This window comes from Microcystis sp. BLCC-F210, assembly GCF_042134685.1.
Lineage (GTDB): Bacteria > Cyanobacteriota > Cyanobacteriia > Cyanobacteriales > Microcystaceae > Microcystis > Microcystis aeruginosa_D.
The window spans coordinates 746123-861465 of the sequence record NZ_CP169647.1; the positions used below are offsets into that span (position 1 = coordinate 746123).

106 protein-coding genes, 1 tRNA gene and 8 pseudogenes (2 of these 115 running past the window's edge) are annotated in these 115343 nt (G+C 41.7%); 50 read left to right on the forward strand and 65 right to left on the reverse strand.

Annotated features, from left to right (window positions below):
• From glgB to psbH, 3 genes are all read right to left on the reverse strand, one after another.
• Nucleotides 1–1086 carry the start of a 1,4-alpha-glucan branching enzyme gene (glgB, locus tag ACE3JL_RS03660; RefSeq protein ID WP_375328866.1) on the reverse strand. It extends 1194 nt beyond the left edge of the window, so 1086 of the gene's 2280 nt are visible here — the first part of the coding sequence; it begins with the start codon at nucleotides 1084–1086; its stop codon lies off the left edge, out of view.
• Between the two features lie 317 nt (nucleotides 1087–1403).
• Complete coding sequence (locus ACE3JL_RS03665) at nucleotides 1404–1652, reverse strand: TatA/E family twin arginine-targeting protein translocase (protein WP_002743526.1); 249 nt, start codon at nucleotides 1650–1652, stop codon at nucleotides 1404–1406.
• 104 nt (nucleotides 1653–1756) lie between these two features.
• Entirely contained in the window at nucleotides 1757–1951 is a 195-nt protein-coding gene (gene psbH, locus ACE3JL_RS03670; RefSeq protein ID WP_002736544.1) for a photosystem II reaction center phosphoprotein PsbH, read from the reverse strand.
• Nucleotides 1952–2426: 475 nt separating this feature from the next.
• On the opposite strand from psbH, the gene ACE3JL_RS03675 reads away from it, so the two are divergent.
• Complete coding sequence (locus ACE3JL_RS03675) at nucleotides 2427–3026, forward strand: superoxide dismutase (RefSeq protein WP_271991524.1); 600 nt, start codon at nucleotides 2427–2429, stop codon at nucleotides 3024–3026.
• Nucleotides 3027–3102: 76 nt separating this feature from the next.
• Here ACE3JL_RS03675 and ACE3JL_RS03680 read toward each other — a convergent pair whose 3' ends face one another.
• The 3 genes from ACE3JL_RS03680 to ACE3JL_RS03690 form a co-directional block, all read right to left on the reverse strand.
• The gene (locus tag ACE3JL_RS03680) at nucleotides 3103–4140 is read right to left on the reverse strand and encodes an RNA-guided endonuclease InsQ/TnpB family protein (protein WP_375329579.1); all 1038 of its coding nucleotides are present in this window, start codon (nucleotides 4138–4140) and stop codon (nucleotides 3103–3105) included.
• Nucleotides 4109–4360 (reverse strand): transposase, encoded by a 252-nt coding sequence (locus ACE3JL_RS03685; protein ID WP_375328867.1) that lies wholly within the window; start codon nucleotides 4358–4360, stop codon nucleotides 4109–4111. Before ACE3JL_RS03685 ends, ACE3JL_RS03680 begins: the two co-directional genes overlap by 32 nt.
• A gap of 168 nt (nucleotides 4361–4528) precedes the next feature.
• A complete protein-coding gene (locus ACE3JL_RS03690) occupies nucleotides 4529–4741 on the reverse strand; it encodes a hypothetical protein (protein ID WP_375328868.1) in 213 nt (70 codons plus the stop codon).
• A gap of 501 nt (nucleotides 4742–5242) precedes the next feature.
• Between ACE3JL_RS03690 and cysC the strand changes: the two genes are divergently transcribed.
• Together cysC and ACE3JL_RS03700 are read left to right on the forward strand one after the other, a co-directional pair.
• Nucleotides 5243–5788, forward strand: coding sequence for an adenylyl-sulfate kinase (cysC, locus tag ACE3JL_RS03695; RefSeq protein ID WP_271988987.1), 546 nt, complete (start codon nucleotides 5243–5245; stop codon nucleotides 5786–5788).
• A gap of 404 nt (nucleotides 5789–6192) precedes the next feature.
• On the forward strand, nucleotides 6193–7920 hold the full coding sequence (locus ACE3JL_RS03700; protein WP_375328869.1) for an ABC transporter ATP-binding protein: 1728 nt from the start codon (nucleotides 6193–6195) through the stop codon (nucleotides 7918–7920).
• A gap of 417 nt (nucleotides 7921–8337) precedes the next feature.
• Here ACE3JL_RS03700 and ACE3JL_RS03705 read toward each other — a convergent pair whose 3' ends face one another.
• Together ACE3JL_RS03705 and hemE are read right to left on the reverse strand one after the other, a co-directional pair.
• Nucleotides 8338–9285, reverse strand: a complete 948-nt coding sequence (locus tag ACE3JL_RS03705) for an NAD(P)-dependent oxidoreductase (protein WP_271988989.1) — start codon at nucleotides 9283–9285, stop codon at nucleotides 8338–8340.
• Nucleotides 9286–9537: 252 nt separating this feature from the next.
• On the reverse strand, nucleotides 9538–10587 hold the full coding sequence (gene hemE, locus ACE3JL_RS03710) for a uroporphyrinogen decarboxylase (protein ID WP_052277836.1): 1050 nt from the start codon (nucleotides 10585–10587) through the stop codon (nucleotides 9538–9540).
• A 194-nt stretch (nucleotides 10588–10781) separates the two neighbouring features.
• Between hemE and ACE3JL_RS03715 the strand changes: the two genes are divergently transcribed.
• Nucleotides 10782–11153 (forward strand): four helix bundle protein, encoded by a 372-nt coding sequence (locus ACE3JL_RS03715; protein WP_375328870.1) that lies wholly within the window; start codon nucleotides 10782–10784, stop codon nucleotides 11151–11153.
• Between the two features lie 80 nt (nucleotides 11154–11233).
• On the opposite strand, the gene ACE3JL_RS03720 is transcribed toward ACE3JL_RS03715, so the two are convergent.
• The 4 genes and pseudogenes from ACE3JL_RS03720 to ACE3JL_RS03735 form a co-directional block, all read right to left on the reverse strand.
• Nucleotides 11234–13459, reverse strand: coding sequence for a heavy metal translocating P-type ATPase (locus ACE3JL_RS03720; protein ID WP_375328871.1), 2226 nt, complete (start codon nucleotides 13457–13459; stop codon nucleotides 11234–11236).
• 183 nt (nucleotides 13460–13642) lie between these two features.
• Nucleotides 13643–14857 carry an S-layer homology domain-containing protein gene (locus tag ACE3JL_RS03725; RefSeq protein WP_271988658.1) on the reverse strand — a complete coding sequence of 405 codons (1215 nt, stop codon included), beginning with the start codon at nucleotides 14855–14857 and terminating at the stop codon, nucleotides 13643–13645.
• A 30-nt stretch (nucleotides 14858–14887) separates the two neighbouring features.
• On the reverse strand, nucleotides 14888–16111 hold the full coding sequence (locus ACE3JL_RS03730) for an NAD(P)/FAD-dependent oxidoreductase (protein ID WP_375328872.1): 1224 nt from the start codon (nucleotides 16109–16111) through the stop codon (nucleotides 14888–14890).
• 99 nt (nucleotides 16112–16210) lie between these two features.
• Nucleotides 16211–17224: pseudogene (locus ACE3JL_RS03735) on the reverse strand (ISKra4 family transposase).
• 388 nt (nucleotides 17225–17612) lie between these two features.
• On the opposite strand from ACE3JL_RS03735, the gene ACE3JL_RS03740 reads away from it, so the two are divergent.
• On the forward strand, nucleotides 17613–18110 hold the full coding sequence (locus ACE3JL_RS03740) for an HNH endonuclease (RefSeq protein WP_002785544.1): 498 nt from the start codon (nucleotides 17613–17615) through the stop codon (nucleotides 18108–18110).
• Here ACE3JL_RS03740 and ACE3JL_RS03745 read toward each other — a convergent pair.
• From ACE3JL_RS03745 to ACE3JL_RS03780, 8 genes and pseudogenes are all read right to left on the reverse strand, one after another.
• The gene (locus ACE3JL_RS03745) at nucleotides 18107–18460 is read right to left on the reverse strand and encodes a hypothetical protein (RefSeq protein WP_271992103.1); all 354 of its coding nucleotides are present in this window, start codon (nucleotides 18458–18460) and stop codon (nucleotides 18107–18109) included. The genes ACE3JL_RS03740 and ACE3JL_RS03745 overlap by 4 nt on opposite strands.
• Before the next feature lie 86 nt (nucleotides 18461–18546).
• The gene (hypD, locus tag ACE3JL_RS03750; protein ID WP_271992101.1) at nucleotides 18547–19659 is read right to left on the reverse strand and encodes a hydrogenase formation protein HypD; all 1113 of its coding nucleotides are present in this window, start codon (nucleotides 19657–19659) and stop codon (nucleotides 18547–18549) included.
• A 116-nt stretch (nucleotides 19660–19775) separates the two neighbouring features.
• Nucleotides 19776–20039 carry a HypC/HybG/HupF family hydrogenase formation chaperone gene (locus ACE3JL_RS03755; protein WP_002759304.1) on the reverse strand — a complete coding sequence of 88 codons (264 nt, stop codon included), beginning with the start codon at nucleotides 20037–20039 and terminating at the stop codon, nucleotides 19776–19778.
• A 294-nt stretch (nucleotides 20040–20333) separates the two neighbouring features.
• Nucleotides 20334–21181 (reverse strand): annotated as a pseudogene (locus ACE3JL_RS03760) (IS630 family transposase).
• Between the two features lie 1428 nt (nucleotides 21182–22609).
• A complete protein-coding gene (locus ACE3JL_RS03765; RefSeq protein WP_375328873.1) occupies nucleotides 22610–23227 on the reverse strand; it encodes a transposase in 618 nt (205 codons plus the stop codon).
• A 342-nt stretch (nucleotides 23228–23569) separates the two neighbouring features.
• Nucleotides 23570–25300, reverse strand: a complete 1731-nt coding sequence (locus tag ACE3JL_RS03770; RefSeq protein WP_375328874.1) for an NFACT family protein — start codon at nucleotides 25298–25300, stop codon at nucleotides 23570–23572.
• Between the two features lie 130 nt (nucleotides 25301–25430).
• Nucleotides 25431–26537, reverse strand: coding sequence for a glycine cleavage system aminomethyltransferase GcvT (gene gcvT / locus ACE3JL_RS03775; RefSeq protein WP_375328875.1), 1107 nt, complete (start codon nucleotides 26535–26537; stop codon nucleotides 25431–25433).
• Nucleotides 26538–27106: 569 nt separating this feature from the next.
• The gene (locus ACE3JL_RS03780; RefSeq protein ID WP_375328876.1) at nucleotides 27107–28795 is read right to left on the reverse strand and encodes a tetratricopeptide repeat protein; all 1689 of its coding nucleotides are present in this window, start codon (nucleotides 28793–28795) and stop codon (nucleotides 27107–27109) included.
• Between the two features lie 588 nt (nucleotides 28796–29383).
• Here ACE3JL_RS03780 and ACE3JL_RS03785 point away from each other — a divergent pair.
• Nucleotides 29384–30679: a Glu/Leu/Phe/Val dehydrogenase gene (locus ACE3JL_RS03785; protein WP_271989052.1), complete on the forward strand. Its 1296-nt coding sequence runs from the start codon at nucleotides 29384–29386 to the stop codon at nucleotides 30677–30679.
• Nucleotides 30680–30776: 97 nt separating this feature from the next.
• Here ACE3JL_RS03785 and ACE3JL_RS03790 read toward each other — a convergent pair whose 3' ends face one another.
• The 11 genes and pseudogenes from ACE3JL_RS03790 to ACE3JL_RS03840 all read right to left on the reverse strand — a co-directional run bounded on the left by ACE3JL_RS03790 (nucleotide 30777) and on the right by ACE3JL_RS03840 (nucleotide 42826).
• Nucleotides 30777–30932, reverse strand: a complete 156-nt coding sequence (locus ACE3JL_RS03790) for a hypothetical protein (protein ID WP_271989053.1) — start codon at nucleotides 30930–30932, stop codon at nucleotides 30777–30779.
• Between the two features lie 20 nt (nucleotides 30933–30952).
• Nucleotides 30953–31159, reverse strand: a pseudogene (locus ACE3JL_RS03795) (IS630 family transposase); the annotation flags it as partial.
• A gap of 155 nt (nucleotides 31160–31314) precedes the next feature.
• A complete protein-coding gene (locus tag ACE3JL_RS03800; protein WP_375328877.1) occupies nucleotides 31315–33237 on the reverse strand; it encodes a S9 family peptidase in 1923 nt (640 codons plus the stop codon).
• Nucleotides 33238–33368: 131 nt separating this feature from the next.
• Nucleotides 33369–33442, reverse strand: a tRNA-Pro gene (locus ACE3JL_RS03805).
• Between the two features lie 92 nt (nucleotides 33443–33534).
• Nucleotides 33535–34740, reverse strand: coding sequence for an FAD-dependent hydroxylase (locus ACE3JL_RS03810; RefSeq protein WP_375328878.1), 1206 nt, complete (start codon nucleotides 34738–34740; stop codon nucleotides 33535–33537).
• Nucleotides 34741–35171: 431 nt separating this feature from the next.
• On the reverse strand, nucleotides 35172–36305 hold the full coding sequence (locus ACE3JL_RS03815; protein WP_375328879.1) for a tetratricopeptide repeat protein: 1134 nt from the start codon (nucleotides 36303–36305) through the stop codon (nucleotides 35172–35174).
• Nucleotides 36275–37510, reverse strand: coding sequence for a tetratricopeptide repeat protein (locus ACE3JL_RS03820; protein WP_375328880.1), 1236 nt, complete (start codon nucleotides 37508–37510; stop codon nucleotides 36275–36277). Before ACE3JL_RS03820 ends, ACE3JL_RS03815 begins: the two co-directional genes overlap by 31 nt.
• 30 nt (nucleotides 37511–37540) lie before the next feature.
• Complete coding sequence (locus ACE3JL_RS03825) at nucleotides 37541–37900, reverse strand: type II toxin-antitoxin system PemK/MazF family toxin (RefSeq protein ID WP_041804033.1); 360 nt, start codon at nucleotides 37898–37900, stop codon at nucleotides 37541–37543.
• Nucleotides 37881–38090 (reverse strand): DUF2281 domain-containing protein, encoded by a 210-nt coding sequence (locus ACE3JL_RS03830; RefSeq protein WP_002789196.1) that lies wholly within the window; start codon nucleotides 38088–38090, stop codon nucleotides 37881–37883. Before ACE3JL_RS03830 ends, ACE3JL_RS03825 begins: the two co-directional genes overlap by 20 nt.
• A gap of 216 nt (nucleotides 38091–38306) precedes the next feature.
• Nucleotides 38307–42188: a tetratricopeptide repeat protein gene (locus tag ACE3JL_RS03835; RefSeq protein ID WP_375328881.1), complete on the reverse strand. Its 3882-nt coding sequence runs from the start codon at nucleotides 42186–42188 to the stop codon at nucleotides 38307–38309.
• A 287-nt stretch (nucleotides 42189–42475) separates the two neighbouring features.
• The gene (locus tag ACE3JL_RS03840) at nucleotides 42476–42826 is read right to left on the reverse strand and encodes a hypothetical protein (RefSeq protein WP_375328882.1); all 351 of its coding nucleotides are present in this window, start codon (nucleotides 42824–42826) and stop codon (nucleotides 42476–42478) included.
• A 504-nt stretch (nucleotides 42827–43330) separates the two neighbouring features.
• Between ACE3JL_RS03840 and ACE3JL_RS03845 the strand changes: the two genes are divergently transcribed.
• Both ACE3JL_RS03845 and ACE3JL_RS03850 read left to right on the forward strand, forming a co-directional pair.
• Nucleotides 43331–43609, forward strand: a complete 279-nt coding sequence (locus tag ACE3JL_RS03845; protein WP_375328883.1) for a hypothetical protein — start codon at nucleotides 43331–43333, stop codon at nucleotides 43607–43609.
• A 163-nt stretch (nucleotides 43610–43772) separates the two neighbouring features.
• On the forward strand, nucleotides 43773–44213 hold the full coding sequence (locus tag ACE3JL_RS03850) for a PIN domain-containing protein (protein ID WP_149985927.1): 441 nt from the start codon (nucleotides 43773–43775) through the stop codon (nucleotides 44211–44213).
• A gap of 81 nt (nucleotides 44214–44294) precedes the next feature.
• On the opposite strand, the gene ACE3JL_RS03855 is transcribed toward ACE3JL_RS03850, so the two are convergent.
• Complete coding sequence (locus tag ACE3JL_RS03855) at nucleotides 44295–47231, reverse strand: tetratricopeptide repeat protein (protein ID WP_375328884.1); 2937 nt, start codon at nucleotides 47229–47231, stop codon at nucleotides 44295–44297.
• Between the two features lie 41 nt (nucleotides 47232–47272).
• The gene (locus ACE3JL_RS03860; protein ID WP_375328885.1) at nucleotides 47273–49543 is read right to left on the reverse strand and encodes a caspase family protein; all 2271 of its coding nucleotides are present in this window, start codon (nucleotides 49541–49543) and stop codon (nucleotides 47273–47275) included.
• A gap of 407 nt (nucleotides 49544–49950) precedes the next feature.
• On the opposite strand from ACE3JL_RS03860, the gene ACE3JL_RS03865 reads away from it, so the two are divergent.
• The 4 genes from ACE3JL_RS03865 to ACE3JL_RS03880 all read left to right on the forward strand — a co-directional run bounded on the left by ACE3JL_RS03865 (nucleotide 49951) and on the right by ACE3JL_RS03880 (nucleotide 51912).
• Nucleotides 49951–50235 (forward strand): DUF1778 domain-containing protein, encoded by a 285-nt coding sequence (locus ACE3JL_RS03865; RefSeq protein ID WP_002789208.1) that lies wholly within the window; start codon nucleotides 49951–49953, stop codon nucleotides 50233–50235.
• Nucleotides 50225–50746 carry a GNAT family N-acetyltransferase gene (locus ACE3JL_RS03870; RefSeq protein WP_375328886.1) on the forward strand — a complete coding sequence of 174 codons (522 nt, stop codon included), beginning with the start codon at nucleotides 50225–50227 and terminating at the stop codon, nucleotides 50744–50746. The genes ACE3JL_RS03865 and ACE3JL_RS03870 overlap by 11 nt, the downstream gene beginning before the upstream one ends.
• A gap of 32 nt (nucleotides 50747–50778) precedes the next feature.
• Entirely contained in the window at nucleotides 50779–50928 is a 150-nt protein-coding gene (locus tag ACE3JL_RS03875) for a hypothetical protein (protein ID WP_271988458.1), read from the forward strand.
• 141 nt (nucleotides 50929–51069) lie between these two features.
• Nucleotides 51070–51912, forward strand: a complete 843-nt coding sequence (locus ACE3JL_RS03880) for a methyltransferase domain-containing protein (protein ID WP_375328887.1) — start codon at nucleotides 51070–51072, stop codon at nucleotides 51910–51912.
• A gap of 75 nt (nucleotides 51913–51987) precedes the next feature.
• On the opposite strand, the gene ACE3JL_RS03885 is transcribed toward ACE3JL_RS03880, so the two are convergent.
• The gene (locus tag ACE3JL_RS03885; protein WP_271988460.1) at nucleotides 51988–52239 is read right to left on the reverse strand and encodes a hypothetical protein; all 252 of its coding nucleotides are present in this window, start codon (nucleotides 52237–52239) and stop codon (nucleotides 51988–51990) included.
• Nucleotides 52240–52788: 549 nt separating this feature from the next.
• On the opposite strand from ACE3JL_RS03885, the gene ACE3JL_RS03890 reads away from it, so the two are divergent.
• The gene (locus ACE3JL_RS03890) at nucleotides 52789–53181 is read left to right on the forward strand and encodes a pre-16S rRNA-processing nuclease YqgF (protein WP_271988461.1); all 393 of its coding nucleotides are present in this window, start codon (nucleotides 52789–52791) and stop codon (nucleotides 53179–53181) included.
• Nucleotides 53182–53220: 39 nt separating this feature from the next.
• The gene (gene gshA / locus ACE3JL_RS03895; protein ID WP_375328888.1) at nucleotides 53221–54375 is read left to right on the forward strand and encodes a glutamate--cysteine ligase; all 1155 of its coding nucleotides are present in this window, start codon (nucleotides 53221–53223) and stop codon (nucleotides 54373–54375) included.
• 4 nt (nucleotides 54376–54379) lie between these two features.
• Here the strand turns inward: gshA and ACE3JL_RS03900 are convergent, their stop codons facing one another.
• Nucleotides 54380–54667 carry a YggT family protein gene (locus ACE3JL_RS03900; RefSeq protein ID WP_002793203.1) on the reverse strand — a complete coding sequence of 96 codons (288 nt, stop codon included), beginning with the start codon at nucleotides 54665–54667 and terminating at the stop codon, nucleotides 54380–54382.
• Nucleotides 54668–54928: 261 nt separating this feature from the next.
• Here ACE3JL_RS03900 and fumC point away from each other — a divergent pair, with 261 nt between their 5' ends.
• The gene (gene fumC / locus ACE3JL_RS03905) at nucleotides 54929–56332 is read left to right on the forward strand and encodes a class II fumarate hydratase (RefSeq protein ID WP_375328889.1); all 1404 of its coding nucleotides are present in this window, start codon (nucleotides 54929–54931) and stop codon (nucleotides 56330–56332) included.
• A gap of 120 nt (nucleotides 56333–56452) precedes the next feature.
• On the opposite strand, the gene ACE3JL_RS03910 is transcribed toward fumC, so the two are convergent.
• From ACE3JL_RS03910 to map, 5 genes are all read right to left on the reverse strand, one after another.
• Nucleotides 56453–58780 (reverse strand): glycosyl hydrolase, encoded by a 2328-nt coding sequence (locus ACE3JL_RS03910; protein WP_375328890.1) that lies wholly within the window; start codon nucleotides 58778–58780, stop codon nucleotides 56453–56455.
• Nucleotides 58781–58914: 134 nt separating this feature from the next.
• Nucleotides 58915–59541, reverse strand: coding sequence for an aminoacyl-tRNA hydrolase (gene pth / locus ACE3JL_RS03915; protein ID WP_271988465.1), 627 nt, complete (start codon nucleotides 59539–59541; stop codon nucleotides 58915–58917).
• A gap of 49 nt (nucleotides 59542–59590) precedes the next feature.
• On the reverse strand, nucleotides 59591–59815 hold the full coding sequence (locus tag ACE3JL_RS03920; RefSeq protein WP_008201610.1) for a DUF2811 domain-containing protein: 225 nt from the start codon (nucleotides 59813–59815) through the stop codon (nucleotides 59591–59593).
• A 444-nt stretch (nucleotides 59816–60259) separates the two neighbouring features.
• The gene (locus ACE3JL_RS03925; RefSeq protein WP_375328891.1) at nucleotides 60260–60661 is read right to left on the reverse strand and encodes a universal stress protein; all 402 of its coding nucleotides are present in this window, start codon (nucleotides 60659–60661) and stop codon (nucleotides 60260–60262) included.
• Between the two features lie 68 nt (nucleotides 60662–60729).
• The gene (map, locus tag ACE3JL_RS03930; RefSeq protein ID WP_271988467.1) at nucleotides 60730–61575 is read right to left on the reverse strand and encodes a type I methionyl aminopeptidase; all 846 of its coding nucleotides are present in this window, start codon (nucleotides 61573–61575) and stop codon (nucleotides 60730–60732) included.
• A 372-nt stretch (nucleotides 61576–61947) separates the two neighbouring features.
• On the opposite strand from map, the gene trxA reads away from it, so the two are divergent.
• The 7 genes from trxA (at nucleotide 61948) to ACE3JL_RS03965 (ending at nucleotide 66696) form a co-directional block, all read left to right on the forward strand.
• Nucleotides 61948–62265 (forward strand): thioredoxin, encoded by a 318-nt coding sequence (trxA, locus tag ACE3JL_RS03935; protein WP_002758059.1) that lies wholly within the window; start codon nucleotides 61948–61950, stop codon nucleotides 62263–62265.
• A 33-nt stretch (nucleotides 62266–62298) separates the two neighbouring features.
• Nucleotides 62299–62583 carry a DUF427 domain-containing protein gene (locus ACE3JL_RS03940; protein ID WP_271988468.1) on the forward strand — a complete coding sequence of 95 codons (285 nt, stop codon included), beginning with the start codon at nucleotides 62299–62301 and terminating at the stop codon, nucleotides 62581–62583.
• The gene (gene coaD / locus ACE3JL_RS03945) at nucleotides 62580–63053 is read left to right on the forward strand and encodes a pantetheine-phosphate adenylyltransferase (protein ID WP_002750042.1); all 474 of its coding nucleotides are present in this window, start codon (nucleotides 62580–62582) and stop codon (nucleotides 63051–63053) included. Before ACE3JL_RS03940 ends, coaD begins: the two co-directional genes overlap by 4 nt.
• A gap of 36 nt (nucleotides 63054–63089) precedes the next feature.
• Nucleotides 63090–63749, forward strand: coding sequence for a hypothetical protein (locus tag ACE3JL_RS03950; protein ID WP_271988469.1), 660 nt, complete (start codon nucleotides 63090–63092; stop codon nucleotides 63747–63749).
• A 128-nt stretch (nucleotides 63750–63877) separates the two neighbouring features.
• Complete coding sequence (locus ACE3JL_RS03955; protein WP_271988470.1) at nucleotides 63878–64675, forward strand: hypothetical protein; 798 nt, start codon at nucleotides 63878–63880, stop codon at nucleotides 64673–64675.
• Nucleotides 64676–65346: 671 nt separating this feature from the next.
• Nucleotides 65347–66189: a dihydropteroate synthase gene (gene folP / locus ACE3JL_RS03960; RefSeq protein WP_271988471.1), complete on the forward strand. Its 843-nt coding sequence runs from the start codon at nucleotides 65347–65349 to the stop codon at nucleotides 66187–66189.
• 48 nt (nucleotides 66190–66237) lie between these two features.
• Nucleotides 66238–66696 carry a cupin domain-containing protein gene (locus ACE3JL_RS03965; RefSeq protein ID WP_002758047.1) on the forward strand — a complete coding sequence of 153 codons (459 nt, stop codon included), beginning with the start codon at nucleotides 66238–66240 and terminating at the stop codon, nucleotides 66694–66696.
• A gap of 508 nt (nucleotides 66697–67204) precedes the next feature.
• Here ACE3JL_RS03965 and ACE3JL_RS03970 read toward each other — a convergent pair.
• The 5 genes and pseudogenes from ACE3JL_RS03970 to ACE3JL_RS03990 all read right to left on the reverse strand — a co-directional run bounded on the left by ACE3JL_RS03970 (nucleotide 67205) and on the right by ACE3JL_RS03990 (nucleotide 71190).
• Nucleotides 67205–68077: an Rpn family recombination-promoting nuclease/putative transposase gene (locus tag ACE3JL_RS03970; protein ID WP_375328892.1), complete on the reverse strand. Its 873-nt coding sequence runs from the start codon at nucleotides 68075–68077 to the stop codon at nucleotides 67205–67207.
• 96 nt (nucleotides 68078–68173) lie between these two features.
• Nucleotides 68174–68419 (reverse strand): annotated as a pseudogene (locus ACE3JL_RS03975) (flagellar assembly protein H); the annotation flags it as partial.
• A gap of 32 nt (nucleotides 68420–68451) precedes the next feature.
• Nucleotides 68452–69012, reverse strand: a pseudogene (locus tag ACE3JL_RS03980) (DUF2887 domain-containing protein); the annotation flags it as partial.
• 325 nt (nucleotides 69013–69337) lie between these two features.
• A pseudogene (locus ACE3JL_RS03985) lies at nucleotides 69338–70586 on the reverse strand (ISNCY family transposase).
• A 235-nt stretch (nucleotides 70587–70821) separates the two neighbouring features.
• Nucleotides 70822–71190: an Rpn family recombination-promoting nuclease/putative transposase gene (locus tag ACE3JL_RS03990; protein WP_375328893.1), complete on the reverse strand. Its 369-nt coding sequence runs from the start codon at nucleotides 71188–71190 to the stop codon at nucleotides 70822–70824.
• Nucleotides 71191–71230: 40 nt separating this feature from the next.
• Between ACE3JL_RS03990 and ACE3JL_RS03995 the strand changes: the two genes are divergently transcribed.
• The 14 genes from ACE3JL_RS03995 to ACE3JL_RS04060 all read left to right on the forward strand — a co-directional run bounded on the left by ACE3JL_RS03995 (nucleotide 71231) and on the right by ACE3JL_RS04060 (nucleotide 83372).
• A complete protein-coding gene (locus ACE3JL_RS03995; protein WP_375328894.1) occupies nucleotides 71231–72118 on the forward strand; it encodes an LD-carboxypeptidase in 888 nt (295 codons plus the stop codon).
• A 64-nt stretch (nucleotides 72119–72182) separates the two neighbouring features.
• Nucleotides 72183–73160, forward strand: a complete 978-nt coding sequence (locus ACE3JL_RS04000; RefSeq protein ID WP_375328895.1) for an SDR family oxidoreductase — start codon at nucleotides 72183–72185, stop codon at nucleotides 73158–73160.
• 23 nt (nucleotides 73161–73183) lie between these two features.
• Entirely contained in the window at nucleotides 73184–74101 is a 918-nt protein-coding gene (locus tag ACE3JL_RS04005) for an NAD(+) kinase (RefSeq protein ID WP_158198466.1), read from the forward strand.
• A gap of 121 nt (nucleotides 74102–74222) precedes the next feature.
• Nucleotides 74223–75011 (forward strand): ion transporter, encoded by a 789-nt coding sequence (locus ACE3JL_RS04010; protein ID WP_271988076.1) that lies wholly within the window; start codon nucleotides 74223–74225, stop codon nucleotides 75009–75011.
• Between the two features lie 512 nt (nucleotides 75012–75523).
• Nucleotides 75524–75886 carry an ATP synthase subunit I gene (locus ACE3JL_RS04015; RefSeq protein WP_150978544.1) on the forward strand — a complete coding sequence of 121 codons (363 nt, stop codon included), beginning with the start codon at nucleotides 75524–75526 and terminating at the stop codon, nucleotides 75884–75886.
• Between the two features lie 58 nt (nucleotides 75887–75944).
• On the forward strand, nucleotides 75945–76694 hold the full coding sequence (gene atpB / locus ACE3JL_RS04020) for a F0F1 ATP synthase subunit A (protein ID WP_002739857.1): 750 nt from the start codon (nucleotides 75945–75947) through the stop codon (nucleotides 76692–76694).
• A gap of 231 nt (nucleotides 76695–76925) precedes the next feature.
• Nucleotides 76926–77171 carry an ATP synthase F0 subunit C gene (gene atpE / locus ACE3JL_RS04025; protein ID WP_002740068.1) on the forward strand — a complete coding sequence of 82 codons (246 nt, stop codon included), beginning with the start codon at nucleotides 76926–76928 and terminating at the stop codon, nucleotides 77169–77171.
• Between the two features lie 229 nt (nucleotides 77172–77400).
• Nucleotides 77401–77832, forward strand: a complete 432-nt coding sequence (locus ACE3JL_RS04030) for a F0F1 ATP synthase subunit B' (protein ID WP_002740070.1) — start codon at nucleotides 77401–77403, stop codon at nucleotides 77830–77832.
• A 133-nt stretch (nucleotides 77833–77965) separates the two neighbouring features.
• Entirely contained in the window at nucleotides 77966–78508 is a 543-nt protein-coding gene (locus ACE3JL_RS04035; protein WP_110578667.1) for a F0F1 ATP synthase subunit B, read from the forward strand.
• Entirely contained in the window at nucleotides 78509–79057 is a 549-nt protein-coding gene (atpH, locus tag ACE3JL_RS04040; protein WP_002769606.1) for an ATP synthase F1 subunit delta, read from the forward strand. It begins immediately after the preceding gene.
• Nucleotides 79058–79125: 68 nt separating this feature from the next.
• Nucleotides 79126–80634 (forward strand): F0F1 ATP synthase subunit alpha, encoded by a 1509-nt coding sequence (atpA, locus tag ACE3JL_RS04045; RefSeq protein WP_110578666.1) that lies wholly within the window; start codon nucleotides 79126–79128, stop codon nucleotides 80632–80634.
• Between the two features lie 191 nt (nucleotides 80635–80825).
• On the forward strand, nucleotides 80826–81773 hold the full coding sequence (locus ACE3JL_RS04050) for a F0F1 ATP synthase subunit gamma (protein ID WP_002750073.1): 948 nt from the start codon (nucleotides 80826–80828) through the stop codon (nucleotides 81771–81773).
• Nucleotides 81774–82158: 385 nt separating this feature from the next.
• Nucleotides 82159–82797 (forward strand): MotA/TolQ/ExbB proton channel family protein, encoded by a 639-nt coding sequence (locus tag ACE3JL_RS04055; protein WP_024968580.1) that lies wholly within the window; start codon nucleotides 82159–82161, stop codon nucleotides 82795–82797.
• A 5-nt stretch (nucleotides 82798–82802) separates the two neighbouring features.
• Complete coding sequence (locus ACE3JL_RS04060; RefSeq protein ID WP_271988079.1) at nucleotides 82803–83372, forward strand: biopolymer transporter ExbD; 570 nt, start codon at nucleotides 82803–82805, stop codon at nucleotides 83370–83372.
• Here the strand turns inward: ACE3JL_RS04060 and ACE3JL_RS04065 are convergent, their stop codons facing one another.
• Nucleotides 83373–83723 carry a hypothetical protein gene (locus tag ACE3JL_RS04065; protein WP_271988081.1) on the reverse strand — a complete coding sequence of 117 codons (351 nt, stop codon included), beginning with the start codon at nucleotides 83721–83723 and terminating at the stop codon, nucleotides 83373–83375.
• Nucleotides 83724–84240: 517 nt separating this feature from the next.
• Here ACE3JL_RS04065 and ACE3JL_RS04070 point away from each other — a divergent pair.
• Nucleotides 84241–85434 carry an NAD(P)/FAD-dependent oxidoreductase gene (locus ACE3JL_RS04070; RefSeq protein WP_375328896.1) on the forward strand — a complete coding sequence of 398 codons (1194 nt, stop codon included), beginning with the start codon at nucleotides 84241–84243 and terminating at the stop codon, nucleotides 85432–85434.
• On the opposite strand, the gene ACE3JL_RS04075 is transcribed toward ACE3JL_RS04070, so the two are convergent.
• Nucleotides 85414–85833 (reverse strand): GAF domain-containing protein, encoded by a 420-nt coding sequence (locus ACE3JL_RS04075; protein ID WP_375328897.1) that lies wholly within the window; start codon nucleotides 85831–85833, stop codon nucleotides 85414–85416. The genes ACE3JL_RS04070 and ACE3JL_RS04075 overlap by 21 nt on opposite strands.
• An 84-nt stretch (nucleotides 85834–85917) precedes the next feature.
• Between ACE3JL_RS04075 and ACE3JL_RS04080 the strand changes: the two genes are divergently transcribed.
• The 4 genes from ACE3JL_RS04080 to ACE3JL_RS04095 all read left to right on the forward strand — a co-directional run bounded on the left by ACE3JL_RS04080 (nucleotide 85918) and on the right by ACE3JL_RS04095 (nucleotide 90987).
• The gene (locus ACE3JL_RS04080) at nucleotides 85918–87252 is read left to right on the forward strand and encodes a ParA family protein (protein WP_375328898.1); all 1335 of its coding nucleotides are present in this window, start codon (nucleotides 85918–85920) and stop codon (nucleotides 87250–87252) included.
• Nucleotides 87249–87941: a Rho termination factor N-terminal domain-containing protein gene (locus tag ACE3JL_RS04085; RefSeq protein WP_375328899.1), complete on the forward strand. Its 693-nt coding sequence runs from the start codon at nucleotides 87249–87251 to the stop codon at nucleotides 87939–87941. Before ACE3JL_RS04080 ends, ACE3JL_RS04085 begins: the two co-directional genes overlap by 4 nt.
• A gap of 221 nt (nucleotides 87942–88162) precedes the next feature.
• Nucleotides 88163–89494 carry an IS4 family transposase gene (locus tag ACE3JL_RS04090; RefSeq protein ID WP_375329580.1) on the forward strand — a complete coding sequence of 444 codons (1332 nt, stop codon included), beginning with the start codon at nucleotides 88163–88165 and terminating at the stop codon, nucleotides 89492–89494.
• A 542-nt stretch (nucleotides 89495–90036) separates the two neighbouring features.
• Nucleotides 90037–90987 carry an NAD-dependent epimerase/dehydratase family protein gene (locus ACE3JL_RS04095; RefSeq protein WP_375328900.1) on the forward strand — a complete coding sequence of 317 codons (951 nt, stop codon included), beginning with the start codon at nucleotides 90037–90039 and terminating at the stop codon, nucleotides 90985–90987.
• A 325-nt stretch (nucleotides 90988–91312) separates the two neighbouring features.
• Here ACE3JL_RS04095 and ACE3JL_RS04100 read toward each other — a convergent pair whose 3' ends face one another.
• Together ACE3JL_RS04100 and ACE3JL_RS04105 are read right to left on the reverse strand one after the other, a co-directional pair.
• Nucleotides 91313–91567, reverse strand: coding sequence for a hypothetical protein (locus ACE3JL_RS04100; RefSeq protein ID WP_002789133.1), 255 nt, complete (start codon nucleotides 91565–91567; stop codon nucleotides 91313–91315).
• A 197-nt stretch (nucleotides 91568–91764) separates the two neighbouring features.
• The gene (locus ACE3JL_RS04105; RefSeq protein WP_271988928.1) at nucleotides 91765–92709 is read right to left on the reverse strand and encodes an NAD(P)/FAD-dependent oxidoreductase; all 945 of its coding nucleotides are present in this window, start codon (nucleotides 92707–92709) and stop codon (nucleotides 91765–91767) included.
• Nucleotides 92710–92806: 97 nt separating this feature from the next.
• On the opposite strand from ACE3JL_RS04105, the gene ACE3JL_RS04110 reads away from it, so the two are divergent.
• The 3 genes from ACE3JL_RS04110 to ACE3JL_RS04120 are packed head-to-tail and all read left to right on the forward strand — an operon-like array spanning nucleotide 92807 to nucleotide 95066.
• On the forward strand, nucleotides 92807–93634 hold the full coding sequence (locus ACE3JL_RS04110) for a YaaW family protein (protein WP_271988929.1): 828 nt from the start codon (nucleotides 92807–92809) through the stop codon (nucleotides 93632–93634).
• Between the two features lies 1 nt (nucleotide 93635).
• On the forward strand, nucleotides 93636–94910 hold the full coding sequence (locus ACE3JL_RS04115) for an O-antigen ligase (protein ID WP_271988930.1): 1275 nt from the start codon (nucleotides 93636–93638) through the stop codon (nucleotides 94908–94910).
• A 3-nt stretch (nucleotides 94911–94913) separates the two neighbouring features.
• Nucleotides 94914–95066: a hypothetical protein gene (locus ACE3JL_RS04120; protein WP_375328901.1), complete on the forward strand. Its 153-nt coding sequence runs from the start codon at nucleotides 94914–94916 to the stop codon at nucleotides 95064–95066.
• Nucleotides 95067–95359: 293 nt separating this feature from the next.
• Here ACE3JL_RS04120 and ACE3JL_RS04125 read toward each other — a convergent pair.
• From ACE3JL_RS04125 to ACE3JL_RS04155, 7 genes and pseudogenes are all read right to left on the reverse strand, one after another.
• A pseudogene (locus ACE3JL_RS04125) lies at nucleotides 95360–95527 on the reverse strand (AEC family transporter); the annotation flags it as partial.
• Nucleotides 95528–95698: 171 nt separating this feature from the next.
• A pseudogene (locus tag ACE3JL_RS04130) lies at nucleotides 95699–96427 on the reverse strand (AEC family transporter); the annotation flags it as partial.
• A 49-nt stretch (nucleotides 96428–96476) separates the two neighbouring features.
• Nucleotides 96477–97052, reverse strand: a complete 576-nt coding sequence (locus ACE3JL_RS04135) for a Uma2 family endonuclease (protein WP_375328902.1) — start codon at nucleotides 97050–97052, stop codon at nucleotides 96477–96479.
• Between the two features lie 4 nt (nucleotides 97053–97056).
• Complete coding sequence (locus tag ACE3JL_RS04140) at nucleotides 97057–97227, reverse strand: hypothetical protein (protein ID WP_375328903.1); 171 nt, start codon at nucleotides 97225–97227, stop codon at nucleotides 97057–97059.
• Nucleotides 97214–97474 (reverse strand): hypothetical protein, encoded by a 261-nt coding sequence (locus tag ACE3JL_RS04145; protein ID WP_375329661.1) that lies wholly within the window; start codon nucleotides 97472–97474, stop codon nucleotides 97214–97216. The genes ACE3JL_RS04140 and ACE3JL_RS04145 overlap by 14 nt, the downstream gene beginning before the upstream one ends.
• 22 nt (nucleotides 97475–97496) lie before the next feature.
• On the reverse strand, nucleotides 97497–98357 hold the full coding sequence (locus tag ACE3JL_RS04150; RefSeq protein ID WP_375328904.1) for a formylglycine-generating enzyme family protein: 861 nt from the start codon (nucleotides 98355–98357) through the stop codon (nucleotides 97497–97499).
• A 206-nt stretch (nucleotides 98358–98563) separates the two neighbouring features.
• Complete coding sequence (locus ACE3JL_RS04155) at nucleotides 98564–100990, reverse strand: dynamin family protein (RefSeq protein WP_375328905.1); 2427 nt, start codon at nucleotides 100988–100990, stop codon at nucleotides 98564–98566.
• 343 nt (nucleotides 100991–101333) lie between these two features.
• Between ACE3JL_RS04155 and ACE3JL_RS04160 the strand changes: the two genes are divergently transcribed.
• Together ACE3JL_RS04160 and ACE3JL_RS04165 are read left to right on the forward strand one after the other, a co-directional pair.
• Nucleotides 101334–102974 carry a DUF655 domain-containing protein gene (locus tag ACE3JL_RS04160; RefSeq protein WP_375328906.1) on the forward strand — a complete coding sequence of 547 codons (1641 nt, stop codon included), beginning with the start codon at nucleotides 101334–101336 and terminating at the stop codon, nucleotides 102972–102974.
• Between the two features lie 59 nt (nucleotides 102975–103033).
• Complete coding sequence (locus tag ACE3JL_RS04165; RefSeq protein WP_375329581.1) at nucleotides 103034–103249, forward strand: hypothetical protein; 216 nt, start codon at nucleotides 103034–103036, stop codon at nucleotides 103247–103249.
• A 74-nt stretch (nucleotides 103250–103323) separates the two neighbouring features.
• On the opposite strand, the gene ACE3JL_RS04170 is transcribed toward ACE3JL_RS04165, so the two are convergent.
• From ACE3JL_RS04170 to ACE3JL_RS04180, 3 genes are all read right to left on the reverse strand, one after another.
• Nucleotides 103324–103635 carry an MgPME-cyclase complex family protein gene (locus tag ACE3JL_RS04170; RefSeq protein WP_271988651.1) on the reverse strand — a complete coding sequence of 104 codons (312 nt, stop codon included), beginning with the start codon at nucleotides 103633–103635 and terminating at the stop codon, nucleotides 103324–103326.
• A gap of 67 nt (nucleotides 103636–103702) precedes the next feature.
• On the reverse strand, nucleotides 103703–104425 hold the full coding sequence (locus ACE3JL_RS04175; protein WP_271988649.1) for a pyridoxine 5'-phosphate synthase: 723 nt from the start codon (nucleotides 104423–104425) through the stop codon (nucleotides 103703–103705).
• A 59-nt stretch (nucleotides 104426–104484) separates the two neighbouring features.
• On the reverse strand, nucleotides 104485–104829 hold the full coding sequence (locus tag ACE3JL_RS04180; protein WP_271988647.1) for a YbaB/EbfC family nucleoid-associated protein: 345 nt from the start codon (nucleotides 104827–104829) through the stop codon (nucleotides 104485–104487).
• A gap of 263 nt (nucleotides 104830–105092) precedes the next feature.
• Between ACE3JL_RS04180 and ACE3JL_RS04185 the strand changes: the two genes are divergently transcribed.
• Nucleotides 105093–106289 (forward strand): META domain-containing protein, encoded by a 1197-nt coding sequence (locus ACE3JL_RS04185; RefSeq protein WP_375328907.1) that lies wholly within the window; start codon nucleotides 105093–105095, stop codon nucleotides 106287–106289.
• A 228-nt stretch (nucleotides 106290–106517) separates the two neighbouring features.
• Here ACE3JL_RS04185 and ACE3JL_RS04190 read toward each other — a convergent pair whose 3' ends face one another.
• A complete protein-coding gene (locus ACE3JL_RS04190) occupies nucleotides 106518–107339 on the reverse strand; it encodes a hypothetical protein (RefSeq protein ID WP_375328908.1) in 822 nt (273 codons plus the stop codon).
• A 422-nt stretch (nucleotides 107340–107761) separates the two neighbouring features.
• On the opposite strand from ACE3JL_RS04190, the gene ACE3JL_RS04195 reads away from it, so the two are divergent.
• The 3 genes from ACE3JL_RS04195 to fbp all read left to right on the forward strand — a co-directional run bounded on the left by ACE3JL_RS04195 (nucleotide 107762) and on the right by fbp (nucleotide 112024).
• Complete coding sequence (locus tag ACE3JL_RS04195) at nucleotides 107762–110014, forward strand: ribonuclease R family protein (protein WP_375328909.1); 2253 nt, start codon at nucleotides 107762–107764, stop codon at nucleotides 110012–110014.
• A gap of 2 nt (nucleotides 110015–110016) precedes the next feature.
• Nucleotides 110017–110799: a DUF3153 domain-containing protein gene (locus ACE3JL_RS04200; protein WP_375328910.1), complete on the forward strand. Its 783-nt coding sequence runs from the start codon at nucleotides 110017–110019 to the stop codon at nucleotides 110797–110799.
• Between the two features lie 178 nt (nucleotides 110800–110977).
• Nucleotides 110978–112024, forward strand: a complete 1047-nt coding sequence (gene fbp / locus ACE3JL_RS04205; RefSeq protein WP_002789086.1) for a class 1 fructose-bisphosphatase — start codon at nucleotides 110978–110980, stop codon at nucleotides 112022–112024.
• A 308-nt stretch (nucleotides 112025–112332) separates the two neighbouring features.
• On the opposite strand, the gene ACE3JL_RS04210 is transcribed toward fbp, so the two are convergent.
• The 5 genes from ACE3JL_RS04210 to ACE3JL_RS04230 form a co-directional block, all read right to left on the reverse strand.
• Nucleotides 112333–112719, reverse strand: coding sequence for a type II toxin-antitoxin system VapC family toxin (locus ACE3JL_RS04210; RefSeq protein ID WP_159249122.1), 387 nt, complete (start codon nucleotides 112717–112719; stop codon nucleotides 112333–112335).
• Nucleotides 112720–112724: 5 nt separating this feature from the next.
• Nucleotides 112725–112949 carry a DUF2281 domain-containing protein gene (locus ACE3JL_RS04215; protein WP_002796731.1) on the reverse strand — a complete coding sequence of 75 codons (225 nt, stop codon included), beginning with the start codon at nucleotides 112947–112949 and terminating at the stop codon, nucleotides 112725–112727.
• 354 nt (nucleotides 112950–113303) lie between these two features.
• Complete coding sequence (locus ACE3JL_RS04220) at nucleotides 113304–114101, reverse strand: ABC transporter permease (RefSeq protein WP_002793259.1); 798 nt, start codon at nucleotides 114099–114101, stop codon at nucleotides 113304–113306.
• The gene (locus tag ACE3JL_RS04225) at nucleotides 114094–114864 is read right to left on the reverse strand and encodes an ABC transporter ATP-binding protein (RefSeq protein WP_002756326.1); all 771 of its coding nucleotides are present in this window, start codon (nucleotides 114862–114864) and stop codon (nucleotides 114094–114096) included. Before ACE3JL_RS04225 ends, ACE3JL_RS04220 begins: the two co-directional genes overlap by 8 nt.
• Nucleotides 114865–115343: the 3' end of a hypothetical protein gene (locus tag ACE3JL_RS04230; protein WP_271988640.1), read on the reverse strand. Its footprint extends 1039 nt past the window's final position; 479 of the gene's 1518 nt are visible here — the last part of the coding sequence; its start codon lies beyond the right edge, outside the window; it ends in the stop codon at nucleotides 114865–114867.

A 115343-nucleotide genomic window follows, 5' to 3' on the forward strand; every position in this document is an offset into this window, starting at 1 on the left:
CACTAGCACACCAAGGCCATTTTGGTGACATTGATCGATAAAATACATGAAATCTTCAGGATTGCCGTAGCGACTGGTGGGGGCAAAATAACCCGTCACTTGATAACCCCAAGAACCATCAAAAGGATGCTCGGCGATCGGTAATAATTCGATATGGGTGTAACCTAATTCCTTAACGTAGGGAATCAGTTTTTGGGCTAACTCGTAGTAACTCAAAAAGCGCGCCCCAGTGTTCCATTCTGACACGGGAACCGCTTCCCCTTCTCCGGAAAGTAAACGGGGGGGTTCGGCGCTGGAAGCGTGCAGCCAAGAACCCAGGTGTAATTCGTAAACGGAAACCGGTTGAGTTAAAGGATCGCTATGGCGGCGTTTTTCCATCCAATCGCTATCATCCCAAGTATAGCTATCTAAATTAGCCACGATCGAGGCGGTTTTCGGGCGTACTTCTTGGGCAAAACCGTAGGGATCAGATTTTTCGTAAATGTGACCTTCCCAATTTTTGATCTCGTATTTATATTTAGTACCAACACCGATTTCCGGGATAAACAATTCCCAGACCATATTATTACGTTTCCGCATTTGGTGATCACGACCATCCCAGCTATTAAAATCACCAATAATCGAGACATTACGGGCATTAGGAGCCCAAACGGCGAAATAAACCCCTTTAATACCCTCGATTTCGGCTAAATGCGCCCCTAATTTTTCATAAATGCGATGATGGTTGCCCTCCCCAAACAGGTGTAAATCAAAATCGCTGAGTTTGGCAGAACGGAAAGCATAGGAATCATAGATTACCCGTTCCTGTTCTCCCTCCTGGATGCGTAATTGATAATTGTTCAGTTCACCGATATCGATAACGCACTCGAAAAAATGGGGGTGATAGGCGGCAGTCATGGGATATTCTTGTCTTTGGGACGGTAAAATAACCCAAGCAGCCGTGGTTTTTGGTAAATAGGCTCTAACAACCCATTTATTTACTTTTCCTTCTTCTTCTAGGGGATGGGCCCCCAAAACCTCAAAGGGATCGTGATGGAGGTTGTTGACGATTTGATGGACTTGTTCGGGGGATACCACTATAGACATTCATTTACCACTCTTGACATCTACAATACTTATAGCAAGGAAATAGTCATTTTTTCGTTGCCGTCTGGGAATTTTCAAACTAATCGTATATTCTGGCTATCTATTTAACTATGGCTGTGGCTGCTGCCAAAACTATCATGGTTAAAGACGATTTTGCGCTCCAAAACCTGATTTTCCGCTTTCTCGATCAAAAAAACTAGCAAATAAAAGCGGTGGCCGATGGTAAAACTGCCAATTTAATCTCGATCTGGTCATTCTCGATGTTAATCTGGCGGAATACCCTCGAATTTGACCTACAACACATCTCTATACAGTTCTTAACTGGAACGAGTTTGATCCCTAGGAGATTGACTTTCTTCTAATTCAGCTTTGATTTTTACCGAGTCTTCAATCTGCTGGGCCTCTCGCTTAAATTCACTTTCAAATTCCTTGGATGCTTCTTGAAATCCTCGAATCGTTTTGCCTAAACTGCGACCGATTTCTGGTAATTTCTTCGGTCCGAAAACTAGCAGGGCAATCAAGAGAATTAACCCCATTTCTGGTAATCCAATCCCAAAAATATTCATTTTTCTGCTCCTAATAAAAAACTTGCGGTGGGCAATAACCCACCTGCCAAAGTCCGAGGGACAATTCTGCGGCCAAAAATGCCGACGAGATTGTTGTAATCTGCTTACTGACCCCAATCTACATTAAATCCTTCTAAAATTAGGGAGGAGTTGTAGATCTGTAAAATAATCAGCAAAAAGACTAAAAACAGAGCCATAAACACTCCCATCAGCAAGGTAGTTCCCCAACCGGGAGAGACTTTACCATATTCCGAATTGAGGGGACGAAGGATTTCACCTAAGCGTGTACGCTGTGCCATAAGTTACCAAGAAAGATCTGTAAATGATAATTTTGTATTGATCCGTAATTTGACGAACTGCCAACCAGTCAACCCAGTCAGATAAAATCTACTGCTGTTGCCAGTGGAGCTTTTTTGGTCTAATTCCTAACGGAATCGTTTTTCGCCTGCCCTGCCACGCCCACAAGAATCTGCAAGCGCCTACAGTACGGCAATTATTCTAACATTGTTTGGTGATCTTCTCAGGATTTAGCAGACGGTGCATGGGAGTTGGGCTGATTTTTCAGTAATCACTTATCAGTGAGGGGTTGGGGTGATGGGGGAGAAGGGAGAAAAAATCTGATCGATCAGTGATCACTGATCAAGTCTCCTTCGGTGCTATGATTGAGGATGTAAAGTTTTATTACAACGGTATTCGTCTTGGTCAAGCTGAATACTGACAAAAGGTTAACAACACTACCTTAAACAAGCTCTCAAGAGAGGATACAGAGAACACATGGCTTACACACTTCCCCCTTTACCCTACGATTACACTGCCTTAGAGCCTTGTATCACCAAAAGTACCCTAGAATTCCACCACGACAAGCACCACGCCGCTTATGTCAATAACTATAACGGTTTGGTCAAAGATACGGAACTCGATGCTCTCTCTTTAGAAGAAGTTATCGTTAAGGTTGCCGGTGATGCTTCTAAAGCTGGGGTTTTCAACAATGCCGCCCAAGCATGGAATCATAGTTTTTATTGGGACTGTATGAAACCGGGTGGTGGCGGTGCGCCTACCGGTGCTTTAGCCACTAAAATTAACGCAGATTTCGGCAGTTTCGAGAAATTTGTCGAAGCTTTCAAAACCGCCGGTGCTACTCAATTCGGTAGTGGTTGGGCTTGGTTGGTTCTCGATAACGGTACTCTCAAAGTTACCAAAACCGGCAACGCTGATAATCCTTTAACCGCCAGACAGGTTCCCCTCTTAACTATGGATGTGTGGGAACACGCTTATTATCTCGACTATCAAAATCGTCGTCCCGATTACATCAGCGACTTTTTAACTAAGTTAGTTAATTGGGATTTCGTGGCCGCTAATTTAGCCGCAGCCTAAAAAGTTGACTCAGTTAATCAGTTATCAGCCACTGAAAGAAGCTACGCACCGCTCAACTAAACTTACTCAAACTTACTTAAAAGCCTGAAAGCTTACTCATTCGTAGTTCGACAGGCTCACTAACAAGTGGGTCAAGCACTACAGGATTAAACGGCAAACCCTTTATTCCCTGGTCAATGACATCAGGAATTACTTTTCTAATGATGTTAAATGACCCATTGACATCGGCATTTAACAACTGATTTGTTCCCATTTTATACAGTCCCCTAGCTAACCTTTTTCGCTTAAATAATGGTTTTTCTTCACCATATTTAGGTAACTTATCCCTATCTAAAGCACTGGATTGTGAGGTATAGGATTCTTCAGTTATTATGACTTTTATTCCTTTTAATTGAGCTTTGTAGGTTAACATTTCTATTAATCTATAATGGGGAATATTAACAAATTGTTGATTATTCCTTTTTCCTAGATTAAGAGATTGTTTCATCCGCTCATTATGCCCAATTATTAACGTCCCTATTTCATGAATAATACACCAATCTATTACTCTTTTACTGGCTGTGTGTGGATAATTTTCTACTCGACGGTTTCGTTTATGGGTTAGGAATATCAATCTCTTAGATGAGGGTTGATTATTTCTGGTTTTCAGTTGAGATTGTAAGCGGGAACGTTGTTTGTTGTAGAAGGTGTTAATTGCTTTTAACGGTCTGCCATTTACCAAAAGAGGTGCTACACCTGTTTGATTTGTAGTTACAGCCATTAAGTTATTAACTCCTAAATCTATCCCAGCTATCTCTTGTTTATCTGTGGTTTCCGACCGTCTTTCATAGACTATTTCAATGACATAACAGCTACTTTTGGGGACAATTCTCACTTCAATTATTTCTCTGCGGGAAGTGGTCAATTTTACGTCGCTCATAGACAAGTGACAAATTCCTTCTTTTAAAGGTTTTTTATAAATTGATTCCTGAGAATATATCAGCAGGTTTCTTCCTTTGATTTTCTCCTTATACTTAATAATTTTGGGGTTTCCTAAAAATTTTTCAGGGTGTTTTTTCCAAGCTCTAAAAGCGGCAAAGTAACTAAGCCAAGCCTGATCTAATCTTCTGATTATCTGCGTGCTTCGGTTTCGTGGGTAAAGCTAAATAATCTGAGGTTTTAGATACCAGATGATAGAGTTGATTAAAACTCAGTTTTTGGGAGTTTTCAAAGAAATATTGGCGATAATGGTAGTTAGCTAGATTGAACAAATTTTTTGACAAGAAGGCATAATGGTCGATTTCTGACCATAAGGGATGGTTTTGACTGATAATATGACGTTCAACTAGCTTCATATCTTGATTATACCTGATAACGTTCTTAAAATCTATCGGTGGCCAAAGTTACTTATTTTAGCTATCTAGCTACAGAAATGAGTAGTTTTAAAAAGCTTTAGGTAGGTTTTTGGTTTCTGTGGTTAACCCCAAAAAGAAAAAGAAAAACTAGGGGTAAACTCTGATATTCTAAGGACAGAAGTACCGCTCAACTTGGGTTTTTCCTGATTGACTGCCGTAATCAACCTCGACACCTGAGTCAAACTGCTCGATTTGGTCATGACCAGGCCAAAACTCCAAGTTGACCGTCCGATAGCTTGCGGTATTGACAAATGAGGTAGATGTTCTGATATTATGCACGACCACTGCTGGAGATATTTGTTTTTCAGCATTGTCTTTCACGATGCTCCTCTAAATCTCTAGCTTGATTTTCTCACCCTGAGTGTGTGACTGCTCACCTCTTTGTAATGACCTACACCTGTCAGGATGTGGGGTGCGGGGAGAATAAATGAAATAATCTCCTAAGTAGTCGTGCAAAATTAATTTCCTAGTAAAGATAGGCAAAAGGCAAGAGGCAAAAGGCAAGAGGGGGTTAGATATGTGTAATTAATTTTGCTTAGGTACTTATCTCGTGACTCCTGACTTCTATCTCGTGACTCCTGATCACTGATCACTATTGTCTTTCACGATGCTCCTCTAAATCTCTAGCTTGATTTTCTCACCCTGAGTGTGTGACTGCTCACCTCTTTGTAATAACCTACACCTGTCAGGATGTGGGGTGCGGGGAGAATAAATGAAATAATCTCCTATCTCGTGACTCCTGACTTCTATCTCGTGACTCCTGATCACTGATCACTCAGATATGGTACGCTAAACAGGATTTAAGTATTATTAACGATTGCTATGAAACAGCGCGGCGTGACGGTTTGGTTAACGGGATTGAGTGGTGCGGGGAAAAGCACGATTACCGAGGCATTACAGGCAAAATTAATCGCTGAAGGTTATTCCATTGAAGTCCTCGATGGCGATATAGTACGGACAAACCTCACCAAGGGTTTAGGATTTAGTAAAGAGGATCGCGATGAAAATATACGTCGCATTGGTTTTGTGTCTAATTTGCTCACCCGTCACGGTGTGATTGTTCTAGTTTCAGCTATTTCTCCCTATCGTGAGATTCGCGAAGAAGTAAGGGGAAAAATTGGCAGTTTTGTCGAAGTTTTTGTGAATGCTCCCTTAAGCGTCTGTGAGGAGCGCGATGTGAAAGGATTATATAAAAGAGCGCGCGCTGGCGAAATCAAGTCTTTTACGGGAATTGATGATCCCTATGAACCACCTTTTAACCCGGAAGTGGAATGTCGCACTGATTTAGAGACTTTAGAGGAAAGTGTCGCCAAAGTCTGGAACAAATTGACGGAATTAGGCTACATTCATCAAGCTGTGGCGGTTTAATCACAAAATAACTTTGTATTATTGAAAAATATCGTAGGGACGTGGACTAAAAACGTCTCTACCTCCTGATTAACTCCTTAGGCAAATTTGTTAGTTAATCTCCTTTTCTTCAGTACCTAAGTAAGGTTAATTATAGCTCTCAGTTAACCTCTGGCTAAAGTGCAAGAGTGCCTAAACAGTGAGCAGTGAGCAGTGATCAGTAAACAGTAAACAGTGAAAAGACAGTAGGAAACTTCTATTTAATACTGTTCACTTAAAACTTAAAACTTAAATCTGATAACTGGTAACTGATAACTGATAACTGGTAACTGATAACTGGTAACTGGTAACTGATAACTGATAACTGTCTCGACTAGCAAATTAATTTTGCAGGAATACTTAATATTTAAAGGCGCTAAATTATTTTGAAATCTCGCTCTAGTTATTGGAATCTCATTCCCTATCTCCGTCCCCAAACCCAAACAATTATTTTGGCGTTTATCTGTACGATCGGATTTACGGTATTTTGGCCGATTTTAGCTTGGTTAGCTGGACAAATGGCCAGATATATCGGTGAGGGAAATGTGCAAGCATTGGCGACACTTTCGGGGGTGGGGGCAGTGGTTTTTTTACTGCGGGGAATGTCTCAGTATGGGCAAGATTCCCTGATGGCAAAAGCTTCTTTAAAAATTGCCCTAGAATTAAGAAAAAAAGTTTATGCACACCTGCAAACCCTCGGCTTAAATTACTTTGAAACGGCAAAAACTGGTGATTTATCCTATCGTTTAACGGAAGATATTGATCGCATTGGGGAAGTAATTAATAAATTTTTCCATGATTTTATTCCCTCAGCCTTACAGTTAATTGTCGTCTTTGCCTATATGTTTATTGTTAACTGGCAATTGACGATCGCTGTCATTATTATCGCTCCTTTGTTGGGAGTTTTGGTAGGATTTTTTGGTGAAAAATTATTACAGTATGCTCGTCGCGCTCAAGCGAAAATATCTAACCTTTCTGCGTTATTAACCGAAGTTTTTGGTGGTATTCGTGTGGTGCAAGCTTTCGCAGCTGAAGATTATCAAACCCAGCTTTTTGCTCAAGAAGCGGAGGAAAATCGCCGCGCTCAATACCTATCGGAATCCACCAAAGCTTTACAATACGTCGTAGTGGGATTTTTGCAAGCGATGGGAGTTATCTTTTTATTCTTCCTTGCGGGTTGGCAAATTTCCCAAAAGAATTTAACTGGTGTTGAGTTTGTTAGTTATGTGGCGGCGGTGGCTATGTTAATCGATCCTATCGCCCATATTACCAGTAATTATAATCAATTTAAACAGGGTCAAGCCTCCATGGATCGGATTTTTGAATTGTTAGCTATTTTGCCAACAATTACCGAAAAACTGAATGCGATCAAGTTGCCACCCCATAGCAAAAAAGTTGAATATTGTCAAGTAAATTTTTATTACAATGAGGACAGACAGGTTTTAAGAAATATTAATTTTACTGCAAACGCTGGGGAAATGATTGCTTTAGTGGGAGCATCGGGAGCGGGAAAAACCACTTTAGTTAATCTTTTATTGCGTTTTTATGACCCCACTTCCGGCAAGATTTTAATCGATGGGGTGGATATTCGTGATGTGACTTTAAAAAGTCTCCGGCGACAAATTGGCGTAGTTTTGCAGGAAAATATTCTCTTTTCTGGTACTATAGCTCAAAATATCGCTTTTGGCCAGGGAGATTTTAATCTGCAAGAGGTGGAAAAAGCGGCAAAGATTGCCAACGCTCATCAATTTATTAGTGAACTTTCCCAGGGTTACTATACCTATGTGGGAGAAAGGGGTGTTAATTTATCCGGTGGACAAAGACAAAGAATCGCCATTGCGCGAGCGGTTTTATCTAATCCGAGGATTTTAATCTTAGATGAAGCGACTTCGGCGCTCGATTCGGAATCGGAAGCTTTAGTGCAGGAAGCTTTAGAAAGAATTATGACGGAGCGCACGGTATTTGTTATTGCTCACCGATTAGCAACTGTCAGAAAAGCTAACCGTATTTTAGTCTTAGAAAAGGGTGAAATTATCGAGGTGGGTAATCACGAGGAGTTATTAAATCTTAATGGTCGTTACGCTCAATTTCATGCTAGACAATTTCAAGATTAGTCTATTTGGCGTTAAGAGTTGGGCGTTATTTCTGATTTTATCATTCAAGCCAAGTTTTTGGGGGGTAGAACCCCCCAAACCCCGGAGCGCATTAGTTTTTCGGTGGGATGCTTACACGCGGTTGTTCATACACTTGTACTAATTTAAAAGTCACCGATATAGCATTTATCTTAATGGTGAGGTAGGAAGTTTTCGTTTTGGGGAGTCATACCAAATCCGTTGAGTAACGCACAGAAAAAGGGTTTCTCAGAGAAACCCTTTTTCTACTCATGCACTCATGCAAAACGGAGAATAAATAATCAGTTTTTAATAACTGGATTTAGTATCAGTCGCGGAATTAGGTTAGACTTCATCTTTAGGGAAACGCTGTAAGTATCCAGACAGAATTAATTACACATATTTTTCCGTTCCCTCTACTTAGGGTTTTTTTCGGGGAATTCCTCGCAAGGTTAAAACATCATCGAGGGTGGAACAATAGTTTTTTAAACCAAAATCAGCAGGAGTATAGGTTTTAATGTGGGTGAAGTGGCGATAATTCATCGCAAAACGGTCCCATGCTTCCATCTGCAAGTTAAAAACTTTGATAAAAAAGTTAGCAATGGTTAAAGATAAAGGAATGCGAAAATAGATTTTTTTGTTTAAATAAGCGCAGATTTCCTCCACTGCTTGGTTAGCTGTTGTGCGTTGATTGCCTAGGACAATTTTGCTTTCTGGTGCGGGATTTTCGATTAAATAACTCACCACTTGAGCTATATCTTGAGCATGGATAAAATGAAAACTGCCATCAGCTTGAAACCAACGCACTAAACCGATATATTTCAACACATCCGGTAAACCACCATAGATATGAGAATAGGGTTTATTTTCGTCACCACCTAAGACAAAAGTTGGGTATAAAGTGATAATTTTATCGGCAATTTCTAGGTCAGTAAATTTACTATAACAAATGTATTTAGTGCGGATATAATTAGTTCCTATCTCCCCAGCTTCCGCTAAAGGTTGATTATTTTGATTGAGAATGCTGGCGGTGGAAAAGTAGAGGACTTTCTCGCAGATTTGAGCATCTAAATAACTAATTAATTCTAGGGTTTTTACCACATTAATCTGATAACTTTCCTCCTCTCCTCCCCAACTGGTAGCGATTAAAACCGCTATATTCATTGTTTTTAAAAGCTCGGCATATACCTCGATATTTTCCATATCGCCTAAAAGTATATGAACATTTGATCGCCCGTGGTAAGCAAATTTTAACTTCTCTGGATTACGCACTAAAAAATATAATTCATAGTCGGGATTTTCCAGTAAAATTTCAGCGATATAATGCCCAATACAGCCACTCACACCCGTTAGAAATATTTTTTTCATTATTTTAATTGATCCAGCAGAATTTAGGGGACAGTGTGAAAGTAAAAAGTCAAAAAGGGTGTTGTGTGTTGGGGTTTTAGGGTGTTGGGGTTTTAGGGTGTTGGGGTTTTAGGGTTTTAGGGTTTTAGGGTTTTAGGTTTTTAGGTTTTTAGGGTTTTAGTTGAATTCCCCCATTTCCCCATTTCCCCATTTCCCCATTTCCCAATTTCCCCATTTCCCCATTTCCCCATTTCCCCATTTCCCTGAGTAACTTTATTGATAACTAAATCCTTTAGCAGTTTCAAAGAAGAAACGCACGTTATCTTCAGGAGTTCCCACCAAAACACCATGACCTAAATTGAGAATATGACCTTGATTACCCGCTTTACGAATAGTATCAATAATCCGCTCGCGAATAAAGGACTGGGAACCGAATAAAACCCCCGGATCGATATTACCTTGAACCATCATCGCTTTACCTAAACGCTGTCTCGCTTCCGCCATATCGACAGTCCAATCGACGCTAATAATATCAACCCCCGATTTAGCCATTCTTTCCAAAACGCCGGCGCTGCCACTAATGTAGAGAATTAACGGTGTATCGGGATGGGTTTCTTTCACCAAACGAACTACTTTTTGTTGATAGGGTAAGGCAAAAACATCGTAATCTTGGGGAGTTAATTGACCCGCCCAAGAGTCGAACATTTGTACCACTTGCGCCCCACAATCGATTTGATAACGGACATAGGTGGCAATCATATCCGCTAATTTATCTAAAAATTGGTGCAGTACCGAGGGTTCCGAAAAAGCCATCCCTTTAATCACAGAATAACTTTTAGAACCTTTCCCTTCCACTGCATAGGCTGCTAAAGTCCAAGGCGCTCCGACAAAACCGAGGACAGTGGATTTATTTCCCACCTCTTGACGCAGGGTTTTTAAAATCGTTTTGATAAAAGGTAAAGACTGATCGGGATCGAGGGGATTAAGTTGGTCCACCTGCGCTTGAGTACGAATGGGAGAATCGATAATCGGCCCCTTACTTTCGATAATATCAAAGGGAATACCGATTCCTGCTAGGGGAGTGAGGATATCGGAGAACATGATCACCCCATCCGGTTGAAAAGCGCGCCAAGGTTGCAGGGAGATTTCGATCGCTAAATCGGCATTTTCCGATCTTTCCCGAAAACTGGGGTATTTATCGCGCAATTCTCGATAAATCTGCATATAACGTCCTGCTTGTCTCATCATCCACACGGGAGGACGGGGTAAGATTTCTCCTTTGGCAGCGCGTAATAAATAAGGTATTTCAGGGGAGTCAGTCATATCACGATGATTATTCTATTGCCTTTTCTACGGTATCATCCCCCGTACAGCTAATTTTTCTAGTTTTTCCTTAAGAATTGTTAACGAAAATTATCCCCCTTTGCATTGAAACTGGGTACTGGAAATTGTAGTACAATCTTTTGGTTTGAGACAGGGTGTAGAGTGTAGGCTATAGGGATAAGTTGATAAAATCTATGGCGGATTCAAAAATTCAATCTTACCGAGATTTAAGAGTTTGGCAGGAGTCCGTAAATTTAGCTGAAAGTTGCTATCGTCTCACTAAAACTTTTCCCAAAGAAGAGCTTTATGGGATGACAACACAGATTCGCCGAGCTTCGGTGTCAATAGCAGCGAATATTGCCGAGGGGTATGGACGCAAAACCAGGGGAGAATACATCCAATTTTTGTACATAGCTCAAGGTTCTCTCAAAGAGTTGGAGACTCATTGGTTAATCTCTCAAAGAGTTGAACTAGCTTCCCCTCAGAGCGTCAATCCTATTCTTAATCAATGTGAATCAGTAGGCCGACTCCTGCTAACTTTGATTCTTTCCCTTGAAAATAAATAACCCCTACACCCCACACCCCACACCCTACACCCCACACCCTACACCCCACACCCCACACCCTACACCCCACACCCTACACCCTACACCCCACTCCCCACCCTGGGATGAACTCGACGCAATCGCAAGGCATTTGTCACCACGGAAAGGGAACTTAAAGCCATGGCAGCACCGGCAATAATCGGATTGAGCAGAAAAGGATAGAGGACTCCGGCAGCGATGGGAATAGCAATCAGGTTATAAATAAAAGCAAAAAAGAGATTTTGTTTGATATTTCCCATTGTTGCCCGACTTAACTCAATAGCGGTCACAATTCCCTGTAAATCTCCCGAAATTAGGGTTATATCGCTTGCGGCGATCGCTATATCGGTCCCCGTGCCAATAGCAATACCTAAGTCCGCTTGTGCCAATGCGATCGCATCATTGATGCCATCGCCAACCATGGCGACTATTTTCCCTTTTTTCTGCAAATATTCGATTTTTTCGGCTTTTTCTTGGGGACGGAGTGCGGCAAAAAAGCGCCGGATACCCAACTCGCTGGCGATCGCCTCTGCGGTTTCGAGGTTGTCCCCCGTCATCATCATCACCTCTAATCCCATTTTTTTGAGCTTGGCGACCACTGAGGAAGAAAAAGGTTTTAAAACGTCGGAAATTGCGATCAACCCCTCTAAACCCCCGTTAACCGCTATCCAAGCTACGGTTTTTTTCTGCCATTCCCAATCGTGGGCGACTTTTTTAAGAACTTTTGTTTCGATCCCTTGACTTTCTAACCATTGTTGTGTACCGATTTGCACGAAATCTGACCCGACTTTCCCCTGCACTCCTGACCCAGTTATTGAGTCAAATTCGCTTACTTCTAGGGTTTTAATCTGGTTTAACTGCCCATATTTAACTATTGCTTCTCCTAGCGGGTGTTCAGAATGATTCTCCACCGATACGACTAACTGCAGCAGCGATAATTCCCGTCCATCCCTCACCCCCTCGCGAGTCAAGAAGTCCGTCACCGTTGGTTTACCTTGGGTGAGAGTTCCCGTTTTATCGAGGACAATAGTAGTAATACCATGAGCTAATTCTAAACTTTCGGCATTTTTAATTAAAATTCCCTGTTTTGCTCCCTGTCCTGTTCCCACCATAATCGAGGTGGGTGTAGCTAATCCTAGCGCACAGGGACAAGCGATGATTAGGACTTCCACCATTGTAATCAAAGCGAGGGTGAGATTACCCGTGCGGAGAATCCAAAATAGGAAAGTTATTACCGCAATAATCATCACCACCGGCACAAAATAAGCGGTCACTCGATCGACTAATCTTTGTATAGGTGCTTTTGATGTTTGCGCGGTTTGCACTAATCGAACAATCTGAGCTAAAACCGTATCTTTTCCCACCCGTAACGCTTGCATTTGTAGGCTACCAGTTTTATTAATTGTCGCACCGATTACCTGTTGATTGACGGTTTTTCGCACGGGTAAACTTTCCCCCGTCACCATCGATTCATCAATGCTAGAACTGCCTTGGATAATTATGCCATCGACGGGAATTTTTTCCCCCGGACGCACTAAAATTATATCTCCTACTTTCACCTCTTCTATTGGTAGATCTAGCGTCTGCTCTTCCCTAATCACCCTAGCAGTTTTTGCCTGTAATCCCATTAATTGTTTAATCGCGGCAGCCGTTTCTTTTCTGGCCCGTTTTTCGAGGAAACGACCGAGTAAAATCAGAGTAATGACGATAGCTGACGCTTCGTAATAGACATGGGAATTAAATCCCTGTTTTTCGATAAAATCGCTCCCGAAGGTTAAAAACAGGGAATAAAAATAGGCGGCACTGGTTCCCAAAACTACTAAAGTGTCCATGGTGGCAGTGCGATTTTTAAAAGCTTTCCACGCATTTTTATAAAAACTTTGACCGCACCAAAATTGGACGGGAGTAGCGAGAATTAATTGTAGTAAAGGATCGTGTAACCAATGGGGAATAAAAGATAGAGATAAACCCGTCATCATCGGTAAAGAACCGATAAAAAGTATGATACTAATAACAATAGCGATCAATAGTTTAGGGAGAAGTTCTTTTTCTGGCCTGGATTCGAGATTAATTTCTGTTACCGGTGTGGCCTGGAAACCGGCATCCCTAACTTTTGCTTGAATAGTGTTAAGATCGGTACGCTTGGGGTCATAGTCCACATCCACCTGTTCCATGCCAAAATTAACTTGACATTGAGTCACTCCGGGGATAGATTTAATTATCCGCTCGATCGAATTAGCACAACCAGCGCAACTCATCCCGGCGAGTTTGAGAGTTTGATGGGTCATAATGTTAATAGCAGCGGAAGTCAGCAACAAAATCCCCTGCAGCAGAGTTATATCTTTAGGATAAAATATTCCCCTAGCTGCAGGGTCAAGAATCCTTTGTTAATTTTTCTGAATAGATATGAAGAAATGTCAAAAAGAGTGTCTGTGTTTTCCTAACACACCCTTAGTTTTTATGGACAAATTTCAGTTAACCCCACTCTGTTGCGTATCTTGACCTTGCACAGCGTCGGCAGCAGAAACACCATCACCCTGAAAGCCAAAATACCATAAAGTAGCGGCAGCTTCAGCGCGAGTTACTGGTCTTTTTGGCTGAAATAGGGTAGTAAAACCAAAAACTCGCCGAATATTAGCTTGTTCAGCATTTTGAAAATCGGCATAAAGAGCGCGCACCAGCTGCGGGTTAATTTTATTAGTATCCTGAAAACCCCAAGTATTTTTAATCGTATCAAGATTGGCGCTCGGTAAAGCTTTTCTAATATCTAATGGCACTTTCCAAGCGATTAAATCTTCCCGGGTTAAAGGAGCATTGGGACGGAATAAAATGGCGCTACTATCTCCCGTTAAAGGAGAGGGAATTAACCCCGCTTCTGCTAGTCCTTGAATATAAATATAATCGGGATCGTTATTTTTAACATCACTAAAAGTCGGGGAACTATTGGCAGTAGCTAAACGGATTTGTTTACCCGCTACATTAGCATAAATGGCATTATTAGCCTGTAATAACCAGCGAGCAAATTCTCGGCGCGTTATTGTATCATTAGGGTTAAACTGATTGTTATTACCTGTTAATACTCCTAATCTAGCTAAGTCTTGAATGTGGCTCTTTAAGGGATTAGGTAAGGATTCGAGATCGTTAAAACTGGTGGGATTAAGATTGGGTAACGGGGAGGGACTAAGGGAGGGACTAGGGGAGGGACTAGGGGACGCAATTGGGGTTCCTATTGGACGATAATCGAGGCTATATTCGGTATTGGGAGAAGTGGCAGTTATGGTGATAGTTAACTCTAAATTATCTCGACGGGCCGTTAGGGTACTATTAACTCCTTCCCCAGAAAAGGGAGTAATAATTTGCCAATTATTATTAACTAATTCCTGTTGATAAAAAGCCTCGATCGCATTGCTGGGATCGTTGGATTGCCAACGGGTTTGTCCACCAGTATTATCAGGATTTGTCTGCACGGATAATAATTCTGATTGACTATATCGAGGAATTTCTGCGGGAAAATTTGCGGGTAATTGCCTGTTATTAGGAGAATTTTCTGGTGTGGGATTTGTTTGTAGATTAGGATCGGCAGCCAGACGATTTTCTAGGTCAGGATTGCCACTACAGGCTGCTAAAATGCCCAGCAGGGTGATAATTGTACTGTAGCGAATAAACTTACTCACGGTCTTTACCAATATTGTTTCCTTAGCTTTATCCTAGCTTATTTACTCAGGTTTTTGACTAGAGAAAATTTTGCGCCACCATTGACGTAATTTCCTCAGCAGAAATCTTCCTAATCCTTTTGTATATTTTTCAAATTTATAGTAAAATAAAATGTCGATTATATCTTGGGTAGAAAGATACTTGAGATAGAATACTCCTTGATCAATACGCGCATCACTATACTCTAAATAAACTTGGCGACTGAGGCGATCGGATAAATTCCATTTTGGCTGAAAATATTCTTGCATCCGCTGTTGATAATCGGTAAAACTCCTCGATTTTCCCTGTAAATATTCTTCCATGTATTGACAAGCAATTTCGGCTCCTTTCATAGCATAGCGAATACCTTCCCCTCCTAAAAAGTTAACCGTAGAAACCGCATCACCAATCGCTATAATATTCGGTTCTTGATAATAAATATCTTGCAGATTGAGTGAGTATTCTAAAATAGAACCATGGCTGTCAATTGTATCATATTTAGAGAGATTCATGTAGGTTTGCATAATTTGTGTAACATAACTTTTTAAAGGCTTAACTTCAGAAACATAAGGATGTTCTCCCTCTAACCAAGCAGCTCCTATTTTTAATTGCTGATTATCCATAGGAAAAATCCAGCTATAACCTTTAGGACTCCATTTGTGACCGAGAAAAAACACTAAATTATCTTGATATTTTTGATAATCTATTTCTGGTACAGCAATTAAATATTCAATACCCACTGCTTTTAAAAAATCAGGTTTTTCTCGTCTATGTTTATAGATAACTGCTCTAGCGTATCCCGTAGCATCAACCAATAAACGAGTAGTAACTGTCTCGATTTCCTCGCCTTTTGATTTCAAGAAAACAGTTAGCTGATTCTCCGCTTGTTGATATTTCAGATAACGACAACCTAAACGAACTTCTCCCCCACAACGCAGCACTTCTGCAGCTAAAAACTCTCGCAACTTGGCAAAATCAAAAACTACCCCTAAAGGTTGCGCTGATGACCAAAAATGATGTATGCTAGTGGAGATAATTTCGATATTTTTCCAAAACCTAGCCACTACGGTTTCGGGGAGATTGAATTGTTCTAAAATTTCTAGGGGAGAAGCGGCACTAGAAAAATTATTATCTTGCCAACTAGAATGTTGTTCCACTAAAAGAACACGATAACCTTTTTCACTTAATAATCTACCACAGTGACCTCCCGCCGGTCCCCCCCCAATAATTACTACATCATAATCCATGATTTACTCCCTAGCCTAATCGTGCTAACTTGCCTCTATTTTACTCTAAATTGCCCGGGAGCAAGTCAATTTTGCCAGAACAAACGTACCAAGCCTCGTTCAAAGTGTTCCGTTCAGGTACGCACAACGAAGTTTGAGAACTTGAGGTACATTCCTTTCATTCCATTGCGCTCCCGAAATTTTCAAGCGTCTATCGATTTGTTTAATCGTTGATTCCACCGCTCCTGAACCAATCGAACAAATTTCGTTCTCTTGAAAATAAGAATAATCGATTATTCGATGACAATGCTCTCTCAAGTAATTACAGAAATTTTCCGCTTGTTTTTTCGATAAAGAAGAGAATAAAGCGATAGTTTCCTCGACTTTTCCCTTCCATAACAAGCTTTCCACCAGATGAAACCAATCTAAAACCTCTCGTTTTTCGACTGGGGCTTCGATCTGTCCGATGATTTTCCATATCCACGGATGATCGTCTCCTAGACAGGTTAGAGCATCGGACAACTCTTGCCGATTTACCCACTCGATTAAAACCTCGTTTTCCCTGAACGTGGCTTTGGTCACTAGATTATCTGCCTGGATCGCCTTCTAATCTTTACAAACGCACGATTCTCCTTTTGTCTCCGTTCAAAGAGCGTACTTTCCCACCATCCAAGCTAATTTCTTTGATAGTTTCTCTTACTTCTTCCTCGGGAAACTCGTGGCGCTCGACAATTCTTTGTAACGTTTTCTCGGAAACTTTTATTCCCGTGTATTTGGGTAGATCCTTTTCAGCATTCTTGTAAGAAACCGTGGCACGTAACCTTAAACAACATTCCTCTAAAGCTGGACTAATTCTTTGATGGGATTCCAGATGTAAATACTCCGCTTGTTTTTCGCTGACGGGTAGTTGACCGATTATACTTTTTAGAATTCTTTCTCGTCCCGCTTTTGTTCCCGTTGTTTTTTCGATAAAAAAATTCCTAATTGGGGGGTAACATAATCTAAAGTCTGTTGTCGGATCGTTTTTTCAATATCCCCTAAACTGGCTAAGTCTTCGGGAGCGGCCTCTTGATAGAGAATTTCGGCGATTCCTCGGGCGTATTCTTGAAGTTTTTTCTGGTTTTCTGGGTTCATTGACCGTTTCCTCCTTTGATATATCCCTATTTTACTCGATTCTTCTACCGGTCTCCAGCGTACTCTTCTGCAAAACTGACTTGCTCCCTAAACGCTTTAATGGAGCGTAGTTGCGATTGGGTGCGGGTTTATTTGGAGAATCCTAATTCTGGTGTTAAGGAGGAAGATAGGCATTTGTGTGATGGGATTGGTACAAAGAATTAGCCCACCAATTTAATAATCAAGTTGGTGCGTAGGGCGCGGATTATTAACTTGTTTTTTTGTCAGAATTAGTAACCGCAAACACGCATCCTACCGGATCTATACTCAACGAATTAAGTATAATAGGTTCCAATCCCAGTTATCTGTGTTACCATTCGGGGTAAATTCAAGCGATCTCCAGACACCTATGAGCAAGGTTCTCGTGTTGAATGCTTCCTACGAACCGCTAAATATTACCAGTTGGCGGCGCGCGATCGTTTTATTGTTGAAAGGAAAAGCTGAATCCCTAGAACATAACGGAAAAGTGGTTTGTCGTGACTTACCCCTACCTTCCGTTATCCGTCTTAGGCAATATGTCCGTGTTCCCTACAAGGAAATTCCTTTAACCCGTCGTAATATTCTCGAACGAGATCATCACACCTGTCAATACTGTCTCTACCGAGGTGAACAATTAACCATCGATCATGTGATTCCCCGTTCTCGCGGAGGGGGTGACACTTGGGAGAATTTAGTGGCGGCTTGTGTGCGTTGTAATGTGCATAAGGGCAATCGTACACCAAAAGAGGCCAATATGTCCCTACGCGCCCAGCCGCGTCGTCCCTACAGCAGTCTCCACTTTGAGCTATTAAAGCACACGAGGGGGAATCACAATCACGAATGGCGTAAATATGTCATCGGGATTTAGGGTGAAAAAGGCATGGTGAAACCAAGTCCAAAATTGATTCCCATGCCATTATTATTAGTCTGGGTGCGAGGATTGGCAACTCCCGTGCCTAGATAAACCGCACAACCGCGACAGGGGGTATTGACTCGGTAGCGCACCGCCATGGGATCATTAGGATCAGTGATAGTTACTCCTTGATGATTTAAATCTTTAATTAGATTGGTGACGGGTTTGAAAAAATCGGCGCTGGGGGGTTGACTTGGTGGCAGTTCTAGGGTTTGTTCTTGGGAAGCAAGAACGATTTCTGAAGCGATAACTAGTAGTAGAGAGGTGGTTACGCCAAATAAACCGAGATTATTTTTGATTTTCATCTTTTTTTTTACCGAAAGATTGTTAATTTTTTCTCTGAAAATTCTAGCGTTTCCTCGCGGGAAAGGACACTAATCAGTAAAAAAATTTACTGATGTCTGCCATACTTATAATAAGCAGCACAAGCACCTTCACTAGAAACCATACAAGTACCGATGGGATGTTCGGGAGTACAAGCAGTACCAAATACTTTACATTCCCAGGGTTTTAAAACACCCTTAAGAATTTCGCCACACTGACAAGCTTTGTGATCTTTAACACGCTGATTGGGTAGGGTAAATTTTTTCTCCGCATCAAAATTGCTGTATTCATCCCGCAGTTTTAACCCTCCTTGTGCAATTTCTCCTAAACCTCGCCATTCAAACTGATCCCGCAGTTCAAAAACTTGCTTGATTGCCGATAAAGCGACTCTATTTCCTTGATTTTGTACCACTCGATCGTACTGATTTTCGATCTCACATCTCTGCTCATCTAATTGTTTTAATACCATCCAAATTGATTGGAGAATATCCAAGGGTTCAAACCCAGAAACTACCACAGGTTTATGATATTCTTGGGCAATAACTTGATAGGGTCCTGTGCCAATTACCATGCTAACATGACCAGGACCAACAAAACCATCTAACTGTAAATCTGGGTTATCCAACAAAGCTTTCAGAGCAGGAATAATCACCACATGATTAGAAAATAAACTAAAATTAGTGATACCATCTCTTTGGGCTTCTAAAACAGTTAAAGCGGTGCTAGGAACGGTGGTTTCAAAACCTAATGCTAGAAATATTACTTCTTTATCTAGATTTTCTCTGGCAATTTTTAAGGCATCGCGAGGAGAATAAACCATGCGAATATCATCACCTTTTGCACGTGCTTGTAGCAGACTCAAATGGGAACCGGGGACACGCATAGTATCGCCAAAAGTTGTCAGAATTACGTTCGGTTTTTGTGCGAGAAAAATGGCATCATCTAAACGACCTCGCGGCATAACACAAACGGGACATCCAGGACCATGAATTAATTCGATAGTTTCCGGAAGTATTGCCTCGATACCGTATCTAAAAATTGAGTGGGTATGACCTCCACAAACCTCCATAATTTTAGTAACTTTTTGCCGTTTTTCAGAGATTCTTATCGATAATTGTTCAATTTGTTGAATTAATCCTGCCGCTTTAACTGGATCACGAAATTCGTCAACGTATTTCATAGTTTATCTCCTTTAATTATAATTTTTAGCTGTCGTTTGTCATTAATAATTGCCGTAATTTACATTTCTTAGAGATAGACAACAGCATTAATTTATGGGTGACTATTTTAAGAACATTAATTATGATTAAATTCTGCCTCTAATTCCGCTAATTGTGTTAATAAATTTAAGGTTTCTTGCGCCTCATCTTCATCGATTCGATTCATAGCAAAACCCACATGAACTAATACCCAATCCCCTACACAAGTATTAGCGGGATGGTCTTCATCAACAATGCAAGTAATATTTACTTCTCTTTTTACACCCCCCACATCGACGAGAGCGAGATGATGGTTTTCATCAATGATTGCTGTAATTTGTCCTGGTATGCCTAAACACATAGTTTTTACCTTAAAAAATCTAGTTTTTCCTAATTATGCGCTGATTTTTTGCCTAGAAATTGATAAGAGCAACGGAGAATCAGGTCATACTTCATTCCTCTGAGAAACGCTATACAGTCAAAGGTTATCCTTTTAACTTAGTCCTACCTGCCATTCTGGACTATTGCCCTCAAGAACAGCTTTTTTTCCCATATCTTTTTTAAGATTTCCCCCGTCCTGAACCGTGGACAATATCTCAGCAGGGGTAAAACTTTTGTATTAGGGACTATAGTTATTTCAAATAAGAACGAGACACTAGGCGACACAATAAGTACGAATAATTTCATCAAGGGTTGTCCCCACAGGAGCATACATTCTTGCCCTCTTTAATGCACTAAAATCATGTTCGATATCATTTAAATCAGGAGAGTATTTTGGCAAAAACACTACCTGATGACCTGCTTCTTCTACCAGTTGTTTAATGACTGTCTTCCGATGAATTGGTGCATTATCCATAATTAATACTGATGTTATGGTTAGAGAGGGCAATAAATATAAAGATAACCACCCTTCAAAACCTTCGGCATTCAGGCTTCTCGTAAATACCATCGGTGCAATAAAGTCTTTTTTTCCCTTTCTTCTCCCGGCGACAAGGTTTTCTCTTTTTCCTCGTTTTCCTTGTCTATCTCCCAATACTTTCTTCCCTTTTTTTGACCAAGCATAAAGGCAGGCTTGAAATTCTTCAAACCCTGACTCATCAATAAATACAAGGCTTTCACTTCCATATTTTTTAATCAATTCTCTCAGCACTCTGTAGTATTTCATTCTTTCTTCTCGGTTTCTTTCTCTATAACGAAGTTCCTTCTTTTTTCTGGTAATTTTCATTTTTTTAAGGCATAGCAAATGGCACTTGGTCTCACTCCAAACTTCTCGGCTCTGTCTCTTAATCTTGCCTCGGGATTTTCTTGGACATCTTTTGACAGTGCTTTCCAGTCCAGCTTTCTCTGACGGTGTTTTACCTTTGTTGCTTCCAGTTTTTCCCTACCTAGCCATCTATATATCGTCGCTCTTCCTATATTAAATAGAGCGGCGGCTTTGGTTATGCTTCCCCCATTCTCTACATAATCGATCACTTTTTTTCTCAAGTCTAGGCTATAAGACATTTTTCTGTATGGATTGCTCGTTTCTCTTCATTTTACCTTATTTTTCCCTCGTCTCACACTTATTTGAAATGACTATACATCACTTTAATAAATTCCGTGTCAAAAGTTGATAAAGTAGCTGGGTTTCGTAAAAAAGTAAGCGACATAGCCCATCTTTACCCAATGCCTTAAAACTTGGTAACTCTTGGATGACTTCGATTTTTTCCCCGGTTTTTTCGTTGCGAGTACAATAGGTGTGTTTCCTCGGATTTAGCTAAGAGTTGTTAAGTTTAGTTGTAATCTCGGTTTTAGCGGGTTTATTCGGGCAAATAGTCACCATTGCATGAGCATATAAATGAGAGCGCATTAAGTCGGAACCCTTCCACGACTTTTTAACCTTGTCCTGTTTTGCGGATGTGTCTCCTGAAATTTGATAGCAATACCCTAAACATAGATAAGCTTGAAACTTTCTTAAGCTGATATCGTGATCACCTCTAAAGTAGGGTTTCCCGTTGACCAAGAATCTTTCTATAGGATAGCAGTGCAAAATTAGTAAGCTTTGAGTTATAGTACCAAAGCAAAATTGATTAAAGACTTGACGATAAAGCTTAAACTGTTCTAAGTCTAAAATCTCTCTTAGCTCCTGTTCTTTAGAAAATATTCTAGTCTCGTACATTATGATGTCATTAGCCAATAACGGCTCTTCTAGGTTCTGTGTGATAAGTTTAACTTACAATATGATCGATCAATCTTTGTCTCCTTTGTGTCTTTGTGGTTCGTTCCACCCCCTCGCTAGGAGGAATATATCTTAGAATACATTTTACCCACCAAATCCAAGAGAGCCCAATAACTGGCTATATTCGCTAATTTCAGTCCCGGCCGTGGCTTTAATCCGTGGGTTTTTCAACAAACCAGCGATAAGCTGTTCGTAATTTAAATTGCTTGTTGAGACGAGGCAAAAGGCAACAGTAAAGGGATTGGGGGAGGTTCGGCTAATTTAAAAATAAGCGGTTTAAATGCGTCTTAGCTTATGTCCTAACGTAGGATTACAGCCCTTAACCCCGATATATTCAAAGTCTTTTTGAGCGATTTCTAGGTGTTCACAACATAATCGCTGTCTAAGTTGGTTAATCAAAGAATTTTTGTTTTTATCTAGTTGTTCCCGTTCGTGAAAAGTCCGACGCAACAAGTTGATCGAGTCATCGTCGTAATTGTTTAAGATCGGGGGATTGCCTAGATCATCTAACCCTGATTTGTCGAAATAAGTTATGGCAATGGTTAGAGCGCCAAGATAATCATCTTTATTTTTAGTCTTAAAGTAGTGCTGCCGACTTATCTTGGCTTGCTGATGAGATATCTATTGAATGTCTCATCCTAACTTCTTAGCGCAATTAACCCAGAAGCTTGCATACCAGTAACCCGTAGGCTCTAGAATAATCGCATCGACTTCTAGAGATTTAATAATCTCGATCGCTTCTGCGTTGCATTCATTGGATTAAAGAACCAGACTTCTACTGGAGAACTAGGAAATTTATCTCTTAATTCTTGGACTTTTACTGGTAAATTTTGCTTGAATTTTTCTTGTTCAACTGGGTCTCCCTTTTTATGTTTTGCCCTGGGTTTTTGACAAGAATATCTCGACTTTTTTAGGTAATCCCATCCCCTTTGATTCCAAACTTTTTCTCGCCCCGTTTCCTTTTCTATCCATCTGGCTACCTTCGGTCCTGTCCAAATTCCTCCATCCGCAGGACGTTCTTTCAGTTCTTCTTTTAATTTTTGAAATTGTTCTTCCTTCAATAAAGGTTCTTTTCCTCTCCGATGTTCTACACTTTTTTTCTTGAGATTTTTAACTCCTTCTTCTCCTAATTCATTATATTTCTTGAGAATTCTAAAACTATATTGATAATCTAACCCCACAGCTACCGCCGCATTTTTGATTGTCCATCCTAAGGATATTTTCCACAACAAGTGCCATCTTCTTGTTTCCACTGAGTCTTGACTGCTTCTGTATCTATCTTTCAGTTCCTCTGAACTCAGATGTTCGGCTAAGTAAGCTTTCTTGGGCATTTTATTTCCTCGTCTTTACTTGTTTTATTATAACAGGATTTAATATCATTCATCTGGGCAATAAGTCTCGGAAACCTGAAAGAAAGTTGAGGAAAGTGATAGAACCAGTTAGGTGAGAATAAAATACCAGTGGTCGCTTTAACATCACCTGAATAGTCGGTTTTTGGTGTCTTTCCCCCGACCATCGGCTGCTACCACTGGTTTGCTGTTGTTTGTTGTTGTAATCCGAGGAAATATAGTTCTTGCGTTCCCAAGCGCCTGAACTGCATTTATCTCTCTGGTAAAAATTGTAACAGACAATACCCATTTTGTGTAAAAAAAAGTAAACAATTTGGTAAAAAATTATTTTTTGCGGTAATCATCAACCCTCTGAGGACAGCCCCAGATTACCGTTTCCTGTTTGTAAACCACCATACCGGGCTTGGCTCCTTTGGGTTTATAGACGTATTTGGGACGGGTATAGACGACGGGAACCTGTTCACTATGGCGAGCGCGACTATAATAAGCGGCGTAATCGGCGGCAAATTGCAGATCGGCGGCTTCTGGAACTGTACCGGGGTTTAAACGGAGTAAAACGTGACTACCAGCGATTTCTTGACTATGAAACCAGATATCGTAATCGCTGGCACTACGAAAAGTTAGCCGATCATTTTGACGGTTATTTTTGCCAATCCATAATTCTATTCCAGAGGGAGTAGTAAAGCGCATGGGTTCGGATTCTTTATTATTCGCCCGATTACGCTGGTAATTGCTTTCTAGATACTTCTGTTGGATTAATTCTTCTTGTATCTCGTCTAGGGTCTGTAAATCTTCGCTGCTGCTATAATTTTCTAGTTGACTTAAACTCGATCGCACTTGTTCGAGATAATTAATTTCACTAACCACTTCCTCTAATAAAGGTTCCACCGCTAACCGCGCCCTTTTTAATTTCTGATGTTGTTTATACAAATATTGGGCATTCTGCACGGGATTTCTTTCGGGATCGAGAGGAACAATTACAGGGTTTCCTGTCTCGAAATCTGCCAAAGTAATGCTAGTCATTCCCTGCGGTATTTGCTGCAGATTGGCCATTAATAAATCCCCTTGCTGTTTATAGCGATCAGCATGAGCGGATTCTGCTAGTCTTGTTTGAAATCCCGCCGCTTTAGTTTGCAGTTTAGTCAGTAAAGAGGTAATTTTTTGATTTAACTTTTGCTGTAGTTGTCGAAAGCTTTCTTGATTAATTTGCTCGCTATAATAACGGTTTAATAATTCTTGAACATTTTTAGCTGCCGCCAGCATCTCCCCACCGATCACTGTATAACCTTCTCTCGTCCATCCCGGTTGAAAGGTTTTATTTTCAAGGATTGTTAACCATTCTTGCCAAGCTAAAAAGAGCTTTTCCCAATCGTTAGTATCTAACTGATCCGTGTTTAATTTCGGGTTAATTTTGGCTTTTTGCAACAGCGATCGAGCGATGACGGGACTAACCCCACGATAGGTACTAACTAACTGTTTTTCGATGGTTTTAGGGATTAAACTAACTCTGGCTTGCCAACTGCTTAAGGATTCTTCTAAACTGGGATTTGTTCCTAATAAAACTGGGGGTAGTTGATAGATTTGTCCCGTTTGTACGGTGCGAACACTAGACTGGGTGGCATTGACTTGATGGGCAACGGTGACAATTTGATTGTCAGCCGCAGTTAAAATCACATTGCTATATTTGCCCATAATTTCTATATATAAATGCCACAGCGCCGGATCATCGGGACGTTGGGCAAATTGCAGATCGATGACTCTTTCCCACGGGGCAACAAATGCTAATTTTGTCAGCGCAAAACCATTGAGTTGATGACGCAATTGATCGCTAAAAGTGAAGGTATCAGGGACTTTCGGCGGTGGATCACCAATATGCAGCCGCGCTCCTTGGGGATGCCAAGAAATAATTAACCATCCCTTGCGATCAAAGGTTCGTAAATGGAGGGCGATCGTCTGGCGATCAATTTGATACACTTGTTCTAGTCTGGCGGGTAGCCAAGTGGCGGCAATTTCGGCACAGGTGGCACTGAGGGTGGTAAAGTCTAGGGATTGCATTTTCAGGATTCAGCTGTAGGGTGGGTTAGGCGACGGTAACTGCTACAGTTTAGTATTGATTTTGTGTTCGCCGTAACCCACCAAATTATTGCTCCTTTTTTCTTGGTGCGTTACGCTGCGCTAACGCACCCTACTTTTTACTTTTATAAAAGGGTTTTTTGACGACGGTAGCGGGGTAGGTGCTGCCGCGGATTTCCACTTCGATCGCCTGTCCGATCGAGGCGAAAGGTGTGGGAAGATAGGCTAAAGCGATCGCTGTGTTTAAAGTTGGTGATAAAGTGCCACTGGTGACTTTACCCACCGCTTCCCCAGCGAATACTACTGGATAATCGTGACGCGCGATATGTTTGCCGGACATCTGCAATCCTACCAAGAGCCGATTCACACCATTAAGTTTTTGGTCTTCAAGGACATTGCGACCGATAAAATCGCCTTTTTCTGGCAGATGAACCAACCAATTTAAGCCAGCCTCTAGGGGACTCGTGCTATCGTCGATATCCTGTCCATAAAGGGCTAAAGCTGCCTCTAAACGCAGGGTATCCCGGGCCCCCAAACCGCAGGGAGTCACCCCTAAATTTAAGAATTCTGTCCAAAGTTGCTGTCCGATTTCAGGAGGGGCCATAATTTCAAAGCCATCTTCTCCCGTGTAACCGGTCCTAGCGATAAAAACTTTTTCCCCGAAAAGCTGGCTTTCCCAGTGATTAAATAGGCCAAAATCGCTTAATTTTTCCCCAATCAAGGGCTGTAAAATTGTCGCTGCCTTTGGTCCTTGCAGGGCGATTAAGACCCTTTCTCGGGATAAATCCTTTAATTTGACCCCCGATCCCTCTAAATTGCCTAAAATCCATTCTCGATCTTTATCGGTGGTTGAGGCATTAACAATTAATACGCCTTGGCTTTCGCTTTGGTAGTAAAAGATAATATCATCGATTATGCCACCGTCCGGGTTAAGTAAAACGCTATACTGTGCCTTTCCTGCCCTTAAACGGGCTAAATTAGAGGGAACTAGGGTTTGGAGAGATTGAACCAGATTATCTCCAGTTAAGATAAATTTGCCCATGTGGGAAATGTCAAACATCCCCACACCATTGCGGACAGCATTATGTTCGATTTTTAGGCCGCTAAACTGTATCGGCATCTCCCAACCCGCAAAAGGGGTAAATTTGCTGGTTTGTTGGGCAATTAGGTCGTATAAAGGGGTACGAATAGCGGGGGAAGTTGCTTCTTGGTTAGCCACGGTGATCTCGATCGAATGGTTTTCTGCCTAGAGTAGCATAGCAGTTATCAGTTATCAGTGACCAGTTATCAGTTATCAGTTATCAGTTATCAGTTATCAGTGACCAGTTATCAGTGACCAGTTACCAGTTATCAGTGACCAGTTACCAGTTATCAGTGACCAGTTACCAGTTACCAGTTATCAGTAACCAGTTATCAGTTATTAGTGACCAGTTATCAGTTATTAGTGACCAGTTATCAGTTATTAGTGACCAGTTATCAGTTATTAGTGACCAGTTATCAGTTATCAGTGACCAGTTATCAGTTATCAGTGACCAGTTATCAGTTATCAGTGACCAGTTACCAGTTATCAGTAACCAGTTACCAGTTATCAGTAACCAGTTATCAGTTATCAGTGACCAGTTATCAGTTATCAGTGACCAGTTATCAGTTATCAGTGACCAGTTATCAGTTATTAGTGACCAGTTATCAGTTATCAGTGATCGATCACTATCCACTATCCACTATCCACTGATTACTGATAACTGAAAAAGTTCCCCACTCCCCAATTCATAATTCATAATTTATAATTCATAATTCCCACTCTCTTAACCTTTCTCGCACTCTGTCAATGGGAACCGCTAAACCGCAGCCCAATTTTACGGCATTTTCTAGGGGTTTGGGAGTAGAGGTATCAGCACAAAATAAACCCGCTTGGGAAATCACTCCCACCACTTGATTTTTATCGTTTAAAACTGGACTTCCCGACTGTCCAGAAACGACAAACATGGATAAACTTAAGGATTTTTCGTTATTATCATTAACCGTGCCTTTGCTGACAGTCCAATCTTTTTGATTAAAAGGATTACCGATCGAGATTACCGGTTGATTAGGGGCAATTGGTAGGGGCGCTAAAGCTAAAGGTTTTAAATCTGGCGGCGGATTTTTTACCTCTAATACTGCCAAATCGAGCCAGTCGTTAGGGGGAGTAATGTGGAGAATTTTAGCTTTTGAACGCTTGCGAATTTTTCCCTGGGGTGGTTGGCTATAATACTCCACAAAAATGCGCGCTTCTGGGTCGATTTCTTGACGGTAATTCGTCACCACATGGCGGTTAGTTACGATCCAAGCTGTGTCTTGATCTCGTTTTAATAACCAACCGGTGCCGATACCATTTTTATTTTGACCCCGCACGACAATTTTAACAATTGAGCGTTTTAAATTCACCAGAGGATCAGTCTTAACACTGGGAATTATCTCTGGCATTTTTAATAATTCGGGATGATCGTGAATTAATCGACCTCGTTGGATTTCCTGTAAAATAAATCTAGCTTCTGATAAATTGGGATCGATTTCTACGGCCTGCCGACACCAATTTAGACCCTCATCAATCTGGCCGATATTAATATATACATAACAGAGATTTTCGTAAATCTCGGCATTTTTAGGGCTAATTTGGCGCGCTTGTTGAAAAACTGCCATCGCTTCCCCTAGTTTTCCCTGTTCCGCTAAAGCTTCGCCTAGATAATTATAAACATTCCCATCTTTAGAAGCGTAAATTAAAGCCTGTCGATATATTTGCTCTGCTTGCTGCCATTTTTCCTGTTTTGCTAGGGTTTCTCCCAATTTTTTGTAGGTTTCACCCTGACTAGGCATCAATTCTAGAGCTTGCTGATAGGCATCACCGGCCTCTGGCCAGAGTTGCTGTTCACTGTAGGCCTTTCCCAGATAAAAATAGGCCTTTCCCTGAGTAGGATCGAGAAAAACCGCTGCTTGCAGAGCTTTCGCCGCCTCGTCCCAACGTTGTAAACTATAGAGAGCTTTTCCTAGCTGAAATTGCGCTTTAAAAGTTGGTTTAATGATAATTGCTTTTTGGTAAGCATCGATCGCCTCTGACCATTTTTCCTCTTGCGCGAAGATATCCCCCAAAGCCACTAAATAATTGCTTTGGGAGGGTCCCATCGGTGGTTTATTATTAACGATAAAGCCACGATTATATGCTTGTAAGGCTTCAGCATAGCGTTTTTGACTTTGCAAGACCTGAGCGATTTTTATATGGGCTTGGACTGAATTTTCGTCAAAAGATAAAACTGTTCGGTAAGCAGACAGAGCCGATTCCTTTTCCCCCGCAGCCAAAAGTCGATCGCCTTGCCAGAGATAGGCCAAGGCAATAAGATAAAAAATAGCAAAGGGAGCAGCGACGGTGAAGGCAATAATTAAAAATATTTGCAGGGGTTTGCTAGAATAGCGGCGACCGATTTTAATATCTTTTCTTTTCATTTCTTGGTTAGGATAGACAACAGGCCACGGTTCGATAGGTGCAATTAATTTTGTCTATGTACTTATAGAGGATTAGGGGAATAGTTAAGGTTGTGGCTGTTAGCTGGGATGGTTTTCTCCATCTTATTTGTCAACCTCCTTTACCCAGTCTGCTGCTGCGATAATCACTAATAGTATCGTTGGCAATTAAAATTAAAAAGGGAATTAGGCGATCGCCCTTTGGTGGTGGATGATGTGTCGGAAAATCTCCTACTCACTAAAGTTAACTTAACACTAACCTTATTTAGGGTCTACTGAAAAGGTTTTTCGTGGGTGTAGGGTGTAGTGTGTAGGGTTTTACCGATTTTGAGGACGTTCGGCGAGACCTCGTTTTACCTCAATTTTACCCTCGATCACTCCAATGGTTGGCACTTTTTGAGGAAAAAAAGTCTAAAAGTTTTAGCCAACAAGGTTTTTAGATTTATTCAGCAAACCTTATGGAAGAACACTGGTCGGCAATTTTCGTCCACGCTTAATTAAGAAAAATAAACTGTAGCGAAATATACTTTTTCCCTGTGTTCTAATGGGGATAGATAGGGAAAAAAAATCATGTCAAAATCACTCTTTACCGATGCCAGCAGTCGCTTAGAACGCGCCCTCAAGTATGTCTCCATTTCCGATGATGCGATCGAGCGGTTAAAATATCCCAAGGCTAGTCTTAGTGTCTCCATACCCGTCCGTATGGACAACGGTACTTTAAGAATCTTCCAAGGCTACCGCGTCCGCTACGATGACACCCGCGGTCCCGGCAAAGGAGGGGTGCGCTATCATCCTAACGTCAGCATCGATGAGGTGCAGTCCCTAGCCTTTTGGATGACCTTTAAATGCGCCCTGCTGGATTTGCCCTTTGGTGGGGCTAAGGGCGGTATTACCCTCAATCCGAAAGAATTGTCAAAAGCCGAGTTAGAACGCCTTAGCCGGGGCTATATCGAGGGTATAGCCGATTTTATCGGTCCCGATATCGATATTCTTGCCCCCGATGTCTATACCAACGAGATGATCATGGGTTGGATGATGGACCAGTACAGCATCATTCAGCGTAAAATTAGTCCGGCGGTGGTGACGGGGAAACCTTTAACCATGGGAGGCAGTCGCGGCCGCGATACGGCGACAGGAACGGGGGCTTTTCATGTTATTAACTCTCTTTTGCCGAAATTAGACAAAAAACCCGCTAATACTACCGTGGCAGTCCAAGGATTCGGTAACGCTGGGGCTGTAGTAGCAGATCTCCTCGCCAAAGCCGGTTATCAAGTGGTGGCGGTAAGTGATTCCCAGGGCGGCATTTATCGAGAAAAAGGCCTAGATATTGCCAGTATTCGTCAGTATAAACAGGAACATCGCGGAATTACTGCTATTTACTGTCAGGATACCGTCTGTAATATCGTAGAACACGAGGCGATTAGTAATGAAGAATTATTAGCCCTAGATGTGGATGTTTTGATTCCGGCTGCCCTAGAAAACCAAATTACCGCCGAAAATGCTGATCGCGTGCGGGCAAAATATATCTTTGAAGTGGCCAATGGTCCCACTACCTCGGAAGCTGATCGCATTTTAGACTCAAAAGGGATTCTCGTTTTCCCCGATATTTTGGTTAACGCGGGTGGGGTAACGGTGAGTTATTTTGAATGGGTGCAAAATCGCAGCGGTCTTTATTGGCAATTAAACGAGATAAATGAGCGCTTAAAAGAAAGAATCGTGACAGAAGCCGAAAAAGTCTGGTCTTTCGCCCAAGAATTCGATATGTCTCTGCGTACCGCCGCCTACGCCCACGCCATTGATCGTCTCGGTGAAGCCCTAGATGCGAAGGGAACCCGCGACTATTACCAAAATAAGACGAGAGTATAAAAGCCATTGTCTTTTTCAGGGGGTTAAGTGGGTTTGGCTCTAGGTTTTAAAAATCCCAGAAAAGCAGATTCCTAGCCAAAAATTAAGATTCTGTCGGCTACAAAGACCCTAGCCAACCCATTAACGAAGCCAGGAGGCAGTCCCGATACCAAAGTTGCCACCGCCAAGCATGAAAATATTCTGATTGACGAATTTGCGTTATTTCAGCTTCTATTTTCAAGTCATACCAAATTTCTAAATTCCTGACAGACATAGAGCTTCTAAAATCCAAGATCATCCCGTCAAATAGCCGATAGTGTCATGGGATAAACGATTTAAAAGAGCATCGAGTTTATCTCTTAAAGCATCAAGAGATTGAAAAGTTTCCCATGCCAGAGAATTTTTCAGGTAAAGCCAAACTCTCTGATCGGGGTTAACTTCGGGACAACAAGAAGGTTGATAAAACAAGATAATATTGTCGGGAATTTCTAAGTGTCCCGCAAATTGAGTAACGCACAGAAAACGGGTTTCTCCGAGAAACCCGTTTTCTACTCATGCAAGTATATAATTTTAGCCAATGGTTCCCATTAACTGGCTCTCTACGTTGAATCGATCGAAAAGTACCAGCTATAAGAGTGATTAGGGGGAAAATTCAGCTACTTTATTTCTACGGTGTCTAAATTGTCGGCAGGAGTAAAACCAAAGAGACGGGAATAAAAATAAAATTCTGCATCTAATGCTCGTTTTATCGATTCAGCTTGACGAAATCCGTGTTGTTCTCCCGCAAAGGGAACGTAAGCAACGGGTAAACCTTTCGCTTTCAAAGCTTCTACCATCATTTCCGCTTGATTGGGTGGAACTACTTGGTCTTCTAATCCTTGAAAAAAGATCACTGGACAGGATAACTGACTGGTAAAATGAATGGGCGATCGCTGATAGTAAATTTCCTTTTCTTGAGGATAAAGTCCCACCAATTTATCTAAATATCTCGACTCGAATTTATGGGTATCGGTGGCTAAAACCTCTAAATCACTAACTCCGTAATAACTAGCTCCTGCTTTAAAAGTATCATGAAAAGTTAGGGCTGCTAAAGTTGTATAACCACCGGCGCTGCCTCCAGAAATTGCCAATCTTTCCCCATCAACTAATCCCTGATTAACCAAATATTTTGCCCCGTTGATGCAGTCCTCCACATCGACAATTCCCCAATTTCCCAGCAAACGCTGACGATATTGACGACCATAACCCGTACTACCGCCATAATTAACATCTAGATAGCCAAAACCGCGACTGGTCCAGTATTGCACCCGCAGACTTAAACTAGAGGTAGCCGCGGCCGTCGGTCCACCGTGACTTTTGACTAAAAGGGGCGGTAATTCGCCATTGGGGGCGGTATAATCGGGGTTTTTGGGGGGATAATACCAAGCAGATGCAGTTAGTCCCTGACTGGTGGGAAAAGCGAGCATTTCTGGAATCGAGAAATAATCGCTAGAAATAGTTAAATTACTAGAAGATTTGAGAATTTCTCTCGTTCCTGTGGCTAAATCCAGTGAGATAACCGCCGTTACTTCCTTGAAAGAACCGCCAAGAAAAACTATTTTGTTACCGCTAACTTGTAAGGAAGAAATGTTAGTATCAGCAGTGATAATTTCTTGGAATTCTCGATTAACAGTATCGATACTTCCTAAATACCAACGACCATCTTTTGTATAGCTACAAATAATCTTTGATTCCCGGGCAAAACCGTAGTTAGATAAACCAAAAACCCAATGAGGATAGGCAAATTCAGCCTCGATCGGTTCGAGAACTGGTTCGATTTGTTCATCGTAGTTAAAGCAATAAAAGTTCCAGAAATTATTGCGATCACTGGTAAAATATAACTGTTCATCGGCAGACCAGCGCGGTTCACACACCGACTCATTTTCACCACCAGCAATGACCCGAATATTACTCAAATAAAGATTATTAATATCCGCCACCCAGAGAAAAGAACTATCCCAGGGCATATTAGGATGATTCCAACTAATCCAAGCTAATCGAGAACCGTCGGCACTTAAGCGAGGAGAGGTATAAAAATCATCGCCAGATACTAAAGTTTCTATTTCTCCCGTATCCACATCGATGCTGACAATACTATTAACTGGTTCCCGATCTTTTTGGCTATGATCTTCACAAATACAGATTAAACGATTGCGAAATTCATCGAGAATTAAATCCGCATAACGACAGGAATTTTCTGGGGTCAGAGGTTGGGGCAAACTCTCAGCAGTTTGGCGATAAATTCTTTGGTCAGCAAAATTACAAAAATAGATAATTCCAGCAACAATTAGATAGGAACCTCCCCCGTATTCATGGACACGAGTTCGCACATTAAAAGGCCCTGGAGTGATGTCTGTGGTTGTGCCGTCGGGGTTTAATTTAACTAAAACATTTCGCCCCTTTTCCTGTGGTCTGCCTTCTAACCAATAAATATCTTCTCCATCTAGGGTTACACCACCAAGACTAATCGATGCTGCCACAATTAGATCGGAGGTAATCGGTGATTTCCAGGAACCGTAAGCTGATATTTGATGAGACATTTTCGACTAAAGCAGTGATCCTAATGGTGAACTAACTTGATCAGAAACGCTGATAAATTAAGAAAATTTCGAGTAAACAGAATAAAGTAGGGATTAGGTGCATCCCTACCTGACTCTCTGTTTTTCTGCAATCGGAGCGGCGGGATTCGAACCCACGACCCCTACTACCCCAAAGTAGTGCGCTACCAAGCTGCGCTACGCCCCGATATTGAACCTTAACCATCATAGCGATAATCGCCGCATTTTGCAAGCTTTTTTTTTCTTCCTTTCTCCCCCATCCCCGGAATTAGCGGCCAGCTATCTAGCTAATTGGGGAATACGTCCTTTTAATCCCGTCATTAATTGCAGGGCAAACAATTTCAACGGGGGGAAACCGCGCATCATTGCCAATCCGAGACGACGGATGAGAACGATGGGCGGCCAGTTATTGGAGAACAGACGATCTAGAAAATCTGTGAAGCCTAAAATCGCTAAATTCTCTGATCTACGCCATTTTTCGTAGGATTTTAGGGTAGAAAGCGCTCCTATATCTTCTTGCTTTTCTACTGCTTCCTTTAATACCTGCGCTAAAGCGGCTGCGTCGCGAATGCCTAAATTTAAACCTTGACCACCGACGGGATGACAACAGTGAGCGGCATCACCAATTAAAGCCAGTCGGGGTTTAACATAGGTATCACTCTGCATTAACTGTACGGGAAAGAGAGCGCGGGGGCTAACTAATGCTATTTTTCCCAGTAATCCCCCCGTATATGCTTCTAATTTGTCGATAAATTCCGCTTCGGGCATTTCTTGCAGTTTTTTCGCTTCTTCATGGGGATTTGTCCAAACGATCTGACAGCGATTACCCTGGAGCGGTAAAATGCCCATCGGACCAGTGGGCCAAAATCTTTCAAAGGCGGTATCGTTGCGGTCGAGTTGATGTTTAATGGTAAAAGCGACACAGGATTGCCAATATTTCCAACCTTTGGTTTTAATTTGCGCCCCTTGTCGGATAGCGGATTTGGCTCCATCGGCCCCGATAACTAATTTTGTGGTGATTTTTCGGGTTTGACCGGCTTCTTCCAGGGTGACAGTGGCTGTTTCTGCTCCGTACTCCACTTCTAACACTTTGGCAGGGGATAACCAGTCAATGCGATCGCAATCTTGGCCGGCATTGTGTAGGGCGGTTAAAATCACTTGATGTTCGCCCACATAGCCTAAATAATCGGTTTTTAGCTCATCGACCACAAAGGGGACAAAAATCGGGTAATCGGCATCAGAAAGGCGAATATGACGAAATTTACCGATACTGGGCGAGATTTTATCCCAGATACCCAAGCCTGTAAAAATCCGGCTCGACATCAACGAGAGGGCATAAGCTTGACGACGGGAGGCGGCCACCTCTAGGGGACGTTCCTCGATCATAGCGATATTTAATCCTGTATTTTTTAAAGCCACCGCTAGGGTGGTTCCGACTATACCGCCCCCGACAATGATTAAATCGTAGCTGTCCCGTCTTAACATATAAATATTTTTCTCAAAGATAATCAGTGACTACACTGATCTATTCTGACACGATTTTCGGGGTTGCTGTCGGGTTTGATTGTCTTCACCCCACCTAGCCATTGATAGACTTGAAAGGGTTTTGTCCGTGGTTGAGAGTTTCGGGTTATCGCTCTTCCTAGACTTCTGGAAGGGTGATAATACTAAATCTGGTTATTAAAGACTGATTATTTATTCCCCTTTTTGCATGAGTGCATGAGCAGAAAACGGGTTTCTCGGAGAAACCCGTTTTCTGTGCGTTACTCAACAGATTTAGTATAACAAGCTGCTACAAGCTCTGTTAGCTGATACTGCTGGGGAGCCAGTCTTCTTGGATACCCCGACTTGGGGCAACAACCCGAGAAGTTGGCTAAAGACAAAACCCGCAACAGCTAGACTACTCTTTTTTTAACTTAAGGCAAGCTTTCTATTAATTGGATCACAAAGTTAGCCCTTGTAGAATCGCCTAAAGTTAGATAACCTTCTCTGGCTTTACTATACCAAATCTTGGCTTGATTATTATCTCCTAAAGCTGCATAAACTTCGCCTAAACCAAATTGAGCCAAGGTTTTTTCTTCTAATTGTTCTGGTATCTGAGCTAATTCTATCGCTTTTAGATAATGATTGGTAGCTAGATTAGCTAGGCCAATTTGCCAGTACAAATCAGCTAAGTTTCTCTCGATTATTGCTGAATTTTGACCCTGTTTGATGGTAGTTTCTAGAATAGTGATCGCTTCACTGGTAAGATGATAAGTTGCTAGGGATTTGGAGGATAAAACATAGTTATTAAAAGTTGAAGTCGGTAGGGTATAAGTTCCATAAAAATCCGCTAATATTAATGCTTTAGTTTGCTTATTTATATTTAATTGTTCTATTTTATTAACTTCGGCCTGTATGGTTGCAACTTCGGAGGAATGTAACCTGATGAATTCTATGTTAGAAGCTTTATCTTGCTCGGAAGACTGTCCCCCATCGGTTTTAATTGTCACAGAATAAGGAATACCGGGCCGAAAAACTGGTGTTCCGGGATAGGAAATTTGGGTTTGAGAAACTTGCTTTTCCCAGATAATCCCCTGTGAATCCATAACTTTTATTGTGTAATATCTCGTTTGGGAAACTTCATTCCAGCGCAAAATAGGGGTATCTGTCAGTATTAGGGTGTGACGGGGTGAAATGAGATAGGGAATGAGTGCATTTGTTCCCCCTAAAGAACCCGGGGGTGGGGGATTTTTGGCTTTTAACGCTTCCCAGATGGGGCAAATTGTCTTTAGTCCAGAGGGTACACCTGAACTAACTGGGCGTTGTTGTAAATCGGGACATAATACTGTCACCCTAACACCCTGAAGAGGAAAAATTTGATCGCCTTTGTTTAATTCTGTATTAATAGAAACGGGTTTAAATTCAGTCCAATTTTGTCTTTTTAGCTTGACGATACCAGTTGTTGATTCAATTCTAGCAGGTAAGGCTATCCCTTTAGCACTTTCTAAAAATAGGGTCAGCATTCCTGTGGTTAATCCTAATAGAATGAGTTGGGTTTTGGTGAGCATTTTTGTTTCTCCCGGTTTGCTAAACATTGTTGTGCTTGTATTCTCCAGCTATCTTCGTCAGAATTTAAGCTGTTAGCGTATTGATTACAGGTTTCCCATTCTTTTAATGCCTCTGTTTGGTTATTTTGGGCTTCTCTTACCTGCGCTAGTAAACAATGAGGGGCAGCACTATTTTTATCTAATTTAATCGCTTCTGATAAAGCTGTTTCTGCCCCTGGAATATCTCCTTGTTTTAGCCTTGCCCAACCTAAATTTTTCCAGATAGCAAATTGGGTTTCTTGATCTAATTTTGCCTCAGATTGGGCTTTAAGTAAGAGGTGAACAGCAGCAGGATAATTTTTATTGAGAATATGTAATCGAGCTAGATTATTAATAGCGGTATTGTTACCCCCTTGTATAGCTAATATATATTCTTTTCTAGCTAAATCAAAATCCTGTAATTCTTCGTAGAGTAATCCTAAGTTAAAATGTGCCTCAGCGTCATCTGGATTTAAAGACAAGGCTCGTTGATAATCTTCTTCTGCACTGCTCAAATCTCCCTTTTCATAATGACTCCAACCCCAATGATTATACCAGGTGGCTACAGTTGGTAAAGAGAGTCTTAATCCCCAAATACTCAGCATTAATAAAAAAGATAAACCAGCGCCAATTTCCTGCCAGTATTGTTCTTGAATCCCAAAGCGTGTCAGTAAGTTTTTTCCAGTTTCTTGTCCAGTTTTAGTTAAGATTCCTCCTGCGGCAAGTAAGGTTAATATACTTTGAAAACTGACTAAAACACCTCCCAAAATATCGCTTCCCCCTGAAAGAAACCGAGAGCCAATTTCACCAATTAATCCTAAAGAAATTGTCAAGAAAGTAACAGAAGCTCCATTGGCCAATAAATTGTATTTGTGCCAAGAAGAATCAATTTTAGGGACTTCAAGTAGCCACCACCAATTTTTAGTATCGGGATTAAAATCGGGACGTAATTGGGCGATTATTGGGGCGATTGTGGCTTGTTTTTTCCTAAGAATGTTGTCTAATTCTTGGAGGGTATTTAGTATATTATCAGTAATTAAATAGGTTTCTGTTAGCTTAGTTTGAATGCGATCGCGTGCTATTAAAATATTAAGAATTTCGGCTTCTGTTGGTGTAGGATGCTCTTGGAGAATGGCGATCAAATCTTGATAAGTTTTTAGGTCTTGTTCTAGAGATGAATTAGACATAGGCTTAGAATACTTAGAATAGTGATTTTCTTAAAGTAAACCTAGAATTGTTCTTAACGCTGTTTCTAATTCTTCGAGATAAGGATTGTCTAAATGTCCCATAACTCGAATAATTCTTGACTTATCTATGACTCTAATTTGCTCGCACAGTGCTACTGAATCTTGACTTAAACCTGCTATACCTTCTGGAATAAAAACATGAGAATCAAGTAGTTTGCGCCGGATTTTAGTGGTTAATGGCACAATAATAGTATGAGGACTTACGCCATTAGCTCGATCAATTTGTATGATGATTACAGGTCTAATTCCTGACTGTTCTGTGCCAATGACGGGGTTGAGGTCGCACAAAACCACATCACCACGAATAACGCTACCATTTGATTTCGCCACGAGCTAATTTTTCCTCATAATCTTCTAGATTTGACAAATAATCTGAAAAATCAGATTCTGCGATTTCTACGAAATCAGAAAACTGCTGATTGTACTTTAAGGTAAGGAAATCAATAAAGTCATTCACTTCTTCAACTAATGACTCTGGAAGTTGACGAATTTTGGCAATTGTAATATCTTGGACTGTCATGATTGAGAATTGTTCTTGAGAGTGGGGTACTAAAGCGCAACTACAAACTGATCATAGCATTTTTGAGCAGGATTTTAAAGATTTATCTGATAACTAACAACTAACAACTAACAACTAACAACTAACAACTGATAACTGATAACTGATAACTGATAACTGATAACTGATAACTGATAACTGATAACTGATAACTGATAACTGATAACTGATAACTGATTATAATCCATTGCCAATGAGAATAAAAGGCGCCCAGTAACGGGGATGGCTGAGGCGGTTTGCTACGTCCGATGGCACTCCTTCAATAGGTTCTATTCTAATACTACCACGCCGCTGCTCATTGGTTGGGTTATTACTGGTAATCAAGGCAATTTGTGCCTGTTGTAATGCCGCTGCTTTACTCAATTTACCCGTCCTCAAAGCAGCATAAAAAGCATTCATCAAAGCTTGTGTACCGCCATCGTCAACACTCCATAAAGAGGCAATAACTGCCCTTGCACCTGCGGTTTGTAGTCGATATCCTAACCCTAAAATTTCGATTCCTGTGCCGTAATTACCCCCTAAACCTGTCTCGCAAGCGCTCAAAACAATTAAATCAATATTTTTAAACCGCCAGTTTTTCATTGTTTGTAGAGTCACAACTGTCCCATCTCCAAAAAGAACAAAAGACTGTTCTGGAGTTCCCACCACAAAGGCTGCATGGGTGGCAAAATGGACGACAGTATAGCTATCCAGTAGGGGAATAATTGTTTGATTGAAGTCTTTATCGAAGTATTTAGTAGTAGGAGAAACGGTCTGTGCTAATTTATCTACCTCTATACCCGCAAAAGGCAAGCCATTAAATCTGAAGTCTTCTCCTTCATGTCGAAACTGATAGCTGCCCTTGACAAATGCCGCCGCTAAAATTTGCATTTTCGGTTCGGGTTTGGTATTAAAATCAGTCAGAGATGCTGCCGTAATATTATTAACCCGGTAGCGTTCAATTAACCACTGTTTGCCGTCGTATAAAGCCGCCAGAGGAATGTAGCGCAGTTGTCCGTCAGGAGCATAAATAATCGTTTTTGCATCGGCAGTTTTTAGGTTATTTTCTAGGGGTTTAATCAGCCATTCATAAAGCTGTTGGGCTGGCTTTTTGGCATCCAGATTAGGATTTTGTAAGGCTTCCCGGAAAGCGCGAATAGTTTCGTTTAGTTCTTTTTTGCTGACTTTTACGGTGTGGCGGACGGGAGGAGAATCAGCAGTGGTGAGGATGATTTCTAAGCGGTCATCAAAGATAATTGGGTAGATAAGGACGGCATTTTGTTGGAGTTTTTTGAGATTATCAGATAAGCCAATTAAATTGTCTAAATTATTCAGGAGATCGGCGGAACGGGTTTGGGGTTTGAGTTGGTTAATTAAGGCTAAAACTTCTGGACTTTCGATAAATTTATTAAACTCAGCCACAATTTGTTCCTGTTGTTTCCAGAGTTGGGCGAGACGTTGTTCTTCTGAGGGAGTTAGTTTGCCGTTGAGTTTTTGTCGTTCTTGCAGTCGGCTGATTTCTTGGCCAATTTCTACTGCTTTATTAAGAATTGCCTCAATTCCCTCGTCTATTTTTTGTTCTGGCGGTAGTTTAGGAACTCCCTGTTCTGTATTTGTATTACCGCGCACTCCCCGCAAATAATCGTCTAATTCCTGTACTTTCAACAAATCTAACACCCGTTGCGCTTCCAGAATGCGGTCTTGTTGCAGCAGCAAGTCAGCTAAACGGCGGTAAGTATTGGCAACAGTTTCGGTGTAGGTTTGTTGCAATTCTTTGGGGAGTCCTTTAATATCGCCCCTGAGAGTTTCATAGACGTTAACCGATTGTTTGTAGAAGATAATCCCTAGTTGAGGTTGGTTTTGTTGTTGCAGTAAGTAACCAATATTGTCTAAGGTTACTGCTTCCCCTTCGCGATCTCCCACCGCCCGCCATAAGGGTAATGCCTGTTGGTAATAGTCTAATGCCTTTTGTTTCTCCCCTAAAGCATCATAGACACGACCAATATTATTGAGAAGTCTGGCTTCCCCTGCGCGATCTCCCACCGCCCGCGATAAGGGTAAAGCCTGTTGGTAATAGTCTAATGCCTTTTGTTTCTCCCCTAAATCATCATAGACAGCACCAATATTATTGAGAAATCTGGCTTCCCCCGCGCGATCTCCCACCGCCCGCGATAAGGGTAAAGCCTGTTGGTAATAGTCTAATGCCTTTTGTTTCTCCCCTAAAGCAGAATAGACACCACCAATATTATTGAGAGTAGTGGCTTCCACTGCGCGATTGCCCACCGCCCGCGATAAGGATAATGCCTGTTGGTAATAGTCTAATGCCTTTTGTTTCTCCCCTAAATCATCATAGACAGCACCAATATTATTGAGAAATCTGGCTTCCCCTGCGCGATCTCCCACCGCCCGCCTTAAGGGTAATGCCTGTTGGTAATAGTCTAATGCCTTTTGTTTCTCCCCTAAAGCAGAATAGACAGCCCCAATATTACTGAGAGTAGTGGCTTCCACTGCGCGATTGCCCACCGCCCGCGATAAGGTTAAAGCCTGTTGGGAGTAGTCTAATGCCTTCTGTTTCTCCCCTAAAGCAGAATAGACAACACCAATATTACTGAGAGTAGTGGCTTCCGCTGCGCGATCTCCCACCGCCCGCCATAAGGGTAATGCCTGTTGGGAGTAGTCTAATGCCTTCTGTTTCTCCCCTAAATCTGAATAGACAGCACCAATACTAAGGAGAGTAGCGGCTTCCCCTGCGCGATCTCCCACCGCCCGCCTTAAGGGTAATGCCTGTTGGTAATAGTCTAATGCCTTTTGTTTCTCCCCTAAAGCATCATAGACACGACCAATATTATTGAGAGTAGTGGCTTCCCCTGCGCGATCTCCCACCGCCCGCCTTAAGGGTAATGCCTGTTGGTAATAGTCTAATGCCTTTTGTTTCTCCCCTAAAGCATCATAGACAGCACCAATATTATTGAGAGTAGTGGCTTCCCCAGAGCGATCTCCCACCGCCCGCCTTAAGGGTAAAGCCTGTTGGTAATAGTCTAATGCCTTTTGTTTCTCCCCTAAAGCATCATAGACAGCACCAATATTATTGAGAGTAGTGGCTTCCCCCCCGCGATCGCCCACTGCCCGTCTTAAGGGTAATGCCTGTTGGTAATAGTCTAATGCCTTTTGTTTCTCCCCTAAATCATCATAGACAAAACCAATATTATTGAGAGTGACGGCTTCCCCTGCGCGATTGCCTACTGCCCGCGATAAGGGTAAAGCCTGTTGGTAATAGTCTAATGCCTTTTGTTTCTCCCCTAAAGCATTATAGACACCACCAATATTATTGAGAGTAGTGGCTTCCCCAGAGCGATCTCCCACCGCCCGCGATAAGGGTAAAGCCTGTTGGTAATAGTCTAATGCCTTTTGTTTCTCACCTAAATCTCCATAGACAACACCAATATTACTGAGAGTAGTGGCTTCCGCTGCGCGATCTCCCACCGCCCGCCATAAGGGTAATGCCTGTTGGTAATAGTCTAATGCCTTCTGTTTCTCCCCTAAAGCATTATAGACACCACCAATATTATTGAGAGTAGCGGCTTCCCCTTCGCGATCGCCCACCGCCCGCGATAAGGGTAAAGCCTGTTGGTAATAGTCTAATGCCTTTTGTTTCTCCCCTAAAGCATCATAGACATGACCAATATTATTGAGAGTAACGGCTTCCCCCTTGCGGTCTTTTAGGGATTGATAGATAGGTAAGGCTTGGTTATAGTATTCTAGGGCTTTGGGTTTGAATCCTAAACGACTATAAACTCTACCCAATTGCAAGTTTATCAAAGCTTCCTGTGCTTGATCTCCCAGATTACGCCACAGAGGTAAGGCTTGTTCCCATTTGGTTATTGCCTGTTGATAGGATTCGGCTGTCCCTTGTTGGAATAGTTGCCTCCCCTCGTTAAATAGCCTTTCCGCTTCAGCTTTTTTCGTCTCATTGGTTTGCGCTTGGACGGGTGGCACTATTCCGGGTTGAGAAATGGGCAAGATAGACACGCCGGAGGCGAGTAGCAGCAGTAGGGTAGCGAGGTTGAGGGATTTGAGCATGGTTTAAGAAAGGATATTTAGTTTATTGGCTCTTCTCGGCTTTGTGTGATAATTTTTGCTTATGGAATCGTGAAATGCTTACTGGACAAAACTTTTAAGACTATTTTGCGGATATTCTATCAGTATATACCTCGTTTCCACACAGAAACCAGAAGAGCCGTTTAGGCTCTCCCAGCTTTGGTGGGTAAAATGTATTCTAAGATACATTTCTCCTAGCGAGGGGGTGGAACGAACCACAAAGACACAAAGGACACAAAGATCGATCGATCCTATGTAAGTTAAACTTATCACACAGAACCTAGAAGAGCCGGCGATGGCAAGGATTGACTCCGCACTCCTTGCTGTACCATCCACTTACCGAGTGCTAGATTTATGAAGGCTTCCTGCACTTTATCTCCCAGCTTACGCCAAAGGGGTAAGGCTGTTTCCCATTTGGTTATTGCCTGTTGATAGGATTCGGCTGTCCCTTGTTGGAATAGTTGCATCCCCTCGTTAAAAAGTTGTTGCGCTTGGGTGCGGGTATCGGTTTGGGCGATGGTTGTTTGGGCGCTTGCTACTTCTGCCGCCATCACCAGGGGAGATAACCCTCCAGAAAGCAACACAGTACCAGCAATCAGAAGTTTGGAGAAAGAAACCATAGTCTTATCGAAAATTTGGGTTATACCAATTCTCCAAAGTCTGACTACAGAAGTTTAATCCCCCTAAATCCCCCTTAAAAAGGGTGACTTAAATTCGATGTGTAGTTTTCATTTAGAGAAATGGTATTAGAACCCCGTCTTTTGAGGACGGCTTTCAGCTACAATGGAAAAAGCGATAACCAAGCTAAAAACTGAACCTTGACCACAGATAGTAGGGGGTTTCGTTCAGAAAAGACTTCAAATTCGGCCTTGAACGAGTAAAACTTTCTAGGAAATAAGGTTGAACATGAGATTTTTTCGACTTGTTCAAAGTGGCCGTCCGGCATTCGGACAATCAAAACGGACGGGTCGGAAAGCATAAGACTACTGCTAAGGTAGCAGCATCCTCTGAAGCGTCAACCCCATTGACGCGACCACCCTAAAAAAGTGGCGTGGTGAGGAATCGCCGTCCGTTTTACGGCGGTGAGGATGTCAACATTAATTAAAATCAAGGAGAACCCTATCATGATTACCTTAAATCTTAACCCAGAGCTAGAAAATAAAATTCAGGAAGAAGCCAAATTAAAAGGCTTAACTCTTGAACAATATCTTCAAGAGATAATTGAACAAACCTTAAAAAATCAACCTCAAAAAAGCTCCCAAATTTTAGAATATGAGGAATGGGAAAGAAAATTAACTAACTTTATTAATCGACCTTCTAATATTAATGCTCAACCCTTATCTGATGAAGCTATTAGTCGAGAAAGCATTTATACCAGAGAGGATGAAATGCTAAGTAGGTAGGCACAATTATTTGTAGGATGGGTTAGCGGTAGCGTAACCCATGCGGGCGTTGGGTTTCATGCTTCAACCGTTCGGCGGTTCGGCTGAGCTCACCGTCGAAGCCTGAGCTCACGGCCGAAGCCCAACCTACGTTCATTTTATATTTAATTCCACCCACCTACTTATGACCTATTTAGCTGATACTAATATTCTTCTTAGGTTAAAACAAACCAGCCATCCGCTGCACTTAAGTGCGCTTCAAGGCGTTAAAACCTTAAAAAAACGTTCAGAAAAACTCTATATTGTTCCTCAGAACTTAATTGAATTTTGGGTTGTAGCGACACGACCTGTAAAAGTTAATGGCTTAGGATTAAGTTTTGAGCAAGCTACCTTAGAAATTGAAGATATTAAACATATTTTTTCTCTTTACCAAGATACTCCTGCTATTTATCCTCAATGGGAAAGACTCATTAGAAAATATCAAGTAATGGGAAAAAAGTCCCATGACGCTCGATTAGTTGCAGCTATGATTACCCATAATATTGATAATATTTTAACCTTCAACACAGATGACTTTCTGCGATATTCAGAAATTATCCCTGTCGATCCTCGAACCATTCATTAATAATCTATATAGCAGGTTCATTCTTCATTCTAAATTTCCCTCAGCAAGTCTTTTTCGGGCTTAACCGAGTAGTATTGGGTCTTATTCTGCTTCACCAATCAGAGTAAATGCCGCCCAATCTTTCGGATTAGGATGGTTTTTCATGGTGGTTAACATTGCCTGTCGCAACGCCTGGGCCTTATCTAGTTTTTTCTCTTGCCAATTGCGATAAAATTCAGTCATTAAACTTGCAGTAGGTGCATCGGGAACTGACCATAAAGAAACAATAATACTTGGCACTCCTGCGGTAATTAAAGAACGGGATAATCCGATTACACCATCTCCAGTAATGCGTCCCCTTCCCGTATCGCAAGCACTTAAAACCACTAATTCCGCATTCAGTTTTAAGTCGAGAATTTCACTAGCAGTAAGTAAACCATTATCATTACCAGAAGGTGCAAGAGCGATCGCACCGGGTACTCCTAATCCTTTAAAATCATCTAATAAACCATGGGTTGCTAGATGAATAATTCTGGCTTGAGGTAATTGGGAAAGGATGGCAGTTTTAGTGGCTTGGTTGCCTGTTAAAGCTTTAGTATTGAGTAATTTAGCAATAGTAATAGCTTCGTTTTCTGCTGCTGGTAATAGCGGCAATTTTTTGGGTGGTTCGCCAATTTTAACCGTCACTTTTGGCATGGTGGGATTCCCAACAACGACAAGTCCTTTCGGGTTAGCTTGTTGCACTTTTACTCGTTGTTTTTGGGTTAAGTCTAAAACTTGAATGGCGGGTGCAGTGAGAATTGTGTGTTTTTCAATTAAGTATTTGCCATTAGCATCTTGTAAAGCGGGAAAAGGTACTAAAAATAGTTCTCCTTGAGGCATGAAGATGACATGAGCGTTAGGATCGGAGGGGAGTAAATCGGCAATAGGTTCTATAAGTAATTTGTGGAGTTGTTTTAATTGATTTTTTGCTTCAGAGTCATCAAGCGGCACTACTTCAATGCTACTTCTTCCTCTAACTCCAAAGGATATACGGGATGCGGTAACTAAATCTTGCAAAGAAATATTACTTTGCCATAGTATAGGCTTTAGATCAACAGAACGGAAATTTACCTCCCCTGTGGGTTTAACAACCCAAATAAAGAGTTCAGAAACTTTTTTCTTTTGTTGGTCATAAATTGTACTTGAATAAATCAGAGAGTATTCAATGAGAGTTGCATTTTGTCGTTTAGCTATTTCTCTAATTTGCTGAATATTAGGAGACAATATCGGAAGTTTTTGCTTTTCTTGAGTAGATATTCTGTCCATCAATAATTCTACCAATGCCCGTGATCGCCCTCTTTCAGCAATTTCTAGAGCTTGATTGGTTTTTTCTTGAAAAATTAAGGCTTGTTGTAAGAGCCGATAACTATAAGCGTTTGTATCAAATATCGAGATTTTATCTGTATCCTTTAAACCTGTTCTTAGAGATTCTGAAACTTTGATAGAATCAAGAAAATATTGTTCGGATATATCATAGTTTTTAGTTTCCAAAAATAACATTCCAATATTATTCAAGGTGGAAGCTTCTCCTACCGGAACGCCAACTTCTTTGTTTATGGCTAAAGCTTTCTGATAATAGTCTAATGCTTGCGGGTACTGTTGTTGACTATGATAAATTCCTGCGATATTAGCGATGGTCGTACCTTGACTGGCTCGATCATCTATTTCTTTGCTAATCATTAAGGCTTGTTGGTAATAGTCTAGAGCTTTTGGATATTGTCTCCCATGCCAATAAAATACTCCAAGATTGTTGAGAATACTACTTTCTCCTGCGCGATCTCTAATTTCTTTAGCAAGATATAAGGCTTTCTGATAATAGTCTAATGCTTGCTGATACTGTTGCTGACTATTATAAATTTCTCCCATATTGTTGAGAGTTGCCGCTTGCCCTTGGCGATCACCAATCACTTTTCTAATAGACAAGGCTTCCTTGTAATAATCTAATGCCTTAGTATCCTGTCCTAGATTGTCATACAATAAACCTAAATGATGAAGAGTGACCCCTTCTCCTTGGCGATCACCAATATCTTTTCTAATCAATAAAGCTTTTTTGTAATAATCTAATCCCTTAGCATACTGACCTTGATTACTATAAGTTTCTCCCATATTATTGAGAGTCGTAGCTTCTCCCGCTCGATCACTAATTACTTGTCTAAGTATTAAGGCTTTTTCATAATAATCCAATGCCTTTATATATTGTGATTGGCTGTTATAAATCGCTCCGATATTATTGAGAATAACACCCTCCCCTATCCGATTATGTAGCTCTTGCATAATAACCAGAGCTTGCTGGTAGTAATCTAAGGCTTTAGGGTAGTCTCCCATACTCCCGTAAACAGCCCCAATATTGATTAGGGTAATACCTTCTCCATCACGATCCTTCACAGATGGAGATTGCCTAATCACCAAGGCTTGTTGGTAATAATTTAAGGCTTGGGAATATTCTCCTTTATTCCAATAAACAGAACCAATATTATGTAAAATAGAGCCTTTGATTTTCAAAGAATCAGCTATCATCAAAGCTTGCTGATAGTAGTATAAAGCTTTAGGATATTCTCCTGTGTTCCAATAGACAGAGCCAATGTTATTTAAAATGATACTTAAGCCTGAACTATCTTTCAGATTTTGCCTAATATCTAATGCCTCTTGGTAGTAATCTAAAGCCTTAATGTAATTGCCTAAAATTCGATATATTTCTGCTAAATTGTTAAAAACAGTACCTTGCCCTAAAAGATCACCTAGTTTTTGATAGATAACTAGGGCTTTATGATAAAAGGCAATTGCGGCTGCATATTGACTAACTTGGTACTTGTAAACTCCTTGTTCTAGCAGTCTATCAGCTTCTGCTTTGCTGTCCGATTGGGTTTGCGCCAAAGCTGAAGAAGTCAACGACACCCAGAATGCAGGAATAGTAACTGTCCCTGTTATAGCGAGAAAAGTAAGAAACAAGTATATCAATCTTTGTGATTTTGTTATATCATTTTTGCGGTAATTCATGGCTATATAATTGTAGGATTTACTAATATAAAATTAAAAGGTTAGCGCCTGGGATCAGTAACCTCAAAAGTAATCGACATAGCAGCCATCTGTCGAGTATCAATCTGACGCACTCTTGAATTAGAAACTGTCCCACTCCCCCGACTACCCCCATCTAAATCATCCAGAAGGCTAGAAATCGCCTCATCTGGCTGAGTTAAATCTATAGGTGTCCCTCTCAGATTATACCCTCTCTCTGTAGCCAAAACCTGCAACAATTCCACAGCTTTGGTTAGAGGAGTCGTAGTAGCAATAACCAACACTTCCGCTATTCCCGTTTCACCCTCTACCTTAAATTTGTACAATTCCCCTCGATTTGGATCGGGAATCTGAATTTTTTCCCCCGGAGTCACAGGAGAATTATCTCCCCTTCCCAGTAAAGGCGAAAGGACGGTAAGCGTCCCATCTACGCTAATAAGTAAAACAGTAATATAGAGAGGAACTAACTCGTTATTTTGTACGAGAAATTGTACCTGAGTCCCCTGCTTGATTTTTTGCGCGTTACTGGTTAAACCGCGCACCCCTCTATTTTGACTGAAACTGCCTGACTTTGCACCCCTAACCGTAAACGATTCTGCCACCAATTGGCCACCATCTACCGTTTCCATCGCCGCAGCTACACTCAGACGGGAAGAAGAATTATTAAGAGTTAACTTGACTAATCTTGCTGCTAACAAGGATTTTAACTTAGGGCTTAATCGCTCAACGGCATCTGTTACTTTTTCCCCGGCAATTCCCGCCGAGTCGGGAACCAAATCCAATGCAGGAGAAAATAAAGCAATACTGCCGACTTCTGGCAATTTTTTCACTTTTAATTGCTGTAATTGCTGATGATAAATGAGGGAAATTCGCCCTAGAATATAGTGAAAATTGGTTTGCTCTAAAGACACCACTTCAATGCGTTTAATCGCTTCTAAAGCTTGTTTAGCTTGCTGTAAAGAAGCATCTAAACCAATTCGTAGAGTTAAATTACTGGGAATGGCCCGGGATCGCTCTTGAAGTAGAGTCCCGGAAGCAATATTATCTCTTGTCTGGATCAGTTTCCCTTTAGCTGTCAACTCTTGACGCGACTCTATCTGAACTTGACCTCGTTCTTTCCCTTCCCCATCCACTAAAGTTAAAATTGCCCCCCGACCGAATGCTTCTAAGGTACGCGGATCGATCCCTCCCAAAAACAGGTCAACCTGATTTCCCTGCACTTGAGTGACCACAGCTTCAGCAGGGATTTTCTGATCTGGTTTGAGAAAATAAACCGCTTGCTCGCTGTTGTTACTTCCCTCCCTAGTATTAAATTCCGGTTGCTGTAATAAACCAGCCGTCGGGAAATATTCCCGTAAAATGCGATCGGTAGTAGCCGTCGCACTTATCATTACTTGACTAACTGAATCGCCTCCGGTTTGCTGCCAGAGATAGCGAGTCAAGATATATGTAAAGATACCGGCAGCCGTATCACCAAAGGAAGCATCGATCGCCGTTTGGTCAGGTCTAGCAGCCGCCAGCATTATGCCTTTGGGAACGCCCTTTTTTCGCTCTATGGCCAAGTCTGAAGCGGTCAAGTTAAGTCTGGACATCAGTTGTTTTTGATATTCCTGTTCCTGGGGACTTGCTAACAGTTGGATGTTAGAGTTTTCAGTCCTGTTTAACTCCCGATTTCCAGGGCGCGATCGCACTGTTAAGATGCCTTTTCTTGCCCCTCCAGAGTGACAACTATCCAGAATAAAAGTGACATTTTCTGTATTAATTGCTTGCATCAACAACCACAAAGTATGACCTGTAATATCATTGACTTTTCCTCCTTTATTGGGATAACCTGGAGGCAGAATGCTATCAACAGGAACAATCGTGCTAACTTGCCCATCTTGAAAAATTTGATCGGGATCAAAAACTTGAGAACCATGACCAGAAAAGTGAAAAACTACCACATCACCGGGTTGCGCCCATTTAATTAAATGTTCCTCAAACGCTTGTAGGATATTCTCACGAGTTGCTTCATGATCAGTTAAAAGCAAAATTTGATCGGACTCGAATCCAAAACGGTGAATGAGTAATTCCTGTTGTAGTTTGACATCATTGACGGCACCTTCAAGGGTTATCCATCTAGTATCGGGGTAATTATTAACACCCACTAATAATGCCCGTTTACGAGGTGTATTTTCTGCCAGTACGCTACGATAAAAAATGGCTCGCTGTTTTAATTCCAACTGGCTCAATCCTAAAGTGGCTAATAAAGAACCAGTCAGGGATAGTAATTGCCTACGCTTAATTCTAGTCATAAAATTTTACTCCCTATTTAATACTACCAAATCTTGATCCTGAAAGCATTTATTATGGTGATTTGGGGGGAATTTGCTCGGCCGTTAAGGTGACAATTTAGCCATCTTTTAAAATGCTGATAGACTCTCCTAGATCGCTATTCTCACACCAGCATCGATTTTCTGATGCAGTTCTGTTAAGGTGGATTCAGTCATTTGAGTTACAGATAGATAATCCAAGTATCGCACAAGGGTAAATACAAATAGATTAGGTTAACGACACATCTTCGAGAATATTATGCCACTGGCTACCTTTCTGTCAACTCTCTCTAAAGACTAATGATTTCCTCCTCTTCTTTTCTGTGTACTTTGTCCGCCTAAATCTGTTAAACTAGAAACATCGGAACTCAATACTGGAGAAACCCCTTATGTCAGAAACCTCAAAGGTTAAAGATAGCCGTATAGACTTGAGAGTGACTCAAGAACAAAAAGAACTTCTCGAAAAAGCCGCCTCCCTCAGAGGAATTTCCTTAAGTGCTTATACTCTTCTTCACCTGTTACCTATTGCCAAACAAGACATAGACACTCAGGAAAGATTGATTCTTTCAGATCGAGATCGAGACTTATTTATGTCCATTATGGAAAATCCCCCAGAACTTCAAGGAAACCTCAAAACAGCCATTAAAAAATATCGAGATAAATATGGACAATGAGGCGGAAAAAAGATGGAATTTTGTCCCTATTCATCAAAAGTATCAACGAGAGTATTTTGACTGTGGTTATCCCGTCTTAAATGATTATCTCAAAAAATACGCTCGGCAAAATCATGAAAAAGGAATTGCTAAAACCTTTATTGCCATTTCCCAATCTGAGCCTTTAAAAATTGAGGGTTATTACACAGTCAGTGCTAGTGTTATTGAGTTTTACTCTCTCCCAAAATCTTATCAAAAAGGACTGCCCACCTATCCAATTCCAGCCCTACTAATTGGCAAGTTAGCTGTGGATAACTCAGTCAAAGGACAAGGATTAGGAGGAGAATTACTCGTAGATGCACTTTTTAGAGCCGTCAAAGCTTCTCAGGAAATTGGCATTTTTGCAGTTAGAGTTGATGCTATAGATTTAAGAGCCAAAGAATTTTATTTAAAATACGAATTTATTCCTTTTCCAGATCAACCGCTTTCACTCTTTTTACCGATGAAAACTATCTTCAGAGAATTTATCTAATTTTTATTTTCAGACAAAAGAGAAGAAAAGTCATGAAACTCGAAATTAATTTTGGAACTTGTTGCTCCAGTGCTGCCTTACTTCTAGATAGCACTCCCAAACCTACCAAAGAACCGCTTTTGTCAATTATTTTTGATCTAGAGCGAACTAATCAATTAAGTCTCTTGCCAGAAAAGATTTAATTTCTCGGTAGTGTTCTGAATCTGTGGACAAAACAAGTCACAATGAATAGATTGACTACCTCGCGGAAATACGATCCACAGGTCTAGAACATTACCCATTCATCTTATATTTAATTCCACCCACTTACTTAGGAAATGACCATGGAACTTTATCAACGAATAGCCGATTTTTATGACTCCTCTAGTGGACTATGGGAAAGGATTTGGGGCGAACATATGCACCATGGTTACTACGGTCGTGGTGGTAAGATTAAACTCGATCGCCGTCAGGCACAAATTGATTTAATAGAAGAATTATTAACTTGGGGTGGTGTCACCAGCGCTAATCAGATTCTCGATGTGGGTTGTGGTATTGGTGGCAGTAGTCTTTATCTGGCCGAAAAATTTCACAGCCAAGGGGTGGGGATTACCCTATCCCCTGTACAAGCCGCTAGAGCCAGCCAAAGAGCGCAAGAGTTCAATTTAGAGGAACAAGTGAGTTTTTGTGTGGCTGATGCCCTAAAAACCCCCTTTCCTGACGATAATTTTGATCTGGTCTGGTCATTAGAAAGTGGCGAACATATGCCCGATAAAAGGCAATTTCTGCGGGAATGTTATCGGGTTTTGCAGCCCGGGGGGACTTTTTTGATGGCTACTTGGTGTCATCGTCCCACCACTTCCCTCGCCGGTAATTTAACGGAAGGGGAGATTAAGCTATTAAACGAGATTTATCAGGTTTATTGTCTGCCCTATGTGATTTCTTTGCCAGAATACGCCGATATTGCTCGTGAAGTTGGCTTTCAAGACCTAAAAACCGATGATTGGTCCCTATCGGTGGCCGCTTTTTGGGATGTGGTGATTGATTCGGCCTTAACCCCAGATGCGATCGCAGGTTTGTTAGCAAGCGGTTATACTACTATCCAAGGGGCCTTATCTTTAGGGTTAATGCGGCGCGGTTACGAGTCGGGTTTAATTCGTTTCGGTTTACTGCAAGGGAAAAAATAAGGTTCTTCGGTTTGTGTTATGCAATGGACGAGGGTTATAAGGGATGAAACCCTTATAGCTTATAGAGAAAGACGTTTAGCAATTTTTATCAATTGTTTTCGCTCTAGAACGAACTAATTTAAATCTCTTCTTGCCAGATAAGGATTTAGTCGATTTATGCCGCCGGATGGAACCATCCCCAGCAACAACAACAAAGAGACTTGTTTGCAGGGAATTGGAACTGGCTGATTTTTCCTCGCAATTAGAACGTTTAATTTTAGTTAAATCCAAGTATTCGATGATATTTTCTCCATCATCAAATTTGCGATCAAAATCTTCAGCTTTCATAAATTTCTACCTCTTCATGTCTAGAGCGTTTCCTTGGCTGCATCTCAATTTGGTCGAAATATCTATAGGACATTTTGGGCGCACGCAGTTCGATAAACTCACTGACCCCTAGGCACTACTACCACAATAAGCTAAGACGCATTTAAACCGCTTATTATTAGATTAGCCGAACCTCCCCCAATCCCTTTACTGTTGCCTTTTGCCTCATCTCAACAAGCAATTTAAATTACGAACAGCTTATCATGGTAGTGACTGTATCGGCAAGAGTTATAGTATAATTGAGCTAAGTAGTCGTGCAAAATTAATTTCCTAGTGAAGATAGGCAAGAGGCAAGAGCGGGGTTAGATATGTATAATTAATTTTGCTTAGATACTTAATAAATTTTGGCATTCCCTTGCTGCTGTTATCAGTAAAAAGTAATCAGTGGGTTTCACCTAACACTGCCCACTTAAAACTACAATCTGATCACTGATAACTGAAATCCCCAACACCCGAACCCCTAATTTAATCATTTAATCAAACCGACCACTGCTGCAGGAGATAAAAACTATGTGTATTCTCGGTTTTGATCCGGGTAAGGATAAATGTGGGATCGCGGTCAGGTCATCAACGGGGAAAATTTATACCCATGAGGTGATAGCATCGTCACAAGCGATCGAGCGTTTAGTCAGTCTCTGTCAACAATATTCGATCGAATTATTGGTGATGGGGAATCAAACCACTTCAAAAAGTTGGCTCCAAAAAATTGCCGCTCGTATCACCATCCCGATTACTCTAGTAGATGAACGCAATAGTACCCTAGAAGCTCGCGATCGCTATTGGCAAATGTTCCCCCCCAAAGGATTACAGAAACTCATCCCCCAAGGTATGCGTCTTCCCAATCGCCCCATTGATGATATAGTAGCGATTTTACTGATCGAACGTCATTTACAGTCCAAATAATGTCAAACTACAAAATAGACACAGCAGGGTGAATTGACGATGCTTCTAAGTAAAGGTTTTGAAGTGGAAATGTACACCGGAACGGCAGCCGGAGAAGTTATCGGTTTATCCGATCGCATTGTCAAGGATTTAGACGGTTTTGTCCGGGAGCCAGATACTCGTAACGTAGAATATACCACGGCTCCCATGACTAACTATGACCGTCTTTTCTGCGCTACTTTAAAACCTCGTCTAGCTCTACGGCAATATTTGCGTCGTTTAGGCGATTATACCCTCATCCCCGGCAGTACCCTCTCCTTGGGTGATAGTCAATATTTTTATCGCAGTGACCCCCACAATCCCTATCATGACTATATCGAACAGACCTACGGCACTAATGTAGTCACGGCCAGTATTCATATTAACGTCGGTATTAGCGATTATGAGGATTTAATGCGTGCCTGTCGCTTAATTCGTCTAGAAGCTCCTTTATACTTGGCTTTAAGTGCTTCCTCTCCTTTTCTCGATGGTAAAATCACTGGTTCCCATTCCCGTCGTTGGCAAGTTTTCCCCCAAACTCCCGCTTATGTTCCCCTCTTTGAAAGTCATAAACATTTTGTCACCTGGACCGAGGAACAATTAAAACTCGGTACGATGCAGAATGTTCGTCATCTCTGGGTGTCGGTACGTCCTAACGGTAGCAATCGTCCCTATAATCTCAATCGTCTAGAATTGCGAATTTGTGACCTGATTGCTGATCCTATTAGTTTATTAGCAGTTATGGCTTTTTTAGAGGCCCGTTTAACTCAACTTTTACAAGATCCCCAATTAGACCCCTTAATTTTAAGTCAATTACCTAGTAGCAATCGCAGCGAAGATTTATTAACTTTAACTCAAGAAAACGAACAGGCTGCTGCGCGTTTTAGTCTTGATGCCACCCTGAAACATTGGTACGATGGCCGGGAAATCTTGGCTAGGGATTGGATTAAAGACCTCTATGTTCAAGTTTATCCCGTTGCTAAAGAAAAGGGTTTTAGTTGTTTCCTCTCTCCCCTACAAAAAATTCTCCGTGAAGGTAACACCGCACAACAATGGTTAAAACAATCCGACCAAGGGATGGATGTTAAAAGTATTATCAAACAGGCGATTATTACCCTAGAAAAACAGGAACGAGAGTTAGAACATAAATTATGTCAGCATATTTTAGTCGCGTGAATAATTATTTTAAGGCCATGGTAATCAAACCCTGTTGACCGAGAAGAATTTCCCGCAGCAGCGTACAAATTCCCACCCAAATAATCGGAGAAATATCAACTCCTCCCAAGGGTGGTATCAGTTTACGCACGGGGATTAAAAAAGGTTCTGTGGGCCAAGCAATAATATTAAAGGGGAAGCTATTTAAATTTACCTGTGGATTCCAAGTCAGCACGATCCGCAAGATAAACAAAAGGGTCATCAACCCTAAGATAATTCCCAATGTCCAACTTAATGCGATCGCTGTGTCCATAGTCTCTAATCCCGTCTTTTTTACTGATTATCTTCCCTAAAATATAACAGTTTTTGTCTCATAATCACTCCAGCACCCTGCCAGTTATTCTTGTCAACCTCCCGGGTAAAAATGCCGCCAGAAAAAGTTCCCATAGGGCTTGACAAACCAGCCAGACTTGACTTATACTTTTTTTATAATGGGAATCCGTGTCGCCCTGCGACCTCCCTTTTTCAGGCCAGATAACGACCATCTTTTCCTGACCGCAGAAGTAACTTAAAGATGACAGAATTTCGCATCGAGAAAGACAGCATGGGAGAAATTCCCGTACCTGCCGATAAACTTTGGGGAGCGCAGACCCAAAGATCCCTACAATACTTTAGTATCGGTGATAATCTCATGCCCCGGGAGATGATCTGGTCCTATGCCATTCTCAAAAAAGCCTGTGCAATTGTCAATCAGCAAAAAAATCGTCTCAGTCAGGAGAGAAAAAACCTTATCTGTCAAGTCTGCGATGAAATTTTAGCCGGACAACACGCAGATAACTTTCCCCTCTACGTTTGGATGACGGGAAGTGGCACCCAGTTTAACATGAACATCAACGAAGTCATCTCCAATCGTTGTAGTCAACTGACGGGGAATCCTCTGGGGAGCAAAACTCCCGTCGATCCCAACGATCATGTTAATATGTCCCAATCGACTAATGATTCTTTTCCCTCGGCCATGTATATTGCTGTTGCCTTGGCAGTCAAAGAAAAATTAATTCCCAGTCTGCAACTATTACGGGATAGTCTCGATGAAAAGGTGCAATTATGGGCAAATATAGTTAAAATTGGTCGTACTCACCTACAGGATGCCACTCCTTTAACCCTGGGACAAGAGTTCTCCGGTTATGTAGGTTTATTAGATGACGGCAGCGATTGGCTAGAAAAATGTCTAGAAAAAGTCTATCGTTTATCCTTAGGAGGAACAGCAGTGGGTACGGGAATTAATGCTCCTCCAGATTTTGATCGAGATGTGGCTGCCGAAATCGCTAATCTGACCAAATTACCCTTTATTACTGCTCCTAATAAGTTTACCGTGCAGGGTTCCCACGATGCTCTCGTTTTCTTGAGCGGGGGACTGAAAACTATCGCTAGTTCTCTGTATAAAATTGCTAATGATATCCGTTTACTTAGCTGTGGTCCCCGTTGTGGAATCGGAGAATTACAGCTGCCGGAAAATGAACCTGGTTCTTCAATTATGCCGGGGAAAGTTAATCCCACCCAATGCGAAGCTTTATCGATGATAGCAGTGCAGGTGATAGCTAATGATTTAGCGGTGACGATGGGAGGCGCCGGGGGATATCTGGAGATGAATGTCTATAAACCGCTGTTGATTCATAATCTCATGCAGTCTATCCGTTTGCTCACGGATGGTTGCAGTAATTTCTGTCAGTTTTTGGTTAAGGGGATGACTGCTAACCAAAAACAAATTGAGACTTTTTTAAATCAATCCTTGATGCTGGTGACTGCTTTAAGTCCCGTGATTGGCTACCAAAAGGCTGCCTACGTCGCTCATTATGCCCTAGAAAAGGATTTAACCCTGAAAGTGGCAGCCTTGCAACTAGGATACATCGAGGAAGATGATTTTGATCGCATTGTTGACCCTGCTAAGATGGTTAATCCCTACGTTGCTGATGGTTAATTCTCTCAGGGGATAACTGCTGTAAAAATTAGAGGTTGCAGGTAGGCACGGATTCCCACTATACATATAAGTATAGGGCAAGCGGCGGGATTTGTCAAGCCCCGCCGGTCAAAATTTCTCCTAAACTTGGGTAATGATAACGAAGAAAACAAACAGAAAAATCATCAATGCTCCTGTCATGCGGAAGAAGGATTTAGGAAGATTAATAATTTTCTCCAGTTTCAGGAAACCCACCAGAAAATAAGCGACGATTGCTAGGAGAATCGGGATAACTAAGCGTAGGATTGTGCCAAGGGGACCAGAGAAAAACTCACCGATTTTATAGCGGGGTGTATTTTCTTCCGCGTGAGGAGGAATAGTTACACTTGTCCAAGTTTCTCCCCCATCGGTGGAACGAAAAACTGTAGTTTTAGCGCCACCAAAACCGAATAAAGTTTTATCTTGAGCATAATTAGGAGAAAACTGGACGGAGATGCCAGAGGAAGGGATGCTATGAATTTTCACTAGAGGTATTTTAGGATCACCAATTAGCTTAAAAGTTTCCCCACCATCGGTAGATTTAAATAAACCATCTCCCTGTAAACTAACCATTACCGTGTGATCATTAGCATAATCAGGAGAGATAGCAATGGTTTCTACTGATGCTTGCGGATTAAACCCCGGTTTCTCTAGCTTTGTCCAACTTTTAGCCCCATCTTTGGTGACAAATAAACCAGAAATTGTCCCAGCAACAATAGTTCCATCCTTGGGATAATTGGGAGAAATTGCCAACTGCACATTAGCGGTTTTTGATAGGGGTGTTCCTTGGGTGACATTTTTCCAAGTTAGTCCACCATCAACACTTTGATAAATTCCCTCTGTTCCCGTGACAAACAAAGTTTTATCCTTAGCAAAATCGGGGGAAGCTACCATAGCAGGGGCATAATTACCGGAAATTCTGCCCACTTCACTGATATTTTTAACCGTATTTCCTCCATCGGTAGAACGAAATATTCTACCCTGCTGATTGGTGAGAAAGAGAGTTTTATCCTTGGCAAAATCTGGGGAAATAACTATTCTCGGACCGCGTACTTTCTGATCAATTTCGATAATTTTCCATAAATCACCACCGTTATCAGATTTGGCAAATCTATTGCGTAAAAACCCAGCAAAAATAGTTCTATCTTCTCCATAGTTAGGAGAAAAGGCAATGTCAAAGAAACGACGGGGATCCTGTCCTGATTCTTCGGGATCTTTACCAAGTCGATAAACCTCTAAACCGCGATTAATTGGTGTCCAAGTTTTCCCTTGATCGCGACTGATGAAGATATTGCCTACATAATTAGCAATGACGACAGTACCATCCTGGGCATAATTAGGAGAAACCGCCATGGCGATAACTGTTGCCCGGGCTAAAGTTTCTATTTCCTGCCATTGTTTGCCGCTATCTGTGGTTTTAAATAAGCCATTAAATCCCCCCAAAAACATCGTATCTTCAACGACTTTTAAGTCCATAAAATGGGGAACTTTATAATCATCTGCTTGTTTGTCTTTGGTTAAACCCTCGCTCATTTTTGTCCAACTTTTGCCGCCATCCTGAGAAACATACATTCCGTCATGCCAAGTGATAGCGTAAAGGGTGGAGTTTTGGGCATACTGGGGAGAAATAACGATGTCTTCGATGATTTTATCCTTAATTCCTTCGTTAACAGCTTGGAAGGTTTTACCATCATCAACGGTTTTAAAAATACCTGCTTCTCTTGTACCGACAAAAAAGGTTTTATCCCTGTCTAGATTAGGAGAAAAAGCAATGGTATCTACTGCCCCCACATTAGCGGGTAGGGGGAGATTCTGCCAAGTTTTACCCCCATCGGAGGAAGTGTATAATTTACCCTGTTCATCCCCAAAAAAAATGCGATTAGGATTGTTGGGAGTAATAGCGAGAAAGGTTATCAGTGCCTTGGTGGGGAAAATATTTGACCAATTTTTACCACCATCTTCGGTTAAATAAACCCCTTTTTCTAATCCCACTGCTGCTGCTATATTGGGATCAGAAGGGGCAATTTGTACAAAGTTAATAAAGTTAGTTGCTAAACCCTGATTAACTTGCTGCCAAGATTCCCCCGCATCTTTACTTTTATAAATACCATCGGATCTTGAAGCTAGATAGAGAATATTTTTATTGAGGGGAGATAGGGATAAGGAACTTAATTCCCCCGTATAATCTAAACCTTGAATTAATCTTTTCCAGTTGCTACCTCCGTCGCTAGACTTATAAAAGTTATTTCGCACCAAGATATATACTGTATTATCTGTCTGGAAATCGGGAGAAACTTCCACTTGACTAATCACATCATGGGGACGATGGGCAAAAGCAGGATTACTCCAAAGACAAAAAACTGTAGCGATTATCAATAAAATGAGATTAAACCTGTGGATGAATCTCAGCAAACTTTGGCGATTAATCATACTTAAACTGCTAATATCGATGATAAAAATTGACCTAATCTAGCAAAGGGCGATCAAAATTTAAGCAAGGGTTCTGTAAGAGTATAGACGAAAATGACGATTATAACCATTACTAAAATCAGGCTCATTTGCTATCAGCATAGATTAGAGCCAATCTCTACACTTTGATTATTGTAGAGACTCATTGCCTTTTGTAACCCTTGTTTGAGACCAAGTTCGATCGCTTTTCTGGACAAGTCTAACACTTTCAAGATCACTTGGTTTTCTTCGGCAGTGAATCGGCCTAAAACGTGGGAAATAGTCGCTTTTTCGGTTGATTTACCGATTCCTATGCGTAAACGAGCGAAGTTTTCCGTACCAACGTGGGCAATCATCGATTTAATACCGTTGTGTCCGCCTGCCGATCCCGATAGACGGATTCTCAACCGGCCTAGGGGCAGATCCATATCATCGTAAATGACTAAAATCGACTCTGGAGCTAGTTTATACCAGTCCAGCACCGCTCGCACCGATTGCCCGGAGCGATTCATATAGGTTTGGGGTTTCAAAAGACGAATTTTGCCCGGGAGAGGACCGTCACCCTCGGCAATAAAACCTTGAAATCGCTTGTTTTCCTGCCAAGATAGCCCCCAATCTCGCGCTAATGAGTCCACAGCTTCAAAACCGATATTATGACGGGTGCGATCATATTTGGGTTCGGGATTACCCAAACCGATAATTAGCCGAGGAATGATTAAATTATGGGTTTTATCGGAATTCATATGGAGAAATCGGGCTTTTAACCAGGACCCGACTCTTATTATCACCGAATTAGCACTCCGAGCGCTGGAACAAAGTTTCTAGATAAACCTTGGCACAGCTATTTTGTTCCTCAAAATTCATCCTTTCGGGGGATTGACAATTAAGTAGAAAAAATGACAAGGCCGCCGTAAACACACCATCTTGATCCCAACCGGGGTGAGCTTCTAGGTATTGTTGTAGGGATTGGTGGAGAATTTCGGGGATTTCTGCCAAGATACTGACTGATGTATTCATATCGTTTACCTCTGATCGGAAGTGGGGAAATCCCTGACTCGTGTAGTGGACAGTAAGGACTATTGTGAGCCAAGTTGGGGGGAGTTGCAATATTACCAGATGTAAAGGAATGCTTTAGAAAAACTTAATATTTACGACGGAATAAGGGTTAGAGCTAGATTTTATTTACTTAACTTAACAGTAACTCAGTATCTATCCATAGAGATTTTGACAATCAAGATTAATTTTTTCTAGGAGCAAGTGCCGATTCTATCGCTGTTGCCTGTGGAAAAGTCTGGGTAAACTGTGGAAACATTGGGAGTGAGTGGGGAAATACTGGGGAATGTATGGGGGAAAACATCGGGGAAAAATAAGATTTGCAAATTTTAGTCAGCAGTGCTGCTCAAATCCGATCCCTGATAGCTGTCTCACCAGTCTGGGAGTCTCGACGCTTAATACTGGCTGCTATGCTTTTACCACCAATACGGAACAGGTAGCTTCTGCCACCACGAGACTACTAACAGAATCTTCGATCACCCGTTGAACTCCCGTTAATCCCCGGCTGCCGATGACGATCAGATCAGCTTGATAGATATTAGCTAAACGAATAATTTCCTCCGCGGGATCGCCAAAGATGACTTCGATTTCACTAGGGGTAGCAATCTGGGATTGATAGCAGCGCAATTGATCTTCAATGATCTCACGGGAGGGGTGAGGGCGATCCACTGCCGATTCATCTCCCTTCTTGCTGAGAATATGGGTGATGATGATGTAAGAATTTGCCGTTAGCGAGAGGGAATTCAAAGCATGAAGGACTCGATGGGATGATTCCCCACAATCTAAGGCAACAACGATATTTTTAAACATTTTGACTAAATCCTGCCGCTAAATAAATTTTCAATTAAGATTCCGGAGCAAAAAATCTATAGACAATTTTATAGGTTATTGCGATCGGTTAGGATTTCGTAACCTGTGGCGGTTACTAGGACAGTATGCTCAAACTGAGCAGAGAGAGCATTATCCATCGTCACCACCGTCCAACGATCGCGCAAAGTTCTGGTATGTTTGGATCCCGCATTGACAATTGGTTCAATTGCCAGAGTCATCCCGGCGCGGAGTTTGACATTGGGTAACTGATTAGTGCGAAAATTAAATACCGAGGGTTCTTCGTGGAGATTTCTGCCAACTCCATGGCCGGTAAAATCTTCTACCACCTGGAAACCGTTAGCTTGAACGTGATCTTCGATCGCTCCTGCAATATCGAGCAGATAATTGCCAGCTTTTACCTGATTTATACCTTTATATAAAGCTTCTTCCGCTACGCGGATTAATTTTTTGGCTTTGGGAGAGACGGAACCGATCGCGATCGTGATACAGGAATCCCCATGATAACCTTGATAGTAAGCCCCCGTATCTACCTTTAACACAGAACCGGCTTTGAGGCGTTTTTTCGCGCTAGGGATACCGTGAACGACTTCGTTATCGACGGAGGCACAAATCGAGGCAGGAAAGCCATAATAACCTTTAAAACTGGGAGTAGCACCCATTGCGCGGATACGTTTTTCCGCATAGACATCCAGATCTGCGGTCGTCATCCCGGGTTGAGCGATCTCAGCAATTTCCTTGAGGACTGTGGCGGCAATTTTACCCGCTTGTCGCATAATAACGATTTCTGCGGCGGATTTGGTCTCGATTCCCCGGCGGCTTTTCTGTACTCGCGGTGAACCTACTTGCTCTGGGGTTTTAGTTTCGGGAAAAAGCAGCTTGGTTAGGATGTTCATGGAAAGTTGGCTGTCGAGTCTTTACTTAACTTAGCATTTTCCCGGCGATCGATGACTGCTCTGAAGAAATCAAAAATCTTCCGTTAGGTGAGGAGACAGGAGACTCCGAGACAGGAGAGGGGAGTGGGGAGATGGGGGGGTAGGGAAATGGGGAGGTAGGGAGATAGGGAGATAGGGAGTGGGGAGATGAGGATAAAAAAGACAAGAGACAACTATCCTAGCCATAAAACCGAAAATTATCGCAAATTTATCTGACTTTTAAGATATTTTGAGCCGATAGCACATCGAGAACTTACTTTTGCAGGAGGTCTAAGGAGCATCTAGAAAAGCTATAGTAGGGAAAAGGCTATTTTTCTGGCGAGGTGACAATTTATGGCAGTCAAAAAAGAGTTTTCCAGTTTTCAGGAACTGTTGCAAACCACTAATCTTCCCGTGTTAGTGGATTTCTATGCCACTTGGTGTGGTCCCTGTCAAATGATGGCTCCGATTCTAGAACAAACGGGAATGTATTTCAAAAATCGCCTGCAAATTGTCAAAATTGATACAGATAAATATCCCAATTTAGCCAGTAAGTACGGTATTCAAGCTTTACCCACTTTAGTAGTCTTTAAAAATGGTCAACCGATCGATCGAATCGAGGGAGTGATGCAGGTTAACCAACTGGTTCAACATTTACAAACTCTGTTGTAAGATGATTTTGAACCAGAACTAGGAGTTAGTGTCATGGCAAAGGCGATTTGGAATGGTGCAGTGGTAGCGGAAAGCGATAACTGCGAAATTGTCGAGGGAAACTACTATTTTCCCCCCGATACCATCAAAGCTGAATATTTCCAACCCAGTAACACCCATACCATTTGTTCTTGGAAAGGAGAGGCTAGTTATTATACTCTCAGGGTAGATGGACAGGACAATAAAGATGCCGCTTGGTATTATCTCGATCCTAAGCCAAAAGCCCAAAATATTAAAGGATATATCGCTTTTTGGCGAGGTGTGAAGGTTGAGAAATGATCGCCATCTACCCCGGCAGCTTCGATCCAGTTACACTCGGTCATTTAGATATTATCGAACGGAGTGTACCACTATTCGAGCGAGTAATCGTGGCAGTTCTCTGCAATCCCCATAAAAACCCCCTGTTTACCGTCGAAAAACGCATAGAACAGATCAGTTACTGTACAAAACACCTGAAAAACGTTGAGATAGACAGTTTTTCAGGATTGACGGTTGAATATGCCAGATTAAAAGGTGCTAAGGTACTTTTGCGGGGGTTGCGCGTTCTCTCAGACTTTGAAAAAGAACTGCAAATGGCACACACCAATAAAACTCTCTGGGAAGGAATCGAAACGGTTTTTTTAGCCACCACTAAAGAATATAGTTTTTTAAGTAGTAGCGTGGTTAAAGAAATTGCTCAATTCGGTGGCTCCGTCAGTCATCTAGTCCCGGAAAATGTTTCTAGAGATATTTACTCATACTATAGCTAACATACTAAAATACAGCAATGAGGACGATCTGAACCTATGGCGCGCCGAGAATCTAATGATCGCAGAAAAGCAGTACCTAACACTTCTAATAGTGGGGTTCCCAGTCCACCCGTCGATTTCGATATCTATCAGGATCTGGCGCGTCTGCAAGAGATGATTTTTGATAGTTTCCATATCCCCCTAACCCGTTGGACAATGATCGATGAGGGACAGATAGCCGAACAAATCGATCTCATCTATGAAACCGTGCCACCAGCAGTACAGAAAGCTTTAGCAATTTTGCAGGAAGAACAGGAAATTATCACTAAAGCAGAAGAATACGCTCAACAAGTTCTTCGTTCCGCTCAACAAAGGGCCGCCCAAATTCTCGACGAGTCTGGTATTATTCAACAAGCAGAACGGCAAGCATCCCAAATTCGTCAACGGGTTCAGCAGGAGTGCGAATCCTTGCAACAACAAACCCTCGATGAAATCGAACAGATGCGTCACAGCACCATGCAGGAAGTGCAACAGTTACGACAAAAAACCCAAGCTGAATGTCATGAAATTCAAAAAGGTGCTGATGACTATGCTGAAGCGGTTTTAGAACATCTCGATCGACAATTAGGGGAAATGTTACAGGTTATCCGCAACGGTCGTCAACAGGTAAGATCGAAACCAACATCGCCAAAAAATCTACCCGGAGAACGTCCTTAATCAGTTATCAGACGTAAGTTTTAGGTTAATTAGTTAGTTATCTTCATCTTTATTACTGATTACTGTTTACCGATCGCTGAAAAGAACCAAACCTCCGATTCCTCACCGATAACTGATCACGGAATTTCATGAATAACCCCTCCTCGAACTTCCATCTATTCGGACGCTTTCTTAGCGGGTTATTTAGCTGGAAAATTTGGTTATTTCTCCAGATATTTCAAGGGAGTAAAAGCTTTTATCGATTGCTGTATCATTATTTATATCGTCGTCCTAAAATCGATCGCATTCTCGGTAGCGATGTTATCTATATTCCTGATAAAAAACTTTATAGTATTCCCCTCGATGTGCTGAAAATGGAGCAGCAAATGGTTAATAGTGATCGCCAGCAGTTGACTTCTATTACTACTTGGAAAGTTAAAACAATTCATCCCACCATCACTGAAACCGAGATTCAATTTCACGATATTACGGTCGATTTACCACAGGTACACCTAATCAAATCAGACCTTAATAACTACGATTATACTAACACTCGACGCTTGGCTCCTCTGGTGAAAACCCTGCTTTTTGAAATTAACCCCAAAATTGCCAGTTTAGTAGAAAAGAAAAATCAATTCCATAGACTGCGAAATCTGGCCGCATCTTCCGAAATTTTTCATTCACAAACCCCATTGTATGATCGAGCAATTAATCAAGTCCAGCTAATTATCGATCAAGCGGAAACTTTGAGACAAGAATGTTTAAAATTTATCCGAGAAACCCTAATCGAAAGGGAATTAGTGCAATCCGATATCGATAGCAATCTCGTTGATTGTCACCTCGATTTTGCTAGTCAATATCAACTAATTCAAGAAAAATATCAACTCTGGAAAGAAGAAGTACAAGCTTATTTTGAATTAAAAGATTCTTCTCTACTTAAAAATTAACTATCACCTTCAGTTATCAGTTATCAGTTATCAGTTATCAGTTATCAGTTATCAGTTATCAGTTATCAGTTATCAGTTATCAGTTATCAGTTATCAGTTATCAGTTATCAGTTATCAGTTATCAGTTATCAGTTATCAGTTATCAGTTATCAGTTATCAGTTATCAGTTATCAGTTATCAGTTATCAGTTATCAGTTATCAGTTATCAGTTATCAGTTATCAGTTATCAGTTATCAGTTATCAGTTATCAGTTATCAGTTATCAGTTATCAGTTATCAGTTATCAGTTATGGCTCTTCGTTACTTGGTATGGTTCGATAGGAGGCATAAATCGACTAAATCCTTATCTGGCAAGGAATTTAATTGATTAGTTCGCTTTAGATCAAAAGCAATTGACAAAAATCGCCAAATGCCTTTGTATATAAGGGTTCCATCCCTTATAACCCCCGTCCATTGCATAAGACAAACCGAAGAACCTCAGTTATCAGTTATCAGTTATCAGTTATCAGTTATCAGTTATCAGTTATCAGTTATCAGTTATCAGTTATCAGTTATCAGTTATCAGTTATCAGTTATCAGTTATCAGTTATCAGGAGATTATTTTTATTTATTCTCCCCACTTCATAATTCATAATTCATAATTCATATACTTTTTCAACAGGATTTATTATTATGTCTAATTTAACGGTAATTCGTGAACATATTTTTGCTTGGGGAAAACGCACCTATATCATGGGTGTTTTGAACGTTACTCCCGATAGTTTTAGTGATGGGGGAGAATTTGACAATGTTGAAAATGCCATGCTACAAGCGATGAAAATGATCGAGGCTGGGGCTGATATAATCGATATCGGTGGTCAATCCACCCGTCCGGGAGCGCAAGAAATTAGCCTAGAAGCAGAATTATCGCGAGTTATCCCCGTAATCACCGCTATTCGACAACAAAGTTCTATTCCTATCTCTCTCGATACCACTAGGGCGATTGTAGCAGCCCAGGGTATCGCCGCCGGGGCCGATTTGATCAATGATATTTCTGGGGGAACCTTCGATCGCCTATTATTGCCTACGGTGGCTAAATTGGCCGTTCCCATCATCCTCATGCACCTGCGAGGCAATCCGCAAACCATGCAATCACTAACACATTATGATGATTTAGTCAAGGAAATTAAAGAATTTTTACAGGATCGCGTTAAGGAAGCTTTACAGTGGGGTATTGCTAGGGAAAATATTATCATCGATCCGGGGATTGGTTTCGCCAAAACTGGAAGACAAAATCTTGAGTTATTGCGAGAATTAGGGCAATTTCGGGATTTAGATTTACCTATTTTAATTGGATTGTCGAGAAAACGCTTTATCGGCGAGATTACAGGCAAAGATGACCCAAAAGAACGAGTTTTCGGAACGGCGGCGGCCTGTGCTATAGCGATCGCTAAGGGGTCCGATATCCTGCGGGTTCATGATGTGGCCGCGATCGTAGATGTGAGGAAAGTGGTGGACGCAATCGAGCGAAGTTGAAAATTTTTGCTAGTCTTAGAATCATCCACAGTTCGATCGAAATTAGCGATGAATAGCCAACTAACCAGCGATCATTGTATGTTACCCGTGATTCGATCTCCCCGGGATTATCAAGTTTTTCGCATTAGCGCTGGGGATACGAATCGTTTAGCGATCGTCTTCGATTCTACCGTAGCGGGGGATTCCTTGACCGTCTGTGTGGAAATTTTCGATCCCCACGGTCGCACCCCTACCCATCGTCATCATTTTGCGGTAGAAATGTTTTTTATCCTCAAAGGGGAGGGAATGGCTATCTGTGATGGTAAACCGATTCCCCTAGGTCCAGGGGATAGTTTATTAGTCCGTCCCACGGGTATTCACGAGATTAGAAATGTGGGGGACGGAAGACTTTATGCACTATGTTTTATGGTTCCCAATGAGGATTTTTCGGAATTAATTCGCAATGGTATCCCAGAGGAGTTAGACGCAGAAGATTTAGAGGTGTTGATGGGAACTATTAAAGGATAATCAAGCAATATCATCCCTTAAATTTTGGCCTTTTTTTCAGGAAAAGAGCGATAAAAAAGGTAAAGGTTCCTCCCAGAAGGCCGAAGATTAGCCAATTTAATCTTGGATAGCCTTTATTGATAGCGATGATTGTAGCAATGGTACCGATGAGACAATGCCAGAAAAAAAGCAACAAGAATAAATCTAAGCTCGGGGAAATATCAGCAATTAGTTTCATATTTTATCAGTAGAGCGAATAGAATCTTTCCAATGGCCGAATCCCTGCCAGTGTTATGTTTATTAACCTCTATAAGTATTTCTATTTTTTTGTCCAAGGCCATTTTGTTCCCATCTCGGTTAAAGCTGAAAAAACTAGATAGAGAATGAGAAGGGCAACACCAAAGAGAAAAGTCAATAAGTCGTTATTCATCGAGTTATCACTGATAGGTTAAAGGTCACTGATTCGCTGCTATCCATTTGTCCACTACTTAGCAATTACTGTTTTTCTAAACTGTTGAAACAGGTTTAATTATTGTTGCTGTTGTGCCAAATAGTTAAGCACTGTGTCCAGAGTTAAGTCTAAGCGTTCCGAGATTTGTTGCGGGGTTAAACCGAGGTCTTGCAGTAGAGGAATTGTTTTCAATTTTTGCAAGTTTATTCCCTGTTCAATTCCCTGTTCAATTCCCTGTTCAATTCCCTGTTCAATTCCCTGTTCAATTCCCTGTTCAATTCCCTGTTCAATTCCATCTCCAAAAGCTTCTTGATAGAAACGAGTTTGTTTTAGATCTTGTAGTTCCAACATAGCTTCAATTTCCTCTCGACTTTTTTGGGGTAACTTATAAATAATTATGGTTTCGATTAAATCAATGACATTTCTCTGCACTAAGCGATCGCTGACTTCTCTTTGAGCCTGTTTAATTAAAATCTTAGCAGAATTAACAGCTTGACTCTCACTTTCCGTAACCAATTTGATCAGAGCGATCGCTAAGGAAGGAGTCTCGTCATTTGGCAATTCATCCAGATAGATTCTTTTAACCCTTGCTAGGGATAAAAAATCGGCAAATTGCTGGGGATGTTCTCGCTCAATTTCTCGACTAGGATAAATAACAACTATCTGCCACGGTGACAAAGGTTTATACTGTCTAAGATACAGGAAAAGTTCCGAAAATAATCGATAATATAGGTCTTCATCCTTTTGAAACTGCACTTCTACCAGATAAAAGGGTGAATTTTCTAGATTATCGAGCGGCAAAAATAAACCATCTAATCGAAAAGCTAGTTGTTTGACTTCTTGGGAAGTAAATCGATAATTGCTAACAATAACATCGGGTTGAGCGATTAATTCAAAGAACGAATTGGGAAAATCGAGAAACATTCGATAGAATATGCTGTCAGTTTTCATGTCATCGCTGATAGGTTAAAGGTCACTGATTCGCTACTATCCATTTGTCCACTACTTAACAACTGCTGTTTTTCTAGACTGTTAAAACAGGATTGATCATTGTTGCTGTTGTGCCAAATAGTTAAGCACTGTTTCCAGAGTTAAGTCTAAGCGTTCCGAGATTTGTTGCGGGGTTAAACCGAGGTCTTGCAGTAGAGGAATTGTTTTCAATTTTTGCAAGTTTATTCCCTGTTCAATTCCCTGTTCAATTCCCTGTTCAATTCCATCTCCAAAAGCTTCTTGATGGAAACGAGTTTGTTTGAGGTCTTGTAGTTCCAACATAGCTTCTATTTCCTCTCGACTGCTGTTTTTCTAGACTGTTAAAACAGAATTGATCATTGTTGCTGTCGTGCCAAATAGTTAAGCACTGTGTCCAGAGTTAATTCTAAGCGTTCCGAGATTTGTTGTGGGGTTAAACCGAGGTCTTGCAGTAGAGGAATTGTTTTCAATTTTTGCAAGTTTATTCCCTGTTCAATTCCCTGTTCAATTCCCTGTTCAATTCCCTGTTCAATTCCCTGTTCAATTCCCTGTTCAATTCCATCTCCAAAAGCTTCTTGATAGAAACGAGTTTGTTTGAGGTCTTTTAGTTCTAACATAGCTTCAATTTCCTCTCGACTTTTTTGGGGTAATTTATAAATGATTATGGTTTCGATTAAATCAATGACATTTCTCTGCACTAAGCGATCGCTGACTTCTCTTTGAGCCTGTTTAATTAAAATCTTAGCAGAATTAACAGCTTGACTCTCACTTTCCGTAACCAATTTGATCAGAGCGATCGCTAAGGAAGGAGTCTCGTCATTTGGCAATTCATCCAGATAGATTCTTTTAATCCTGGCCAAGGATAAAAAATCGGCAAATTGCTGGGGATGTTCTCGCTCAATTTCTCGACTAGGATAACAGCAATTCTCATTTTGAAAACAAAAGAAGATAAAGTTCTCTTGTTCACATAGAGAACTTCTGTCTAATTATCATTTTTTTTCAAGATAATCATCATAATTAGCTTCAAGAGACAGTTTTAAAATATCTGCCCATAAAAAACTTATCTCAACTCATAAATTTAGCTGAAATTCTGACCTAATTTGTGGTTTTTTCAATGAATAAAATAATCTTTCCTTCTCTCGAAAAATTGACATTTTTAACTAGAATTTACTTTTTTAAATGGGACATATTCGGTTAGAATAAATGAGAAAAATTCCGACCAATTCTTAAACCAAATAAATTTTAATAGGGTACGAATATCATTAAAGAAAGAAGTCCTAGTTACTAATAGCTCACGAATCTTTTGATAGGTGTAATTAACTAAATCCAACACGGTATGAAATAAAAAAGCTAGTAAATTCAAAGACAATAAGAACTCGCACAAATGATTCTGACCGTGACCAAAGTTATGCTCTAAATTATAACCGTGATTTTTAAGAACGTTATTGCCTTCATTTTCAACTTTCCATCTGCTACGTCCAGCTTTGACAATTTCTTCGACATTATTTTCCGTGATTTTATGATTAGTTATCCAATTATTTTGGTAGATAGTTTTCTGGGTTTTTTCATTGATAACAGTCACTTCACACCAATTAACTTCGAGACTTGAGTCCCCCTCTCTTAAGGGAACTCTAGAAGCATAACGATAACGATAAATTAGATTTTTTCGTCCATCCCATTGTTTCTTTTCAACGGTCCTAACTTCGCCACTTTTTTCTAAAAATTCTAGCCATTCATATAAAGTTTTATGCGACGTTTCCAAACAAACAAAAATAAAATTATAACCTTGTTTTATCGCTAATTCACAAACAGGTTCGTGAGAATATAAGTCGTCTCCTAAAAGAGTTACAGGATAACCATACTTATTTTTATGATTCCTATTTAACCATCTTTTAACGGCCGCATTTTCACAGTCTTGTTTTTGATGTCCATCTTGTTTTTTAATGAATTCTGGCTCTAAATTAATTACTTGTTTTTGCTTAGGAGAAACTACTATCGGTGTGACACAGCCATGAAAATAAGTTGTAGTTCCATTTCGATGATTACGACAGTTACAATGAGGGCAATTAATTTTCTTTGATGAGAAATATTCTGTGCCATCTAACGCCACTAATATTTCTCCATCTAAGTAGAGAAACTTTTTCAAAACTCCCTTTTCTTTTAACCATTCATAGACTTTTTGAAAAGTCCTAGAGATATTAGATGCTGGCACTGGATCTAACAAATTTCTTATTTGATTATCCCCAGGAATTTTTTTAATTGAAAATAAACTTTCAGCATTATCTTTTCCCTTATTGCTTTTCATTAAACGTTGATGGTCTAAAAAAGACGGCGACTGAGTAAAAAAGACTGAAAATGCAGCCATCACGGCATCTTTTATCTCATATTTTCTATTATTTCCAGGTTTCCTCTCATCGGGTAAATCATCTAATTCTTGATGTAAAAATTGCATTAATTCCGAAATTTCTAGGGTTGCCGCTTTTTGAGCCATCTTGGAATAATTTGACGTGCTAGTGGATTTCTATCTCACCCATTTTACCTTAGCTGACAATAATTATAAATTTTTATTTCCCTTGAATTCTCTATTCTAAAAACAGAACTATCTTCCTGATTTAACCCCGTTCGTTCTCAGCCAACCTCTTTGATTGCTTGAGTATTTATACTTAATTTGTCTAGCCAATTGTTTTTTTTATTGTTCGCCTCTTCTAGAAAATAGTTGCTTCGTACTATATTTTCCCTGCCAAAATCGGGGTTAATGCTCTATTTATTTCAAAATGAGAATTGCTGCTAGGATAAATAACAACTATCTGCCAGGGTGATAAAGGTTTATACTGTCTAAGATACAGGAAAAGTTCCGAAAATAATCGATAATATAGGTCTTCATCCTTTTGAAACTGCACTTCTACCAGATAAAAGGGTGAATTTTCTAGATTATCGAGCGGCAAAAATAAACCATCTAATCGAAAAGCTAGTTGTTTGACTTCTTGGGAAGTAAATCGATAATTGCTAACCCTAGCATCGGGTCGCTCAATTAATTCAAAGAACGAATCGGGAAAATCGAGAAACATTCGATAGAATATGCTGTCAGTTTTCATGCTGTCACAAAATTACCTGTAATTTCCGCTTAATCTGCCTATGATCATCCCATCCTTTCTGCAACCCGGTGCTAAAGTTTCTCTGGTGGCCACCAGTGGTGCCGTCAAGGAATTAGCCTCCCTCGAAAAAGGCGTAGAAATCTGGCGATCGAGGGGTTATCAAGTGGAATTTAGCGAGAATTGGTCGAATCGTCTCGGTTATCTCGCCGGTAGCGACGAGGAACGTCGTCAAGCTTTAGCCCAAGCATGGCAAGCTCCCGATTGTCAAGCAATTCTGTGCGCGAGGGGGGGTTACGGTAGCGCTCGCCTCTTGGAAAATTGGACATGGGCAAAAACTAACCCAAAATGGTTAATCGGTTTTTCCGACGTGACGGGGATTTTATGGAGTTTAGCGAAACAGGGCATTTGTAGCGTTCACGGGCCAGTTTTAACCACCTTAGCCCAAGAAAGTCCCCAATCAATCGATCGCCTCTTTTCTCTTCTGGAAGGTCGTCCTTTAGCCCCTCTTGTCGGTCAAGGTTGGGGTGGGGGCAAAGTGCGGGGACGCTTATTACCAGCTAATTTAACCGTAGCCACCCACCTCCTCGGAACCTCGGTTCAACCCACCCTAGAGGGGGTAATTTTAGCCCTAGAGGACGTAACCGAGGCCCCGTACCGGATCGATCGAATGTTAACTCAGTGGCGAATGCTGGGCATTTTCTCGCAAATTAAAGCCATTGCTCTCGGTCGTTTTAGCCGTTGTCTGGCAGCCCCCGGTAGTGATAGTCAAACCGTAGAGGAAGTCTTAAAAGAGCGTTTGGGCGATTTAGGCATTGCGGTTATTGCTGAGTTACCTTTCGGTCATGATGGCGATAATGCCGCTTTACCAGTGGGAACAATGGTAGAACTGGACGGGGATCGGGGAATCTTAGAATTTTTCTATCCCTAATGAGCCACTTTTTTGATACTATCTTAGAGAAGTGTTAACAAATGTAACAAAAAATTAATTATAGATGAAAGTATTAGTTATCGGTGCGACGGGAACCCTAGGACGACAGATCGTGCGTCATGCTATCGATCAGGGACATAAAGTGCGTTGTTTGGTCCGCAGTCAGAGAAAAGCGGCTTTTTTGAAGGAATGGGGCGCGGAATTAGTCGGGGGAACCCTGCGGGATAAGAGTACCATTATTACCGCTTTAGAGGGAATGGACGCGGTGATCGATGCCGCTACGGCCCGGGCGACGGACTCAGCCAGCATTAAACAGGTGGATTGGGATGGTAAAGTTAATCTGATTCAAGCGGCCAAAACTGCGGGAGTAGATCGCTTTATTTTCTTTTCGATTCTCAATGCCGAAAAATATCCCAACGTGCCTTTGATGGAGATAAAACGCTGTGCCGAGAAATTTCTAGCAGAATCGGGTTTAAAATATACAATTCTCCGTCCCTGTGGCTTTATGCAGGGTTTAATCGGCCAATACGCCATCCCGATGTTAGATAATCAAACCGTCTGGATCACGGGGGAAAGTACAGCGATCGCCTACATGGACACCCAAGATATCGCTAAATTCGCCGTTCGCGCTTTAGAGGTCCCCGAAACCGTCGGTCAGTCCTATCCCGTGGTCGGCAGCAAAGCTTGGAAAGCTGAAGAAATTATCGAAGTTTGCGAGCGCCTATCGGCTAAAGAGGGGAAAATTTGGCGTTTACCCATGGGATTACTGCGTTTTATGCGAGGAATAACCCGTTGTTTCCAATGGACTTATAATATATCTGACCGACTAGCTTTTGCGGAAGTTCTCGCTAGTGGTCAAGCTCTTGATGCCCCCATGGCAGAAGTTTATCAAGTATTTGGCCTTGATCCGAGTCAAACAACTACTTTAGAATCCTATTTACAAGAATACTTTAGCCGCATTCTCAAGAAGCTCAAGGAAATCGACTTCGAGAAACAAAAAGCTCAGAAGAAGAAGAAAACCCCTTTCAAAAAGAAAGCGTGAACCAGCAGTAGGAAAATTTGTCAATGCCCAAAATCGGCATTATTTACAACGATATTAAGCCTATCGCTTGTAAAACAGCCCATCAGATACAAGATCAGCTACTTTCTTTAGGTTGGCAGGTGTTTATGGCTACCGGCAGCGGTGGCCTGCTAGGCCATTCTAAACCCTCTCGTCCCGTTTGTTTTACCCCGATCGATCAGTTAGTCCCCCCCCATTTCGAGCAAGATTTAAGTTTTGCGATCGTGCTGGGTGGCGATGGTACAGTCCTATCGGCGGCCCGGCAGTTGGCCACCCTCAATTTGCCCCTGTTAACGGTCAATACGGGACACATGGGCTTTTTGACCGAAATTTACCTAAATCAGCTTGAACCCGCCCTAGAGCAGGTTTTAGAGGGGAAATACACCATCGAAAATCGCTCGATGATCACGGTGCGACTGTTTCGCGAAGATACCCTCCTCTGGGAGGCACTTTCTCTCAATGAGGTAGTCGTCCACCGGGAACCCCTCACCAGTATGTGTCATTTTGAGATTCAAATTGGTGAACACGCACCCGTCGATATCGCTGCTGATGGGGTGATTCTCTCCACTCCCACGGGTTCTACTGCCTATGCTCTCAGCGCCGGTGGCCCGGTAATAACTCCCGATGTGCCGGTATTACAATTAGCCCCCATTTGTCCCCATTCTTTAGCTTCCAGATCCTTGGTATTTTCTGACAAGGAAACAGTAAATATTTTTCCAGCAACTGCTAATCGGATGGTGATGGTAGTGGACGGTAATGGCGGTTCTTATATCTTGCCAGAAGATCGAATTAATGTGCAGAAATCGCCTCACCAAGTCCATTTTATTCGTCTGCAATCAACGGAATTCTTCCGCATCCTCCGAGAAAAATTGGGTTGGGGTTTGCCTCATATTGCTAAACCAACTTCGGTGGAATTACCTTAATCAGTTATCAGTTATCAGTTATCAGTTATCAGTTATCAGATGTAAGTTATCAGATGTAAGTTATCAGATGTAAGTTTTCAGTTGACTGATTACTGGTTGCTGTTTACTGATCGCTGAATTTATGCTCTCTTTTCGCGCCAAAATAGCTTTTTATTTAGAGGATGTCACCACGGCGATCGGACTGACGGTAAATCTGCTTATCCTAGCATTAATTTTACTCTCATTGGGGATTTATGTGGCTCAAACCTATCCCTTATCCGCCACTTGGCAAATGTGGTTACGTCAGCTTGATTGGGGAATTTTAAGCTTATTTTCCCTAGAGTATTTAATTAGGTTTTGGTGTGCGGAATCAAAACTAGGCTTTGTTTTTAATATTTTTTCGATCCTAGATTTATTGTCAATTCTGCCCCTATTCTTTGGATTTTTTGATATTAGGTTTTTTAGAATTTTTCGCTGGTTTAGAATTCTGCGAGTGATTCGTTTTTTTGGCTCCGATCTTTCTATTTTTCAAATTAAAACTTCCGATCAGATAGTATTTATTCGCATATTACTAACTCTATTTTCGATTATTTTTGTCTATGCTGGTTTAATTTATCAGATCGAACACCCAATTAATCCCCAAGTTTATCGGACATTTTTTGATGCTTTTTACTTCGCCGTTGTGACCATGACTACCGTGGGATTTGGGGATGTGACTCCCCTTTCCGATGGGGGCAAAATGGTGACAGTTTTAATGATTTTAACGGGAGTTTTATTAATTCCATTACAAATTAGCACTCTGACTAAACAACTATTAAAATCTGGCACTCAAACTGATTATCCTTGTCCAGATTGTAGTTTACCCCGTCACGATATAGATGCCAATTTTTGTAAAAACTGTGGCGCAAAACTCTTAAAAAAACCTGATTGAGACTAATTCTGGGGAAATGGGGAAGTGGGGAGCTTTTCAGTGTTGCCAAAGGCACGGCGTAGCCGTCCAGTAAACAGTAATCAGTAATCAGTGAACTGGAAAAGCTCTCTTGGATATTGGCTGAAAAATGTTCACAATGTCACATTATAGGCGCAAGCAGTTGGATAAACTCACTGACCACGTTGCGCCCCTACATTGCACCTGTGTGATTGGTAGGGACCTATAGCCTACGCTCTTTCTTCGATAAGAGCTGCTCATCACTATAACCCCAAGAGAGCCACTGATAACTGATTCAAGGCTGATGGCTGAGAGCGGGGGGAATCATGACAATTTACAATTGCTTAATAATTGTTGCCGCTGCCGTGATAATATGTCTTGTGGCTTACCTGAGCGTCATAGCTGGGAAAGCAATCCAGATATTGAGATTAGTCTATCGCTGATTTAGGTGTACCTTGTCTGATCCATCGATCGAATCTCCCCCAACCCCAGAAACCACCCCGCCGTCAGATCCGATGCGGGAATACTATCAACTACAAAACACCCTATTGATCACCACCCTGATCTTAAGCGGTGTGATCTTTATCCCCGTGTGCTTGTTTTATTCCCTCAATACCGCCCTTAATTACCTATTAGGGGCAATGGTGGGAGTTGTTTACCTAAAACTCCTCGCCGGGGAAGTGGAAAAATTGGGGGTAACGAAAAATCGGGTAGGCAAAAAAGGATTAGCCCTATTCGCTGGATTAATCATCATCGCCAGTCGTTGGCAAGAACTGCACATAGTGCCAGTTTTTTTGGGTTTTTTAACCTATAAAGGCGCGATCATCGTCTATACCCTGCAAACCATCTTCAAGCTGGAGCAGAAAGCCGATTCCTAAACCTTTTGTCCGTTAAAAATAACCCTGATTTGCGAAACCGAATCTCTCCAAGGTGGAAATGTTAGACAGTTTAAGTGTGCTTAATTTTTATAGCCTCGCTTCCCTGGAAGTGGGACAACACTGGTACTGGCACATCGGCGGACTAAAAATTCACGGGCAAGTGATCGCGGTCTCCTGGATCGTCTTCGCTATCTTAATCATCGCCTCGATCGCCGCTACCCGCAAAATCCAGAAAGTCCCTAGCGGTATTCAAAACCTCATGGAGTACGTTCTCGAATTTCTGCGCGATTTAGCCAAAAACCAGCTAGGAGAAAAGGAATATCGACCCTGGTTGCCCTTCATCGGCACCCTATTTTTATTTATCTTCGTTTCTAACTGGTTAGGGGCCTTGATTCCTTGGAAGTTAATCGAACTGCCCGAAGGAGAATTAGCCGCCCCCACTAACGACATCAATACCACGGTGGCGTTAGCCCTACTGACTTCCCTCGCTTACTTCTACGCAGGCATCAGTAAAAAAGGACTCGGTTACTTCGCTCACTACCTAGAGCCGATTCCCGTGCTATTACCGATCAAAATTTTAGAAGACTTTACCAAACCCCTCTCCCTCAGCTTCCGTCTTTTCGGAAACATCCTCGCAGATGAGTTGGTAGTAGCCGTATTAGTCTTCCTTGTCCCCCTAGTCGTACCCCTACCCCTGATGGCTCTCGGTTTATTTACCAGCGCTATTCAGGCCCTTGTCTTCGCCACCCTTGCTGGGGCCTATATCCATGAGGCCCTGGAATCGGAACACGAAGAGGAACACGCTTAAAAGCGAGGGACGAAAAAAAGAAAAATTTCTTAGGAAAAAGTGTCCAAATAATAGGATAATAACTAAGAAATTATTGGTCGAATTCAGGATGAGCAACTGAATTCCAGGATCGTTCTTTCCCAAAAACTCTTTCGGGAGTTTTGAGCAGAAAACCAGCCATTTTTTGAGGCTGAGAACGCGCTCTGTAAACAACAGATTGAAATTGATTAGTAAATAGAGGAAAAAATCACCATGAACCCCACAGTAGCTGCCGCTTCCGTTATCGCCGCCGCCCTCGCCGTTGGTTTAGCCGCTATCGGCCCCGGTGTTGGTCAAGGTACTGCTTCTGGAGAAGCTGTTTCCGGTATCGCCCGTCAACCCGAAGCTGAAGGAAGAATTCGTGGTACCCTTCTCCTCAGCTTGGCATTCATGGAATCCTTAACCATCTACGGCTTGGTTATCGCTCTCGTTTTACTGTTCGCTAACCCCTTCGCCTAATTAAAAAAGCAGTGGGCTATCAGCCCCCAGTCCCCAGCTTGGCAGCAGAGTTTTAAAAACTCGAAAAAACGCCAAGGGAGCCAACTAAAAAATCTGGTTTTTGGGACGGAAGGCTGATAGCTAATTAAGGGAATTTTAGTGATTACCCCTGACTGTTTACTTTTAAAGCAGGGGGATCATCTTCCTTTTTTGAACCTGTCTATAGCTTCTATTTATCAGGAATAAATCAATGTTTGATTTCGATGCCACCCTGCCAGTGATGGCACTACAGTTTATTCTTTTGGCAGTGATCCTGAACGCCGTTTTTTATAAACCCCTCAGTAAAGTTTTAGATGAACGGGCGGAGTATATTCGGCAAACCGAAGGCGGAGCCAAAGAACAACTAGCCAAAACCGAAGCACTGGTACAAGAGTACGAATTGCAATTAACTTCGGCTCGTAAACAATCCCAAGAGATTATCGCCCAAGCGCAAGCCGAGGCCCAAAAACTAGCCAGCGAACGAGTTGCCGCAGCCCAAAAAGAAGCGATCGCTCGTAAAGAAGCCGTCGCCGCCGAAATTGCCCAACAGAAAGAAGAAGCCTTTCGTTCTCTAGAAGGACAAGTGGCCTCTCTTTCCCGTCAAATTCTCGAAAAACTCCTCGGCCCCGAACTCGTTCGCTAAACCCCAGCCCTTGGTTAATAACAGTGATCAGTGAAAAGATAGAAGTCAGTCGTCAGAAGTTAGAAGACTGGAAACTTACCTCTGATAACTGATAACTGATAACTGAATAACCTACTCCCCGCCCTCAATAATCATGATCATCGACACAGTTTTATTATTAGCCACGGAGGCGAAGGAAGCGGCAGCAGAAGGATTCGGCATCAACACCGATATCCTAGGAACTAACCTATTTAACCTCTCAATTCTGCTCGGTTTAGTCATCTTCTACGGCCGCAAAGTTCTCGGACAAATCCTCGGAGAACGTCAGTCGAAGATTGCTGAAGCTTTAGCCGAAGCTGAAGACCGGAAAAATATTGCCGCTAACGCCCTCGCCGAAGAACAGAAAAAACTCGCCCTGGCAAAACAAGAGGCCGAAAAAATTATCAATAATGCTCGAGATAGAGCTAAAACTGTCACCACCGACATCGCCGCCCAAGCTGAACTCGATATTCAAAGAATGCGCGAAAGTGCCGCTAAAGATCTCTCAGCGGAACAGGATCGCGTTTTAGTAGAATTACGCCAAAGAATTACCGCTTTAGCCTTAGCTAACGTGGAATCCCAATTAAGCGCTGGCCTGGAAGAATCGGTACAACAAACCCTAATTGATCGCAGTTTGGCCAACCTAGGAGGTAAATAGATGCAGGGAAGTTTAATCAGTTCAGAAATAGCCGAACCCTACGCCCAAGCATTACTTTCCGTCGCCCAAAGCAGCGGACAATTAGAAGCGATCGGCGGCGAAATTAAATCCCTCTTAGAATTGTTGGAAAATGCTCCCGATCTAAGAGCTTTTATTGGCAATCCCGTCATCAAAGAAGAGGCTAAAAAAGCCGTTCTTTCCCAAGTAATGGGAACCAGTGCCAATCCCTATTTAACTAACTTCATGATGTTATTAGTCGATAAACGTCGGATTCAATTTTTAGAACCCGTTTGTCAACAATATCTCACCCTGGCCAGAGCGCTGACTAACACCGTTTTAGCGGAAGTTTCCTCGGCCACCGAATTGAACGATAGCCAAAAACAAATCGTCATCGACAAAGTGAAAACCCTAACTGGGGCAAATGTGGTCGAACTGAAAACCAAAGTTGATACCAGCCTCATCGGTGGTGTGGTGATCAAAGTCGGTTCTCAGGTCTTTGATGCCAGCATTCGCGGTCAACTACAACGCCTCAGCCTCTCCCTGCGCTAAGGTCCTCTAATCTCTCTTTTTTGCCGTTTTTTCACCTTCTAATTTTTTACTTTTTCCCAGATTAAACTATGGTAGCTATCAGACCCGACGAAATTAGCACAATTATTCGTCAACAGATCGAATCCTATAACCAAGAAGTACAGGTCTCCAACGTGGGAACCGTCCTGCAAGTGGGTGACGGTACTGCCCGCATCTACGGCCTACAACAGGCCATGTCGGGAGAACTATTAGAATTTGAAGATGGAACCGTCGGCATCGCCCTTAACCTCGAAGAAGATAACGTCGGTGCGGTGTTAATGGGTGACGGTTTCGGGATTAAAGAAGGCGGTACGGTGAAAGCTACCGGTAAAATCGCTCAGGTTCCCGTGGGTGACGCTTTAGTCGGCCGCGTCGTTGATGCTCTCGGTCGTCCCATCGACGGTAAAGGGGACATCCTCGCCAGCGAAACCCGTCTGGTGGAATCCCCCGCCCCCGGTATTGTCGCTCGCAAATCCGTCTGTGAACCGATGCAAACCGGCATCACCGCTATCGATGCCATGATTCCCGTCGGTCGCGGTCAACGGGAGTTAATTATCGGTGACAGAAAAACTGGTAAAACAGCGATCGCCATTGACACAATCATTAACCAGAAAAGCGAAGACGTGATCTGTGTCTATGTCGCCATCGGTCAAAAAGCCTCCACCGTCGCCCAAGTAATCGACACCCTCACCCAAAGAGGCGCCATGGATTACACCGTGGTGGTGGCCGCTAACGCTAACGACCCCGCCACCCTCCAGTATATCGCCCCCTACACTGGAGCTTCGATCGCCGAATACTTCATGTATAAAGGCAAAGCGACCCTAGTTATCTACGATGACCTCACCAAACAGGCTCAAGCTTATCGTCAGCTATCCCTGCTCATGCGTCGTCCTCCCGGTCGGGAAGCTTACCCCGGCGACGTTTTCTATCTCCACTCCCGTTTACTAGAACGCGCTGCTAAACTCAGCGATGCCCTCGGTGGTGGTAGCATGACCGCCCTGCCGATTATCGAAACCCAAGCCGGTGACGTTTCTGCCTACATTCCCACCAATGTAATTTCGATTACTGACGGTCAGATCTTCCTCTCCACCGACCTCTTTAACGCTGGTTTCCGTCCCGCAATTAACGCTGGTATTTCCGTATCCCGCGTGGGTTCGGCGGCCCAAACGAAAGCGATGAAGAAAGTTGCTGGTAAATTAAAACTCGAATTAGCCCAGTTTGACGAATTAGAAGCTTTTGCTCAATTCGCTTCTGACCTTGATGCGGCCACCCAAGCACAACTCGCTCGCGGTCAACGTCTGCGTCAAATCCTCAAACAACCTCAAAACTTCCCCCTCTCGGTTTGGGAACAGGTGGCGGTGGTTTATGCCGGTTTAAACGGTTATCTCGACGATATCGCCACCGATAAAGTTATCGATTTCTGCGCTGGTTTACGCGAATACCTGAAAACCAGCAAACCTCGCTACGTTGAGATCGTCAGCACTGAAAAACAACTCAACGACGAAGCGGAAGGCCTGCTCAAAGATGGTATCAATGAGTACAAACAGGCTTTTAAATAATCTTGGTAATCAGTAAATGAATGTTGGTAATGGGGGTTAGGTTTTAGGGGATGGGGTGTTGAGGTTTTGGGGTTTTGGGGTATTAGTTGAAATTTCCCGATCTCCCTATTTCCCCACCTCTCCATTCCCTCCTAAACCCTGAATCTTGACTGATGACTGATGACTGATAACTGATAACTGATAACTGAATTATGCCTAATCTCAAAGCGATTCGCGACCAAATTCAATCGGTCAAAAATACCAAAAAAATCACCGAGGCCATGCGTCTGGTGGCGGCAGCAAAAGTGCGTCGCGCCCAAGAACAAGTTCTCTGTACCCGTCCTTTTGCCGATGCCCTCGCTCAGGTACTCTATAATCTCCAAGGTCGTTTAGCCTTTAGTGATGTTAATTTACCCCTGCTGGCCCAACGGGAAGTAAAAACCGTGGCTCTGTTGGTAGTGACAGGCGATCGAGGTCTTTGTGGCGGTTATAATACTAACGTCATCCGTCGTGCCGAACAACGGATGAATGAATTAAAAGAGCAAGGGATTAACTATCAATTAGTTATTGCTGGCCGGAAAGCGGCACAGTATTTCGAGCGCCGGAATGCTCCCATTGCCGCTAAATTTATTAACCTCGAACAGATTCCCACTGCCGATGAAGCTGGCACGATTGGGGATGAATTGCTTTCCTTATTTTTATCGGAAACAGTCGATCGCGTCGAGTTGGTTTATACTCGCTTTATCTCCCTAATCAGTTCCACTCCGGTGATTCAAACCCTGTTACCTTTAACCACCCAAGGTTTAGCGGTACAGGATGACGAGATTTTCCGTTTGGTGACTAAAGAGGGAAAATTTAAGGTACAACGGGAAAAAATGGCCAGCCAACCGGCGCAGGTTTTTCCCCAAGATATGATTTTTGAGCAGAATCCCGTCCAAATCCTCGATTCTCTCCTACCTTTGTACTTAAATAACCAATTACTGCGCGCTCTCCAGGAATCGGCAGCTAGTGAATTAGCAGCCCGGATGACGGCGATGAGTAACGCCAGCGAGAACGCCAGCGAGTTAATTGGCACTTTAAGCCGTACCTACAACAAAGCGCGTCAAGCCGCTATTACGCAAGAATTGTTAGAAGTAGTGGCGGGAGCCAACGCTCTCTAGATTTAAGCCTGTTTTTCTTTTGATTATCAGTAGGAGTGATTATTTTCACTCCTTTTTTTATTTTAGCTGGCTTAATACTAAATCCAGTTATTAAAGGCTGATTATCTATTTCTCCTCTTGCCCCTTGCATGAGTAGAAAACGGGTTTCTCGGAGAAACCCGTTTTCTGTGCGTTACTCAGGGGCAATCCCTTTTCTGATATCTTCTGGCCCCTTGAAAAGCCCCATATCATCCTGTATTGTAAGTCAGCGTGATAACTATAAATGTCAATCGATTAAGCTAAATCTTAAACTATAATCCTTAAACTATAATCATTACCCGATCGCCCAGGAGGGACAAAACAACTCGTGAGTATAACTGATTTAATCCAAAAAGGCGGAGTGGCCATGTGGCCGCTGCTTTTTCTGTCTATTTTAGCTCTTAGCACTATTATCGAACGAATTTGGTTTTGGAGTCGCACCCTCCTTAGTGAAGGCCAGATTTTAAATCGTATTATGGAATCGGCCACCCGTAACTGGGACTTAGCGGCAAAAGTCGCTAGGGATTCCCGCAATCACCCCATCGGTAGCTATCTCTACGCACCCCTGCGCTTAGAAAATCCAGATCCAGAGGTTTTTCACTTTGCCCTCGAATCGGCTGCCGATGAACAATTATCCTTAATGAAACGGGGCGATAAAATCCTGGAGGCAGTCATCGCCCTTTCTCCCCTGCTAGGATTATTAGGGACAGTACTCGGTTTAATTACCTCTTTGGCCAATATTCAACTGAGTGACCTGGGAACTTCCTCCACAGCCGGAGTAACTTTAGGTATTAGTGAAGCTTTAATTTCCACCGCTACCGGCTTAATTGTCGCTATTTTTAGCCTCGCTTTCTATCGCATTTTTCAGGGACTCTGGTTCAATCAAGCTAGAATTTTTCGCAAGGCCGGCAGTGATTTAGAAATTATCTACCGTCAACGTTGGCTAGACGGAGAAGACCAACAATACGCCCTCAGTGCTAACCTAGAAAAACCCCTCGATCGCTAATAGCCATGGCCGAAACTAAATCTCTTAACCACAAAAAGCCAAAAAGTAGCCATATTACGGCTCGTCCCCTGAAATTATGGCATGATCAACACCGCATTCAAGAGGATGTGCAGGTTAACATCATTCCCTTGATCGATGTAATTTTCTGTATTCTCACCTTCTTTATTCTCGGTGCAGTGGGATTATCTCGCCAACAGGCTATCAGTCTTGATTTACCGAAAGCTAGTACCGCCACCACCCCGATGCGGGAAATGTTGGTGGTTAGTCTCGATGATTTCGGACAACTCTACGTCGAAAAACAGATGGTGACTCGCCCCCAGTTATTCGAGGCGATTAAGAATTATCATCAATATAGTCCCAATGGACTGATGGTACTGAATGCTTCCCGTAATGCCAGTTATAACGAAGTGGTTGGGGTTTTAGATCTGCTGCGACAGGTGGGCGGTGATCGCGTGGCTTTAGCTACTCTATCGGGGGAAGCTAACAATCCCACAATAGAAAATAGTAATCCTTTGCCCAATTTACCGACTAACCCCACCTTACCCAGTTTACCCAATCCTCTAGGCAGAAATTAACTAGGAATGGATGCGATAGCTGAGTAATTGTTCTTCGAGAGCTGCAATGCGATTGTAGGCTGCCGTCAATTGTGCGGTTAATCGGCGAATTTGGATTTCATCGGAAAAAGAATTATCGCCATTGACAGTCGGGGATTGTTTGCCACCGTGATCTCGGAGAATATCTTTGTGATCGTAGAGGCTATTATCGGATAACTCGGAAAAACCAACTATTTCTAGCGATTCTCGCGGGGAACGACTCGATTTCTCCCCAGCTAGGATAGCAATTTGCCGGCTGAGGCTTTCGACAATATCCTGTAGATGATCGACTTTCCGATCAAGACTGATAATCTGTTGTTGTAGTCCATTCATGCAATTACCTGGGGATAAAGGAGGCTTCCCCTCTATGCTAGGCTCTGGGAGAAATGGACTATAACAATTTATGATTGATTTAACGATTCCTTTACTACCCTTAACTAATCTTCATATATTGCCCCAGTCAACCGGCTGCCCCCGATAGCACTTCTATTAGAAATTAAGGTAAGCTGTTGAGCAGTAAGCCTCGATTTTAAGGAACTAAATTATGTTTAAAAATTGGTCTTTCGATGATTGGATGAATCATATCCTTTTTCTGGCTACAATTTTGGCTTTGCTGACGATTTGGCTGGGTAGATAAATAAAAACTATTTTTCTTTCCTTGCTTTACCGAAAATTTGGGTTTAAGTTTCCCCGTCCATTTTACGGCAGGGAGTGTCAAAATAAGAAACAAAACCCTCAGCGATCGATAAGTACCTAAGCAAAATTAATTACACATTTCGATAAAGCTTTTGCCTCTTGCCTATTGCCTCTTGCCTATCTTCACTAGGAAATTTATTTTGCACGACTACTTATGACTGACTCAAACCCAAAAATTTGTATTCTCGGTGGTGGTTTTGGTGGACTCTATACTGCTTTACGTTTGAGTCAATTGCCTTGGCAAGATCAACACCCCCCCCAAATTACCTTAATTGATAAAAGCGATCGCTTTTTATTTTCTCCCCTTCTCTACGAATTAGTCACCTCAGAACTACAATCTTGGGAAATTGCTCCCCCTTTCAGCGAATTACTCGCCAATACCCCCGTTAACTTCCAACAGGGAACCGTCACGGCGATCGATGTTAATAATCATAAAATAACCCTTGACAATCAAAACGATATATGCTATGACCGCCTCGTGATCGCCCTCGGTGGTCAATCTTCCCTTGAATTCCTACCCGGGGCCAGAACCCACGCTATCCCCTTTCGTAGTCTAGAGGATGCCTATCGTCTTCGGGATCGACTTAAAACCCTAGAACAATCCGATCGCGATAAAATCCGGGTCGCCATTATCGGGGGCGGTTATAGCGGCGTAGAATTAGCCTGTAAGCTGGCCGATCGTCTCGGAGAAAGGGGAAGAATTCGTCTGATCGAAAGAAATAGCGATATACTTGGCCCTTCAACCCAATTTAACCGCGACACCGCCAAAAAAGCCCTAGAAAAACGTCTAGTTTGGTTAGACCTAGAAACCACCGTCGCCGACATCCAAGCTGATTGCCTCTCCCTTGACTACAAAGGACAGATCGACAATATCCCCGTTGATCTAATTCTCTGGACCGTTAGTCCGATCGCCTCTCCACTGATCGCTAATTTGCCCATAGCACATAGTGAGCGCAAATTACTAAAAGTTAATCAATATTTACAAACTGTCGAAAACCCCAGCATCTACGCGATCGGCGATGCGGCCGATAGTCGCGACCAAGAGGATAAACCATACGCTGCCACGGCCCAAGTGGCCCTTCAACAGTCCGACTACTGCGCTTGGAATATTTGGGCGAGTTTCCACGATAAACCGGCTTTACCCTTCCGTTATCAACCTTTAGGCGAAATGTTGACCCTCGGCATCGATGAGGCTACGATTAGCGGTTTAGGACTAGAATTAGCCGGTCCCCTTGCCCATCTTACCCGTCGCTTAGTCTATCTCTACCGTCTGCCCACCCTTAACCATCAAATCGCCGTAGCATTCAACTGGATTACCCAACCGCTTCTATCCCTCATTTCTGAATAGCGAGTTCAGATATTCCTCCACTAATAAACTATCTCGATCGGTCAATTCCTGACCATCGAGACGGTTTAAAAGCATTACTGCGCCAAATAACTGATTATTAACTCTAATTGGCACAGCTAAAGCCGTTTTTATCCCCAAAGCGACGGCTATATCCTGACGAATGCGATTATCTCCTAGAGTTTGTCCCACCACCACCGGACAACTCCCCTGGTAAACCACCGTACACAATCCCGACGTGGCAATATTACCCCTTTTGCCCACAATTGCCCCGGTGTTTTTACCCGCACCCGCCCGATAATAAATACTATCACCGTCAAATTCGGCAATGATAACCGTTTCTGTTGGAATTAAACCTAAAATTTCTTCAGCAATGCGATCGAGATTAGTTAATTTTTCCATAATGGTTTAGGGGTTGAGGAAATGGGGTGTTATACTCAAAAAAACAGTAATTCATTAACTTTAGTCTATAGTTTGTGAACTCAAATGAAAGATAACACCCCCAAAGTAAAAAGTCTCAAATCTTATCTTCAGCATTTGCCTCAAGATGCGTCGGAAGCGATCGTTAGCACCAACTTTGCACCTTACCTGATATCATATTTAGGATTTTCAGACAAGGAGAGAATTCCACAGTACGACACGGGAGGCGGTGGGATTACCGACTTTGCCACTCGCAGAAACCTAGAAAACGATATTTTTTTGCAGACAAAGAGTAATCCTTTTCTGCTGATAGAGTTAAAAGGTAGAGATATTAACCTAACTGAAAATAGTCCAAGTTATAGGGCAACTGTCAATCAGTTAAAGCGTCAGTTATTAGGGAATAACTGTCAAGCAGCCCAATGGGGAATTATCAATAATAGTTCACACATCCAGTTATTTAGAAAACATGGTAAAACCATTTTTCCTGCCACTACTTGCATAGAGCTAACTCCTGATAACATTGATGACACTATAGCTCTAATCAAGACAAAAATTGACAGCACTCCCAAAGCACTAACGGTTACTGTTTACAATAATAAAGGCGGTATAGGCAAAACCACCACCACCGTAAATCTTGCAGCTTTCCTTGCCCTTTTAGGTAAAAAAGTTTTAGTTTTAGACTTTGATTTTAATCAACGAGATTTAACTAAATCTATCCTAACTATAAACCCAGAAGATGGACTACTAGAAAAGGCTTTAACTGACCGCAATATTGATATAAAATCAGTGATCATTCCCTATATTTTTAAGAATTCAAAACGACAAATTACCTTCGATGTTGTTCCTGCTGATCCTAAAATGGCAGAGTATCCGGAATTTCAGTATAATTCTCAAATGAAAATATTCACTCTCCATAGAAAATTAGACTTAGCTAGATATGAATATGATTACATCTTTATAGATGCAGCTCCCAATTGGCGATTTCCTAGCCAGCTGGCTGTTTATGCTGCCGATGTTGTCCTCTTACCCACAAAACATAACAATTCATTCTCCCTTAATAATGCAGCCACTGCCATCAAGGAGTTTCTGCCGCAAATGCAAGAATTAAAAAAAGATGGGACTCCCATAGCCTTACCAATTTTTTTCAACGGTGAGAAGATTACTCAACCACAGTTAGAACTTGCCCAAAAAGAAATTAATCAAATACTCAAAAATGACAAAAACCTTGTACCCTATTTTTATCCCAAACTCGCTCCTGCCAAAAAAGATTTACATATTCATCACCTGCCAGAATACGCTATTATAGCCAGTGCTGCTTTCGCTCGCGTGCCAGCCGTTTATAAAAATCGTTCCGCTTATGACTATTACAAAGACTTAGCAAAGGAGTATTTTTTACAATGATGGAATATACCGATATTGGTACTTTAAAGTACCTATACCTAGATGAAATAGAAATTACCAATGGGACCGATGCTGATAGTTTTTTAATTGAAGTTACTGCTAAACTATTACAGCAGACAGGTGGACGCAACTGGCTGCCTGTAATCGTCAAAGAACTATCAGAGGATCGCTATGAAGTTATCGGCAACTCATTTGTTTATGCTGTGGCTGAAAGGGCTGGACTAGAAAGAATTTGGTGTATTATTGCCGATAGAACAGAAGATGCTAGGAATATATCCAGAGCTTTGGCAAGAGAAGAAACCCCAAAACTAAATCTGTCAACAGCTTCAAGAGAAGAAATTAAATCTGCTTTACAGTTCTTGATTGAACAACCGAATAGCCCAATAAAAACAGTTAAATTAGCTACTGCTACTGCTAGGATTGATGAGGCTCCCCGTCAATTCTGGAAGAGTTTAGACTCAATTGTTGCCCTCAAGTGTGGAATTACAAAAGGGAAGGGATTAGATTTACTCAAAACCGTCTTTTATCTCACTCCTCAATCTCAACAAGATGCAGTGATTGAGGAATTTTCAGAAGAAACTCTCAAACTCAAGACTGTTTCTGAATTAAAGAGTCTAGCCAAAGAAAAGGGAATCGTTGGTTTAAGCAAGATGAAGAAAGCAGATCTAGTCAGAATATTAGCGCAATAGAAAAAGGACTATCAATTATGAGTTAGGAATTATGAATTATGAATTAAGTAGCTGGTTATAATTAAATTAAAAATGGATTTTAGGTTCGATCCCCCCTGCCCCCCTTATCCTATCCATTAGTCAGATCTTTCTTAACAAAAAGAGAAGAAACTTAAAAAAAGGGGAAACGATTGATAGGTATAGTTTTGAAAGAAGGAATTAAGGTGGAGGTAAGCAAAAAAATGGAGAAATGGGCAGCCCAAGAATTACAGTATGCAGACCTAGGGGACACCAGAAGAAAGAAAAGGTTAATCAGTATCGTGGAAAACTTGGCCAGCCAACCTAGTACAAGTGTGCCACAAGCTTCGGGAAATCTAGCCGCAGCGAGTGCCACCTACGACTTTTGGAATTCCCCCTATTTTCACCCCTCAGATATAATTGCCGCCCAGGCCAAAAGTACAGTAGAAAGAATCAAAGAACATCCAATAGTTTTGGCAGTGCAAGACACAACAAGTTTAGACTTTACGACCCAAAAAGCCAAAAAAGGAATGGGTTATCTAGATTATAAAAAATCCTTTGGACTCAAAGTTCATACCACCTTAGGAGTGTCACCGCAAGGAATACCTTTAGGACTGATTAATCAATATGTTTGGGCAAGAGAAGAAAAGAATTTAGGGATTGCCAAGCAGCGAAAAAAAAGAGAAACCCAAGAAAAAGAAAGTCAAAGATGGTTAGATTCTGTATCAGAAACACAACAACAAATACCCGAAGATGTTCAAGTAGTAACAATCGGAGATTGTGAGGCAGACATATTTGATTTATTTGCCCAATCAAGAAGTCCTAACTCTCATTTATTAATTCGAGGAACTCATAACCGAAAAGTTAACTATCTCGAAGACAAGCAAAGGTCAGGGCATCCAGAGACTAAATATTTACATCAATCCATCAGAGAAATAAAAGCCTGTGGTAGCCTAGATGTGCAAGTAAAACGCAATCCTAATCACGAGGCTAGACTAGCTAAACTAACAGTTAGATTTGCCAGTTTTGAAATACAAGTACCTAGCCATCACTCGAAAGCGAACCCTCGTCAACCGGTCAAATTACAGGTAATTTTAGCTGAAGAAGAAAATCCGCCTCCCGGGGTTAATCCTATCAGTTGGCTCCTCTTAACTAGCCTAGACATTAGTAGCTTTGAATCAGCGATAAACTGCGTGCGCTGGTATAGTTATCGCTGGTTGATAGAACGCTATCATTTTGTTTTAAAAAGTGGTTGTGGATTAGAAAAACTGCAATTAGAAACGGGTCGGAGAATTGAGATGGCTTTAGCTACCTATTCAATTGTAGCCTGGAGATTACTCTGGTTAACTTATCAAGCACGCTTACACGGAGAGGAGAGTTGTGAAAGTTTTTTGGAAGAACATGAATGGCAATCTTTGTGTGCCACTATTCATAAAAAGAGTCCGCCGCCTGAAAAGCCGCCCTCCTTTAGGGAAGCGGTCAGAATGATTGCTTCTCTTGGGGGGTTTTTAGGTAGAAAAGGCGACCCTTCGGCTTCTCTCAGGCTTCGGCCGTGAGCTTTTGCCGAACGGGTTAACGGCAGCAATTCTCATTTTGAAACGATTTTGCGTTGTTTCAGCGATCTAGAGATTCGTTAAGAATTATTAACCCCTCTAGGTGCAAGGGTTTTAATGTCATGAAACCTTAAAATGAGAATTGCTGGTATAGTAAAGGGATTGGGGGAAATTTAGGCACTTTTTCCCTGAAAATTAGGTAATTAACCACGGCTCGACTGAGCTTCGCCGAACGTCCTCAAAACTGGTAAAACCCCACACCCGTTCGGCGGTTCGGCTGAGCTCACCGTCGAAGCCTGAGCTCACGGCCGAAGCCCACACCCCACACCCCACTTCATAATTCATAATTCATAATTCATAATTCCCCCACACCCCACACCCGTTCGGCTGAGCTCACGGCCGAAGCCTACACCCCACACCCCACACCCCACTTCATAATTCATAATTCATAATTCCCCCACACCCCAGGAAAAACTTTTTCAGCAAACCCTACTTAAATGCGTCTTAGCTTACAATCGATACAAAATATCAACGACTAGGATTAAATGGCTACTCATATTGTTACTGGTGTCGCGGGTTTTATCGGTTCTAACTTGGCAGAAAAGCTTTTAGAACAAGGAGATCAGGTGATCGGTATCGATCAATTTAACGATTATTACGACCCCAGTTTAAAGCGCAAAAATGCCCATATTCTAGCAAAATATCCCGAATTTAAGTTAATTGAAGCGGATATACAAGCCCTCGACTGGAGACAACTGCTGCAAGGAGTAGAAGTATTATTCCATCAGGCAGCCCAAGCAGGAGTCAGAGCAAGCTGGGGTGATGGATTTCGTCAATATACCGAAAGAAATATAAATGCTACTCAAATTATTCTTGAGGCCGCTAAGGAAACCTCTTCTTTACAACGGATGGTTTTTGCCTCCACTTCCTCGGTGTATGGCAATGCGGAAACGATGCCGACTCCGGAAACCCTTTGTCCCCAACCGGTTTCACCCTACGGCATCACCAAATTAGCGGCAGAAAGACTCTGTTGGCTATATCACCAGAATTTTAACGTTCCCGTCACTGCCTTGCGTTATTTCACCGTTTATGGACCGCGGCAACGTCCTGATATGGCTTTTCATAAGTTTTTTCAAGCAGCGATCGCAGGTAAAGCCATCGGCATCTACGGGGATGGCAAACAAACCCGCGATTTTACCTTTATTAGCGATGCTGTAGCCGCTAATTTAGCCGCTTCCGTCGTACCAGAAGCGGTGGGGGAGGTGTTTAATATTGGTGGTGGTAGTCGCGCGGTTTTGTTGGATGTCTTGGATACGATGGAAAAAGTCATCGGTAAACCGATCGAGCGATCGCATCAAGGATTAGCCCGAGGAGATGCCCGTCACACCGCCGCCGATGTCACCAAAGCCCGTACTATTCTAGGTTATAACCCGCAAGTCTCTTTAGCCGAAGGATTAGCCCAAGAATGGCAGTGGATTCAAGAACTATATTGTTAAGTTAATTAGGGCTTGGCGAAAATTACTGGAAGCCTTACTAGAAAACAGTTTTGGGACTTTTTTAGCTGAAAAAGTGCAAGAAATAAAGGTTGAGAAATCGATCCGAGAGACTCAAAACTCTTGCACTTTCCGGAAGCGATTACAAAGGTTCTGTTTCCCAGTGCGCGAGGTCATTCTGTTATTCTGATAAGTAGGGTTTGCTGAATAAATTTCCTAGTGAAGATAGGCCGAAGCCTCTTGCATGAGTGCCTCTCCTCATAACTAGCCTGTACTCAACGGATTTAGTATAATTAGGGTTTACTGGTCACTGAAAAACCCCCGTCTCTCAATCTCCGTCATCCTCAAAATGATTAGCTAGTAGGAATTTTTGACTGGTGTTTAACTCTTGCCAAAGCTGGTTAATTTTCTCGTAAGCTTCCGTGGAGGTAAGTTTTCCCCCGGTGTGTAAACCAGCGATAAAAGAGACTCTCAGGGCGAATTCCTGCAAATTAGCGTTAAAAACCAAATTTTGTGGCGTGAATAAACCCCTGTAGCTGTTTTTAGGGTAGAGAAAGTTATCTTTAGAATTGAATTTTTCCATTGTGACCAACCCCCCAGTATTAGGATACCTACATTATGATATTACTTAACCTTTTGTTAACTCAAGCTTAACCTAAGAATTTGAACCTGTCTCTAGATTCTTAAGTACCTAAGCAAAATTAATTACACATATCTAACCCCCCCCTTGCCTTTTGCCTTTTGCCTTTCTTCACTAGGAAATTTATTTTGCACGACTACTTAAGAGAGTAGCTGCTGAACTTGATTAGCTGCCGCTATCCCAGAAGTTAAGGCCGTTTCTAGGGAAGAATTTCTCGATAAATCTCCCCCTTGACACCAATCACCACAGGCAACTATAGGTAAAGGACTACTAACACTTAAACAGGGTACAGCTAAACCCTGACGGACTAAAGCATAACGCCAACGGTGAATCTGAGACCAATCCGGGAGAGGCAAAGAAGCACGAGTGAGTAAATCTAGCTTAACTGCTTCTAAATCCTCGCTATCGAGATATTTAACCGCAAAATCGGCACTACTATGCACAACAAAGACATAATCAGGGGATGATTGCCGTTTACTGCTATCGAGTCCTAACCAAGCGATGGCAGTGGAGGGAGTAACTGCGGGTAAAGAATCGCCATAACCTGCCATTACCGTTAAACAAGGATCGTAAAGGATCGATCGCAATTCTGGCATAGTAGTTATACAAGAGTTTTCTAACAATAACGCTGCTTGCGGGGCGGGAATAGCTAGGACAATCACGGAAAACTCTCCCCAAATTTGACCGTTATTGTTTAAAACCCATTTTCCTTGACGATTTTCCAGACGAGTAACCAGAAAATCTCGTTCAATTTCTAAACCTTGAGCTAAAAATTTCGCCACGCTATTGATGCCAGAAGGAGCAACATAGCTAGAATCAAACCAAGAAGTAACTAGATTCTCTCTCAGGAGATTATCAATTAAAGCCGCCGTTTTTTCGCCCTGAACAGTCAAAAAAGGCAAACCATGATCCACAGCCATCTCTTGATTAGCTCGATTAACCCGTCGCGTGGCTAAACGACCACCAATGCCTCTAGACTTATCAAATAGCTTAACAGTGTAACCTCGATCGCACAACTGACGAGCGCAGGTTAACCCGGCTAAACCCGCACCAATGATCCCAATCTTAATCGAAAAATTTGTCACTAGCCTTCCTAATCCTGTAAACCCTTGAGTTAATATTATTAGTAATCAGCACTAGCGAAACTGATTTGATTATTGGGGCTGAGGAGGACAAACTACATTGGACGAACTACGCACAGCTTTGGAGTTAGCCACCGAGGAGGAACTACAGCAAATCACTAACATCCTCTTTTGCCGTCGTTTTAACCCTCTCGATTATCTACGAGCGCCGGACGCAATTGCCGTTCAAAGTCAAGATTGGGAAAGTTGGTTAGATAGCGTCGAGGATCGTTTTCGTTATTTGGCTGCCGATGGTGTGACAGTGTTAAAAGGTCAAACGGAAAAAGTTAGTTATCGTCAAATTCTAGTTCGTGTCTGTCATTTTCTCAAGGTTCCCTACTCCCAAAAAATGCCGACAACGGAAATTGAAGCAGAAATCTATCTTCACCTCGTTAACAAAGCTTGGAAACGTCTCCCCCCATCGGAACAAAAATCCCTCTCGATTCAAATTCAAAAGGCGCTCGCGGATTGCCACACTCCCCAACCCTTACCGGTTCACCTACAACACAATCCCCTTGATATAGTCTTCAAAGGCAGTAGCGTCATCGCCGTTAATTCTATCCTGAAACCGATTCTGCTCAAACATATCGCCGGGCAGTTCGCTCTCCATTTTGCCCGCTATCAAGGGGCAAAAACTGCCCTAGTCCAGGGTGGGACAATTGTTAATCAAATTGCCCTACAAACGGCTAAACAGGGCATGACGAGGGCGGCAGCCCGCTACGGAGCCGTCAGAACCGCGTTAAGTTTGGTCGGACCGGCTTTATGGGGTTGGTTTATTGCTGATCTCGGTTGGAAAGCGATCGCTACTGATTACGGCCGGATTATCCCGACTATTTTTGCCCTTGCCCAAATTCGTCTGACTCGTGAGGATTGTTGGCAGCCTGCCTAGCATGAAAAAGATTTTTTGTCAAGGGTGGGAGTGGAATTTAATACTTTTTTCAGTTTTTATCGCCATGATGCTGCCGGAGTTGGCGGGTATCGGCATTATTATCGTGTTAATTAGGGTTTTTACTGGCAATTTTCGGGCAATTATTCAGTCACGTCTCAATCAAGGTCTCGGTATCGTCACACTTTGGTTAATGATTAGTGCCAGTCTTTCCCCAACTCCGGGGGATGCTTGGATTGGTTTAGGAAATTTCCTGCCTTTTTTCTTCTTTTTTAGCAATATCAGACAACTAATTAAAAAACCCTCTCAATTGCGTCAACTAGCTTGGGTGATGGTTATTCCGTCGGTTTGGGTAGTGGTGATGGGATGGGGACAAATTTTTCTCGGTTGGCAAAAACCGGAAGCATTAAAAGGGATTTTTACCTGGCCCTACGGAGCGGGGGGTGAACCTTTGGGGCGAATGTCTTCGGTTTTTATGTATGCTAATCTTTTGGGGGCTTATTTACTCATAACTGTGATTTTAGCGATCGGTTTATTAATTCTAACTTGGCGGCAGTGGCACAGACAAAGAAATAAGCTTTTAAATCTCAAAGTCGGGTTTTTAACTTTAACTATATTTATCGACAGTGTAGGGCTATTTTTCAGCAATTCTCGCAATGCTTGGGCCTTAGCCTTTTTAGGTTGCCTAATTTTTGCCCTTTATCTGGGTTGGAATGCCTTAGTCGCTGGTTTTGTCCTCTTGGGGGGGGTGATTTCCCTTGCTTCTTGGGGACCAAATCCTTTCAGGGATAGTCTGCGTTTTTTGGTTCCTAGGGCGATTTGGGCGCGATTATCCGATGAAATGTTCCCCAATCGCCCTCTAGCGACTCTCAGATCGACTCAATGGCGTTTTACTCTAGAAATGACCCAAGAAAGACCCCTATTCGGTTGGGGATTACGCAGTTTTACACCTCTCTACGAAAAAAGTCAGGGATTGTGGTTAGGTCATCCCCATAATTTATATTTGATGTTAATGGCAGAAACGGGAATTATTGGCTTAATTTTATTGTCTGTTTGGGTGGGTTGGATTTATGCCCAAGGGTGGCGTTTATTTATCTTTCTACGGCAACAAAAAGCCGGGGGTGAGTTAATTATCTTTACCTATCTGGTGGCCTTTGGTGCTTGCGTTTTATTTAATCTCGTCGATGTCACCCTCTCCGATGTCAAGATTAATACTATTGTTTGGCTTCTCTTGGCTGCCATTGCTGGGGTCAGTCAAAGGTTAAATTATGAATTATGAATTATGAATTATGAATTGGGGAAGTGGGGAAGTGGGGAAGTGGAGAAGTGGGGAAGTGGGGAAGTGGGGAAGTGGGGAAGTGGGGAAGCAGCGATTCTCATTTTAAGGTTTCATGACATTAAAACCCTTGCACCTAGAGGGGTTAATAATTCTTAACGAATCTCTAGATCGCTGAAACAACGCAAAATCGTTTCAAAATGAGAATTGCTGGTGGGGAAGTGGGGAAGTGGGGAAGTGGGGAGAGGGAATTATGAATTATGAATTATGAATTATGAAGTGGGGTGTTGGGGGAGTGGGGTTTTAGGGTTTTAGGGTTTTAGTGGAAATTACTCTATCTCCCCATTACCCTATTCCCCCATTTCCCTATCCTCTTCTAACTGATAACTGCTCACTGATAACTGATAACTGACTCCCAACCCCACCAACAAACTTTTTGCTGCAAACCCTACTTATAAATAGACTTTTAATAACCAAAGAAAGAAAGGAATAGTCAGAAAACTAGCAAGGGTAGTGACCACAACTGTGCGGGCCATTAAAGCTGCTGAACCACCGAATTCTGTGACTAAAATGACAGTATTAACGGCGGTGGGCATGGCACTTTGTAGGATAAGAATTTTGGTTCTTCCGAACTTACAATGTAGAAAATTCCCCAAGCTCCCTCTCTGTCCAGCAATGCTCTAAAGTTGATAAATATCAATCTAACAAAAACTCAAAGCTTTACTATACAAGCTTTACAAGCATAAGTTGTTAATAGTTTTACATGACAGGTTCGGTAGAGCCAGAATTTTTAGATCCATACCAGTTAATCCTAAACTATTGCCGATCGCAAATGCCAAAAGAGGAGCGACTAAAAGACGCAAACAGGTCCCTAATAATTCTAATTTACCGATCGCTAATTTTTGCTGAGATAATTGGATACCTAGGATAATTAAAGCCAAAGGAATTGCCGCTTGTCCTAGATAGCTAACACTTTTATCTAATTGCAGGGGAAGATGAAAAGAGAAAGTTTGAAAGCTAATGCCGATAAAAATTGACCAGATTAAGGGTAATTGAAAAACTAGGCGAAATCCTGAAAGAGAGCTTTTTCCTCGCAAATAAGCGGGACTAATACCAAATAAAAGAATACTAGAACCAATCATATAAATTATCGCTCTTTCCAGTCCAGCCGCACCCAGGGCAAAACTAGCCACCGGTAAACCCATATTACCGTTATTGGGTATCACAGCGGCAGCCATGAGGCTTTTGCGGGTATTAGCATCGAGACTAAGACAAGAGGCGATAATTTCGACGATAATCACCATTACCAGTGAAATAAGAGCAAAACCTAGGAGAATTAAACCGATATTGCTGCCGGATACAGTGGTGTGATAGAGTCCATCAATCACCAAAGCGGGAGCAAGAATATACACCGTGATTTGGGAAAGGGAATGCACTTCCACAGTGAGAATTTTTCCTGCTATCACACCGATGAGGATGATAAAACCCACTGGAATAATAGCGGAGAGGATGACAAGCATTAATCAGGTAAAAAGTAAATAGTACATAGAAAAAAACTGATCTGATTTTTTAACGGATTTCTGTTATGTCTTCATATAAAGATTCGATCGCACAGTGAAAATCGATACTAGCTAGATAAATATCTGCTCCTTTGCTGTAGGGATAAAGAACCCAAAATCCTTCATCATTGCGACGAAAACAATCCACACTGATGCGTTCTTGACTGATAATAACGTATTCTTCTAAAGTTTCAAGGGAACGATAGTCGGCAAATTTATCGCCCCGGTCAAAGGCAGCAGTAGTGGGGGATAATACTTCTACAATCAAGCGCGGATAACGGATAAAATCTTCCGAGAAAGACTGATTATCTCGCGAGTCGCAAGTAACTACAAGATCGGGATAAAAATAACTATTAGCCATTTCTAGACGAACTTTCATATCTGTGGCATAGACAAGACAACCACTACCCCGCAGCCGGTTTTTTAAAAGTGTGGCCAAGTTGATAATAATCATACCATGGGCTTTACTTGCACCAGCCATGGCGTAGGTTTGACCACGAATGTATTCGTGTTTATCCTTGGCTATTCTCTCCGTTGCTAAATAATCTTCCGGGGAAAGATAGTTATGGTCAAAGTTAGCAATCATTTGGTTAAATCACCTTTATTGTCTCTAAAATCAATTCTAACTCTCGATCGAGGAGCGGTACATTTTCAAAAATTTTCTGACAAACGCCTGCAAATTTTGCTGGTTGATTGGCAAATTGTTGAGCTAATTTACCTGCTCGGACAATATCTAGTAAAAAAGCCTTATCCCGCCACATAAATCACTTGCGCTGTCTCTAAAATCTCTCGTTGACGAATCCAATTATGACTCTGCTCGATCGATTTTTTCGTTAGCAAATCAACTTTCCGTCCCAATAAATTCTCTAATTCCCGTTTCATCCTCGAAAACTCCAGAAGTCCCCAAGAAACACTATCGGTTCTCTTGGGTTTGGTGGGTAAAATGTACTCTAAGACACATTCCTGCCAGCGAGCGACTGGAACTAACCACAAAGACACAAAGGACACAAAGATTGATCGGTTTTCAGATTTAAGGGGAATTATCGCTAACGACACGAAAACCAATATCATAGAGTCCAGCAGTAGCCATAAATTTGACTCGGTAGGCCGAGCGACATTTGTTAGGGCCATCATTCCAGGAACCCCCGCGCAAAACTCGTCTGTCCCTATCTTCTATGGTGGCCGCTTCGTAGTTATCGCGCCAGTAATCTGCACACCATTCCCTGACATTTCCGTGCAAATCGTAGAGTCCGAAAGGGTTAGCGACGGCAAACATTCCCACTGGTGTGGTTTCCCTGCGATCGCATCCTAGGGAACCTTCCCCATAACGACCAGAACTGCACACTTTCCCGCCATAATCCCAGTCCACCCCAGAATAGTTGGCTAAATCCGTGGAAATTGTCGGGCCAAAGTGGAAGGGGGTTGATGTACCTCCCCGACAAGCGTATTCCCATTCTTTTTCTGCGGGTAAACGATAATTCAGTCCTGTGAGACGGGATAGGCGATCGCAAAATTCCACTGCTTCCCACCAGTTAATTTGTTCTACAGGGCGATCGTAACCTTCAAAATGGGCCGGATAGGGATTAAGTTCAATATTTACTGGTTCTAATTTTGCCACCTCGCGCCATTGTCGTTGGGTAATTGGGTAGCGACTCAGACAAAAAGCCTGAATATTAACCAGAGATTGGGGACTTTGACTCAATTTCCAGCCTAACTCACTTTTGGGCGCACCGATGAGGTGTTGACCGCTAGGGATAGAAATCATTTCTAAAAAGGTTTTTTTGCTTAAAAAATACTGATAACCTCGATTAGTGACTTTTTCCCGTTTAATTTCCTCACCTTTGCCATTAACAGTGACCACCTCATCGGTAAAATCTAACCATTCTCCCATTCTGCACCCCTCTATCGGTTATCGGTTGATCGGGTTAAGCTGCGGGCCTAGAAAAATCTCGCAACCTACCAGTTATAAGAATAACAAGACTTCGATCGCTTATCCCCTGATGAGTTTTTATTTTAATTAATTTTTTGCTTTGAGAGCAAATCGGTTTTTAACAGATGGATTGTTTCCCCTCACTTCTCACCTTCCCACTCGCCATATTAATCACTGGAGTAATTAACAACTTCTGGGACAATCTCTAATTCTTGTTCACCAATTATAGGTAAATGATTTTTCTGTAAACTCATAGCAGTTAAACAAGTATTGAGAGAGTTGATCGCTTGGTTATAATTTTCAATTTTTTGGTTAATTTCTTCCTGTTTGTGGGCATTATTAGCAATTTTTTCCGCCGCTTCCTGTTCTAATGTTTGTTCTAGATAAGAACGAGCTTGATTGAACTGTTGTAGAATAGTATCCGCTTGTTTTTTTGCCATTGGTATCAATTGATTTTTTAGGGTATTATTAATAGTTTGACGGAAGTTTTTCTGAATTGTCGCTGATACTTTTGGCTCAAAATCTAACTTAAGTAATTGACGGATAGCAGGTTCAGCATCAAGAATACTTTCACAGTCATAACCTTGGGCAGTTTGTTGGACAGTTTGCCGAAATTGAAAGATAGAAAAAGTGCCTTCGTTGTAAAAATTATGATTCTCTCTTACATAGCGATCGCACTCTGTTCTCGCTTCGGAAACTAAGGCATGAATTAACTGATCTTCTAGCTGTTTTAGCTGATTTTCTATGCCACTATCGTTACCCAATAAACGATAAATTTGCCGATAATAATCACCTTGCCTTACCGCATCTAAAAGACGCTGACAGAAGCGACTAATTAAACTGATTGACTCCTCAATCAACACATCTTCTAGCTGGTTAGACAGATAATAAAAAGCTTCTACTAATACTGCTAATAAAGGTGCTGTGGCATTGCGGGGATGGTTTAAAGTCGCTTGCGAGTAAGCATTTTTGACAGAAAAAGTATTTAATAACTCATCCAATCTTGATACCATTCTCGCTTTCAGTTTCTTAAAGTCTTCCTCGAAGTTTTCATCGCTATTAACCACCACAGCATTGACATAACCATCGATATGTTTAGTTAATTTCTCTCCCACTTCCTTTAACTCTTGATTGAGGTGATTTAACTCCAGAGCTTTCATCGCCTCAATTTCTCGTGGTTGACTTTCTAAATCACGATAAATCCCTTGATAATGATTTTTGAGAGTAATGCAGAGAGATTGTAAATCATCAGCTAAATTAGCAAACAATTGCGGACGTTTTTCTTCGGTGAGATAACGAGTAATTGCCGTGCGAAATTCTGCGATACCGCTATCAGCAATTAACTGCTCTAGTAAAGGAGTTCCCCACTCACTTAAAACTCGGAAATAATTTTTATTGGGAGTTTCATAACCGTGGATGGAAACTTTAAAGGGAGTTGCCAGTAATTTACCGGAGTTGGCACAATAGTTATTAAACTCGCTGACAAATTGCGGTGTTTCTTCTTGTCCTCCTAAATTTTTAACACTTTCGGCAAAGATAGAATCTAAACCATAACGCTGATTAATATTGGTTTGATTTTTCACCTGATACCCATAAAATCCTAAAAGTCCGCTGGTTTTGTAGAGGCGGGAAGTATCACGAAATTGCGTTTGAATCAGGTTTTCCAAACGTTGTTTTAGTTGGGCTGCGTACCAGGTTTCATCAATGCGGTTAAAAACATAAAAAACTCGATCACGAATACCAGCATTAGAGCGAATTTTTTCGAGTAATTCCGTTTCTTCTGTGGCTAATTCTCCCGCAGAAGCAGCCTTTAAAACACAAACCACTGCCGAAGTATCAGGATGTTCTATTTTACGATAGGCTAAAGCGGCATCTTTTTGGACTGGGGCATCAATACCGGGCAAATCTACCAAAACGTTACCATCTTTAAGGAGAGGATGATGACAGTAATATTCTAGACGTTTTAAGACGGCACTATTGCTACCACGACGGGCAAAACTAGCGGCTTCTGCTAAATTAGAAAAGTGAAATTGTTCCATGGAATAGGTGGCATTATGCAGCGTATGGATCCGCTCACGATTTTGGGTAAATCCTTCAATTAATAATTTTAAACCCTGAGCTTGTTTAGCTCGCTCGGATTTGCCTTCTCCCCCTTCCTGTTCGATAATTTTTTGACAGTATTGGTTTAATTGACTACAGTATTCTGGGGAATTAATGTTACTGGGATTAGTTAATTCCAGATTTTGACAGACGGTATCGACTAAAGTACGAATTTCTGCTTCGCTAAGAAAGGTTAAAACCACTCTTTCCTCATCAGCTTCTGCGTACTCAATATAACATTCTGTACCCGTTGCATGTCCTTCGGCACTATACAGCAATTCTCGCTCTAAAAGTGCATTAATTAACATTGATTTCCCGGCACTAAAAGCACCGGCGAAAACGATTTCAAATTTGGGAGAAATGGCTTTTTGTAGGGCAATTTCTATCTTGCTGGTATCCTGTTGATTGCGGAGAGAGGATTCGCCTTTTAGTAGTTCAATTATACTGTTAACATTACCAGCCAGATTACTGCATTGGGGTAAAAGTTCAGTCATGGTAAAACCCAGATCTAGAAGAACAGTGCTATTATTCCCTAGATTATAACAAAATTCACTGACTATATGTCAGAGCTTTGGTCAACGATTTAAGCAATCAAGGACAAAGTCATCATCTTCAATCTAAAATCAGGATTGATTGAGTAGTTGGACAAAAGTAAAGTTAACTGTGGGGTAAGGAGTCAGTAGTCAGTAAGAATTGCGGCAATTTACATTTCTTAAGATAGACAACAGAATTTATGTCCGACTACTTATAATCAATTTAGTACATACCGATTTCCGAGAACCTCCTTAGGTAAAAATTCTCTCCTGACTCCTCCTGAATTCTAGGATAATGATAATTATGTGGACAAACATGGCAATAGATAAATTGAGATTAGAAAAAATTCAGCCCATGAAACAGTTAGGATTTTTGTTAGGGACAGTTTTTCTTTTGGGGGGTTGTCATTCTCTGAATGCTATCCAAAATCGTCCCCAACCCTTGCCCGAAGATCAATATATGCAAGTCTATTTTAATTATAATCAGGCCCAGGGTTCAAATTATACCGATCCCTATCGTCGAATTAATCGTCCAGGGGATAATTTAGAACAGGTTATTATTGATAATATCAACTCGGCCAAAAGTTCGATCGATCTAGCAGTGCAAGAGTTACGTTTACCCGCTATTGCTCAAGCTTTAGTTTCTCGTCAGCAGCAGGGAATTAAAGTTAGGGTTATCCTCGAAAATATTTACAATAAACCTATTCATACTTTAGCAAAAAACCAAGAACAATTAAGCGATCGAGAACAGGAACGTTATCAAAACCTTTTTGATTTAGTTGATCTAAATCGAGATGGTAAATTAAGTGCAGAAGAAATCGCCCAAAGAGATGCGATTACTATCCTCAAAAAAGCTGGTATTCCCCTAATTGATGATAGTACAGATCGCTCAAAAGGTAGCGGTTTAATGCACCATAAATTCATGGTTATTGATAATCACACTACTTTAATCAGTTCAGCTAACTATACCTTAAGTGATATTCATGGAGACTTTTCTAATCCCAAAACTGTCGGGAATGCCAATCACTTATTAGTAATTACTAATCCCCCACTAGCTAGAGTTTTTCAAAAAGAGTTTAATCTGATGTGGGGAAGGGAAGATCGTCCTAGATTTGGCTTAGATAAACCCCACAGAAAACCGCAAACAATTACTATCGGTAATAGTAGTCTAACGATCAAATTTTCCCCCGATTCTACCGCTTATCCCTGGGCAGTTACTAGCAATGGTCTGATTGGTGAAACTTTAAATAAAGCTAAAAAATCCGTGGATTTAGCCCTGTTTGTCTTTACGGAACAGCCTTTAGCTAATATTCTCGCCCAACGACATCAAAAAGGGATACAAATTAAAGCTTTAATTGATCCTAGTTTTGCCTTCCGATACTATAGCGAAGGATTAGATTTATTAGGAGTTGCTCTCAGTAATAAATGTCGTTATGAACCAGATAATCAACCTTGGAAAAACCCAATTAATACCCTAGGAGTTCCCGCTCTAGCAGCGGGAGATAAATTACACCATAAATTCGGTTTAATCGATGATAAAATTGTGATCACTGGTTCTCATAATTGGTCAAAAGCTGCTAACCACCAAAACGATGAAGCTTTAGTCATTATCAATAATCCCACCGTTGCCGCTCATTTTGATCGAGAATTTCAATATCTTTACCGTACCGCTAAATTAGGACTGCCGGAAACTATTAAAAATCGGATCGAACAGGATAGAAAAAACTGTCCCCAATATGTAAAAATTAAAAGCGATCGCTTAATTAATTTAAACACTGCCACAAAAGAGGAACTAGATACTTTACCCGGTATCAGTGGCAAATTAGCCGAAAAAATTATCGCAGCCCGGCAAGAAAAACCCTTTACTTCCCTAGAAGATTTGGATCGAGTATCGGGAATCGGTAAGGGAAAAATTAACAAGCTCAAAGGCAAAGTTAGCTGGTGATGATTGCCTCGTCTGTATTTTTTGCCCCGGGTGCATCTCATTTTTGTAAATCTACTCAGTTGAGATTTTTAAAGGGAAAATCTCCTCTAAAGTTGGGGGTTATTTGCGATTTTTTCTCTCAATCCAAGCTTTTGGGGGGTTCTACCCCCCAAACCCCCCGTTGGGTGCGTGGCGCGGTCACTGAGCGTGTCGAAGTGCCGCCCCCAAACCCCCCGCGCATTAGCTTTTCGGTGGGATGCTTACACGCAGCTGCTGACATATCTGTAATAATTTAAGGGTCACTGATAATTGCTGATTGTCGGTATTTCTGCATAAGTGAGATGCACCCGCTACCACAGAGAAAAAAGGGTTATTTTAACGGATCTGGAATACTATCGGAAGGAGCTTCAAACTGTCCAGTAATAACGTATTCTAGACGCAATTTCAGCCAAGTAATAAACTGTTGGTTGAGAGAAACAATTGCCGCTGCTGGTTGGGGAGTTTTCTTTTTGATATCGGCAAAAGCGGGGGTATCTAAAAAAGCTGGATTGGCAATTAACCAAAAATCAATTTCTTGACCTTTTTCTTGATAATTCCTGATTCTTTCCTTCAAAACTTCCTTTTCGATCGCTTCTTGTTCTAAAAATTTTTGACTGGCGACCAAATAATAATAAGTTGTCATCATCTTTCCTTTAATTTTTCACTGTAATTATTCCCTAGTCGGGAGATTAGCTGATAGCTGATAGCCTTTACAATTGCCCACGCATAGCCAATTTCATGTCCCTAACAGCCCTTTCTAACCCAACTAAAACCGCACGACTGATAATTGTGTGACCAATGTTCAATTCTTCCATATTGGGCAAACAGGCGACTGCATAAACATTCCAATAGGTCAAACCGTGACCAGCATTCACCCGCAAACCGAGAGAGGAAGCGTATTCACAACCTTCTTTAAGAATTGTTAACAATGCTTGATGATCGCTCTCCTGTTGTGCTTCGGCGTATTGACCGGTATGGAGTTCGATAAATTTCGCCCCCGTATTAGCGGCCGCTTGAATTTGGGCAAAATCGGCATCAATAAACCAACTAACGGGAATATTAGCCGATTGCAGGCGCTCGACAACCCGACAAAAACGGTCAAAATTGCCCAGCATATCGATCCCCCCTTCCGTGGTCACTTCCTCGCGCTTTTCGGGGACAAGGGTGACATAATCGGGTTTAATATCGAGAGCAATGGCGATCATTTCCTCCGTCGGGGCCATTTCCAGATTTAGATGAGTCCGCACCGTTTGCCGGAGAATCCGCACATCGCGATCCTGGATATGACGACGATCCTCGCGCAAGTGAACGGTAATACCATCAGCACCGCCGATTTCAGCCAAAACCGCCGCCGCCACGGGATCTGGTTCCACGGTACGGCGAGCTTGGCGAATTGTGGCCACATGGTCGATATTGACACCCAAAGTCAGCAAAGTTGAACCTCCTTGTTTGTTAGTCCAACTTTCCATCTTACCATTGCGGTCAAAAGCGGTTACATACTGGAGATATTTAAACCCATGGTCAGTTCTTCCATTTTGGCGCGCATGGTTTCCGTGGAGGCACTATAGGCGACTTTCATGGCTTCTAGAATAGACTCAGCCACAATCTCCAGATCTTGGGAGAGGAGAGCAGGGTCGATTTCAATACCCCGGGGTTCTTGGTTGCCACTGAGATAGACTGTCACGAAGCCATTTTCACTCTGGCCGGAAATTTCCATATTTTCCAGTTCTTCTTGCAGAACTTTCGCCCCTTGTTGCACCTGTTGCGCTTTTTGGAAAGCGTCTTGTAATTCTTTAATCTTACCGAGACCGAATCCGAATCCTTGTCCTTGTGCCATGGTGTTTTTTTTTGTTTAAGGGGTCATTCAAGGTTTTTATTGTACTGCTTAAGGTGAACCGGGTCAACTTTTGGTCCTGTGAGGGCAAAAAATAATTAATGACAACGTTGACTTTATGACTGGGTTAAGGTTTGCGGGAACTTGTTCTCTCTTAATCCGTCACGGGATGGTCAGAAAGAGAACTCTGAAAAATTATCCTAACCACTGAGTCGATTACCCCACGCCATAATAGAATTGTTGCTTTGACGAGGAGAATAGCAATTTTGAACGCCAAAAAAACGGTAATTTTCTTGACAATTGCCCTAAGTTGTGCTTTAGCAGGGAAAGTGGCGATCGCTAATACTTCCCCTTTGGACGGGACTCGATGGAAACTAAGGGGGTGGACAGCCGGAAGTTTGGTGAAAGAAACGGAAATTACTGCCGCTTTCCAGAAAAATATCCTCAGTGGTTCGGCCGGATGCAACCAGTATAATACTGGCTATCAAGTCAATGATGACACGCTTGAGATCAACCAAGCGATCGCTACTACTAAAAAAGCTTGTCCGGAACCGCAGATGAAACAGGAAAATCAATATCTTGCTGCCTTGCAAGGAGTGGAACAATTCCAAGTGACAGCTAAAGGCGATTTACAATTATTTTATCGTACTCCCGAAGGTTTAGGAATACTCACTTTTACCCCCGCACCAACCATCACGCGCACGGAAAGGACAATCTATATCCATTCTCGGAAACAACCCTGTGGCCAAGGACCCACCAAAGACTGTTTACAGATGCGAGAGAAACCAGAGGAAAACTGGAAATTGTTACCTAATACTATCGAGGGATTTGATTATAAACCGGGATTTTTCTATCAAATTAAAGTTAGCGTTGAAACCGTCTCCAATCCAGCTACTAATCAAAATTCGGAGACATGGAAGCTATTAGAAGTTATTAGCCAAACCCCAGAAAAAGAGACTCCGCGAGCTTGGTTTGATCGACCGTTAACTAATTGGAATAAAGCAAAGGCATCTATCCCAAAATCTCCCGTTAAAACCGTGATCGATAACCAGTGTCGTGAACAGGTTCGTCCGGCAATTACTGCCAATGATCAAGCGCTTAATAAAGCAGGATGGTTACTGTACGGGGCCGTGCAAACCTATGGTAAAACTAGCGTTATTTCGGCCATGAGTGGAGTGGATGGAATGTGCCGACCAATGGGTTATCAAGACTTTGTTTTTGTCGATGGTAAATTCGCTGGCACTCTTTCCCCGCGACCGATGGATTCCCGCACTGATGGTGCATCTCAGAGAATTGTTTTACAAAATAGCGATCGAATTATTGTGGTTTTTAATCGCTATAAAGATACGGATCCTCTCTGTTGTCCTTCCCAATTAAGTCGCGTTATTTATCAAATCGAAACAGTCAGCGGAGTGCCAGTGGTTGTTCCCAAAGAAGCGGAAACAGAAGCAGTAAGAAACTAATTCAGTTATCAGTTATCAGTGAGATAGGGAGAAAAAGACTGGCAGCTAATAGCTTCTTTATTATATCTCCCGCAAAAGTGAGTTTTTAATCGCATTTTCCAGAAAAAGATCGCTTTTCTACTGCTAGAAAATAATCTATTTCTTTCTGCTTCTCCTGACTCGGAGAATACTGACTTGGAGACTCCTCACTTAACGGAAGATTTTTGATTTTTGCAGCAGGTTTAGTGATTAGGCACTGATACTAGATAAGTAGTTATAGAATTCTAATAACTCCTCATTAGTTAGTAGTAAACGGGACTTTTTGCCATAGGTAGAAATCAGGTATTCCCGACCTTTTTCTGTAGTCCAAGCTAATCGTTTCATCTCCACATCAATTTTAGTTTTAAGCACTGAATAATCGATTTCTTCGGGAATAATAACAACTGGTTCCAGTGCCGGGGGTTCTTCTTCAGTTAAACTCGCTTCTTCTGGCAATTCTGATAATAAGGAGTAATTATCGGTTTCCATTTCTAATAATAAAGGTTCTGGTTCCGGTAAAGGAATATCCTTAACTTGAGGTAATTCTGGTTCAATTTTAGCCGGGGGAATATCCTGAACTTGGGGTAATTCCGGTTCAATTTTAGCCGGGGGAATATCCTGAACTTGGGGTAATTCCGGTTCAATTTTAGCCGGGGGAATATCCTGAACTTGGGGTAATTCCGGTTCAATTTTAGCTTCAGGACGAGGTATTTCAGTGACTTTAGCCGTTTTAGTCGATTTTTTGGTACTGGGGACGGTTTTAGGTAAATCGGACGGTAGAGAAATATTATTGGGGCTGATTTTTTCCACAAGCTGGAGATCGGGGGTGTTTTCAGCTTCTAAAAGCAGTAAAGCTCGTTCTCTGGCTCTATCTTCGGCGATTTCCACCGTATCTGCCGCTGCTAAACCTGTAACGACCGTTTTTCCCTCAATTTCGATGATCGCTCTCACAATATACTTGCCGTGATCGATTTGAACTAACTCGCTAATCAGGGCAACTTGGGGGTAACGTTGGCGTAACTTTTGCAACATGGTGACTTTTTCGAGTTCCTTTGTACTTATATTAGAACACTCTATCGTAATTATGGAAAAATGTAGCAAGTTCTTGCTAAGATTGAAGGTTAGATAAAATTTTTAGTCCTAGGATTAGTCTTGCCCATAGTAACAAGATTCTACTAGGCTGAAGCTTCTGCCAGAAAGACTAGCGATCGCCAGAAAGTTTGCCAGTGTTCGCTATTGGCTTATCCTAAGGAAGGATTCGATAATTCTCAAGGTAGGTTCGGGTGTTCGATGCTTGCTTAGTTTACCTTCACTGTCACCTAGAGCGATCGCAATTAGCCCGATAGAGATAATCTCTCGAGTCAATGGTTTAAATCAATCTTTTTATTATATAAGTATTTAAACTTAATTGTCCACCATTCCGTCAGTGTCTTGTAAGTAAGGATTATTGTTAGATGGACTTCTCGATCGCCACACTCCTCTCTCATCTTAGTGATGATAAATTAGCTACGGGTAAACTTCTCGAAAAAAAATTAGGATGCGAAGACGATCCCGAAAGCTGCGAAAAATTGCAAGTGATTCTCGATGCTTTGGAACGTCTGGGAATGGTTGTCAAAGAACGGGGGCGTTATCGTCGTGTGATCGAGGAAAATATCGTAGAAGCAAAGCTGCGCTGTTCCAGTAAAGAATTTTGCTTTGCTATCCAAGATATCGAAGATGCTGATGACATCTACGTCTCGAAAAATCATCTCAGTAACGCTTGGAATGGCGATCGAGTTTTAGTCAAAATCATCCGTGAGGGAACCCGTCGTCGTTCCCCAGAAGGAGAGGTGAGATTAATTCTCGAACGAGCTAATCCTTCGCTTCTAGCGCAAGTAAAACAGGAAAATGAGCAGTTTGTGGCGGTTCCCCTCGATGATCGCCTGAAATTTACGCTTAATCTCCTCGAAAATGGTCAAAATCTCCAAGAAAATATCGATCACCTCGTTCATGTTTCCGTCCTCCGTTATCCCCTAGGGGAAATGCCTCCCATCGGTAAAGTTACTCGCATTCTCGGTTCCACGGCCGAGGCCGCTGCCGACACAGATATCGTCTCCTGTAAACACGATCTACCCCATAATTTTCCGCCAGAAGCCCTTGAAATTGCCGATAATTTAGCAGATTTCTTCGATAGTGGCGAAAAAGAACAACTGCGAGATTTAACTCCACTCTTCACCTTTACCATCGAAGATGACACCCCCCTGGATTATCCCCCAATCATTGAAAATGCCTTTTCTTTAGAGAAAATCAACCAAAATCGCTGGCAAGTCGCCATTCATATTAGCGATGTCACCCGTTACATCGAACGGGGCGGATTATTGGATAAAGTTGCCAAAAAACGGGGAACTGCTGTCTATTTAGGCGAAAAAGTGCTGCCATTAGTCCCGGCTGCCGTTACCAGTCGTTGTTCCCTGTCACCCCAAGAACAGCGCCCCGCTATTTCTATCCTCGTCACCCTCGATGATAAGGGGGAGCTAGTGGAGTACGAAATCACCCGCAGCCTCATCCAAGTGGATCAACATTTTACCTATCAACAGGTGCGCGATCTGCTCAGTGAAGAAGATAGCGCAGCTGCCCCCACCGATACCGTTGAAACCCTGAAAGATTTATTTTTCAGCGTTTGCCCCACCCTAAAATCCCAACGTCTGCAGCGGGGTAGTTTTGATATTCAATTAGACAAAATCTCTCCCTACAAAGACGAAGGACGGGGGGGGACTGTTCTCGCTTCTAATAATTTACCGGCCCGTTCTTTACTGACAGAAGTGGCAATTTTAGCCGGCAAAGTTGTCGCTGAACATTTACAGGCCTTAAAATTGCCCTGTATCTACTGTGGACAATCGGAACCGGATTGGGATGAATTGGAGGATTTACTCAAATTAGCCAATAATTTAGGGGCAGAATTAAATTTAACTGCCGAGGAGGAGATTAAACCCAATGACTATCAAAATCTCACCCGCACTTTTTCCGCTTCTTCATCGGTGAAAGTCCTCAATTATCTCCTGCAAGAAACTCTCAAATTAGTTAGATATAGCAGCCATCCTCTACCCCATTTTGGTTTGGCCTATCCTAGCAATTATACCCACTGTCTCTCCCCCCTACAAAGATATGCCGATCTTTGGGTACAACGGGTGTTAAAACTCCTACTAACCGAGGGGAAAGATCGCCGCAGCAAAATCGTCAAAGTTGGGGTTAATTTGGGCAGTAATAGCTGTCATGGACAGATTAATTGGAATATTCTCCCAAGTCAAATTCAGGAGGAGTTAGAAGAGGAAAGCCATCTAATTGTTTCCCATCTCAATGATCGCTCAAAAATTGCTGAAGATGCGGAAAAAGACCTAGAAGGATTGAAAAAAGCCGAGAAAATGAAAGAAAGAATGGGTCAAGTTTTTCGCGGCTTAATTACCGGTGTACAATCCTATGGTTTCTTCGTGGAAATTTCCGATTTATTAGTGGAAGGGTTGGTCCATGTTTCTTCTCTCAAGGATGATTGGTACGAATATCGCGCCCGTCATAGCTGTTTGGTAGGACGGAAAAATCGCGTTGCCTATCGTCTCGGTGATGAGGTAGAAGTGGAGGTAAAAGATGTAGACTATTATCGTCAGCAAATCGATCTAGTTACGGTTAGCGGTGGCAGTTCAGCAAGTTATGACGACTTAGAAGAAGATTAATTATGAATCAATCAACCACCGAAAAAAGCGGAAAAAACCGCTTTATTCTGCCCTTTTTATGCGGTATTTTTCTCTTTTTAACTGGCTGTGTCCGTTACGATGTGGGCATTAATTTTCCCCACCAACACCACGGGGAAATTATTCAACATATCACCCTCGGACAACGTTTAACTAGTCTCAGTCAAACCGAAGCCACTAAATGGTTAAATAGTATCGAACAGAGGGCAAAATTACTTAAGGGGAAAACCGATCATATTTCCGAACGAGAAATAATTGTCACTATTCCCTTTAGTAATAGTCAGGAATTAGAGGAAAAATTCAATCAATTTTTTGATCCTAGTTCTTCCTTTAAAATCAAAAACTCTGCTAATACTGATGATATAAAGTTACTGCAACTAGATTCAAAACTGGCAGTGACAGAACAAGATTGGTTCTTTTTGAGCCAGAAAAACTTAAAATTAACCGTTGATTTGCGGGCTTTAGGTGTACTTTCCGAACAGGGAAATATTATCATTAGCCCCGGTTCCTTAGTCGATATCGACTTCGCTTTAAAGACTCCCTTAGCTGGTCAAAATATTGAAGATGACTCAGGATTAAATCCCCCGGTAGAACAAGTTGATAATCAGTTAATTTGGCATTTAAAACCGGGAGAAATTAACACCATTGCGGCGGCTTTTTGGGTTCCTAACTATTTAGGTATCGGCACAATAATTATTGTTTTAATAACAGTTTTTGCCTATTACTTGAAATATAAACGGTTGCCCGGTGTATCCCCATCGACTTAAATTAAGAGGGCAACTATTGACCGAGATTTAATTATCAATGAGAGAAAAATTAGCCAACTCTAAAACTGATCTAAAAATTAGCCCGCAATAGGGAAAATTTTGGCTAGGATCAAATCATAGTCATAATTGAGACTAGACGAGTTTCCCTTTTTTTACTTTATTACTGGCAATTACAGTTATGGTTAGCAATATTCCCTTTTCTATCCCCGAATATAGCCTCGATCGAGATTGTACCACCCTCTCCCGTCACGTCCTGCAACAACTACAAAGCTTTTCCCCAGACGCACAGGATTTAAGCGCAATTATGAGTCGGATTGCCCTAGCGGGGAAATTAATTGCCCGTCGTCTCAGTAAAGCGGGATTAATGGCGGATGTGCTAGGTTTTACTGGAGAAACCAACGTCCAAGGGGAATCAGTCAAGAAAATGGACGTTTTTGCCAATGAAGTCTTTATCTCGGTTTTTAAGCAAAGTGGTTTAGTTTGCCGTCTTGCTTCCGAGGAAATGGATAAACCCTATTATATCCCAGAAAACTGTCCCATCGGTCGCTATACCCTACTCTACGACCCGATCGATGGTTCTTCCAATGTGGATATTAACCTAAATGTGGGTTCGATTTTTGCCATCCGTCAACAGGAAGACAATGATTTAGACGGAGAAGCGCGGGATTTACTGCAAAATGGTCGTAAACAAATAGCCGCCGGTTATATTCTCTACGGACCCTCGACTATTTTAGTTTACTCGATCGGTCGCGGTGTTCATGCCTTTGTCCTTGACCCCAGTTTAGGGGAATTTATCCTTGCCCAAGAGAATATTATTATCCCCGACCATGGCCCGATTTATAGTACCAATGAGGGCAATTTTTGGCAGTGGGATGAGGCAATTCGCGACTATACTCGTTATGTTCACCGTCATGATGGTTACACAGCCCGTTACAGTGGGGCATTAGTGGGAGATATCCATCGAATTTTAATGCAGGGTGGAGTTTTTCTCTATCCAGGTACTGTTAAAAATCCCCAGGGAAAATTGCGCTTAATTTATGAAACTGCCCCCCTTGCTTTTTTAATTGAACAGGCAGGAGGTAAAGCTAGTGATGGGGTGACAAATCTTTTAGATATCGTTCCCGATAAATTACACACCCGCACACCTTTAGTGATCGGTAGTATCGAAGATGTTAAATTAGTAGAGTCTTTTATCGCTGATCGCCGTCATCGCGATCGAGTTTAACTTATAGTTTTATTGGTTCTTCGTTACTTGTTATGGTTCGATAGGGTGGCATAAATCGACCAAATCCTTATCTGACAAGAGACTTAATTGATTAGCTAGTTCTAGATCGAAAACAATTGGCAAAAACCACAGCAAGGTATGTCTCTATAAGGGTTTCATTCCTTATAGAGACATACCTTGCATAAGACAACCCGAAAATCTTACACCATGAATACTCTAATGATCGTGCGGTGCGCCAAACCCAACGGTTAAGGTGTTACCCATTGGATCATAATAAACGTTTACTTCTGCCATTTTTGTCTGATTAATTATAAGGTTGTAATGATTGGGTAGGAGCGAATTTTTTGGTCAACTGTAATAATGATTAAATCATTTTGCATTGCTTGACAAATTAGCAGTCTATCAAAGGGATCACGATGCAAGGGAGGTAATTTCATTAAATAGGCGATGCTTTCTTCATCAATCGTTAAACTCGTTATTTGATGGCGATCGCGTTGTTTGGGCAGATAAACTTCTGGTGATTCTGGCAAGGGAAGTTTACCTAATTGATATTTAATAATGGCTTCCCAGATGGAGGCTACACTCAAATATACGCTATTTTTAGCGTCTTTAATGGCATCACAAAAATCTTGTGAAAGTTGAGTATCTCCATTAAGAAACCAGAGAAAGATATGAGTATCGAGTAAAAGTCGCATGATTTTTATAAAGGGTTTTCAAAGTCCTGTAGGATTTCATCGGGTAAGGGATCGTCAAAGTCAGCAGGAACGGTAAATTCTCCTTGACAGAGGGCGTAGGGTCTAGGGGTTTTTGGCTCTTTTTGTTGATTCCTTCTGGCTTGGGTAAATAATAAAAAGTCAAGCAGTTCTTCAACAATTTCTTCGGAGATTTGAGATATTTCTTGGATCAGTCTTTCTCTAGTTGTCATTAGTTTTGCTCCTTTTAAGGTTGAATATTTAAGATTTGACGTTGTTGATTATTAAGGCGATCGAGTTCTTGCTTAAGGGTTTCTTTTGTTATCGTTGGCATTCAATTTTTCTTGGCGGTCTAATTGCGGGAAATAGCTCTTGTAACAGTATAGCGATTGGTTTGGCGGTTTTGGTCGTTTACATAGGGGGATTGCGCTAATCCTCTAGTTTACGGCGATCGCCTTCCACCAGCAAGGAATGCGTTTGGAAGGGTTAGCCATATCAGAACCGACAGCTTTTTCTGTTTATATGGTGATCGCAACTTAATTTTCTGTAATGATAATTGAGGGTATCTTTACAGACTGTTGTTCACCTCAACGATGCCAAAGTTGCGGGGGAACACTGATCCATTGGACAATCGTATAACGTCGTCGTTCAATAAACTGGGCAATATTATCCAAAATCAAGGCAAGGGCGATAATCCCGATCGCTGCGGCAAAAGCTCTTGGAATATTGTACAGATTACTGGCACGAAGAATCAGATAACCTAAACCTTCATTTGATGAAATATATTCTCCAATAAATGCCCCCAATAATCCAAATCCAACATTTAACCGAATAGAGCTTAATACCCAATCTAAGGAACCAGGAATGATTACTTTTTGAAAAATCTGGGAACGAGACGCATTCATTCCTTTAAGTGTGTCAACATATTCTAGGGCTACAGAATTGGCTCCTTTATAAGCTTGGTTAAAGGCTACAAACACAGTTGAAAAAACTGCGATGGCCACCTTCATACCAAAACCAACACCAAACCAAACAATCATCAATGGAGCTAGAGCAAAGACAGGCAATGCACCAAGTGCGGTCACAAAAGGTTTAGCGATAAAAGCAGCCGATTCAGAAAACCATAAAGAAAGTCCAAGAACTGTCCCAATTAAAGTACCAATTAATAAGCCCACAACTGCTTCTGCACCTGTGATGAAAAAATTGCCGATGAAATTACCTGCAATGAGAAGTTGCCAAAACTCACCTGCGACAGCTAGAGGAGTACCAATCAGAAAGAAGATATTTTTAGAACTTCTGCCTAATCCTTCCCAGATCAGGGCAAAAAGTAGGATAATTAAAGTTTGAATAAATAGAATTTTCCATTTTTGATGTTTGTTATTCATAATTTCCTTTAAGATTTTCCCAGATTTTTTGAAACAAATCTTCAAACTCAGGGGATTCCCTACATTTGATAGCATCGTGAGCATTTTTTGATAATTTCGGTTCATAAATTTTCATAATTTGTCCAGGGCGTTGACTCATGACAGCAATTTTGTTACCAAGGAAAATCGCTTCTTCTATGTTGTGAGTTACAAAAACCGTAGTTGTTCTTGCTATTGTACAACGATGTTTAAATTCAGTATTTAATTCAAAACGATTAACAAAATCAATAGAGGCAAAGGGTTCATCGCAAAAAAGAAGTTGAGGCCCACTCGCTAAGGCACGAATTAACTCGACTTTTTGCTTCATTCCACCAGAAATTTCTGTAGATAAATGTTTTTCAAAATCACCCAATCCAAATTTACTAATGTCAAATTTAAGAGTATCTTGTCTATCTTTATTTAGTTTTCCTTTAATTTCTAAACCTAATGCGGCGTTTTGTAGCAAAGTTCTCCAGGGTAATAGAGAGGGAGACTGGGGTAAATAAACCATACCAGCTTTTTTCCGTTCTTCTGAAATATGGACTTCTCCAGTGGTTGGCTGTAAAAATCCTAACAGAGTTTTAAGTAAGGTAGATTTTCCGCAACCGCTAGGGCCAACAATGCAGAAAAATTCACCACGCTTAACTTCAAAATCAACTCCATCTAGCGCAAAAAAAGACTTAGAGTTTTTTTGAAATTTGACACTCAAATTTTTAACTTTAATATCAATTGTAGAATTACTCATTTAATTTTTCCTTTTTTGAAATTGTTTTTCAGGAATATTAATTTCATTCCCAAGATGAGATATTAAAAGTAAATCAAAAGATTCTATTTTGTTGAATAAATCTTGATGCTTTACTTCACATTTAATTGTCTTCTTAGGAAGAAATACTGTAAAATTCCCTTCAGAGTTAGTCCTTGTTGCCGCTTCTTCAATTGGTTTTGCACCATCAAAAAAAGTAATGTAAGCATTTTGAATTGGCTCGTTAGTACCTCTCCATTTTAGTCTCATAGAGACAGAAACCATCTCTTGTATTGGACGAGAAGGGTCAGGATTTATCGGTGAAGGATTCAAGGTAAGAACCCAATTCTTAAAATCAATTATTATTGAATGAGAACCTCGAATAAGTAGTATTGCTAGAATCAACAATACCGGAATTAAAAGATATTTTAGATGATTTGGTAAGTTTGACATTATGGATAAAATTTGTTTCGGTGTAAAAG

Excerpts from the sequence above, each read along its gene's own strand:
- ACE3JL_RS03665 (WP_002743526.1), bottom strand. The coding sequence starts at position 1,652 with ATGAATATTTTTGGGATTGGATTACCAGAAATGGGGTTAATTCTCTTG.
- psbH (WP_002736544.1), bottom strand. The coding sequence starts at position 1,951 with ATGGCACAGCGTACACGCTTAGGTGAAATCCTTCGTCCCCTCAATTCG.
- ACE3JL_RS03675 (WP_271991524.1), top strand. The coding sequence starts at position 2,427 with ATGGCTTACACACTTCCCCCTTTACCCTACGATTACACTGCCTTAGAG.
- ACE3JL_RS03685 (WP_375328867.1), bottom strand. The coding sequence starts at position 4,360 with ATGAAGCTAGTTGAACGTCATATTATCAGTCAAAACCATCCCTTATGG.
- cysC (WP_271988987.1), top strand. The coding sequence starts at position 5,243 with ATGAAACAGCGCGGCGTGACGGTTTGGTTAACGGGATTGAGTGGTGCG.
- ACE3JL_RS03705 (WP_271988989.1), bottom strand. The coding sequence starts at position 9,285 with ATGAAAAAAATATTTCTAACGGGTGTGAGTGGCTGTATTGGGCATTAT.
- hemE (WP_052277836.1), bottom strand. The coding sequence starts at position 10,587 with ATGACTGACTCCCCTGAAATACCTTATTTATTACGCGCTGCCAAAGGA.
- ACE3JL_RS03715 (WP_375328870.1), top strand. The coding sequence starts at position 10,782 with ATGGCGGATTCAAAAATTCAATCTTACCGAGATTTAAGAGTTTGGCAG.
- ACE3JL_RS03720 (WP_375328871.1), bottom strand. The coding sequence starts at position 13,459 with ATGACCCATCAAACTCTCAAACTCGCCGGGATGAGTTGCGCTGGTTGT.
- ACE3JL_RS03730 (WP_375328872.1), bottom strand. The coding sequence starts at position 16,111 with ATGGATTATGATGTAGTAATTATTGGGGGGGGACCGGCGGGAGGTCAC.
- ACE3JL_RS03740 (WP_002785544.1), top strand. The coding sequence starts at position 17,613 with ATGAGCAAGGTTCTCGTGTTGAATGCTTCCTACGAACCGCTAAATATT.
- ACE3JL_RS03745 (WP_271992103.1), bottom strand. The coding sequence starts at position 18,460 with ATGAAAATCAAAAATAATCTCGGTTTATTTGGCGTAACCACCTCTCTA.
- hypD (WP_271992101.1), bottom strand. The coding sequence starts at position 19,659 with ATGAAATACGTTGACGAATTTCGTGATCCAGTTAAAGCGGCAGGATTA.
- ACE3JL_RS03755 (WP_002759304.1), bottom strand. The coding sequence starts at position 20,039 with ATGTGTTTAGGCATACCAGGACAAATTACAGCAATCATTGATGAAAAC.
- ACE3JL_RS03765 (WP_375328873.1), bottom strand. The coding sequence starts at position 23,227 with ATGCCCAAGAAAGCTTACTTAGCCGAACATCTGAGTTCAGAGGAACTG.
- ACE3JL_RS03770 (WP_375328874.1), bottom strand. The coding sequence starts at position 25,300 with ATGCAATCCCTAGACTTTACCACCCTCAGTGCCACCTGTGCCGAAATT.
- ACE3JL_RS03780 (WP_375328876.1), bottom strand. The coding sequence starts at position 28,795 with ATGAAAAGAAAAGATATTAAAATCGGTCGCCGCTATTCTAGCAAACCC.
- ACE3JL_RS03785 (WP_271989052.1), top strand. The coding sequence starts at position 29,384 with ATGTCAAAATCACTCTTTACCGATGCCAGCAGTCGCTTAGAACGCGCC.
- ACE3JL_RS03790 (WP_271989053.1), bottom strand. The coding sequence starts at position 30,932 with ATGTCTGTCAGGAATTTAGAAATTTGGTATGACTTGAAAATAGAAGCT.
- ACE3JL_RS03800 (WP_375328877.1), bottom strand. The coding sequence starts at position 33,237 with ATGTCTCATCAAATATCAGCTTACGGTTCCTGGAAATCACCGATTACC.
- ACE3JL_RS03810 (WP_375328878.1), bottom strand. The coding sequence starts at position 34,740 with ATGTTAAGACGGGACAGCTACGATTTAATCATTGTCGGGGGCGGTATA.
- ACE3JL_RS03815 (WP_375328879.1), bottom strand. The coding sequence starts at position 36,305 with ATGCTCACCAAAACCCAACTCATTCTATTAGGATTAACCACAGGAATG.
- ACE3JL_RS03820 (WP_375328880.1), bottom strand. The coding sequence starts at position 37,510 with ATGTCTAATTCATCTCTAGAACAAGACCTAAAAACTTATCAAGATTTG.
- ACE3JL_RS03830 (WP_002789196.1), bottom strand. The coding sequence starts at position 38,090 with ATGACAGTCCAAGATATTACAATTGCCAAAATTCGTCAACTTCCAGAG.
- ACE3JL_RS03835 (WP_375328881.1), bottom strand. The coding sequence starts at position 42,188 with ATGCTCAAATCCCTCAACCTCGCTACCCTACTGCTGCTACTCGCCTCC.
- ACE3JL_RS03840 (WP_375328882.1), bottom strand. The coding sequence starts at position 42,826 with ATGGTTTCTTTCTCCAAACTTCTGATTGCTGGTACTGTGTTGCTTTCT.
- ACE3JL_RS03845 (WP_375328883.1), top strand. The coding sequence starts at position 43,331 with ATGATTACCTTAAATCTTAACCCAGAGCTAGAAAATAAAATTCAGGAA.
- ACE3JL_RS03850 (WP_149985927.1), top strand. The coding sequence starts at position 43,773 with ATGACCTATTTAGCTGATACTAATATTCTTCTTAGGTTAAAACAAACC.
- ACE3JL_RS03855 (WP_375328884.1), bottom strand. The coding sequence starts at position 47,231 with ATGAATTACCGCAAAAATGATATAACAAAATCACAAAGATTGATATAC.
- ACE3JL_RS03860 (WP_375328885.1), bottom strand. The coding sequence starts at position 49,543 with ATGACTAGAATTAAGCGTAGGCAATTACTATCCCTGACTGGTTCTTTA.
- ACE3JL_RS03865 (WP_002789208.1), top strand. The coding sequence starts at position 49,951 with ATGTCAGAAACCTCAAAGGTTAAAGATAGCCGTATAGACTTGAGAGTG.
- ACE3JL_RS03870 (WP_375328886.1), top strand. The coding sequence starts at position 50,225 with ATGGACAATGAGGCGGAAAAAAGATGGAATTTTGTCCCTATTCATCAA.
- ACE3JL_RS03875 (WP_271988458.1), top strand. The coding sequence starts at position 50,779 with ATGAAACTCGAAATTAATTTTGGAACTTGTTGCTCCAGTGCTGCCTTA.
- ACE3JL_RS03880 (WP_375328887.1), top strand. The coding sequence starts at position 51,070 with ATGGAACTTTATCAACGAATAGCCGATTTTTATGACTCCTCTAGTGGA.
- ACE3JL_RS03885 (WP_271988460.1), bottom strand. The coding sequence starts at position 52,239 with ATGAAAGCTGAAGATTTTGATCGCAAATTTGATGATGGAGAAAATATC.
- ACE3JL_RS03890 (WP_271988461.1), top strand. The coding sequence starts at position 52,789 with ATGTGTATTCTCGGTTTTGATCCGGGTAAGGATAAATGTGGGATCGCG.
- gshA (WP_375328888.1), top strand. The coding sequence starts at position 53,221 with ATGCTTCTAAGTAAAGGTTTTGAAGTGGAAATGTACACCGGAACGGCA.
- ACE3JL_RS03900 (WP_002793203.1), bottom strand. The coding sequence starts at position 54,667 with ATGGACACAGCGATCGCATTAAGTTGGACATTGGGAATTATCTTAGGG.
- fumC (WP_375328889.1), top strand. The coding sequence starts at position 54,929 with ATGACAGAATTTCGCATCGAGAAAGACAGCATGGGAGAAATTCCCGTA.
- ACE3JL_RS03910 (WP_375328890.1), bottom strand. The coding sequence starts at position 58,780 with ATGATTAATCGCCAAAGTTTGCTGAGATTCATCCACAGGTTTAATCTC.
- pth (WP_271988465.1), bottom strand. The coding sequence starts at position 59,541 with ATGAATTCCGATAAAACCCATAATTTAATCATTCCTCGGCTAATTATC.
- ACE3JL_RS03920 (WP_008201610.1), bottom strand. The coding sequence starts at position 59,815 with ATGAATACATCAGTCAGTATCTTGGCAGAAATCCCCGAAATTCTCCAC.
- ACE3JL_RS03925 (WP_375328891.1), bottom strand. The coding sequence starts at position 60,661 with ATGTTTAAAAATATCGTTGTTGCCTTAGATTGTGGGGAATCATCCCAT.
- map (WP_271988467.1), bottom strand. The coding sequence starts at position 61,575 with ATGAACATCCTAACCAAGCTGCTTTTTCCCGAAACTAAAACCCCAGAG.
- trxA (WP_002758059.1), top strand. The coding sequence starts at position 61,948 with ATGGCAGTCAAAAAAGAGTTTTCCAGTTTTCAGGAACTGTTGCAAACC.
- ACE3JL_RS03940 (WP_271988468.1), top strand. The coding sequence starts at position 62,299 with ATGGCAAAGGCGATTTGGAATGGTGCAGTGGTAGCGGAAAGCGATAAC.
- coaD (WP_002750042.1), top strand. The coding sequence starts at position 62,580 with ATGATCGCCATCTACCCCGGCAGCTTCGATCCAGTTACACTCGGTCAT.
- ACE3JL_RS03950 (WP_271988469.1), top strand. The coding sequence starts at position 63,090 with ATGGCGCGCCGAGAATCTAATGATCGCAGAAAAGCAGTACCTAACACT.
- ACE3JL_RS03955 (WP_271988470.1), top strand. The coding sequence starts at position 63,878 with ATGAATAACCCCTCCTCGAACTTCCATCTATTCGGACGCTTTCTTAGC.
- folP (WP_271988471.1), top strand. The coding sequence starts at position 65,347 with ATGTCTAATTTAACGGTAATTCGTGAACATATTTTTGCTTGGGGAAAA.
- ACE3JL_RS03965 (WP_002758047.1), top strand. The coding sequence starts at position 66,238 with ATGAATAGCCAACTAACCAGCGATCATTGTATGTTACCCGTGATTCGA.
- ACE3JL_RS03970 (WP_375328892.1), bottom strand. The coding sequence starts at position 68,077 with ATGAAAACTGACAGCATATTCTATCGAATGTTTCTCGATTTTCCCAAT.
- ACE3JL_RS03990 (WP_375328893.1), bottom strand. The coding sequence starts at position 71,190 with ATGAAAACTGACAGCATATTCTATCGAATGTTTCTCGATTTTCCCGAT.
- ACE3JL_RS03995 (WP_375328894.1), top strand. The coding sequence starts at position 71,231 with ATGATCATCCCATCCTTTCTGCAACCCGGTGCTAAAGTTTCTCTGGTG.
- ACE3JL_RS04000 (WP_375328895.1), top strand. The coding sequence starts at position 72,183 with ATGAAAGTATTAGTTATCGGTGCGACGGGAACCCTAGGACGACAGATC.
- ACE3JL_RS04005 (WP_158198466.1), top strand. The coding sequence starts at position 73,184 with ATGCCCAAAATCGGCATTATTTACAACGATATTAAGCCTATCGCTTGT.
- ACE3JL_RS04010 (WP_271988076.1), top strand. The coding sequence starts at position 74,223 with ATGCTCTCTTTTCGCGCCAAAATAGCTTTTTATTTAGAGGATGTCACC.
- ACE3JL_RS04015 (WP_150978544.1), top strand. The coding sequence starts at position 75,524 with ATGCGGGAATACTATCAACTACAAAACACCCTATTGATCACCACCCTG.
- atpB (WP_002739857.1), top strand. The coding sequence starts at position 75,945 with ATGTTAGACAGTTTAAGTGTGCTTAATTTTTATAGCCTCGCTTCCCTG.
- atpE (WP_002740068.1), top strand. The coding sequence starts at position 76,926 with ATGAACCCCACAGTAGCTGCCGCTTCCGTTATCGCCGCCGCCCTCGCC.
- ACE3JL_RS04030 (WP_002740070.1), top strand. The coding sequence starts at position 77,401 with ATGTTTGATTTCGATGCCACCCTGCCAGTGATGGCACTACAGTTTATT.
- ACE3JL_RS04035 (WP_110578667.1), top strand. The coding sequence starts at position 77,966 with ATGATCATCGACACAGTTTTATTATTAGCCACGGAGGCGAAGGAAGCG.
- atpH (WP_002769606.1), top strand. The coding sequence starts at position 78,509 with ATGCAGGGAAGTTTAATCAGTTCAGAAATAGCCGAACCCTACGCCCAA.
- atpA (WP_110578666.1), top strand. The coding sequence starts at position 79,126 with ATGGTAGCTATCAGACCCGACGAAATTAGCACAATTATTCGTCAACAG.
- ACE3JL_RS04050 (WP_002750073.1), top strand. The coding sequence starts at position 80,826 with ATGCCTAATCTCAAAGCGATTCGCGACCAAATTCAATCGGTCAAAAAT.
- ACE3JL_RS04055 (WP_024968580.1), top strand. The coding sequence starts at position 82,159 with ATGTGGCCGCTGCTTTTTCTGTCTATTTTAGCTCTTAGCACTATTATC.
- ACE3JL_RS04060 (WP_271988079.1), top strand. The coding sequence starts at position 82,803 with ATGGCCGAAACTAAATCTCTTAACCACAAAAAGCCAAAAAGTAGCCAT.
- ACE3JL_RS04065 (WP_271988081.1), bottom strand. The coding sequence starts at position 83,723 with ATGAATGGACTACAACAACAGATTATCAGTCTTGATCGGAAAGTCGAT.
- ACE3JL_RS04070 (WP_375328896.1), top strand. The coding sequence starts at position 84,241 with ATGACTGACTCAAACCCAAAAATTTGTATTCTCGGTGGTGGTTTTGGT.
- ACE3JL_RS04075 (WP_375328897.1), bottom strand. The coding sequence starts at position 85,833 with ATGGAAAAATTAACTAATCTCGATCGCATTGCTGAAGAAATTTTAGGT.
- ACE3JL_RS04080 (WP_375328898.1), top strand. The coding sequence starts at position 85,918 with ATGAAAGATAACACCCCCAAAGTAAAAAGTCTCAAATCTTATCTTCAG.
- ACE3JL_RS04085 (WP_375328899.1), top strand. The coding sequence starts at position 87,249 with ATGATGGAATATACCGATATTGGTACTTTAAAGTACCTATACCTAGAT.
- ACE3JL_RS04090 (WP_375329580.1), top strand. The coding sequence starts at position 88,163 with ATGGAGAAATGGGCAGCCCAAGAATTACAGTATGCAGACCTAGGGGAC.
- ACE3JL_RS04095 (WP_375328900.1), top strand. The coding sequence starts at position 90,037 with ATGGCTACTCATATTGTTACTGGTGTCGCGGGTTTTATCGGTTCTAAC.
- ACE3JL_RS04100 (WP_002789133.1), bottom strand. The coding sequence starts at position 91,567 with ATGGAAAAATTCAATTCTAAAGATAACTTTCTCTACCCTAAAAACAGC.
- ACE3JL_RS04115 (WP_271988930.1), top strand. The coding sequence starts at position 93,636 with ATGAAAAAGATTTTTTGTCAAGGGTGGGAGTGGAATTTAATACTTTTT.
- ACE3JL_RS04120 (WP_375328901.1), top strand. The coding sequence starts at position 94,914 with ATGAATTATGAATTGGGGAAGTGGGGAAGTGGGGAAGTGGAGAAGTGG.
- ACE3JL_RS04135 (WP_375328902.1), bottom strand. The coding sequence starts at position 97,052 with ATGATTGCTAACTTTGACCATAACTATCTTTCCCCGGAAGATTATTTA.
- ACE3JL_RS04140 (WP_375328903.1), bottom strand. The coding sequence starts at position 97,227 with ATGTGGCGGGATAAGGCTTTTTTACTAGATATTGTCCGAGCAGGTAAA.
- ACE3JL_RS04150 (WP_375328904.1), bottom strand. The coding sequence starts at position 98,357 with ATGGGAGAATGGTTAGATTTTACCGATGAGGTGGTCACTGTTAATGGC.
- ACE3JL_RS04155 (WP_375328905.1), bottom strand. The coding sequence starts at position 100,990 with ATGACTGAACTTTTACCCCAATGCAGTAATCTGGCTGGTAATGTTAAC.
- ACE3JL_RS04160 (WP_375328906.1), top strand. The coding sequence starts at position 101,334 with ATGTGGACAAACATGGCAATAGATAAATTGAGATTAGAAAAAATTCAG.
- ACE3JL_RS04170 (WP_271988651.1), bottom strand. The coding sequence starts at position 103,635 with ATGACAACTTATTATTATTTGGTCGCCAGTCAAAAATTTTTAGAACAA.
- ACE3JL_RS04180 (WP_271988647.1), bottom strand. The coding sequence starts at position 104,829 with ATGGCACAAGGACAAGGATTCGGATTCGGTCTCGGTAAGATTAAAGAA.
- ACE3JL_RS04190 (WP_375328908.1), bottom strand. The coding sequence starts at position 107,339 with ATGTTGCAAAAGTTACGCCAACGTTACCCCCAAGTTGCCCTGATTAGC.
- ACE3JL_RS04195 (WP_375328909.1), top strand. The coding sequence starts at position 107,762 with ATGGACTTCTCGATCGCCACACTCCTCTCTCATCTTAGTGATGATAAA.
- ACE3JL_RS04200 (WP_375328910.1), top strand. The coding sequence starts at position 110,017 with ATGAATCAATCAACCACCGAAAAAAGCGGAAAAAACCGCTTTATTCTG.
- fbp (WP_002789086.1), top strand. The coding sequence starts at position 110,978 with ATGGTTAGCAATATTCCCTTTTCTATCCCCGAATATAGCCTCGATCGA.
- ACE3JL_RS04210 (WP_159249122.1), bottom strand. The coding sequence starts at position 112,719 with ATGCGACTTTTACTCGATACTCATATCTTTCTCTGGTTTCTTAATGGA.
- ACE3JL_RS04215 (WP_002796731.1), bottom strand. The coding sequence starts at position 112,949 with ATGACAACTAGAGAAAGACTGATCCAAGAAATATCTCAAATCTCCGAA.
- ACE3JL_RS04220 (WP_002793259.1), bottom strand. The coding sequence starts at position 114,101 with ATGAATAACAAACATCAAAAATGGAAAATTCTATTTATTCAAACTTTA.
- ACE3JL_RS04225 (WP_002756326.1), bottom strand. The coding sequence starts at position 114,864 with ATGAGTAATTCTACAATTGATATTAAAGTTAAAAATTTGAGTGTCAAA.